The sequence below is a fragment of the Klenkia terrae genome (assembly GCF_037083865.1).
Lineage (GTDB): Bacteria > Actinomycetota > Actinomycetes > Mycobacteriales > Geodermatophilaceae > Klenkia > Klenkia terrae.
In genome coordinates, this window is the sequence record NZ_JBAPLV010000001.1 from 280,728 (window position 1) to 394,380 (window position 113,653).

Below are 113,653 nucleotides of genomic sequence, written 5' to 3' on the forward strand. Positions count from 1 at the left end.
CGAACTCGGGGTAGCCGACGGTGAACTGCTCGACGTAGTCGTCGTCGGTCAGCCCCTCGGCGATGATCACGTGCGCCATCGCCAGGGCCAGCGCGCCGTCGGTGCCCGGGCGCAGCGCGATGTGCTGGTCGGCGGCGGCGGCCGTCCGGGTCCGCACCGGGTCGACCACGACGACCTTGGCGCCGCGCTTGCGGGCCTCGGCGATGTATGGCCACAGGTGCAGGTTGGTGCTCTGCACGTTGCAGGCCCAGATGAGGATGAACCGGGAGTGCACCAGGCTCTCCGGGTCCACCCCCGGCGGTGTCGCCGATGGTCATCGCGTAGGCGGTGCACGAGCCGGAGTCGCAGTAGGTCCGCTCGGCGACCGTGGCACCCAGCTTCGCGAAGAACGGGTCGCCCACGTTCAGGCCGTTGAGGATGCCCTGGGTGCCCAGGTAGCTGACCGGCATGACCGACTCGGGACCGAACTCCTCGACGGTGGCCCGCAGCCGGGTGGCGATCTCGCCGATCGCGGCGTCCCAGCTGATCCGCTCGAACTGCCCGCTGCCCTTGGGGCCGGTGCGGCGCATCGGGAACAGCACCCGGCCGGGGTCGTACACCCGGTCCAGGTAGTTGTTGACCTTCACGCACAGGCCGCCCGCGGTGTACGGGTGGTCGGGGTCGCCGGCCACCTGGACGGCGACGCCGTCGGTGACGGTCACGAGCATCGCGCAGGTGTCCGGGCAGTCGTGCGGGCAGGCGCCGCGGACGACGGTGGTCTGCTGCGGCGTGGCGGTGCTGGGTTCCGGCGGCGCGAGCGTCACGGGGGCCTCCGAGGGAGCGGTCGGGGTGTCCTCCCCACCCTCGCCCGGCAGCCCCCTCCGGTCTTGGCTCAGCTGACCCGGACGTTGTCCCTGCGGGGACAGCCCCGCCGGACCCGGCTCAGCGGCCCTTGGCCGCCTGGTAGCGGTCGAGGGCGACCTGCCGCTCGTGCGCGTGGTCCACGATCGGCTCCGGGTACCCGTCGGGGACGCCGCCGGGCGCCGTCCAGGGCTCGTGGACGTGCTTGGCGTCCAGGTCGCGCAGCTCGGGCACCCAGCGCTTGACGTAGCCGCCGTCCGGGTCGAACTTCTTGCCCTGGGTCGTCGGGTTGAACACCCGGTAGTAGGGCGAGGCGTCGGTGCCGGTGCCGGCCACCCACTGCCAGCCGTGGTTGTTGCTGGCCAGGTCGCCGTCGACCAGGTGCTGCATGAAGTACCGGGCGCCGGTGGTCCACTCCTGGTGCAGGTCCTTGACCAGGAAGCTGCCCACGATCATCCGCAGCCGGTTGTGCATCCAGCCCTGGGCCAGCAGCTGGCGCATGCCGGCGTCCACGATCGGGAAGCCGGTGCGGCCCTGGGCCCAGGCCTCGAAGTCCTCCTCGGCGCCCTGCCCGGTGGAGTAGGTGATGCCCTGCAGCTCGGGGTTGTAGTACTCCCGGGCGGTCTCGGGCCGGTGCCAGAGCACGTCGGCGTAGAACTCCCGCCAGCACAGCTCGGAGACGTAGGTGTCCACGCCGGGGCCGGTCAGCCCGGACCGGGCGATGTCGTGCAGCAGGGTGCGCGGGTGCACGGTGCCCAGGTGCAGGTGCGCGGACATCCGGCTGGTGGCGTCCAGGTCAGGGCGGTCGCGCTGGCCGTCGTAGTCCACCAGGCGCTCGTCCCGGAACTCCCGCCAGCGCTTGCCGGCGGCGGTCTCGCCGGGCTCGAGCACCTCGGTGCCGCCGAGGTCGGGGGCCTCGGGCAGGTCCTCGGAGTCCGCGCGGGCCCAGCCGACCGAGCGCGGGCGGGGGGCCGGGTCGGGCCAGCCGTGGTCGAGCCAGCGGCGCTTGAACGGGGTGAAGACCTTCAGCGGGTCGCCGTCGTCCTTGGTGATCGTGCCCGGGGCGATGGCGTAGGCCGACCCGGTGCGGACCAGGTCGACGTCGCCCAGGGCCTTCTCCACCGCGGCGTCGCGGCGTCGTCCGTAGGGCCCGGTGTCCCCGGCGACGTGCACCGAGGCGGCGTCGACCTCCCGGGCCAGCGCGGGGACGACGTCCTGCGGCGTGCCGTGCCGGATCACCAGCCGGCCGTCGGTGGCCTCGTGCAGGTCGGCCAGGCAGCCGGCCAGGAAGTGCTTGCGCGGGTCACCGGAGACCTCCCACAGCGCCGGGTCGACGACGAACAGCGGCAGCACGTCGCCGGCGTCGCGCGCGGCCAGCAGCGCCGGGTTGTCGGCCAGGCGGAGGTCGCGGCGGAACCAGTGGATGGCGGTCGGCACACCCGACCGTAACGGAAAGGACACGCCTGCACCCCGCCACGAGCAAGCTCGCGACGGGCCCCTGCAGGCGGCCTGGGCGGGCTAGAGGCCGAAGTGGGGGCGCTCGTCCGGGGCGACCAGGTCGACGTCCTCGGGGTGCGTCTGCAGGTAGTGCCGCACGAAGGAGCAGTAGGGGAGCACGGTGAGGTGCCGCTCGCGGGCGGCGGCCAGGACGGCGGCGACCAGCACGGTGCCGATGCCCCGCCCGGCGACCGCGGGGGAGACCTCGGTGTGCGGGAGGGTCATGACGTCGCCCTCGACGTGGTAGCTGGCCATGCCGACGACCTGGCCGTCGACCATCACCTCGAAGCGCCCGCGCATGGGGGCGTCCTCGACGTGCACCTGCTGCGTGCTGCTCATGCTGCTGGTTCCACCTCCTGCCCGGCGTCGGTGCCGGGACCTGGTGCCGGGTGACCACCCGACTCCGGACAGACACGGTAACCGTTCCGCATCGGTTCCGCCTTGCCCTCTCCGACGATCTTCCCCGTCCGGGTGTTCCCGGCCCGCAGCGACGCGCCCGCTAACCTCGGGACCGCACCCGGGCCCCCGTAGCTCAGGGGATAGAGCATCGGTTTCCTAAACCGTGTGCCGCAGGTTCGAATCCTGCCGGGGGCACACCGTCGCCGTGAGGGACTCGTCTCCTCCGGTTTGCGCAGGTCACGGCGGAGGCATCCACCACTGGTGACTCGTTGTCTGGTGACAGGTTCCTCCGGCTACATCGGGTCCCGGCTCGTGGTGCAGCTCGACCGCGCCGGCCACGAGGTGGTGGCCACCGCCCGCGACGTCGCGAAGCTGGCCGACCTGGACTGGTCCGACGACGTGGCCGAGGTGGCGCTGGACGTCTCGGACGCCGGGTCCTGCCGGCAGGCGTTCGCCGAGGCGGGGGACGTGGAGGTCGCCTACTTCCTGGTGCACTCCATCGGCGAGGGCGACTTCGCCGCCCAGGACCTGGACAGCGCCCGGCAGTTCGCGTCGGCCGCCCGGGACGCCGGGGTGTCCCGGATCGTCTACCTGGGTGGGTTCGTGCCCCAGCAGGAGGAGCTCTCCGAGCACCTGGAGAGCCGCGCCGACGTCGGCGACGCCCTCGGGGAGGCCGGGGTCGAGCTGGTGTGGCTGCGCGCGGCGGTCGTGCTCGGCGGTGGGTCGACGTCCTACGAGCTGGTCCGGCACATCGCCGACCGGGTGCCGGTCATCCCCCTGCCGACCTGGATGCAGCACCCGGTGTCCCCGATCGCGGTCACCGACGTCCTGCACTACCTGGTCGCCGCCGCCGACCGCGACCTCCTCCCGGCGGGGGCCTACGAGGTCTCCAACGGCGAGCAGCCCACGTACGCCGACTTGATCAAGGCCTACGCCGCCGAGGCGGGGCTGCGCCGGCTGTGGGTGCCCTTCCCGCCGGTGCCGCCGAAGCTGGTCGCCACGATCGCGTCGTGGCTGACGCCGCTGCCGCACGAGCTCGCCGCGGACCTGATCATGAGCCTGCCCAACAGCATGGGGTCCACCGACCACCGCATCCGCGGCATCGTGCCCGACCCCGAGGGCGGGCTGGTCAGCTCCCGGGAGGCGCTGCGCCGCGCGCACCAGGGCAGCCGGACCGCCGGGGTGGGCAACAGCGCGGACCCCACCCACCGGGTGCGCTCGGACCCCGACTGGTCCGCCTGAACCCATGACCGACTGAGTCGAACACACGTTCGACGGCGTGCCATCATGGGCGCATGGCTGCTGCTGCCGACCGGGCCGGTGAACCGGCTCGCCACTGCTGGGTGGCCGGCATGCCCGGGCAGCTCCAGGACGTCTACCCCGCCGTCCTGCTGGCCTGGCGGCAGGACGCCGAGGGCCGGTGGTGGGGGCGGGTCACCTACTCGGTGCCCCGGGACCTCGGCCCGGCCGTGATCGACACCTGGGTGCAGGCCGGCTACCTCACGGGCCTGGACCCCGAACCCGCGCCGCCGGTGGTGAAGCCGCGGCGGTTCCCGGACTGACTCAGGCGGCCGCCCGGACCACGAACCGGTGCCCGCGGGCCTGCGCCCGGCGCGCGCACTGGTCCAGCGCCAACCGGGCGCCGGGCGGCCAGGAGTCCACCCGCGCGGCGTCGAGGACGACGTCCCCGCGGTGGACGGCGAGCCGGAGCTGGCGGAGCACCCGGGCGATCTCGGGGCCGTGCGACACGTTCTCCATGCCGACGAGTCTCGGGCGCAGGCGGCCCGCGCACATCGGCCGTGGGGCCCATCCGCCCTCCACCCAGGGGTGGAGAGCGGCCGCCGCGGGAGGTCCCCGGACCCGCCCTCGCCGCAGGAGCTGACACGTGGTGGTGGTGGTGCGTGCTGGTTGCGCGGTCACCGGTGCGCGGTTCCGGGCTGCGTCGTGATCGGGGGAGTCGAACCCCCCGGGCTGCCCCTCGCCCGCCATCGGTGGGCCGGATGACCCGCCGGCCCGTCGGGTTCGTGTCCACCCTCCTGCGGCTACCGACTCCCGCGGCGGCCGTGCTCAGTCCACCAGATCGTGGGTCCAGTTCGCCTGCTGGATCCGGACGTCGAGCTCGCGCAGCTGCCGGGCGACGTCGTCGGCCCGGCTCCGCAGCTCGCGCACCGGCAGGGACGTGAGCTGGCGCAGCTCGCTGCGCAGCTGCCGGAACCCGGTGCCGGCGGCGGCGTCGGCGGCCGACGTGAGCAGCGCGTGCCGCAGCCGGAGCACGTCCCGGGTGGCCAGGGCGTCGGTCATCGTGCCGTCGGCGCCCAGGTCGACCGCGGCGTTGGTCCGGTTGATCCGGCCGATCCACGACTCCAGCTCGTCGAGGGCCCGCTCGGCCTCCACCAGCAGCTCGGCGGAGCTCTCGGTGGGCTCCTCGCCCTCCTGGTACCGGGCGTTGGCGGTGATCCGGGCCCGCAGCTGGTCGACCCGGCGGCGGGCGTCGGTGCGCAGCGACAGCGCCTCGGCGATCTTCATGCCCGCACGGTACGAGCGCCTACCCCTGCAGGCGTAGTCCGGGCGGGGCAGGTGACGCCGCGCGGGCGACGCGGCCGGCGGTCGACCGCAGCAGGATCGTGGGCATGATCGAACTGCGCGGGCTGACCAAGCGGTACGGCGACCGCCTCGCCGTCGACGACGTGACGGTGACCGTCCAGCCGGGCGTGGTCACCGGCTTCCTGGGCCCCAACGGCGCCGGCAAGTCCACCACCATGCGGATGGTCCTGGGCCTGGACCGGCCCACCGCGGGCACCGCCCTGGTCAACGGCAAGCCCTACGCCGAGCACCGCGACCCGCTGCGCCAGGTCGGCGCGCTGCTGGAGGCCCGCGCGCTGCACCCGGGCCGCACCGCCCGGGCGCACCTGCAATCCCTGGCCGCCGCGGGCGGGTTGCCCCGGGAGCGGGTGGACACCGTGCTGGAGCTGTCCGGCCTCACGGGGGTCGCCGGGAAGCGGGTCGGCGGGTTCTCCCTGGGCATGGGCCAGCGTCTGGGCGTGGCCACCGCGCTGCTCGGCGACCCGGCCACCGTCGTCCTCGACGAGCCGGTGAACGGGCTGGACCCCGACGGCGTCCTGTGGATCCGCACCCTGGCCCGCCGGCTGGCCGCGGAGGGCCGCACCGTCTTCTTCTCCTCCCACCTGATGGCCGAGATGGCGGTGACCGCCGACCATCTGGTGGTCATGGGCCGCGGCCGGCTGGTCGCCGACGTGTCCACCGCGGAGTTCCTCCGCCGGGCCGGCGGGGACGGCGTCCGGGTGCGCAGCCCGCGGGCCGCCGAGCTCGCCGGGCTGCTGGCCGGGCCGGACGTCGCCGTCGAGTCCGCCGAGGCCGGCGTCCTGCTGGTCCGGGGTGTGCCGACCGAGGTGATCGGCGACCGGGCCGCGGCCGCCGGCATCGCCCTGCACGAGCTGACCGCCGTCCAGGCCTCCCTGGAGGAGGCGTTCATGGCGCTCACCGCCGACGACCGCGAGTACCGCACCGAGGAGCAGCCGGCATGACCACCACCCTGGAGCGCCCCCCGACCACCGCCGGACTGCTGCGCGGTGAGTGGATCAAGGCCCGCTCGCTGCGCTCCACCTGGTACGTGCTGGTGGGCTCGCTGGTCGGCATGGTGCTGCTCGGCCTGCTGTTCACCTCCACCGCCGACGACGGCGGACCCGGGGGCAACGGCGGCGGGCCGCCCGGCGTGGACTTCGCCCAGCCGCTCACCCTGGCGCTGGCCGGCTACAACCTGGCCCAGCTCGCCCTCGGCGTGCTCGGCGTCCTGCTGGTCACCGGCGAGTACACCTCCGGCACGATCCGCAGCACCTTCGCCGCGGCGCCGCGGCGCTGGCCGGTCGTCGTCGCCAAGGCCGCCGTGCTCGGCGGCCTCGTGCTGGTCACCTCCGCGGTCGCCGCGCTGGTCGCCTACGCGGTCGGCTCGGCCGTCACCGACGGCATGCCCGGGCTGGGGGAGGACGGCGTCCTGCGGGTCGTCCTGGGGACGGCGCTCTACCTGACCGCGATCACCCTGCTCGGCTCCGCGCTGGGCTGGCTGCTGCGCTCCACCGCCGGCGGGGTGGCCACGCTGTTCGGCCTGGTCTTCCTGCTGCCGATCCTGGGCAACCTGCTGCCGGCCGACTGGGGCCCCGACGTCGTGCGCTGGCTGCCCGGGTCGGCCGGGGGCAGCCTGCTGCGGCTGACCACCACCGCCGACCAGTTCGCGCCGTGGACCGGGTTCGCCGTGCTGGTCGGCTACGTGGTCGTGGGGCTGGCCGCGGCCGTGTGGCGGTTGCGGACCCGCGACGCGTGACGAGGACCATGGCCGGCATGACCCCGCGGGTTCGGCTCGTCGTCCCGGTCGTCGTGCTGGCCGTGGTCTCGCTGGGTCCGCTGCTGCGGTTCGGCGAGCTGGACCCCGCGGCGGTCGTGGTCTCGGTGCTGCTGGCCGGCACCGCGCTGGCCCGGTACCGGGCACCGCTGCCGGCGCTCGGGGTCGCCGCTCTGGTCCTCGGCGTCTGGTGGGTGGGCCACGGGCTGGACGCGCAGCGGCTGCTCCCGGCGGGCGTGGTGCTGCTGTGGCTGCTGGCCTCGGTGGCCGACCGCCGTCCGGTTCGCGAGGTGGTCGCCGCGGCCGTCGTCGTGGCGGCCCTGCCGGTGACCCTGGTCGTGCTCGCGCTGCTGGGCCGACCCGGCGGGGAGGCGGTGGTCCCGCTGAGCGCGCTGACCGTGCTCGCCGTGGTCGCCGGGCGGAACCGGCGCACCCGGCGGTCGCTGCTGCAGGCGCTGGAGGAGCGCGCGCTGCGCGCCGAGCGGGAGCGGGACGCCGGCGCCCGGGCCGCGGTCGCCGAGGAGCGCACCCGGATCGCCCGGGAGGTGCACGACGTCGTGGCGCACAACATCTCGGTGATGACCGCGCTGGCCGACGGCGCCGGCTACGCCATCGACACCGCCCCCGACCAGGCCCGCCGGGCGGTGGCCCAGATCGCGGGCACCGGCCGGGAGGCGATCGCCGAGATGCACCGGCTGCTGGGCGTGCTGCGCACCGACGGCGACCCGGCCGGCCCGGACGCCCCCGCGCCCGGGCTGGCCCAGCTCGACGCCCTGGTCGAGCAGGTCCGCGCCGCCGGCCTGGCGGTCACCCTCACCGTGTCCGGCACCCCGGCGCCGCTGCCCGCCACCGCGCAGCTCGCCGTCCACCGGCTGGTGCAGGAGGCGCTGACCAACACCCTCACCCACGCCGCCGGCGCCCGCGCCGCCCGGGTCGCTCTGGGCTGGTCGGCCGAGGAGCTGGTGGTCGAGGTGACCGACGACGGGCGCGGCGGCCGGCCGCGCGACCCCGACCGGCCGCCCGGGCACGGCCTGGTCGGCATGCGGGAGCGGTTCGGCGCCTGGGGCGGCACCGTCGAGACCGGACCCACCGACGGCGGCGGCTGGCGGGTGCGGGCTGCGCTGCCGGTCGCCGCGCAGGTGCCGGCATGACCACGGTGCTGCTGGTCGACGACGAACCCCTGGTCCGGGTGGGCTTCGGCATGGTGCTGGACAGCCAGCCCGACCTCGAGGTGGTCGGCCAGGCCGGTGACGGCGCCGCCGCGGTGTCCCTGGCCCGGCAGCTGCTCCCCGACGTCGTCCTCATGGACGTGCGGATGCCGGTGCTGGACGGGGTGGCGGCGACCGCGCAGATCGTGGCCGCCGGGCTGGCCAGCCGGGTGCTGGTGCTGACCACGTTCGACCTGGACGAGCACGCCTTCGCCGCGCTGCGGGCCGGGGCCAGCGGGTTCCTGCTGAAGAACACCGAGCCGGGCGACCTGCTGGCCGCGATCCGCACCGTGGCCGCCGGGGACGCCGTCGTCTCGCCCCGGATCACCCGCCGGCTGCTGGAGACCTTCGCCGGCCAGCTCCCCGACCCCGGCGCCCGGGACACCCGGCTGGACGCCCTGACCGACCGCGAGCGCGAGGTGCTGGTGCACGTCGCCGGCGGGCACTCGAACGCCGAGATCGCCGCGGACCTGGTGCTCTCCGAGCTCACCGTGAAGACCCACGTGGGCCGCATCCTGGGCAAGCTCGGCCTGCGCGACCGGACGCAGGCCGCGGTGCTGGCCTACGAGACGCGGTTGGTGCGCCCCGATCCCGGCAGGTGACCGGCGCGCGGGTCGGTTACGTTGCGGCGGACAGCGACCCGCAGCTCGACGGCGCCGCCTGCCGCGAGCACTGCCCGAGAGGGGTCCCGTGGCCCGCAGCGTGTACGTCGCCTCCGTGGAGGGTCACTCCGGCAAGTCCGTCGTGGCCCTCGGCCTGCTCGCCCTGCTCACCCGGGAGGTCGGCCGGGTCGGGGTGTTCCGCCCGATCGCCCGGGGCGCGACCGACCCGGTGCTGGACACCCTGCTGCGGCACACCACCGCGGAGGTCGACTTCGCCGAGGCGGTCGGGGTCACCTACGACGACGTGCACGCCGACGGCGACGCCGCCCTGGCCCGCATCGTCGAGCGGTACAAGGCCGTCGAGGCCCGCTGCGACGCCGTGGTCGTGGTCGGCTCGGACTTCACCGACGTCAGCTCGCCCACCGAGCTGTCCTTCAACGCCCGGATCGCGGCCAACCTGGGCACCCCGGTCGTGCTGGTGCTGGGCGGCCGCGACCCGGCCGGTGCCGAGCAGCTCGGCCAGGCGCCGGCCCGGCCCCCGGCCGCCCTGGCCGCGGTGGCCGAGCCGGCGCTGCGGGAGCTGGCCGACGAGCACGCCGGGGTGGTCGCGGTGGTGCTCAACCGCGCGGACCCGGAGCGGCTGGCCGAGGGCGTCGCCGCGGTGCAGGCGGTGACCGACCGGCCGGTCTGGGCGATCCCGGAGGAGCCGTTCCTGATCGCGCCGACCTTCCGGGCGGTCGCCGAGGCGGTGGACGGCGAGCTGGTGGCCGGGGACCCCGAGCTGATGGACCGCGAGGCGATGGGCGTCGTCGTCGCGGCGATGTCGATGGTCAACGTGCTGCCGCGGCTCACCGAGGGCGCGGTCGTCGTCGTCCCCGGGGACCGGCCCGACGTCGTCCTGGCCGTCATGACCGCGCACGCCGCGGGCACCTACCCCTCGCCGACCGGCATCCTGCTCAACGGCGGCATCGACCTGCCCGAGCCGGTGCTGCAGCTGATCGCCGGCCTGGGCTCGTCGCTGCCGATCGTCGCGACCCAGCTCGGCACCTTCGACACCACCGCCCGGGTCATCCACACCCGCGGCCTGATCGCCTCGGACTCCCCGCGCAAGACCGACACCTCGCTGGCGCTCTTCGAGGAAGCCGTGGACACCCGGCAGCTGCTGGACAGCCTGGACGTCGGCCCGTCGGCCGTCGTCACGCCGCTGATGTTCGAGCACCTGCTCACCGAGCGCGCCCGGGCGGCCGAGCAGCACGTCGTGCTGCCCGAGGGGGACGACGACCGGGTCCTGCGCGCGGCGGCCACCGTGCTGTCCCGGCGGGTGGCCCGGCTGACCATCCTGGGCGAGGAGGCCAAGGTGCGCGGCCGGGCGTCGGAGCTGGGCCTGGACATCGCCGCCGCCGAGGTGGTCAGCCCGTTCGACGAGGAGCTGCGCGGTCGGTTCGCCCGGGAGTACGCCGGGCTCCGGGCGCACCGGGGCATGACCGAGGAGCTGGCCTGGGACGTCGTCCCGGACGTGTCCTACTTCGGCACGATGATGGTGCAGCTGGGCCTGGTCGACGGCATGGTCTCCGGGGCCGCGCACACCACGGCGCACACCATCCGGCCGGCCTTCGAGATCATCCGCACCCGGCCCGGGGTCTCGGTGGTCTCCAGCGTCTTCCTCATGGCGCTGGCCGACCGGGTGCTGGTCTACGGCGACTGCGCGGTCAACCCGCTGCCCGACGCCGCGCAGCTGGCCGACATCGCGATCTCCTCGGCGGCCACCGCCGCCCGGTTCGGCATCGAGCCGCGGGTGGCCATGCTGTCCTACTCCACCGGGGACTCCGGCTCCGGCGCGGACGTCGACAAGGTGCGGGAGGCCACCCGGCTGGTCCACGAGCGCGCCCCGGAGCTGGTCGTCGACGGCCCGATGCAGTACGACGCCGCGGCCGACCCCGCCGTCGGGGCGTCGAAGATGCCGGGCTCGCCGGTCGCCGGCCGGGCCACCGTGTTCGTCTTCCCGGACCTCAACACCGGCAACAACACCTACAAGGCGGTGCAGCGCTCGGCCGGCGCGGTCGCCATGGGCCCGGTGCTGCAGGGGCTCAACAAGCCGGTCAACGACCTGTCCCGGGGAGCCACCGTGCGCGACATCGTCAACACCATCGCCCTCACCGCGGTGCAGGCGGCCGGCTCGTGACCACCGTGCTGGTGGTCAACAGCGGGTCCTCGTCGCTGAAGTACCAGCTGCTGGACGACGCCGAGCAGGTGCTGGCCTCGGGGTTGGTCGAGCGGATCGGCGGCGAGGGCACGATCACCCACCGCGGGCCCGGCGGGGAGGTGTCGGTCGCCGCGCCGGTGCCCGACCACGCCGGGGCGCTGGCGCTGATGGCGGCCACCTTCGCCGAGCACGGGCCGGTGCTGGCGCCCGACGTCGTCGGGCACCGGGTGGTGCACGGCGGCGAGCGGTTCAGCGCCCCGGTGCTGGTGGACGCCGAGGTCGAGGCCGCCGTCGAGGAGCTGTCCGTGCTCGCGCCGCTGCACAACCCGCCCGGGCTGCTGGGCATCCGGGCCGCCCGGGCCGCGTTCCCCGGCGTGCCGCAGGTCGCGGTGTTCGACACCGCCTTCCACGCCACCATGCCGCCGGAGGCCACCACCTACGCGATCGACGCGGAGCTGGCCGCCGAGCGCGGCATCCGGCGGTACGGCTTCCACGGGACCTCGCACGAGTACGTCTCACAGGCCGCGGCCGCGTTCCTGGGCGGCGCGGGCCGGTTCGTCGTGCTGCACCTGGGCAACGGCGCCTCGGCCTGCGCGGTCTCCGACGGGCGGTCGATCGCCACCTCGATGGGGCTGACCCCGCTGGAGGGCCTGGTCATGGGCACCCGCGGCGGGGACCTGGACCCCGGCGCCGTGCTGCACCTGCTGCGCACCGGGTCGACGGTCGAGGAGGTGGACACCCTGCTCAACCGCCGCAGCGGGCTGACCGGCCTGACCGGGAGCGGCGACCTGCGGGACGTGCTGGCCGCGGCCGGCGCCGGCGACGAGCGGGCCGAGCGGGCGCTGGGCGTCTACGCGCACCGGGTCCGCGGCTACGTCGGCGCCTACCTCGCGCACCTGGGCGGGCTGGACGCGCTGGTCTTCACCGCCGGGGTGGGGGAGAACAGCCCCGAGGTGCGGGCCCGCGTCTGCGCCGGGCTCGGGCACCTGGGCATCGAGCTGGACCCCGCGCGCAACGAGGCACGCGGTCGGGGTGTCCGCCGGATCAGCCCGGACGACACCCCCGTCGCCGTCCTGGTGGTCCCGACCGACGAGGAGCTGCAGATCGCCCGGCATGCCCTGCGCACGGTGGCCGCCGCGCGGTGACCGTCAGCGGATCGGCTGCTCGACCGGCTCGACCTCCTCCGTGCGGCGGACGTTCCTCCGGCCGGCGGCCCAGAACCCGACGGCGATCGCGACGAACACCGCCAGCGGGACCAGCTCGGTGAACAGGTAGACCCACTTCTCCGAGGCCGCCCAGCCGTCGAGGCGGTAGTCCGCGCCGAACCAGCCGTCGCCCAGGCCGGGGAACAGCAGCTGCACCGTGCAGAACGCGATCCAGGCCATCGACACGACGGTGAGCAGGCCCAGCGCCGGCGCCCGGTAGGGGAGCGGGTGGTCCGGTCGGGTGCGCCGGAGCTTCCACGCGGCCGGGAAGATGCCCAGGTAGGAGATCAGCGTGGTCGAGATGGCCAGGCTGAGCGCGACGCCGAAGAACTTGGCGATGTCGCCGCCGGTGATCTCGGTGACCCCGACGAACACCACGCTGCTGATCACCCCGGACAGGACGTTCACCCGGGTCGGGGTGCCGAAGCGGGCGGAGAACCGGCCCAGCCAGCGCGGCCCGGCGCCGTCGTAGCAGGACACGGCCAGGGTGCGGTCCGAGCCCATGATCCAGGTGAGCCCGCTGGTGAAGGCCACCAGCGCGACCAGGGCGCCCAGCACCCAGCCGACCGCGGTGGAGAAGGGCGTCAGGGTGGCGGTGACCGTGCCGTCGGCCGCGGTGACCACCTCGCCGCCGAACACCGTCAGCGCCTGCCGGATCGCCTCCGGGAACCCGGCCAGCCCGCTGGCCTGCTCGGTCGGCAGCACCAGGAGGATGCCCAGCACGGGGACGGCGTACAGCAGCCCGGTGGCCACCACCGACTTGGCGATCCCGGCCGGGACGTCCTTCGCGGCGTCGCTCATCTCCTCCCCGGCGGCGCTGGGCAGCTCGAACCCGACCAGGCTGAACAGCACCAGCGGGACCAGGGCGACGAAGCCGGCGAAGGTGGGGGCGTAGTCGCCCAGGCTCGGCCCGTGGAAGCCGTGGTCGAACCCGTAGGCGATGACCAGCACGCTGAACAGGCCCAGCAGCAGGAACCGGGCCAGCGCCCCGATCGTGGCCACCCACTTGCCGACCCGGAAGGAGAGGACGGCGAACAGCACGCCGGCCCAGATGAACACCGCGGCGAAGACGTAGGTCGTCGCCGTCGAGTACTCGGCGCCGTCGTTGAAGAACACGATCAGCCCGCCGAGCGCGGTGCCGACCAGCGTGCCGCCCATCCACACCGGGTTGGTCACCCAGTAGAAGAAGTTGTTGACCGCGCCGGCGAGGTGGCCGAACGCCATCCGGACCCAGACGTAGGGGCCGCCCTCGTCGGTGTACGCGGCGCCGAGCTCGGCCAGCACCATCGCCGAGGGGACGGCGAACAGCAGCACGCAGACCACCAGCCAGGTGAAGCCCTGCCCGCCCTCGGTGGCCAGGGTGCCGAGGCCGTCGATCCCGACCAGGGTGCAGACCAGGAAGAAGAAGACGTCGGCCCGGCCGAAGTGCTTCTGCAGCTTGGACTTCTCCGCCGCCGCGTCCGCCGTGGTGGTGTCGGGTACCGGTGCCGTGCTGGTCGCCATGGGAGGTCCTCGTCTGCGCGGTCGACGTCGCACCGGCAGGGGCGGTGCAGTCGCCGAGGATCTGCTGTGCGTGTTGCGCCCGGGTCTCGCCCACCTGTGCGTCTGCTGGCAGCAGCGCTCAGGGGTCGGTCCCCGGCCTGGGGCGTCGAGCTCCGGCAGCCCGGGGCAGACTGGTCGGCATGGGTCAGGTCGTCGCCACCGCAGAGCACGTCGTCCACGCTCCCGCCGACCGGGTGCGGGTCGCCCTCGGCGACTACGCCGGCACCCGGCAGCGGATCGCCGGCCCGCAGTTCAGCGAGTACCGGGTCGAGTCCGGCGGCGAGGGCGGCGGCACCCGGGTGCACTGGAAGTTCGCCGCCACCGAGAAGCGGGTGCGCGACCAGGTCGTCTCGGTCAGCGAGCTGCCCGACGGCGGCGGCCTGGTCGAGAGCGACACGAAGTCCTCCATGGTCACCACGTGGACGCTGCACCCGGCCGGTGAGACCACCACGGTCCGCGTGCGCACCACCTGGGACGGCGCCGGCGGCATCGGCGGGTTCTTCGAGCGCACCTTCGCCCCCAAGGGCCTGGCCCGCACCTACACCGGCATGCTCGAGCGGCTGGACGCAGAACTGCGCTGAACCAGGGACCATGGGTGGGGTGACCGCAGCACCCACCGTCGTCCCCGGGCTGGACGAGCTGGCCGCCCTGGTCGGCGACGGCAACGTCGTCGTGCTGTCCGGCGCCGGGCTGTCCACCGACTCGGGCATCCCGGACTACCGCGGCGCCACCGGGTCGCTGCGCCGGCACACCCCGATGACCTGGCAGACGTTCACCCGGGACCCGCGTGGCCGGCACCGGTACTGGGCGCGCAGCTTCGTCGGCTGGCGGCAGATCGCCGGCGCACGGCCCAACGCCGGCCACCGCGCGGTCGCCGAGCTGCAGCACGCCGGGCTGGTCGGCGGGATCGTGACCCAGAACGTCGACGGCCTGCACCAGGCCGGCGGCGCCACCGACGTGCTCGAGCTGCACGGCGGGCTGGACCGCACCGTGTGCCTGCAGTGCGGCGACGTCGCGCCGCGGGCCGCCCTCGACGTGCGGCTGCGCGAGGCCAACCCCGGGTTCCGGCCCGAACCGGTCGACGGCGAGGTCAACCCCGACGGCGACGTCGAGCTGCCGGAGTCCGCGCTGGACGGGTTCGTGATGGTCGACTGCCTGGTCTGCGGCGGCGGTCCGCTCAAGCCCGACGTGGTGTTCTTCGGCGAGACCGTGCCGGCCGACCGTGTGCAGGCCGCCTTCGACCTGGTGCGGTGCGCGCGGTCGCTGGTGGTGCTCGGGTCCTCGTTGACCGTGATGAGCGGCTACCGCTTCGTGCTGCGGGCGGCCAAGGACGGCATCCCGGTCGCCATCGTCAACGCTGGGCCGACCCGGGGCGACGAGAAGGCCGACGTGCGGGTCGACGCCCCGCTCGGCCGGGTGCTCCCCGAGCTGGCCGGCCGGCTGTCCCGGTGACCCGAGAGGTCGAGCGGACCGAGGACGGTCGCTGGATCGTGGTGGACGGCCGCCGGTGGCGGGCCCAGGACCCGCAGCTGCCCGACGACGTCCGGGAGCGGCTGCTGCACCACCTCGGGGTCGGCCGCAGCGGGGTGCGGACGGCGAAGAAGGCCGGGGACGACGCCGCGGTGACCGCCGCCCGGGCGCTGGTGCAGGCCGCGAAGACCGGGCTGGGCGAGCGCGGGGCGAAGTGGTGGGAGCAGTCCGACGACGAGCGCCGCGCCCGCTGGGAGGCCGCGCTCGCCGCGCTGGACGACGCCGGCTGACCCAGACTGGACCCGGTGCAGACCTTCCTCCCCGTCGCCGACTTCGCCGGCAGCGCACGGCTGCTGGACAGCCCGCGCCTGGGCAAGCAGCGGGTGGAGACGCTGCAGATCCTGCGGGCGCTGGAGCTGCCCGACTACGGCTGGACCACCCACCCGGCGGTGGTGATGTGGCGCGGCCGCACCCCGGCGCTGGTCCGGTACGGGCTGGAGATGGTGGCCGAGTGGGTGGCCCGCGGGTTCGCCGACTCGACCGCGGCCCAGATCGAGGAGTTCGCGCCGGGGGTGGGCAGCCAGGCCGAGCTGGGTGCCGCCGGTGAGCTGCCGGGCTGGCTGGGCGAGGAGTCGGTGCACCGCTCGCACCGGTCCAAGCTGCTGGCCAAGGAGCCGGCCACCTACCGGTCGCTGTTCGCCGAGGACCCCGACGACCTGGACTACGTCTGGCCCGCGGCCGACGACCTGCCGCCGACCCCCGCGCCCGACGGCGTCCCGGTGTGGGTGGTCCGGCCCCGGGCGCACCCGGAGCTGGGCGCGGCGCTGGCCAACGGGGTGGTCGGGCTGGGCACCCAGTCGGGGGTCGACGTGGATGCCACCGGCCTGGACGCCGCCCAGCTGCGGGCACTGGCCCACGAGCTGACCGGCAAGCGGCCGGCCAAGGACCTGCGGCAGCTGTCGGCGTTCCTGGACGAGGTCCGGGCGGGTGACCGGGTCGCGCTGCCGGTGACCGGGGGCGCCGGGCTGCTGCTCGGGGAGGTCACCGGCGACTACGCCTTCGCCGGGCGCGAGCTGCTGCCGCACCGCCGGCCGGCCCGGTTCGACGTCGTCGTCCCCCGGTCGGCGGTGCGCCGGCCGGCGACGATGCAGGACCCGCGGGCGCTGTTCCGCGTCGTGCTGGACCCCGCCGCCGTGCCGCGCTGAGCGCCCGTCGTCGGTCAGCCCATGGTCTTGGCGCCGTCGATGCCCTCCCGGACGACGTCGGCGTGGCCGGCGTGCTGGGCGGTCTCGGCCACGAGGTGCACCAGCACCCGGCGCCGCGACCAGCGGGTGCCCGGCGGGAACCAGGGCATCGCCGGCAGCTCGACGTCGGTGTCCAGGTCGTCGAAGGACCGGACCAGCGCCTCGGTCGCGGCGGCCACCGTGTCGTGGTCGGCGAGGACCCCGGCGAGGGTGTCGTCGGGGCCGAGGGCGAACTGGGCCGCGAAGGCCTCGGGGGTGACCTCCTCGTGCGCGGCGGCCCCGCGCTGCAGGAAGTCGGTCCAGATCCGCTCCTGGGCCACGACGTGCCGGAGCACGCCGCCGACGGTCAGCTCGCTGGCGGAGGTGCGCTGCCGGGCCTGCTCGTCGTCCAGCCCGTCGGCGGTGCGGCGGAGGAGCCCGCGGTGCGCGGCGAGGGTCTCGAGCAGGTCCGCGCGTTCGCGGTCGAGGGTCACGGGTGCCTCCGGCAGGTCGGGTCGGGTCGGTGCCGTGATCGTGGCACCGGGGTCCGACAGGACCGGTCGGTCAGGCGCCCGGCAGCGGCACGTTCTGCAGCCGGACCTGGCCGCGGGCGACGGTCTTGCCGTCCTCGGCGCGGGTGAGGGTGACCAGCCACAGCTGCAGGGTGCGGCCCTGCTGCACGGGCTCGGCGAGGACGTCGAGCCGGCCCTCGGTGGCCGGGCGCAGGAAGTCCGTGGAGTTGTTGACCCCGACGGCGAACTGCCCGCGGTCGGCCACCGCCGCGCTGGCCCCGATGCTGGCCGCGGACTCGATGACCGCGGCGTAGACGCCGCCGTGCACGACGCCCCAGGGCGTGTGCTGGTCCGGGCCGAGCTCGACGGTGCCGGTCACCCGCGTCCCGGTCATCTCGTCGGGGGTGAACCCGGTGGCGGCCACGAAGGCGCTCATCGAGGCCAGGTCGGGGGTGGTCATCGGGTCTCCTCGGGTGCCGGCGGCGGGACCGGAGCGTCCCAGACCAGGCAGAACGGGTGCCCGACCGGGTCGGCGTACACCCGGAAGTCACCCCCGCCGCCGGGCAGCCGGCGGGCACCCAGGGCCAGGACGGCGGGCTCGGCGGTGTCCACGTCGGCCACCCGGACGTCCAGGTGCGCCTGCTGCGGGCGGGCCGGGTCGGGCCAGTCCGGCGGCTGCAGGTCCGGCGCCTGCTGGAAGGCCAGCCGGTAGCCCTGCCCGCTGACGACCACCCAGTCGTCGCCCGGCGAGCCCTGGACCTGCATGCCCAGCAGCTCGGCGTAGAAGGTCGCCAGCGCGTGCGCGTCGGGGGCGTCGATGACGTAGGAGTGCAGCTGACCGATCACGCCCGCCATCCTGGCCCAACCCCGCGGGGTGCACGATCGGACCCATGACCGCACCGCAGCTGGGCACGCTGACCTGGGCCCCCGCCGCCGACCGCCCCGACCTGCTCGCCGCCCCGGTGGCCGCCGCGCTGCCGGGCCTCGCCGGACCCGCCTGGGTGGCCGAGATCGACGACGACCTGGCCGACACCGCCGCGTTCGGGGAGGCCTACGGGGTGCCGGGCGAGGCGTCGGCGAACTGCGTCGTCGTGGCGGCCCGGCGCGGCGGGGAGACCACGCTGGCCGCCTGCCTGGTGCTCGCCACCACCCGGGCCGACGTCAACGGGCTGGTCCGCCAGCACCTGGGCGCCCGCAAGGCCTCCTTCGCGCCGCAGGACGTCGCGGTCGCCGAGAGCGGCATGGCCTACGGCGGGATCACCCCGGTCGGGCTGCCGGCGTCGTGGCCGGTGCTCGTCGACGCGGCCGTCGCGGCCGCCGAGCTGCTGGTCGTGGGCTCAGGCACGCGGGGGTCGAAGCTGGCTGTGCCGGGGTCGGTCCTGGCCGCGCTGCCGGGCGCCGTCGTGCTGGAGGGGCTGGGCCGTCCCGTCCCGGCGTGAACCGGGGGCGACGCCTACGGTCGAGGGCATGACCGACAGCCAGCCGCGACCGGTGGGGCAGGGCTCCTACCGCCCCCCGACGGCGCCGCCCCGGATGCGGCCGCGGCGCCGGGCGACCTCACCGGGGACCGGCCCGGTCGAGCCCGACGCCGTCCCGGCCGAGCCGGCGCCCGACGACAGCGACGTCGGCTGGGGCGACCGGCCGCCGGCCGACGAGGAGACGCGCTACCTCGCCGACCGGCCCCCCCACTGGGGGTCGGACTAGCTCAGAGCTGGCCGGGCAGGCTGGTGGTGCCGGGGCCCGACGGGTCCGCCCGCGGGGCCTGGCCCTGCTGGGCGACGAGCAGGTCGCGGATCTCGACGAGCAGCTCGACCTGCGTCGGGGCGGCCGGGCCGGCCTCCTCGCCGCGCTGGCGACGCTCCATGATCTTCTTCATCGGGACGACGACCACGAAGTAGACGACCGCGGCGGTCAGCACGAACGTGATGACGGCGCCGATGAACTCGCCGTAGGTGAAGGTCTCGCCGTTGACGGTGAAGCTGCCCCCGGTGCCGCCGCCGCCGCTCACCAGCGCGATCAGCGGGGTGAGGAACGAGGCCGTGAACGCGGCCACGAGTGCGGTGAACGCGGTGCCGATGACGACCGCCACCGCCAGGTCGACGATGTTGCCGCGGAGCAGGAAGTCCTTGAAACCCTTGAGCATGGTGCTCCTCAGCTGGTAGTGGGCCCCGATCCGGGAGGTCAGGGCGGGCCGAGGGTAACGGTCAGGGTGGCCGCCGTGGTGGCCGTCGCCAGGTCCGACGCGGTGGCGGCGGGGACGGCGAGCACCAGCAGCCCGCTGCCGGCTCCGGACCCGTCCGCGGATCCACCCCCGGGCACGGCCAGCACCAGGGCGCCGGCGGCGACCACCTCGGTGCCCGCGCCGTCGACCGACGCCAGCACGTCGACGCGGTCACCGGGTCGCAGCAGGTCGGCGACGGCGAGGTCGGCCAGGCGGACCGGTGCGGCGACCTGGCCCGGGGGGACCTGCGACCACAGCCCCGGACCGACCACCCGGGCATCGGTCACCGGCTCCCCGCGCCGCAGCGGGGACGCGAGCACGGCGCCGACCAGCTCGGCGGGGTCGCCGGCGGCACCGTCGGGCACCGCGTCGGGCGGCAGCTCCGCCGTCCCCAGGTCGGACTCGGCGAGCGGTGCCCCGGCGGGCAGGTCGGCCGCGGCCACGACCACCGGGCTGCCCGCCGCCCCGGCGGCCGGGACGTCGGCCGCCGGGCGCAGCGCGAGCACGAGGGCGCCGACCACCAGCACGCCGGCGGCCAGCCGGCGGAGGGCGTGCGCGGGGTGCCGCGGGCGGCGGAGGGGGAGGAGGGGCACGCCTCGATCGTGGGGGCGGCGGCAGCCGGCGTGGTGCGTCCGGGCCGACCTGTGGACGGCGCCCCCGGGTGGGGACGGCGGCCGGCAGGCCGGCGTCCCCCGTGCTACGTCAGCTGGTCGACGACCCGCCGGTCGAGGACCCGGACGACCCGGAGGGCGACGACGAGCCCGAGGACGAGGAGGAGGACGAGGTCGTGCTCGAGCTGGACGACGAGCTGTCCTTGCTGCCCCCGCCCGACGACGAGTCGCTGCCCGACGACGACCCGGACTCCTTGCCCGACGAGGACGACGAGGTGGCCGACTTCTTCGAGCCGGAGTCGCGACTGTCGGTGCGGTAGAAGCCCGAGCCCTTGAACACGACACCGACCGAGCCGTAGACCTTGCGCACCGGGGCGCCGCACTCCGGGCAGGTGGCGACCGCCGGGTCGGTGAACGACTGGACCACCTCGAAGGAGTGCTTGGTCTCGGGGTTGGTGCAGGCGTACTGGTACGTGGGCACGGTGCTGGACTCCTCGGTCGGTGCTTCTCTCGTGGTGCTCCGGGCTGGCACTCGCACCCGGCGACTGCCAATCATGCGCCACCGCAGGTGCGTCGTCCACGAGGCACCCCTTACGGTCCCGACGTGACGTCGCCGTGGCTGGACGAGGAGCAACAACGGACCTGGCGGACCTGGCTGGCCGTGTCCGAGCTGCTGCCCCGCGCCCTCGACGCCCAGCTGCAGCGCGACGCGGGCCTGACCCACGCGGCCTACATCGTGCTGGCGATGCTGTCCGAGGCGCCCGGCCGCAGCCGGCGGATGAGCGAGCTGGCCCGGATGGCCAACCAGTCGCAGAGCCGGCTGTCCCACACGGTGGCCCGCTTGGAGGAGCGCGGCTGGGCCCGCCGGGAGAAGGCGGCCGAGGACGGCCGGGGCAACGTCGCCGTCCTCACCGACGCCGGCTGGGAGGTCGTCCGGTCCGCCGCACCCGGGCACGTCGCCGCCGTCCGGGAGGGCCTGTTCGCCGCGCTGAGCCCCGAGCAGGCGGCCGCGCTGCAGGACGCGCTGGCCGCCGTCCTCGACCGGCTGGACCCCGACCACTCCGAGCGCGCGGGCCGGGGCTGAGCCCTAACGCAGGTGCCGCAGGAAGCTCTCCGGCCGGTCCAGGAACTGCCGCCAGCTCGCGGTGAGCTCCAGGTCGTCCCAGGCGGCCGGCCGCAGCCCCCACGGCCCGACCTCGAGGATCGTGGCCCCCGGCAGCGCGGCCACGAGCGGGGAGTGCGTGGCCACCACGACCTGCGCGCCGCGGTCGACCACGTCGACCAACCCGGCGACCAGGCGGAGCTGGCCGGCGAAGGAGAGCGCGGCGTCCGGCTCGTCGAGCAGGTAGGTGCCCGCCCCGCGCGCCCGGTCCTCGAAGATCGCGAGGAACGCCTCGCCGTGGCTGAGGTGGTGGTAGCTGGGCCCGGACTCCTCCAGGTACGTGTAGAGACCGTGCAGCGTCTCGTCGCGCAGCAGGTAGGCCCACCGCGGGGCGCCCGGCGCCCGCTCCACCACCAGCGGCAGCGCGTCGGGCTCGGTCCGCCGGGTCTCCAGCCGGGCCCCGGCCGAGCCGCCCTCGGGGTTGAGGCCCAGCGCGACGGCGAGCACCTCGACCAGGGTCGACTTGCCCGACGCGTTCTCGCCCACCAGGACCGTGGCCCCCGGCGCGAGCTCGAGCCCCTCGGCCCACAGCTGGGCCACCGCCGGCACGGTCATCGGCCACATGGCGTCCAGCGGCGGGGGCGCACCGGCGTCGGCGCGCACCCGTCGCACCCCGGGCCGCGCCATGCTCCTCATCCTGCCTGGGCGTGGATCAGCTGCGTCGACCAGCGTGCATCCTCAGCCACGCGCGTCGGCGGCTGAGGATGCACGGGCGTCGTCGCAGCTGATCGATGCCGGACACAGCCGTCAGCGGGCGCGGCGGCCCAGGTGGCGCCAGCGCGTGGTCCGGCTGCGCTGGCGCTCGACGTCGTCCCGGCCGAGCAGCCCGGCGAGCTCCTCGGCGAGCACCCGGCCCAGGCGGGCGCAGAACTCGTCGGGCTCGTCGGCGGCGTCCGGGCGCTCGGGGACGACGCGGTCGACGATGCCGGCCCGCCACAGGTCGGTGGCCCGCACGCCCTGCTGGGCGGCCATGACGTCGGCGTGGTCGACGTCGCGGTGCACGATCGCCGAGGCGCCCTCGGGCGGCAGCGGACCCAGCCAGCCGTTGGCGCAGGCCAGCACCCGGTCGGCCGGCACCAGCGCGAGCGCGCCGCCGCCGGTGCCCTGGCCCAGCAGCACGGCCAGCGTCGGTGCCTTGAGGGTGACCAGGTCGGACAGGCAGCGAGCGATCTCGCCGGCCAGCCCGCCCTCCTCGGCCTCCTTGGACAGCGCCGCGCCGGGGGTGTCGATGAGGGTGACCAGCGGCAGCCGCAGCTCGGCGGCCAGCCGCATGCCGCGGCGGGCCTCCCGCAGTGCGGCCGGGCCCAGCGGGGCGCTCAGCGACTGCCCGCGCCGGTCCTGGCCGAGCACCACGCACGGCGCGCCGCCGAACCGGGCCAGCGCCAGCAGCAGGCCGGGGTCGGACTCGCCGGCGCCGGTGCCGTTGAGGGCGACGACGTCGGTGGCCGCGGTGCGCAGCAGCCGCCGGACGCCGGGGCGGTCGGTGCGGCGGGAGGCGGTGACGACGTCCCAGGCGCTGCGGCCGTCCTCGGGGTCGTCGGCGTCGGTGCCGTCGCCCTCGACCGGTCCGGCGACCTGGGCGTCGCGGTGCCAGGTGGCCCGGGCGGCGAGCACCCGCAGCGCGCGGTCGGCGACATCGGCGACCTGCTCGTGCGGGACGACGGCGTCGATGACGCCGCGCTCGTGCAGGTGCTCGGCGGTCTGCACGCCCTCGGGGAACTTCTCGCCGTACAGGGACTCGTAGACCCGGGGGCCGAGGAAGCCGATGGAGGCGCCGGGCTCGGCGATGGTGACGTGGCCCAGCGAGCCCCAGGAGGCCAGCACGCCGCCGAAGGTGGGGGAGCGCAGGTAGACCAGGTAGGGCAGCCCGGCCTCCTTGTGCCGGGCGACGGCCTGGGTGATGCCGACCATCTGCAGGAAGGCGACGGTGCCTTCCTGCATGCGGGTGCCGCCGGAGACGGGGGCCGCCAGCAGCGGCAGCCCCTCGGCGGTGGCCCGCTCGACGGCGGCCATCAGCCGCTCCGCGGTCGCGACGCCGATGGAGCCGGCCAGGAAGCCGAACTCCCCGGCCACCACGGCCACCCGGCGCCCGCGCAGCCGGCCCTCGCCGCTGACGATGGCCTCGTCCTGCCGGGTCTTCTCCTGCGCCCGGGCTAGCTCGGCGGCGTACTCCGGCGACACGTCGCGCGGCCCGACCGGGGTGTCCCAGGAGATCCAGGTGCCGGGGTCCAGCACCAGGTCGCGCAGGGTGCGGGCGTCCATCCGGGTGCTCACGAGCGCAGCCAGGCCCGGATCGCGTCGCCGTCGGCGCCGAGGACCGGGGGAGCGGTGTGCGCCGTCCGGGTGGTCTCGGTCTCGCCGTCGGGCGACGGGGCGAAGAACCGCAGCGGCGGCCCGGGCAGCTGGACGGTGCCCAGCGTGGCGTGGTCGACGTCGACCAGCAGGCCCTGGGACTGCGCCTGGTCCCAGCCGTAGACCTCGTCGATCGTGCGGACCTTGCCGGCCGGCACCCCAGCCGCGGACAGCCGGGCCAGCAGCGCCTCGGCCTCGATGCCGACGAACGCGGTCTCCAGCAGCTCGATGACCCGCTCGCGGTTGCCCACCCGCTCGCCGTTGGTGGCCAGGCCGTCGGCCTCGGCGTCCAGCCCGAACTCCGCGCACAGCTTGCGCCACAGCGACTCGCTGCCGCAGGACAGCTGGACGCTGCCGCCGTCGGCGCAGCGGAACAGCCCGTACGGGGCGATCGAGGGGTGGTGGTTGCCCTGGGCGTGGCCGACCTTGCCGGCCACCGTCCACGCCGTCCCCTGGAAGGCGTGCACGCCGACGACGGCGGCCAGCAGCGACGTGCGCACGACCTGGCCGCGGCCGGTCTTCTCCCGCTCCAGCAGCGCGGCGAGCACCCCGTAGGCGCCGTACATGCCGGCCAGCAGGTCGCCGATCGGGACGCCGACCCGCTGCGGGTCCTCGGGCCCGGAGCCGGTGAGCGACATCAGCCCGGCCTCGCCCTGGGCGATCTGGTCGTAGCCGGCCCGCCCGCCCTCGGGACCGTCGTGGCCGAAGCCGCTGATGGCCAGGGTCACCAGCCGCGGGTTGAGCTCGGCGAGCACGTCGGTGCCGAAGCCCAGCCGGGCCAGCGTGCCGGGCCGGAAGTTCTCCAGCAGCACGTCGGCGCGGCGCAGCAGCTCGGTCAGCGTCGCCTTGTCCGCGTCGTCCTTGAGGTCGAGGGTGATCGACTCCTTGTTCTTGTTCGTGGACAGGAAGTAGGTGGACTCCCGGTCGGCGCCCTCGGGCTGCACGAACGGCGGACCCCACCCGCGGGTGTCGTCGCCGCTGTCGGGGTTCTCCACCTTGATCACCCGGGCACCGAGGTCGCCGAGCATCATCCCGGCGTGCGGGCCGGCCAGCGCGCGGGTCAGGTCGACGACGAGCAAGCCGTCCAGGGGTCCTGCGGTCACGGTTCCTCCGGTCATCAGAGCCACCCGGGGACGACGAAGACCAGCCAGGCCAGGAGCGGGCCGACCAGGACGACGATGCCGGAGTAGCCGAGGATCTGCTTGTAGAAGCGGTCGCGGTCGACGTCCTGGGCGTTGGCCAGGACGAGCGCGCCGTTGGTGGAGAACGGGCTGACGTCGACGATGGTCGAGGCGACCGAGAGCGCCACGACGACGCCCACCGCCCCGATCTCGCCGGCCAGCAGGAACGGCACGGCCAGCGAGATGGCCACGCCGATGATCGCCGTCGAGCTGGCGAAGGCCGAGACGACGCCGCCGATGTAGGCCAGCAGCAGGGCCACGACCAGCGGGGCGCCGATCGAGGTCACGCTCTCCCCGACGTAGTCGATGGTGCCGGCCTCCTGCAGCACGAAGACGAAGCTGAGCACGCCGGCGATCAGCAGCACGGTGGACCAGCTGATCTGCATGACCGCGCCCTTGTGCCGGGCGGCGGAGAACAGGGCCAGCACGGTGGCGATGGTGATCGAGACGAACCCGATGTCCAGGTCGAAGACCAGGGCGAGGACGACGAGGACGACCAGGCCCACCAGGGTCAGGATCTGCTCGACGGTGACCCGGCCGGTCTTCTCGGCGACGTCGACCGACGACCCGGCCGTGGACCCGGCGGAGGTGCCGTGCCCGGTGACCTCGGCGTCGGTGTCGCCGTCGGCGGGCTCGGGGACGGCCTCGTCGCCGACCCGGCGGCCCATGAGCTTGCGCCCGCCCAGGACGACGAACAGCACGATGCCGATCGCCAGGTTGAAGAACAGGCTGCCCAGGAACACCGTCAGCGGGCTGCTGGGCAGGTCGTTCTGGGCCACGATGTTGTTGACCGTGACGCCGTAGACGCTGATCGGGGAGAACCCGCCGGCCTGGGCGCCGTGGATGACCATCATGCCCATCAGCAGCGGGCTGATCCGGTACTTCGCGGCGAAGCCCAGCGCGATGGGGGCGATGATCGCGACCGCTGCCGGGCCGAGGGCGCCGATGGCGGTGAGCACGCCGGTGACGGCGAACATGATCCACGGGATCAGGGCCACCCGGCCGGCCACCAGCTTCACCGCGCCGCGGACCAGCAGGTCCACGGTGCCGTTGTTCTGCGCGATGGCGAACAGGTAGGTGACCCCGATCAGGGTCAGCACCAGCTCGCCCGGGAAGCCGGCGAGGATGTCGTCGGTGGTCATCCCGACGGCGAGGGTGCCGACCAGGAAGGCGGCCACGAACGCGAGGGCGCCCATGTTGATCGGCAGGAAGGTGGCGATCGCGAAGATCGCCACCAACGCCAGGATCGAGATGATCTCGGGTGACACGTCGGACTCCCACGTCGTCGAGGGGCGGGTCGTATGACCCCGGTCACTGGTTCAGTGGCCTAGCCTCTCGGCCAGTCGCTAGTGTGTCAACCACCACGCACGGGAGACCAGGAGGGTGCCGTGAGCGTCGGACCTGGGCCGCTGCGCCGCAACCGGCTCTACGAGCAGGTCGTGCACCAGCTGCTGACCTGGGCGTCGTCGGCCGGGCTCGGCCCGGGGGACCGGCTGCCGGCCGAGCGCGAGCTGGCCGCCTCGCTGGGGGTCAGCCGCGCGACGCTGGCCCAGGCGCTGGTCGCCCTGGAGGTCACCGGGGTGGTCGCCGTCCGGCACGGCGACGGCACCGTGCTGCTGGTGGCGCCGCGGGCGGACACCGTGCTGGCCGCGCTGCAGACCCGGCGCGAGGACCTCGGCGACGTCATCGAGGCCCGGGAGGCACTCGAGGTCCGGCTGGCCGGGCTGGCCGCCCGCCGGCGGACCGAGGCGGACCTGGCCGAGATCGACGCCGCCCTGGACGCGATGGCCGCCGACGTGGCGGCCGGCGGGCGCGGGGTGGCCGGCGACGAGCGCTTCCACGCCGCGGTCACCGCCGCCGGGCACTCCGCGCTGCTGGCCCGGTTCATGGCCGAGATCAGCGACCGCGTCCGGGAGAGCCGGATCGAGTCCCTCGCCCAGGAGGGCCGCCCGCACCGCTCCCTGGACGGCCACCGCGCGATCGCCGAGGCCATCCGCGCCGGGGACGAGGCCGCCGCCGGTGCGGCGATGGCCGCGCACATCCAGATGGTCTCCGACGTCCCGCTGCTGGGCGGCGGTCAGCCCGGCAGGTAGGTCCAGCCCGCCGACGGGGTGACCACGGCGTGCAGCCGGACGTCGTGCACATCGACGGGGACGGCGTCGCGCAGCTCCTCGTCGAACACCACGCCCACCAGGACGGCGTCGGGGTGGGCGTGCGCCAGTGCCCGGTCGTAGAACCCGGCCCCCCGGCCCAGCCGCGAGGCGTCCCGGCCCACCGCCAGCGCCGGGACGACGACCACCGCGGCCCCGCCCAGCGCGTCGGCCGGCAGCCGGGGGCCGGCCGGTTCCAGCAACCCGAACCGGCCCGGGACCAGGTCGCCGCCGACCCGGGCCCACCCCAGCACCCGGCCGGTCGGCGGGACCACCGGCAGCAGGGCCCGCGGGCCCAGGGCGGCGACCAGCTCACCGTGCCCGGGCTCCTCGGCGTTCGGCACGTACCCGGCCACCACCGCGTCGTCGGGCAGCCCGGTGCGCAGGTGCGCGGCCAGCGCCCGCGCCGCCGCCCGCCGGACGTCGGCCGGCCGGGCGGCCCGGGCCGCGAGCAGGGCTGTGCGCAGCGCCACCTTGGCGCTCACCACGTCGGGGGAGGTGCCCACCGCCGCAGGCTAGCTAGGGTCCTCCCATGCCGAGCTCGACGAACAGCCGTCCCGCCCGCAAGGCCGTCATCCCGGTCGCCGGGATGGGCACCCGCTTCCTGCCGGCCACCAAGGCCGTGCCCAAGGAGCTGCTCCCGGTCGTGGACCGGCCCGCGCTGCAGTACATCGTGGAGGAGTCCGCCCGGGCGGGCCTGGGCGAGGTGCTGATGGTCACCGGCCGCGGCAAGGCCGCCATCGAGGACTTCTTCGACCGCACCCCCGAGCTCGAGGCCGCGCTGGAGAAGAAGGGCGACCAGGCCCGCATCGACGCCGTCGCCGAGTCCACGGACGTGGCGCAGGTGCACTTCGTGCGCCAGGGCGAGGCCAAGGGCCTGGGCCACGCCGTCCTGCAGGCCGCCTCCTTCGTCGGCGACGAGCCGTTCGCCGTGCTGCTCGGCGACGACCTGATCGACGCCCGCGACCTCCTGCTCGAGCAGATGCTCGCGGTGCAGGCCGAGCACGGCGGCTGCGTCATCGCCCTGCTCGACGTGGGCGCGGACGACATCGACAAGTACGGCTGCGTCGCGATCGACGACGCGCCGCAGACGGACGCCGGGGACGGCGACCAGGTCGTCCGGATCACCGGCATGGTCGAGAAGCCCGCGAAGGAGGAGGCGCCGTCCAGCCTGGCCATCATCGGCAGGTACGTGCTCGCGCCGGAGATCTTCGACGCGATCCGGGCCACCCCGCCCGGCCGGGGCGGGGAGATCCAGCTGACCGACGCGCTGCTGAAGCTGGTCCAGGACGGCGTCCCGGTGCACGGCGTGGTCTTCTCCGGCCGCCGCTACGACACCGGCGACAAGCTCGACTACCTCAAGGCCGTCATCCGGCTGGCCGTGGAGCGCGAGGACCTGGGCCCGGCGCTGCGGCCCTGGCTGCGCGATTTCGTCGGTGACCTTGCTCCGGAGGGCGCGTCGCAGGCCTGACCGGGCACGCGGAGCGGGCACCATCGGTGGCCGGGCGCCCGATCCAGGTGCGCCGAGAGCGCAGACGGCGGTGGTGACGGTGGCGGGGATGACCGAGGACAGGACGCGGGGCTGGTTCCGGGGGACCCGGGAGACCACCCAGATCGACCTGACCACCGGGGCGCCGGTCGGCGTCCAGTCGACCCGCCAGATCGCGGGCACCGGCCCGCACCCGACGGTGCAGGTCGACCGCGACCAGCTGCCCGAGCTGTCCGGCGGCGACGAGCCCCGCACCGACAGCTGGGCGGTCGCCGAGGCACCCGTGGTGCGCAGCGTCGAGCAGCACCTGGACCTGATCCTCGCCGCCGCGCCGACCCCCGACCCGATCGAGCTCGCCGTGCTCGACGCGCAGGGGCTGCTGTGCGCCGAGCACGTGGTCAGCGACCGCGACCTGCCCTCCTTCGAGCAGGCCGCCCTCGACGGCTACGCCGCCCGCTCGGCCGACACCGTCGGCGCCACCCTGGAGGACCCGGTCGGGCTCGCGGTGGTGGGGGAGAGCCAGGCCGGCCCCGCCGAGCCCTCGGCCATCGGTCCCGGTCTGGCGCACAAGGTCGCCGCCGGGGCGATGCTGCCCAGCGGCGCCGACGTCGTCGTCCCGACGGTGTGGACGGACTCCGGTGCCGCGCACGTCGGCGTGCACGCCGAGCTCGAGCCGGGCACCTACGTGCGGCACGCCGGGGAGGACGTCGCCGTGGGCGACACCGCCGTGGCGCTGAACACCCCGATCGGCCCGGCGCAGATCAGCCTGCTGGCCGCCGTGGGCCGCGAGCGCGTGCTCGTGCACCCCCGGCCGCGGATCGCGGTGCTGTCGGCCGGCAGCGAGCTGGTCGACGTCGGCCGCATGCCCGGCCCCGGCCAGGTCGTCGACGTCAACAGCTACGCCCTGGCCGCCGCGGCGCGCGACGCCGGGGCCGAGGCCTACCGGTCGGGCATCGTGCCGCGGGACCGGCGCCGGCTGGTCGAGCTGCTGGAGAGCCAGCTGCTGCGCAGCGACATCGTGCTGATCGCCGGCACGTTCGCCGGCAACGGCTTCGACCTGGTGCAGGAGGCCCTGGCCCAGCTGGGCGAGGTCACCTTCGCCCAGGTCGCGATGCACCCCGGTCCGATCCAGGCGTTCGGGCGGCTGGGCCGCGACGGCGTCCCGGTCATCTGCATCCCGGGCGAGCCGGCGGCCGCGCTGGTCGCCTTCGAGGTCTTCGTCCGACCGGCGATCCGGCTGATGCTGGGCAAGCGCCAGCTGTTCCGGCGCACGGTGCAGGCCGTGTCGGCCCAGCAGCTGCTCTCGCCGCTGGGCTACCGGCAGTACCTGCACGGCCAGGTCATGCGGCACCCCGACGGCGGCTACGTCGTGGAGCCCGTGGGCGGCGGGGAGAGCGGGCACGACGCCGCGCTGGCCCGCACCGCGCGCGCCAACTGCCTGGTCGTCATCGACGAGGACGTCACCGAGGTCTCGCCCGGCGGACTGGTGACGGTCATGCCGATGCTCCTCGGCGGCTGACCTGACGTCCTTCTGGACCGACGCCGCCCTGCACCCGGGCTGGCCAGCCGAGCTCGTGGACGGCGACGTCCGGCTGCACCCGCTGCGCCGCTCCGACGCCGCGGCGTGGTCGCAGCTGCGGCTGGCCAACCGGGACTGGCTGGCGCCCTGGGAGCCGTCGGCACCCGGTGCGTGGGAGGCGCGGCACAGCCCGGCGGTCTACCGGGCCATGCGCCGGGCCGCCCGCCGGCGCGCCCAGCTGGGGATGGCGCTGCCCTTCGCCGTCCGGCACCGCGACCGGCTGGTCGGCCAGGTCACCCTCGACAACGTGGTGCGCGGCGCGCTGCGCTCGGCGCACGTCGGCTACTGGCTGGACGAGGCCGCCGCCGGGCGTGGGATCGCGTCCACCGCGGTGGCCCTGGTGTGCGACCACGCGTTCGGACCGGCAGGCCTGCACAGAATCCAGGCCGACATACGTCCCGAGAACGGTCGAAGCCGCCGATTGGTAGAGCGACTGGGTTTCCGCGAGGAAGGGACGTTCCGCTCGTACCTCGACATCGACGGCGACTGGCGCGACCACCTGGGCTACGCGCTGCTCGCCGGTGACCACCCTGCCGGGGTGGTCGCGCACCTCCGTCGGTCGCCGTGACCGACACGCCGATCCGTGCGACACGCCGGACCGGCGCGACACGACACGGGCACCTCCCGGTGCGCCTCCCTCGTCCGGGGGAGCGCGCGCCCTAACGTGCTCCTCGAGTGACCCGTGTGACTCGTGTGACGCCAGGGATCGGCGTCGCACACGCGGGATGCCAGGGACGGGGTGGTTTGCGATGGGATCGGGTGTGCTGCTGGCCGCTCTGGTCGTGCTGTGGTTCGTGGTGCTGGTGCCGATGGTGGTCACCCGCGGCGACGCAGCACCGGCCCGGGTCGGTGCTGTCGACTCGGGGCGCACGTTGCGCCGCCGTCGGGTGGTGGACCCGGTGGTCCACGCCGACACCGAGCGGGTCGCCGTCGACCGCGAACAGCTCTACCGCACCGGCGAGCTGCAGGTGGACGTGCACGCGCTGCGCCGCCGCACGCTGGCCGGCCTCGCCGCCCTCGCCGTCCTGGCGCTGGTCGGTGCGCTGACCTACCGCACGTGGCTGTGGGCCCCGCAGGTGCTGCTGGACCTCGCCGTCGTCGGGTACCTCATGGTCACCCGGGCCGCTGCGCAGCGGGAGCGCCGGGCCGCAGCCCGCCGCCAGGCCCGCGTCGCGTCCCGGCCGGCCCGCCCGGCCGCCCGCCCTGCACCCCGTCCGGCGGCGGCCGCCGCCCCGTCGCTGCCGGTGCACAGCCTGCCGCTCGCCCCGGTCCACCCGCTCCGGCCCGGCCGCACCGTCACCCCCTCGCACGCCGCCCCGGCGGCCGCCGGGTGGCAGCACAGCGCGGTGGTCGGCCTGGACGACGACGACATCGGGTTCGCCGAGATCGACGTCTACGCGCCGCGCACCGCCACCGGCTGACCCCGCGCAGCACCCGGGCACCCGCGCGGTAAGGTGTCCGGAGCAAGGGGCTGTGGCGCAGTTGGTAGCGCGTCTCGTTCGCAATGAGAAGGCCAGGGGTTCGAATCCCCTCAGCTCCACCGGTCGCCGAGCCCGGGTCCCGTCAGGGGGCCCGGGCTCCGTGCGTCAGGGGGTCAGCGGGCCGCCCGGAAGTCCGCCGGACGCTTGGCCACGAAGGCGGTGATGCCCTCGACCGACTCGGGGTCGGCGGCGGACTCCACGATCAACCGGGCCTCCTCGTCCAGCTGGGTGTCCAGGGTGGTGGTGGCCGCGCGGCGGACCAGGCCCCGGGTGCGGACCATCGCCCGGACCGGTCCGGCCGCGACCTGGGCGGCCAGCGCGGTCGCCGCGGCGGTCAGCTCCTCGTCGTCGACCAGCCGGCCGACCAGGCCGAACAGGTGGGCGTCGGCGGCGGACAGCGTGCCGTTGGTCAGCATGAGCTCCAGCGCCCGCGGGGCGCCCAGCGTGCGGGCCAGCGCCCAGGAGCTGCCGCCGTCGGGGGACAGGCCGATGGCGCCGTAGGCCGGGCGGAACTTCGTCGACCGGGCGGCGACCACGAGGTCGCAGGCGCCGACCAGGCCCACCCCGGCGCCGGCCACCGCGCCCTGCACGCCGGCGACCACGGGGACCGGGCAGGTGATGACCGCCCGGATCGCGTCGTGCCAGCGCTCGGCCAGCGCGCCGATGAACCCGGGCGCGTCCTGCGCCGCTGCCATGCCCTGCACGTCGCCGCCCACGCAGAACCGCGGGCCGGCGCCCAGCAGCAGCACGGTCCGGGTCTCGGCGGGGCGGTCGGCCAGGGCCTGCACCAGGGCGTCGGCCAGCGCCAGGTCGATGGCGTTGCCGGCCTCGGGGCGGTCCAGGGTGATCCGCCAGACGTCGCCGTCCACCGCCGTGCTGACCCGTCGCGTCGTCGCGCTGCTCGTCATGGACCGACCGTAGGGCCGCGGGCACGCCGACGCCCCCGGTCCGCGGGGGACCGGGGGCGTCGGGGGAGGGCTGCTCAGCGGGGGCGGTGCGCCAGCTCGGGCTCGACCTCGCCGTCGATGGCCGCGGGTGCGCCGCCGAACTCGTCGGCCACCTCGCCGGCGACGTCCTCGGGGCTGCCGTGCTCGGCGGCCTCGTGGCCGTCCTCGTCCATCCCGGCGTCGGCGGCGGCGAGGATCCGGTGCCCGGTGGCGAGGACCGCGACGCCGGCCAGGACCGCGACCGCGCCGACGTAGAACGGCACGTGGACGTCGAAGGCCTCGACCAGCTTGCCCGCGGCGAACGGCGCCAGGCCGCCGCCGAGGAACCGGACGAACCCGTAGGCGGCCGAGGCGACCGGCCGCTCGACCGGGCTGACCTGCATGACCGCCTGAGTGGTCAGGGTGTTGTTGATGCCGATGAACGCCCCGGCGACGACGACGCAGGTGATCAGCGCCCACTTCGTGTCGGTGAAGACCGCGATGAGCAGCAGGTCCACGGCGAACAGGCCCAGCGCGCCGTAGAGGCTGCGGGCGGTGCCGAACCGGGCCTGCAGCCGCGGGGCGCCGACGACGGAGAAGAACGCGACCAGCAGACCCCAGCCGAAGAAGACGAAACCGAGCTTGATCGCCGACAGCTCCATCGGGAACGGCGCGTAGCCCAGCATGGTGAAGAAGCCCCAGTTGTAGAGCAGGGCCGTGATCGCCATCGTCAGCAGCCCGCGGTGCCGCAGCGCCTTGAGCGGGGCCGACAGCGGGGTCTTGTGCGTGGGCTTGGGGGTGGCGTCCAGCAGGACGACGGTGGCGACGAGCGCGACCGCCATCAGCGCGGCCACGCCGAAGAACGGCCCGCGCCAGCTGATGCTGCCCAGCAGGCCGCCGACCAGCGGGCCGGCCGCGATGCCCAGGCCCAGGGCTGCCTCGTAGAGCACGATCGCGCCGGCGAACCCGCCGGACGCGCTGGCCACGATGACGGCCAGCGAGGTGGCGATGAACAGGGCGTTGCCCAGGCCCCAGCCGGCGCGGAACCCGACGATGCCGCCGATGGAGTCGCTGGACCCGGCGAGGGCGGCGAACACCACGATGACCGCCAGGCCCGTGATCAGCGTCTGCTTGGCCCCGATCCGGCTGGACACCCAGTTCGTGCCGAGCATGGCGACCGCGGTGACCACCAGGTAGCTGGTGAACAGCAGGGTCACCTGGCTCTCGCTGGCGCCGAGCTGGGTCTTCAGCGAGGGCAGGATGGGGTCGACGAGGCCGATGCCCATGAAGCTGACGACGCAGGCGAACGCCACGGCGTAGACCGCCTTGGGCTGGCCGAGCATGCTGGACTTCTGGCTGGTGGAGCCGTGTGTGCTCACCAGGTCACCTCCGTGGTGGGTGGTGCGGGGTAGGGGTCAGTGGTGCAGGGCGCCGGCGAGCCGGGCCAGGGCGGGCAGCGCTGCGGAGATCGCCGCGACGTCGTCGTCGCCGAGGTCGGACAGCGGCCCGGCCAGGCGGGTTGCGCGCTCGGTGCGCCGGCGGGCCAGCAGATCCGCACCGGCGTCGGTCAGGCTGAGGACGACGGCCCGGCCGTCGGTCGGGTCGGCCGCCCGGTCGACCAGCCCCTGGCCGGCCAGCCGCGCGATGAGCGCGGTCATCGATGGCTGGCTGACCCCCTCGGCGACCGCCAGCTCGGTGAGCCGCGCGGGGCCGGAGCGCTGCAGCGTCGCCAGGGTGGCGGCCGCGGTGAGGCTGAGGTCGGTCCGGGTGCTGGTCAGCTGGCGCAGCCCGACGACCACGTCGTCCAGCTGCGCCGCGAGAGCGGTCCGGTCGTCGTCCACACGTTCAGTTGTACTACTCAACTATCTAACGGACAACCCGATGGAACGGCTACGTCTCAGGGACCCGCGGCGTGCGGAGCGCGTCGTGGGGGGAGACGTGGTTCCTTCTAGAACCAGGAGGGGAACCACATGCGCTGCACCCAGTCGGCGTAGGACAGCGGCTGCCCGGTGAGCACCGGGTAGAAGAAGACGAAGGTCAGCGCCACGACGGCCAGGTACAGGCTGACCGCGCCCAGGCCCAGCTGCCGGCGGAACGGGGTGGCCCGGTCGGGGCCGGTCTGCCGCCCGAGCACGTCCTGCAGGGCCAGCGTCACGGCCAGCACGAAGAACGGCAGCACCGGCGCCATGTAGAAGATGAACATGGTCCGCTCGAGGTTGACGAACCAGGTCAGCCAGCCGGCGGCGATGCCCACCGCGACGGTGATCGCAGCCGGGTCGCGGCGGGCGACGATCCGCCACAGCAGCCACAGCATGGCCGGGGCGAACACCAGCCAGAGGGTGGGCGTGCCGACCATCAGGATGTAGCGGATGACCTGGTCGCCGGCGGAGTCGGTGAGGCCCTGCGGGTTCCACAGCAGGATGGGCCGGCCGTCGACCAGCCACGACCACGGTCCCGACTCCCACGGGTGCGGCGTGGACAGCCCGTTGTGGAAGCTGAGCCACTCGCCGTGCATGTGCCACAGCGACCGCAGCGGGTCCGGGATCCAGGGCCAGGCGGTGTCCGGGTGCTGCTCGGCCCAGTGCCGGCCCTGGGAGTTCTCGCCGCGGAACCAGCCGGTGAAGGTGGCCAGGTAGGCCAGCACCGGCAGCACGCCCAGCGCCCAGGCGGCGCCGGGCAGCCCGCGGCGCAGCGCGGTGCGGGTCGGGCTGGGCACGCCGAGCTCGCGCCAGGCGGCCCGGTCCCAGAAGAGGCTGAGGACGGCGAAGAACGCCAGGAAGTAGACGCCGGACCACTTGACCCCCGCCGCGCAGCCGAACAGCACGCCGGCCGCGATCCGCCAGCCCCGCGGGCCCAGCGCGAACCCGGTCGCGGCCCCGACGTGCGCCCGGACCCGGGCCCGCACCCGGTCGCGGTCGACGACCAGGCAGGCCACCGCGGAGACCACGAACGCCTGCAGGAAGACGTCGAGCAGCCCGATCCGGCCGACGGTGAACGCGAAGCCGTCCAGCGCCATCAGCAGCCCGGCGACCACCCCGAGCAGGGTGGAGCCGGTCAGGCGGCGGGCCAGCCGGGTCAGCACGACGACCGCGACGGTGCCGGCCACCAGGCTGGGGAACCGCCAGCCGGTGCTGTCGTACCCGAACACCTTGATGCCCAGGGAGATCAGCAGCTTGCCCAGCGGCGGGTGGACGATGAACGTGTAGCCGCGGTTGTACTCGTAGCCCCACTCGAGGACCTCGTTGGCCTCGGGCGGGTAGTAGGCCTCGTCGAAGAGCAGGTCGCCGGGGTAGGACAGGTCCCACAGCCGGCTGACGAAGGTGGCCACGCCGAGCACGGCGGTCAGCACCCAGGACAGCACCCGGTCGGTGGGCAGCGGCGGGGTCAGCTGCCGGGCCGGTCGGCGCGGGCGGCGGCGGACCGGCGGCGCGGTCTCGTCGTCCACCCGATCGGGGGCCAGCACCGCCATGGCCTGAAGGGTAGGCGGCGGTCCTGCGGGGGCCGGCGTGACAGGCTCGTGCGGTGGCGGGACGACTGGTGCTGGGTGGTGCGCCGCTGGGTCAGCCCGGCGACGTCGGTCCGCGGCTGCGCGCGGTGATGGCCGAGGCCGATGTGCTGGCCTGCGAGGACACCCGCCGGCTGCACCGGCTGGCGCAGGACCTCGAGGTCACGTTCACCGGCCGCGTCGTCACCTTCCACGAGACCGTCGAGGCCTCCCGCCTGCCGGGCCTGGTCGCCGCCATGCAGGCCGGGCAGACCGTCCTGCTGCTCACCGACGCCGGCATGCCCTCGGTGTCGGACCCCGGCTACACGCTGGTGCGCGCCGCCGTCGAGGCCGGCGTGCTGGTGACGTCGGTGCCGGGGCCCTCGGCGGTCACCACCGCCCTGGCCGTGTCCGGGCTGCCCTGCGACCGGTTCACCTTCGAGGGCTTCCTGCCCCGCCGCGGCCGCCGGACGTCGTTCACCGCGCTGGCCGCCGAGCCGCGGACGATGGTGTTCTTCGAGTCCCCGCACCGCCTCGCCGACGCGCTCGTCGACGCGGCCGCGGTGCTGGGGGACGACCGGCCGGCCGTCGTCTGCCGCGAGCTGACCAAGACCCACGAGGAGGTCGTCCGCGGCACCCTCGGTTCGCTGGCCGTCTGGGCCGCCGAGGGCGTGCGCGGCGAGATCACCCTGGTCGTCGCCGGGGCGCCGGCCGGGCCCGCCGACCTGACCGCCGACGAGCTGGCCGCCGAGGTGGCCCGCGAGGAGGCGGCGGGGGAGACCCGCAAGGACGCCATCCGCGCCGTGGTGTCGCGCACGGGCCTGCCCAAGCGCGTCGTCTACGACGCCGTCGTCGCGGCGAAGACCCCCTGACCCACCCGCCCCCGCGGCCCGTAGTGCAACCCCGCCGCAGTCGACTCGGCTCTCCCGGCATGGGAGCCCATGCACCCACCTCGGGGCGCCGGGACTAGGTGCATGGGCTCCCATGCCGGGGTGGGTCAGGCCGACGCGCGCAGCTGCTGGACGCGGATGCGGTAGACGGCCAGGACCCTCGCCCGCACGCCGTCCGGGTCGCGGAGGACCTCTGCGTAGGTGAAGCGGAGCACCAGCCAGCCCATCGAGGCGAACATCGCATCGCGGGCGAGGTCGTCGGCCCGCTGCTGCGGCGAGGAGTGGAAGGCCGCGCCGTCCAGCTCGACGGCCAGCATCGCTTCCTTCCACGCCCGGTCGTGGTGGCGGGTGATGCCGTCCGGGCAGAGCACCGCTACCTGGCCCCGGCTGCGCGGAAGGGACCGGTGGGAGAAGACCCCGACCACGGCCAGGGCCTCCAGCTCGCTGGTCACACCGTCGGCGAGCAGGGCCGCGGTCCGGGCGAGGTCGCGGTGACCGCCGATGTTCGGCCGGCGTTGCGCTGCCGCAGCCAGCAGCGCGGGGTCCAACCGCGTGCGCCGGACCGCGTCGAGCACCGTCGGCCGGCGGTCGGCACGCGGGAGGTCCGGCCAGGCGTCGACCAGGCTGTCGGCGAGCGCGGTGACCCGGAGGCCCCGTACGACCTCGACGGCGTCCTGGTCGTCGTCCAGGCCCTGGCGCCGGTGCACGTGCAGGTCCCGGGCGCCGGACAGGCGCCTGCGGTGGTCCACCACCACGTGCACCGGGCCGGCCGGCTCGACCAGTCCGCGCAGGGCGAGTGCGCTGCGGTGGCTCAGGGCTGCGTGCGGACCCACGGAGAGGAGGGCTGCCAGCAGTCGGCGGTCGCCCGTGGCCGGGTTCCCCTTCGCCGTGTAGACGTGCGGGAACACCCGGCGCAGGACACCTCGCTCCACGAACCCGTCGAGCACCGTGCGCGGGACCACGCGGAGCAGCTCCTGGCGCGTCGCGAGCCCGCGCTGGGTCGACAGCAGGTCACCCACCAGCTCGATCCACGGCCGCTGCACGGCGTGGAGGTTGCAGCAGTTCGTCCGCGCCGGGAATCGGCCCCCGCCGTCCTGTGGACAGCGAGCGAACCCGTCGACCCACGACTTGGCCAGGCATGGGAGCCCATGCACCCACCTCTGAGTCCCGTGGATGGGTGCATGGGCTCCTATGCCGGGTTCAGGGGGTGGCGAGCGGCGAACGCCGTCGGTTGTGGACGGCGGCGGCGGAGGAGGGAGTCGCCGGGCTAGAGCCAGCCGCTGCGCTTGAAGGCGCGCCAGAGGGCGCCGCAGGCGGCGGCCATCAGCAGCAGCACCAGGGGGTAGCCCAGGTGCCACTTCAGCTCGGGCATGTACTCGAAGTTCATGCCGTAGATGCCGGCGATCGCGGTGGGGACGGCGATGATGCCGGCCCACGCGGAGATCTTGCGCATGTCCTCGTTGTCCGACAGCGAGGTCCGGGCCAGCGACGCCTGCAGGATGGAGGACAGCAGCTCGTCCAGGGAGGCGATCTGGTCGCGCACCCGGATGGTGTGGTCCTGCACGTCGCGGAAGTAGGACCGCATCTCCTCGGGGACGACCTGCACCTGCCGCTCGGCCAGCGCGTGCAGCGGGACGTCGAGGGGGGTCACCGCCCGGCGCAGCTGCATGAGCTCGCGCTTGAGCTGGTAGAGCCGGGGGATGTCGTCGGTGCGCTGCGGGGAGAAGACCGAGGCCTCCAGCTCGTCGACGTCCTCCTCGACGTCGGCGGCGACCTCCACGTAGTGGTCGACGACCAGGTCGGCCACGGCGTAGAGCACCGCGGACGGACCGTGGCAGAGCAGGTCGGGTTGCTCCTCCAGGCGGTGCCGCAGCTCGGCCAGCCCGCCGTGCTGCCCGTGCCGCACGGTGATCACGTAGTGCTCGCCGAGGAAGATCATCACCTCGCCGGTGTCGACGACCTCGCTGGTGGAGGTCAGCTCCTCGTGCTCGACGTAGGAGGCGGTCTTCAGCACCACGAACAGGGCGTCGTCGTACCGGTCGAGCTTGGGCCGCTGGTGGGCGTAGACGGCGTCCTCGACGGCGAGCGGGTGCAGCCCGTACTCCTGGGCGATCGACTCGAACTCCGCCTCGGAGGGCTCGTAGAGGCCCAGCCAGACGAAGCCGCCGCGCTCCCGGGCCACGCGCAGGGCGTCAGCGGGGCCGACGTCGGGCACGCGGTGGCCCTCGACGTACACCCCGCAGCCGACGACCGGGTCCCCCTCGGGCCGCTGCGGGGCGGGGTGTAGGGGCACCCCGGCGGGCCGCGGGACGTGCCGCGGCCGGGGCCTCGGGGCCGCGGCGTCGGTGCGGGCGTCGGTGCTGCTCATGTCTCTCCTCCGCTGCGCGGTCGACGGCGAGCGTAGGCGTGCGGGCCGACGTGACGCGTGGCACGCTCCGCACACCACACGTGATCAACAAGCAACGCAGGGGGAACGCACATGGCCGTCGCCAACGGCAGGCGCGTCAAGAGCGTCGAGGACTCGATCAGCGACACCGAGGAGCCGGAGCACCAGCTCAAGAAGAACCTGTCCGGCCTGGACCTCACCGTCTTCGGCGTCGGCGTCATCATCGGGACCGGCATCTTCGTGCTGACCGGCGAGGTCGCGCAGACCACCGCCGGCCCCGCCGTCGCCATCTCCTTCGTCATCGCCGGCATCGTCTGCGGGCTCGCCGCGCTCTGCTACGCCGAGTTCGCCTCGACGGTGCCGGTCGCCGGGTCGGCCTACACGTTCTCCTACGCCACCTTCGGCGAGCTGGTCGCCTGGATCATCGGCTGGGACCTGGTGCTCGAGCTCGCGCTGGGCGCCGCGACGGTCAGCGTCGGGTGGTCGGGCTACCTCAACCAGCTGCTGAGCGACATCGGCATCGGGCTGCCCGAGACGATCGCCGGCGAGACGGCCCGCTTCAACATCCCGGCCATGTTCATCGCGCTGCTGATGACCGGGGTGCTGATCCTCGGGGTGAAGCTCTCCTCGCGGATCACCTCGATCATCGTGGCCATCAAGGTCGTGATCGTGCTGCTGGTCATCGTGGTCGGCGTCTTCTACGTCAAGGCCGCCAACTTCTCGCCGTTCATCCCGCCGACCGAGCCGGCCGAGGGCGGCGGGTCGGGCCTGACCCAGCCGTTCATCCAGCTGCTCACCGGCTTCGCCCCGGCGAGCTTCGGCGTCGAGGGCGTCATCGCCGGTGCCGCGGTCGTGTTCTTCGCCTTCATCGGCTTCGACATCGTGGCCACCGCGGCGGAGGAGACCAAGGACCCGGCCAAGGACCTGCCGCGCGGCATCTTCGGCTCCCTGGCCGTCTGCACGATCCTCTACGTCCTGGTCAGCCTGGTCGTCGTGGGCATGCAGAACTACACCGAGCTCAACGCCTCGGCCCCGCTGGCCGGTGCGTTCTCCAGCGTCGGGCTGCCGTTCTTCTCCGGGGTCATCTCGGTCGGCGCCCTGGCCGGCCTGACCAGCGTGGTGATGATCCTGCTGCTGGGCCAGTCCCGGGTGCTGTTCGCCATGAGCCGGGACCACCTGCTGCCCGCCGGGCTGGCCAAGGTGCACCCCACCTACGGCACGCCGTACCGGATCACCCTGATCACCGGTGTGGTCGTGGCGGTCATGGCCGGGCTGATCCCGCTGGGCACCCTGGCCGAGCTGGTCAACATCGGCACCCTGTTCGCGTTCGTGCTGGTCAGCGTCGGGGTCATCGTGCTCCGCAGGACCCGTCCCGACCTGCCGCGGGCCTTCCGGGTGCCGCTCATGCCGGTGCTGCCGATCGTGGCCGCGCTGGCCAGCCTCTACCTGATGCTGAACCTGCCCACCGACACCTGGATCCGGTTCGCGGTCTGGATGCTGATCGGCGTGGGCGTCTACTACGCCTACGGACGGCGGCACAGCCGGCTGGCCAAGGGCGGCGACCACGACCACAGCGTGGAGACCGGCGACGGCACCACCGGGCAGGGCCACCAGCGGTAGCTCTGCGCGACGACGACGGCGGGGCCGTCTCACCCACCCGGGTGAGGCGGCCCCGTCCGCGTCTCCGGACCCGTGCGCGGGGGGACGACCTCATCGGTGACCAACCGTCACCGGCCAGGGAGTCACGTTGTCCAGCACCGCCGTCGCGCTGCCCCGTCTGCCGCGCACCCGGGCCACCGGACGACCGCGCGCACCGCTGGCCGTGCTGGCCGTCGGGGCGCTGGCCGTGGTGCAGGCCGTCGGCCTGCTGGCGCTGGGTCTCACCTCGCTGGACGCCGTGTGGGGCGACGGCCTGCGCCCGCCCGGCGCCCTGGTCGCCGGCACGCTCATCGGGCTGGCCGCCTGGGTCGTGCTCGTCGCCGCGGGCGGGGCCACCCTCGTCGACGGCGCCGGGAACCGCCTGCTCGTCGCGGTGGCGGTCGGGGAGCTGGTGCTGCTCGGCGTCCTCGCCCTGGGCGGCGTCGCCGACGGGGTCCGCCAGGTCGCCCTGGCCGGGCAGACCGTGTCGCTGTCGGCCCTGGCGGTGACGGCCGCCGTCGTCCCGTTGACCAAGCTCCTGCTGGGCACGTCGCCGGCGGCCGGGTCGTGGACGGCGACCACCCGCCGTCCGGCGCGGGCCCCGCGCCCGCCGGCGGCCCACCGCAGGGTGCGCGCGGTGACCCTGGCCGTCATCGGGCTGGCCCTGGTGACGGTGTCGCTGACCGGTCAGCCGGCACCGGTCGGGACCGCGGCCACGAGCTCGGTCGACAGCGCTCACTAGTCTCGTGGCGTGAGTGATCGCCACATCCTGACCGCGGTCGCCTGGCCCTACGCCAACGGCCCCCGGCACATCGGCCACGTCTCGGGCTTCGGTGTGCCCTCCGACGTGTTCAGCCGGTACCAGCGGATGGCCGGCAACAAGGTGCTCATGGTCAGCGGCACCGACGAGCACGGCACCCCGATCACCGTGGCCGCCGACGCCGAGGGCGTCGGCCCGCAGGAGATCGCCGACCGGAACAACCGGATCATCGTCGGGGACCTGACCGGCCTGGGGCTCAGCTACGACCTGTTCACCCGGACGACGACGGCCAACCACGCCGCGGTCAGCCAGGAGATCTTCCTCGGGCTGCTGAAGAACGGGTACGTCTTCCCGCAGACCACGCTCGGTGCCATCAGCCCGTCGACCGGCCGCACGCTGCCCGACCGCTACATCGAGGGCACCTGCCCGATCTGCGGCTACGACGGCGCCCGCGGCGACCAGTGCGACAACTGCGGCAACCAGCTCGACCCGGTCGACCTGATCAACCCGGTGTCCAAGATCAACGGCGAGACGCCGAAGTTCGTGGAGAGCGAGCACTGGTTCCTGGACCTGCCGGCCTTCGCCAAGGCGCTGGGGGACTGGCTGGGCACCCGGAAGAGCTGGCGGCCCAACGTCCTGAACTTCAGCATCAACCTGCTGGCCGACCTCAAGCCGCGCAGCTACACCCGCGACATCGACTGGGGCATCCGCATCCCGCTGCCGGACTGGCGCGAGCGCGACGACAAGCGCATCTACGTCTGGTTCGACGCGGTCGTGGGCTACCTGTCGGCGTCGATCGAGTGGGCGCGGCGCACCGGGGACGCCGAGGCGTGGCGGCAGTGGTGGCAGTCCCCGGACGCCGACGCCTACTACTTCATGGGCAAGGACAACATCGTCTTCCACGCCGAGATCTGGCCCGCGCAGCTGCTGGGCTACAACGGCGGGGGCGACAAGGGCGGGACGCCGGGGTCCTACGGGGCGCTGAACCTGCCCACCGAGGTGGTCTCCAGCGAGTTCCTGACGATGGAGGGCAAGAAGTTCTCCTCCTCGCGCCGGGTGGTCATCTACGTCCGGGACTTCCTCGAGCGCTACGACGCCGACGCCCTGCGGTACTTCATCGCCGTCGCCGGCCCGGAGAACCAGGACACCGACTTCACCTGGGCCGAGTTCCGCCGCCGGAACAACGACGAGCTGGTCGCCGGCTGGGGCAACCTGGTCAACCGGTCGATCTCGATGGCCGCCAAGAACGTGGGTGCCGTCCCGCAGCCCGGTGACCTGACCGACGCCGACCGCGACCTGCTGTCCACCACCTCCGGCGCGTTCGGCACCGTGGGCGACCTGCTGGGCCGCAACCGGCAGAAGGCCGCGATCAACGAGGCCATGCGGGTGGTCGGCGAGGCCAACAAGTACCTGTCCGACCAGGCGCCGTGGAAGCTCAAGGAGGACCCGGCCCGCCGGGACTCCGTGCTGTTCACCGCGCTGCAGGCGATCAAGGACTGCAACGGCCTGCTCTCGCCGTTCCTGCCGCACGCCGCGCAGCAGGTGCACGAGCTGCTGGGCGGGGAGGGCACCTGGTCGGTGCAGCCGCGGATCGAGGAGGTCACCGACCTCGACGACGGCCGCGGGTACCCGATCATCACCGGGGACTACGAGACCGGCCAGGCGGTCTGGGCCTCGGTGCCGATCACCCCGGGGACGCCGCTGGCCACGCCGACGCCGGTGTTCACCAAGCTCGACGAGTCGATCGTGGAGGAGGAGCTCCGTCGGTTCGGGGAGGGCGGGGAGTGAGCCGCTCGGCGTCCTCCCGCGCGAACAAGCGGGGCGAGCCACCGCCGTCCCCGGAGCCGTTGCCGGCACCCGCGCTGGACAGCCACACCCACCTCGACATCGCCGTCGGCGGTGAGGACCGGCTGCCCGCCGACGACGAGGTGGACGCCGAGATCGCGGCCGCGGCCGCGGTGGGGGTGACCCGGCTGGTGCAGGTGGGTGTCGACGTCCCGAGCTCGCGGTGGTCGGCGGCGCTGGCCGAGATCGACCGGCTCGCCGCGCTGCCGCGGGTCCGGGCGGTGGGGGAGACCGGGCTGGACCGGTTCCGCACCGGGCCCGAGGGGTGGGACGCCCAGGAGGCCTCCTTCCGCGCGCACATCGCGATCGCCAAGCGGCACGGCATCGCCCTGGTCATCCACGACCGGGACGCCCACCCGGAGATCCTGCGGGTGCTCGACGACGTGGGGCTGCCCGAGCACACCGTCTTCCACTGCTTCTCCGGCGACGCCGCCTTCGCCCGGCAGTGTCTGGACCGAGGCGCCGTGCTCTCCTTCGCCGGCACCCTGACCTTCGGCAACGCCGGCTACCTCCGCGAGGCCGCCGCCATCGCGCCGGCGGACCAGCTGCTGGTCGAGACCGACAGCCCGTTCCTGACCCCGGTCCCGCACCGGGGCCGCCCCAACGCCTCCCGGCTGGTGCCGCACACGGTGCGTGCCCTCGCCGAGGTGACCGGGATCGAGCTGCCGGCGCTGTGCGACCAGCTCACGGCCACGGCGGAGCGGGTCTTCGGCAGCTGGTAGGACGCCGCCCGCGGCCCGTCCGGGCGCCCCCCGGGCGCGGCGCCGCGCGGAGGACGACAATGAGCAGGGTGGGTCGCCTCATCGCCGTCGTGCTCTTCATCGCCGTGATGGTGCCCTCGGGCCTGCTGGCCCGCGGGTGGGCCAGGGCGGCCGACCGCCGGCTCGTGGCCGGTGGGTCCGTGGAGCTGGTGCCGCCCTCGGAGGCGGGCGCCGCGGTGCTCGCCCGGCAGGCCCGGCACGGGCGCCGGGTACGGCAGCTGGGGCTGGTGCTGGGCGTCGTCCTGGTGGGCGTGAGCGTGGTCCTCCTCGCCGAGGCGTCAGTGTTCCTGTGGGTGCCCGCGCTGGTGGTGGGCCTGCTGGCCGGGGTGCTGCTCGCCGAGGCGACGCGCCCCCGACCGCGCTGGGCCGCGGGGTCGCGGCGGCCGCGTCGCGGGGAGCAGATCTCGCCGTGGCTGCTGTGGACGATGCGGGCCGCGGTGGTCGCGGAGCTGGCGACGGCCTGGCTGCTGTGGTCGGGCGGGTCCCTGGACGACGGCGTAGCGATCACCGCGCTGGTCGTGCCGGCGGCGGGCTGGCTGCTGGCCGAGGTCGCCCTGCTCCGGCTCGTCGTGCGCCCGCTGGCCGCCGACGGCGCCGACGTCCCGGTCGACGAGGCGCTGCGCACCTGGACAGCGCACCTGGTGACGGCAGCGGTCAGCGTGGTCGCGCTCATCCCGCTGGGGGCGCTGCTGCTGGTCGCCGGGGTCGACCTGGGGGACCGGGTGACCGACGGGGTCGACCTGGTGCCGGTCGCCCTGGTCGCCGGTGGCTTCTCGGCCATCACCGCGGGGCTCGCGGTGGCGTTCTTCCTCGCCACCTGGATCCGCCCGGTGCGGCACGCGGCCCCGGTGCTGGCCGGCTGACCCAGGTCACACGGTGACGCTGGTCACGTCACGCCCCGTCGGGTAGTCCGCGACAGAACAGGGCCTACGTGACGGTTGGTGTCGGCGTGGCTACTCCATGTCGACTGATCGACCTGATCTCATGTCGTCAGCAGCGCCGCAGGACCCCAAACGTTCGTTACCGTGTCGTGACCGACCCGTCGGGGTGGGGACAGCCGTCTCCTGCCCGGGCCCCCGTGACCCGTGGATGTGCCGTGCACCGAACGCTCAAGCTCAGTCTCTTCGCCCTGGTCCTCGTCGGCCTCGTGGGCGGTTCCTTCGCCTACCTGGTCGCCCAGAAGTCGGTGACGATCACCGTCGACGGCCAGTCCCGCGAGGTCAGCACCTACGCCTCGACCGCCGGTGAGGTCCTCTCCGACGAGGACATCCAGGTCGCCGCGGACGACGTCGTCCTGCCCTCGGTCGACAGCGCGGTCGACGACGGCGACACCGTCGTCCTCAACCGGGCACGTCCCCTCGAGCTCACCGTCGACGGCGTCACCGACACGATCACCACCACGGCGCTGTCGGTCGATGAGGCGCTGGACCAGCTCGGCTACCGCGGCGACGGCCTGGTGCTGAGCGCCTCCCGCAGCGAGCGGCTGCCCCTGGACGGCATGGCCCTGCAGGTGACGACGCCCAAGACCGTCACGGTGATCGCCGACGGCGTCACGCGCGAGGTCACCACCACCGCCGGCACAGCCGGGGACCTGCTGGCCGAGCAGGGGCTGACGCTGTCGGCCACCGACCGCGCCAGCCTCTACCCGACCGCCCCGCTCATGGACCGGATGGTCCTGCAGGTGTGGCGGGTGCAGGTCAGCGAGGTCACCGAGACCCAGGTCGTGGACTACCAGACGGTGGAGACCGAGGACCCCGCGTCCCCGGAGGGCACCCGCGAGGTCACCACCGAGGGCGTCGAGGGCGAGCAGACCACCACCTACACCGTCACCGTGACCGACGGCGTCGAGACCAGCCGCGTGCCCGGTCCCGTCACCGTGACCCGGGCCCCGGTCGACGAGCAGGTCTCCGTCGGCACCGCCGAGGCCCCGGCCCCGGCCGCCTCGGCACCGGCGGGCGGTTCGAACACCGGCGCCTCGGCCCCGGCGTCGACCAGCGGGCTGGACTGGGACGCCCTGGCGCAGTGCGAGGCCGGCGGCAACTGGTCCATCAACACCGGCAACGGCTACTACGGCGGGCTGCAGTACAACATCTCGACGTGGAACGCCTACGGCGGCGCGGAGTTCGCCTCCCGCCCCGACCTCGCCACCCGTGAGCAGCAGATCGCCGTGGGGGAGCGCACCTACGCCGCCCGCGGTGCCTCGCCGTGGCCCTCCTGCGGCCGCCGGCTCTGAACCGCTGAGCACGACCGCCGACGCCTCGGACGGGTTGCTGGGCCCGGCTGCGATCCGCAGCCTGGCCCAGCAGCTCGACCTGCGTCCCACCAAGCAGCTCGGGCAGAACTTCCTGCACGACGCCAACACCATCCGGCGCATCGTGCGCACCGCCGAGCTGCGGGCCGACGACGTGGTCTGCGAGATCGGGCCCGGGCTGGGGTCGCTGACCCTGGGCCTGCTGCCCGCCGCCGAGCGGGTCGTCGCGGTCGAGATCGACCCGCGCCTGGCCGAGCAGCTGCCGCGCACCGTCGCCGAGCGCACCCCGGCGCTGGCCGACCGGCTGACCGTGGTCACCGCGGACGCGATGCGGCTCACCGAGCTCCCCGGTCCGGCGCCCACCGCGCTGGTGGCGAACCTGCCCTACAACATCTCGGTCCCGGTGCTGCTGCACCTGCTCGAGCGGTTCCCGACCATCCGCACGGCGCTGGTGCTGGTGCAGCTCGAGGTGGCCGAGCGGCTGGCCGCGGCCGCCGGCAGCGACGCCTACGGCGTGCCCAGCGTGAAGGCGGCCTGGTACGCCGACGTACGCCGCGCCGGCGCGGTGGGGCGCCCGGTGTTCTGGCCGGTGCCCAACGTCGACTCCGGCCTGGTCCGGCTGACCCGGCGCGAGCCCCCGCCCGGCGACCGGCTGGCCACCTTCGCCGCGGTGGACGCCGCCTTCGCCACCCGGCGCAAGGGCCTGCGCGCCGCCCTCGCCGGCTGGGCGGGCAGCCCGGCCGCGGCCGAGACCCGGTTGCGGGCGGCCGGCATCGACCCGACGTGGCGCGGCGAGCGGCTGTCGGTCGAGGACTTCGCCCGGTTGGCGGCCACCGAACCGGTCTGGGCAGGCTGAGCGCATGCCGCACGCGACCGCCGGGGGACCCGGCCGGATCCACGGGGACGGGTCGGTCACCGCGCACGCGCCGGCGAAGATCAACGTGCACCTGGCGGTGGGGCCGCTGCGCGCCGACGGCTTCCACGAGCTGATCACGGTGTACCTGGCCGTCTCGCTGCTGGACTCGGTGACCGCGTGGCCCGACGACGGGCTCTCGCTGACCGTGACCGGCGAGGGCGCCGGCGGCGACGTCCCGACCGACTCCCGCAACCTGGTCTGGCAGGCCGCCGAGCTGCTGGCCCGGCACGCCGGCGTGCGCGCCGACGCCGCCCTGCACATCGACAAGTCGATCCCGGCCGCGGCCGGCCTGGCCGGCGGGTCGGCCGACGCCGCCGCCGCGCTCGTTGCCCTCGACGCCCTGTGGGGGACCCGCTGCACCCGCGGCGACCTGGCCGGGCTGGCCGCCCGGCTGGGCAGCGACGTCCCCTTCTCCCTGGTCGGCGGGGTGGCCCTGGGCACCGGTCGCGGCGAGCAGCTCTCGCCGTCGTTGAGCCGGCGGCGCACCGACTGGGTCCTCGGCGTCGCCGGGACCGGGCTGTCCACCCCCACGGTGTACCGGGAGCTGGACCGGTTGCGCGCCGCCGGGCGGTTCGCGGCGGATGCCGGTGCCGGGCAGCCCGACGACGTGCTCACCGCCCTGCGCGACGGACCCGACGCCACCCTCGCCGGCTTCCTGGCCAACGACCTGCAGGCCCCCGCCCTCGAGCTGCGGCCCGACCTGCGGGCCGGGCTGGCGGCGATGAGCGGCGCCGGGGCGCTGGGTGCCCTGGTCAGCGGATCCGGCCCGACCGTGGCCGGGCTGGTCGAGGACGCCGACGCCGCGGCCGGCACCGCCGACGCCCTGGTGGCCGCCGGGGCGTTCCGGCTGGTGCACGCGGTGCACGGTCCCGTTCCCGGCGCACGGCTGGCCGGCTGAGGGAGTCCCCGTGGTCGACCTGCCCGCCACCGCGCCCTAGGCTCGGACGCGCCTCCGGCCCGACCGGGGGCGGTGGGGGATGGGGTAATCGGCAGCCCGCCGGCCTTTGGTGCCGTGCAGTCTCGGTTCGAGTCCGAGTCCCCCAGCTGGATCCGGCGCGCCGGATGTCCCCACCGCCGTCCCGGGAGCAGAAGTTGACCCAAGCGCAGCCGTCCGTCGCCGCCGTCGTCGTCCTCGCGGCGGGCCAGGGCACCCGCATGCGGTCCCGTACCCCCAAGGTGCTGCACGCGATCGGCGGGCGCAGCATGCTCGGCCACGTGCTGGCCGCGGTCGCGCCGCTGGGCGGGGCGCGCACGGTGGTCGTGGTCGGCTCGGGCCGGGACCAGGTGGAGGCCCACCTCGCCGACATCGCGCCCGACGCCCGCGCGGTGCTGCAGGAGCAGCAGAACGGTTCCGGGCACGCCGCGGCGATCGCGCTGGACGCCCTCACCGACGTCGACGGTCCGGTGCTCATCGTCAACGGCGACGCCCCGCTGCTGCGGACCAGCACCGTGCAGGCGCTGGTCGACGCCCACCGCTCGGCCGGGGACCTGCTCACCGTGCTCACCGCGGCCGTGCCCGACCCGACCGGGCTCGGCCGGATCGTGCGCGACGGCGAGGGCCGGGTGACCGCCATCGTCGAGGAGCGCGACGCCACCCCGGAGCAGCGGGCCATCACCGAGGTCAACGCCGGGGTGTACCTCGGCGACCGCGCCGCCGTCCGCGCCGCGCTGTCCCGGGTCGGCGCGGCCAACGACCAGGGCGAGCAGTACCTCACCGACGTCCTGGGCCTGCTGGTCGGCGACGGGGCTCCGGTCGGCGGGCACCGCGCCGCGGATGCCGACGACACCCTGGGCTGCAACGACCGACGCGAGCTGGCCGCCCGCCGTCGCACCCTCAACGACCGGGTGCTCGACGACCTCATGCGCGGCGGGGTCACCGTGGTCGACCCGCTGACCACCTGGGTGGACGTCACCGTGGAGGTCGGGCCGGACACCGTGCTGCACCCCGGCACCCAGCTGCTGGGCGCCACGGTGGTGGCCGGCGGCGCGGTCGTCGGCCCGGACAGCACGCTCACCGACACCGAGGTGGGCGAGGGTGCGCGCGTCGTCCGCACCCACGCCGAGCTGGCCGTCGTCGGGCCCGACGTCCAGGTCGGGCCGTTCGCCTACCTGCGGCCGGGCACCCGGCTGGCCCGCGGCTCCAAGGTCGGCACGTTCGTGGAGACCAAGAACGCCTCGCTCGGGGAGGGCTCGAAGATCCCGCACCTGTCCTACGTCGGGGACGCCACGATCGGGGAGGGCACCAACATCGGGGCGGCCACCGTCTTCGTCAACTACGACGGCGTGGCCAAGCACCACACGACCATCGGCGACCACGCCCGGACCGGCGCGGACAACATGTTCGTCGCGCCGGTCACGGTCGGCGACGGCGCCTACACCGCCGCCGGCTCGGTGATCACCACGGACGTGCCCCCGGGGGCCATGGGTGTGGCCCGGGCCACCCAGCGCAATGTGGCAGGGTGGGTGGGCCGCCGCCGTCCTGGTACGGCCGCGGCCGCAGCCGCCGAGGCCGCCACCGGCCGCGGCACCGACGACGCCCAGGGGACCCCGTCATGAGCGCCATCACCCAGACGCCCAGGAAGAGCCTGATGCTCTTCTCCGGGCGGGCCTACCCCGAGCTGGCCGACGAGATCGGCGGCCACCTCGGCATCTCGCCGACCCCGACCTCGAGCTACGAGTTCGCCAACGGCGAGCTCTACGTGCGCTTCGAGGAGTCCGTCCGGGGCTGCGACGCGTTCATCGTGCAGAGCCACACCTCGCCGATCAACACCTGGCTGATGGAGTCGCTGCTGATGGTGGACGCCGCCAAGCGCGCCTCGGCCAAGCGGATCACCGTCGTCGCACCCTTCTTCCCCTACGCCCGGCAGGACAAGAAGCACCGCGGACGCGAGCCCATCTCCGCCCGTCTGGTCGCCGACCTGTTCAAGACCGCCGGCGCCGACCGCCTGATGTCGGTGGACCTGCACACCGCCCAGGTGCAGGGCTTCTTCGACGGCCCGGTCGACCACCTCTTCGCCATGGACCTCCTCATCGAGGAGGTCAAGCGCAAGTGGGGCGACCGCGACCTCACCGTCGTCTCGCCCGACTCCGGCCGCGTCCGGGTCTCCGAGCGCTGGTCGGACAAGCTCGGCGGCACTCCGCTGGCCTTCATCCACAAGACCCGTGACATGACCCGGCCCAACGAGGTCGTCGCCAACCGCGTCGTCGGCGACGTCCGCGGCCGGGTCTGCATCCTGGTCGACGACATGATCGACACCGGCGGCACCATCACCAAGGCCGCCGAGACCCTGTTCGCCGAGGGTGCTGCCGACGTCGTGATCGCCGCCACCCACGGCGTGCTCTCCGGCCCGGCCGTCGACCGGCTCAAGAACAGCCGGGCCGCCGAGGTGCTGATCACCAACACGCTGCCGATCCCGCCCGAGCGGCAGTTCGACAAGCTCACCGTGCTCTCCATCGCCCCGCTGCTGGCCCGGGCGATCAAGGAGGTCTTCGAGGACGGCTCGGTGACGAGCCTCTTCGACGGGGCGTCGTGACATCGCGGTCCTCCGGACCGCACCGCGGCCAGGAGCCGTTCCCCAGGTGAGCTGAGCGAGGCCCGCGACGGCTCGGGGAAGGGCTCCGCCCCTCCCGTCGCAGTCGCCCGACCTGCGGTCGGGGTTCCTCCTCGGCCGGCGGTCGAGTCCGCCCTCGGGGAGGGGTTCGTGCCTCACCCCTCCCGCTCGGGCGGACGGCCTGCGGCCCTCCTGTGGTCGGGGCGTCGTGCTCGCCGGTGTACTCTCTCGCCTGTTGCCCGGCGAGGGAGCTGTTGCTCCGTGATCGACGTGCGTGTGCCTGCTGCAGGTGTGCCGCGCGTCCCGCCGGCCCGCACACCGTCTAGCTAGGAGCACACCACCGTGGCCGATTTCCGCCTCGCCGCCGAGCCCCGCACCGAGTTCGGCAAGGGCAGCGCCCGCCGGACCCGTCGGGCCGGTCGCGTCCCCGCCGTCCTCTACGGGCACGGCATGGACGTCGTCCACCTGTCCGTCCCCGCCCGGGAGTTCGCCGCCGCGCTGCGCAACGGCGGCACCAACGTGCTGCTGACCGTGACCCTCAAGGGCACCGAGCACCTGGCGCTGACCAAGGCCATCCAGCGCGACCCGCTGACCCGCGTCCACGAGCACGTCGACCTGCTGGTCGTCCGCCGCGGCGAGAAGGTCACCGTCGACGTCCCCGTCATCACCGTGGGCGACCCGGCGCCGGAGACCATCACCAACCACGAGCTGAACACCATCTCGCTCGAGGCCGACGCCACCAAGATCCCCGAGTCGATCGAGGTCGACATCACCGGCCGCGCCGCCGGCGAGGGCATCAGCGCGGCCGACCTGGTCCTGCCCGAGGGCGCGACCCTGCTCACCGACCCCGAGGCCCAGGTCGTCGGCTTCCTGGCCGCCCCGACCGCCGAGGCGCTCGAGGCCGAGCTCGCCGAGGCCGAGGCCGAGGCCGGCATCGAGCGCGACGAGTCCGACGCCGACGGCGACGTCGTCCCGGAGCCGTCGGACCAGGGCAGCGGCGAGTCGATGGACGCCGCCAGCAACTCCGCGGACAACTGAGCGGTCCCTTGACCGAGAGCACGACCCGCAGGGGCGCCGGCACCGCCGGCGCCCCTGCGGCGTCCCCGCCGCCGGTCCCCGAGGGCCCGTTCCTCGTCGTGGGACTGGGCAACCCCGGACCCGGCTACGCCGGCAACCGGCACAACGTCGGCGCCATGGTGCTGGCCGAGCTGGCCGCCCGGGCGGGGGCGAAGCTGTCGCCGGGCAAGGGACCGCGGTCCCGCTCGCTGTCCGGCGACGGCCGGCTGGCCGGGCGCCGGGTGGTGCTCGCCCAGCCCACGACCTACATGAACGAGTCCGGCGGTCCGGTCCAGGGGCTGCTGGGCTACCACTCGATCGCCCCGACCGAGCTGGTCGTGGTCCACGACGAGCTCGACCTGGACTTCGACGTCGTCCGGCTCAAGCGCGGTGGTGGCGAGGGCGGGCACAACGGGCTGCGCTCGATCACCCGGTCCACCGGCACCAAGGACTACCTCCGGGTGCGGGTCGGCATCGGCCGCCCGCCGGGTCGTCAGGACCCGGCCGACTTCGTCCTGAAGGACTTCTCCGCCACCGAGCGCAAGACCCTCGAGCTGCTCGTCGGGGAGGCCGCCGACGCCACCGAGCTGCTGCTGGAGAAGGGCCTCGAGGCCGCGCAGAACGTGGTGCACCCGCGGAGCTGAGAGGAAGCTCACGCGCCGGTAAGTCACTTGATGGGGTGGGTCGCGCGCCGATCGGTTGACTGTCCGTCACCAGCTGGGCGATGGTCTCCACGAAAGCCCAGGGCGCCGGCCTACGGCCGGAGCGGACAGTGAGCATCTGCCACCTCCGCAACGCCCACATCGTTGAGGGGATGGTCTCGTGACCTCGATGGACCCGGTCCGTCCGCCTGCGGGCGATGGCGAGCGCAACCCGGGGCCTGAGGGTGCGAAGGGGCGACACCCAGCCGGTCGCCGGCGGAGGGAGACTGACCTCGCCCGCACCGCGCAGGCGGCTCGACGCGATGAACTCGACCGCGCGGCCGAACGGGCCGCCGAGGCCGTGGTTGCCGGTCTGGACAGCGACGCCCTCATGGGGCCCACAGCCGTGCGGGCCATCCGCGAGCTCCGTCCGGTGCCGCAGCGCCGTGTCAGTGCCCCCCGTCGCCCTGTCGCCGGGCTCAACCGGCGTGTCTCGGACCGTGGTCTCGAGCACGTCGTGGCCGGACCGGCCTACGATCCGTACTCCGCTCGGCGTCGCCGTTCCCCTGAGTGGCTGGTGAACTACACGTCGGCCCTGGTGCTGGGAGACCTCGTAGCAGCCGGGACCGCACTGGTCCCCGTTGCGCTCACCGAGGCTGTCTGGGGCACGTCCCTGACCACCGTGTCCGCGATCGCCGCGATCCTGGCCTGGCCGGGCGTGCTGGCCCTCCTGGGCTCCTACGCAGAGCGCCGCCTCGGTGCTGGCCCCGACGAGTACCGACGCGTCATGGTGAGCAGCCTCGTGCTCGTTGCAGCGCTGGGGGTCGTGCTGGCCGCAGCGCCGGAGGCGCCCCTCCGCGCTTTCCTCCTGGTGGGGATCCCGGTCGCCGCCGCGCTGACCCTCGTGGGACGGAATGTCCAGCGGCGGAGGCTGCACCGGGCCCGGCGTGAGGGCCGCATGAGCAAGAGGGTGGTCGTCGTGGGCCGCGAGGTCGCCCTCGTCGACCTGGTCGGCCGGCTGCGTCGCGACCCCTCCGCGGGCTGGCAGGTTATCGGAGCCTGCGTACCCGACCCGTCGAGTGCGGGGGGCCTGGGCCGCGAGGGCGTGCACGTGCTGGGCGGGTTGGACCACGTCGCCGCGGTGCTGGACAACGTGCGCGCCGACGCGGTCGTCGTCTCGTCGGCCAGCGAGACCGCAGCGGTCTACCTCCGGGAACTCGCCTGGAAGCTCGAGGGGACGAACATCGAGCTTCTGGTGGTTCCTGGCCTCATCGAGGTCGCGCCCGACCGGCTGCAGATCCGCCCGACCGTCAGCGTGCCTCTGATCCAGGTCCGCGAGCCCGAGTTCCGCGGACTTCGACGGGTGGCGAAATCTGCGGTCGACAGATCCGCGGCAGCGTTGCTGCTGCTCCTGGGTTCACCGTTGCTGCTCGTCCTGGCTGTGCTCGTGAAGCGCAGCAGCGCGGGGCCCGTCTTCTACCGGCACCGCCGCATCGGCAAGCGTGGTCACGAGTTCAACCTGCTGAAGTTCCGCAGCATGGTGACCGGAGCTGACCGGCAGCTGGAGAGCCTGGTGACCTTCAGCGACGGCAACGACGTCCAGTTCAAGATGCGCCAGGACCCACGGATCACCGGCATCGGAGCTTTCCTCCGACGGTGCTCCCTGGACGAGCTGCCCCAGCTCATCAACGTGCTGAAGGGGGACATGTCGCTCGTCGGCCCCCGGCCGCACGTCACCCGGGAGGTCGAGCAGTACGGCGACGACATGCACCGACGCCTGCTCGTCAAGCCCGGGATCACCGGGCTGTGGCAGGTCAGCGGGCGCTCCGACCTCAGCTGGGACGAGTCGGTCGAGCTCGACGTCCGCTACGTGGAGAACTGGTCGCTGGGCCGAGACCTGGGCATCCTCTGGAAGACCTTCCGTGCCGTCGTCCGCGGTTCCGGCGCGTACTGAGGCCGCGTCCCCGGCCACTCCGGACGGGTGAGTGAGGCGAGCGCAGCGCGCGGCACGTGAGACGGTCAGCAGGAGGCCACGTGCCATCACTGGGCGGTGGGTCGGGCCGGTCGCCGTGTAGCAGAAGTGGCACCAGCATCGACCTTGATGAGGGGTATGACGTGTCGGCTCTGCGGGAGTCAGGCTTGGCGGGTGGTGGTGGACCTCGGTCCGCAGCCGCCGTGCGAGGACTTCCTTACCGCTCCTCGTTCTCCAGCTACGGGGTCGAGCACGCGCGCCAGTACGCCGAGCTGATGATCACCGAGCTCGACCTCGGGCGACCCCGCAGTGCCCATCCCGCCCGACGTGGACCCGGCCGACGTGCGCACCTGGCGGACCCACGTGGCCGACGAGGTGGCCGCGCTGCGCCGTCACCTCGAGGACGCACGGGAAGCCGGTCGGCGTGCCCGGGGATACCGGGCGGCTTCCCGCTCGATCCCGCTGCTGGGCGCCGCCGGGATCGGCCCCGACCTCCTGCCGGCCATCGCAGACGCCGCACCCGGCAAGCAGGGACGCACGCTGCCCGCGGGAGCCATCCCCGTGATCTCTCCGGCCCAGCTCGTCGCTGCGGCCCCTGACGAGGTCATCCTGTCCCTGCCTGACCTGCTCGCGGAGGTTCGGCGGTCCGTGGCCGGCATCGAGGCGGCCGGGGGACGGTGGATCGACGTCGGGGATCTGCTGATTGGGCGGGGCGCCACCTCGGTCTAGCGGGCTAACCTGGGCGACGGCCCCCCGCGCAGTCGAGCAATCCGTCCGGCGCGTGAGCGGTGCGGCCGGGACCCGATGGAGCAGAACCCTCGTGAGCCTGCGCGGCGTGCTCGACGTCGTCCTGACCGACCCCGGTGTGGCCCGGGTGGTGGACCGGGCCGGCGCCGCCGACCTGGCCGTCACCGCCCCGCCCACCGTCCAGCCGCTGGTGGCCGCCGCCCTGGCGGCCCCGTCGCCGGGTGCCGACGTCCCGGTCCTGGTGGTCACCGCGGGCGAGCGGGACGCCGACGCGACCGCCACCCTGCTGCGCTGCTTCGTCCCGGACCGCCGGGTCGAGGTGTTCCCGGCTTGGGAGACGCTGCCGCACGAGCGGCTGAGCCCCCGGGCGGACACCGTCGGCCGCCGGCTGGCCGTGCTGCGCGACCTCACCCACCCCGAGGCCGCCACCGGCCGGATCGACGTGCTGGTCGCCCCCATCCGCAGCCTGCTGCAGCCGCTGGCCCCGGGCCTGGGTGACCTGGTCCCGGTGGAGCTGAGGTCGGGCGACGCCGCGGAGCTCGACGTGGTCAGCCGGCAGCTCGCCGACATGGCCTACACCCGGGTGGAGCTGGTCGAGAAGCGCGGTGAGTTCGCCGTCCGCGGTGGTCTGCTCGACGTCTTCCCGCCCACCGAGCCGCACCCGGTCCGGGTGGAGTTCTGGGGCGACGAGGTGGACGAGCTGCGCTACTTCTCCGCTGCCGACCAGCGCTCCCTGGACGAGCGGCCCGAGCGGCTGTGGGCCCCGCCGTGCCGCGAGCTGCTGCTCACCCCCGAGGTCCGCGAGCGCGCCCGCGCCCTGGGCGTCGAGCACCCCGAGCTGGTCGAGGTCACCGACAAGCTCGCCGAGGGCATCGCGGTCGAGGGCATGGAGGCCCTCATCCCGGCGCTGATCGGCGCGGCCCGGATGGAGCTGCTCACCGACCTCGTGCCGCGTGGCACGCACGTGCTGGTCTGCGACCCCGAGCGGGTGCGCAGCCGGGCCGCCGACCTGGTCCGCACGGCCGAGGAGTTCCTCGCCGCCTCCTGGCAGACCGCCGCCGAGGCCGGCCAGGCCCCGATCGACCTGGGCGCCTCCTCCTTCCGCGACCTGGAGGACGTCGCCGACGACGCCCGCGGCCGCGGTCTGCCGTGGTGGACCACCGGTGCGTTCACCCTGGCCAGCGAGGACGACGACACCCACATCACCCTGGACGCGACCGGGGTGGACCGGTTCCACGGCGACGCCGACGCCGCCCAGGCGACGCTGCGCGACTGGGGCCGCGAGGACTGGCGGGTGGTGCTCACCTTCGCCGGCCCGGGCCCCGCCCAACGCGCCGCCGACCAGCTCACCGAGGCCGACCTCGGCGTCCGGCTGGTCCCGGACATCGCCGCCCCGCAGGACAGCGGCCTGACCTACGTCACCCAGGGCAACCTGGAGGCCGGGTTCGCCTTCCCGGGCGTGAAGCTGGCGCTGCTCACCGAGCACGACCTCACCGGCCAGCGCGGCACCTCGATGCGCGACGCGACCAAGATGCCGGCCCGCCGCCGCAACGCCGTCGACCTGGTGCAGCTGCAGCCCGGCGACCTCGTCGTCCACGAGCAGCACGGCGTCGGCCGGTACCTGGAGATGGTCAGCCGCACCGTGCACGGCGGGCAGCGCGACTACCTGATCGTCGAGTACGCCCCCGGCAAGCGGAACCAGCCGCCGGACCGGCTCTTCGTGCCCACCGACGCCCTGGACCAGCTCACCCGGTACGTCGGCGGCGAGGCCCCGGCGCTCTCCAAGCTCGGCGGGGCCGACTGGGCCAAGACCAAGGGCCAGGCCCGCAAGGCGGTCAAGCAGATCGCCGCCGAGCTCATCCGGCTGTACTCGGCACGCATGGCCAGCAAGGGCCACGCCTTCGGCCCGGACACCGTGTGGCAGCGCGAGCTCGAGGACGCCTTCCCGTTCCAGGAGACCCCCGACCAGCTGGCCGCGATCGACGAGGTCAAGGCCGACATGGCCCAGCCGGTGCCGATGGACCGGATCATCTGCGGCGACGTCGGCTACGGCAAGACCGAGATCGCCATCCGCGCAGCGTTCAAGGCCGTGCAGGACGGCAAGCAGGTCGGCGTCCTGGTGCCGACCACGCTGCTGGCCAACCAGCACTTCAAGACCTTCTCCGAGCGGATGGCGCAGTTCCCGGTCACCGTCGCGGTGCTGTCGCGCTTCCAGTCGAAGACCGAGTCCGACGAGACGCTGCGCAAGCTGGCCGACGGCGAGGTCGACGTCCTGGTCGGCACGCACCGGCTGCTGCAGCCGACCACCCGGTTCAAGGACCTGGGCCTGGTGATCGTCGACGAGGAGCAGCGCTTCGGGGTCGAGCACAAGGAGTACCTGAAGTCGATGCGGACGGCGGTCGACGTGCTGTCGATGTCCGCGACGCCGATCCCGCGCACCCTGGAGATGAGCCTCACCGGCATCCGGGAGATGTCGACGATCCTCACCCCGCCCGAGGAGCGGCACCCGGTGCTGACCTACGTCGGTGCCTGGGAGGACAAGCAGATGGCCGCGGCCATCCGCCGCGAGCTGCTGCGCGACGGCCAGGTCTTCGTCATCCACAACCGGGTGCAGTCCATCGACAAGGCCGCGGCCACCATCCGCCGGCTGGTGCCCGAAGCCCGGGTGGCCGTGGGCCACGGGCAGATGAAGGAGCACGAGCTCGAGAAGATCATGGTCGGCTTCTGGGAGAAGGAGTACGACGTCCTGGTCGCGACCACGATCGTCGAGTCCGGGCTGGACATCCCCAACGCCAACACCCTGATCGTCGACCGGGCCGACACCTTCGGGCTCTCCCAGCTGCACCAGATCCGCGGCCGCGTCGGCCGTGGCCGGGAGCGGGCGTACGCCTACTTCACCTACGACCCCAGCCGGCCGCTGACCGAGACCTCGGTCGACCGGCTGACCACCATCGCCAACAACACCGACCTCGGGGCCGGCATGGCCGTGGCGATGAAGGACCTGGAGATCCGCGGGTCGGGCAACCTGCTGGGCGGCGAGCAGTCCGGGCACATCGCCGGGGTCGGCTTCGACCTCTACGTGCGCCTGGTCGGCGAGGCGGTCAGCGACTACCGCGCGCAGGCGACGGGGGAGTCCCCGGCCGTGGAGCCGGCCGACGTCCGGGTCGACCTGCCGGTCGACGCGCACCTGCCGCACGACTACGTGCCCGGCGAGCGGCTGCGGATGGAGGCCTACCGCAAGGTCGCCTCCGTGCAGGACGACGACCAGGCCCAGGCCGTGCTCGACGAGCTCACCGACCGCTACGGGCCGGCGCCCGCCCCGGTGCTCAACCTGCTGGCGGTGGCCCGCTTCCGGGCCGCCATGCGTGGCCTGGGCATCACCGAGGTGTCGATGGCCGGGCGCAACGTGCGGCTGAGCCCGGTCGACCTGCGGGAGTCCCAGCAGATGAAGCTGGCCCGGCTGGCCGAGGGCGCGTCCTACAAGTCGGCCGGCAACCTGGTGTCGATCAAGGTGCCGGTCGGCCCGGACCGCCGCACCCCGCTGCGCGACGTGGCGCTGCTGGAGAAGCTGCACGCACTGATGACGTCGGTGGTGGAGCAGCCGGTCGCGGCCTCGGCGTGATCCTCGCCGTCGTCGCCCTCGCCGGCGCCGTGCTCTGCTACGGCGTCGCCGGCGACCGGCTGAGCGTCGGCGCGCAGGCGGTCGGTCCCACCCTCCGCTCCCGCGCCTGGTGGACCGGGACCGGGCTGCAGGCCGGCGCCTTCCTGCTGGCGCTGGTCGCCCGTCGTGAGCTGCCCCTGCTGGTGGTGCAGTCCGCGATCGTGGCCGCCCTCGCCGTCACCGCCGTCCTGCAGCGGCTCACCGGCACCCGCCGGTGGGGACGGGGTGAGGTCCTGGCGGTGGTCGGGACGATCGCCGGGCTGGCCCTGCTGTCGGCGGCCACGCTGACCGGGCCGGCCGTCGTCCGCGGGGGAGCGGTGCTCGGCTGGCTCGCCGCCGGGCTGCTGGTGGCCGTCGTGGGCGTGCTGCTGCCGCCGAGCACCTGGGTGGCCGGAACCCTGGCCGGCATCGCCTTCTCCGTCGGGGCGGTGGGCGCGCGGGTGCTGGTGTCGGAGCTGCCGACCCGGTGGTGGCAGGTGTGGGAGCTGCCGGCGAGCTCCTGGCTGGCCGGAGGGCTCACCGCCGGTGGGCTGCTGCTCGGCCAGCTGCACCTCACCCGCGGGCTGACCGGCGCACCGGCCGTCCCGGTGCTGGCGATCATGTACGTGGTCAGCACCATCGCGCCGGCCGCGGTCGGGCACTGGCTGCTGGCCGAGGGGGTCCGCCCGGGGTGGGGGATCCCGGCCGTGGCCGGGTGCGCACTGGCCCTGGTCGCCGCCGTCCGGCTGCTCGGCACCGGTCGCGAGCAGGCCGCCCCCGCGCCGGGGTGAGTCCTGGATCACCCGGGCGTGAGAAGGTCACCCCGTGCGCCGTCGTCCGATCGTGTCCCTGCTGGTCCTGGGCTTGGCGGTGGCCGGCCTGGCCGGCTGCCGGACGTCCCCCGACGTCGCGGCCTACGTCGGTGATGACCGGGTCGGCGTCACCGAGCTGCAGGACGCCGTGGCGGAGCGGCTGGCCGACGACGACGTCGCCGCCTACGCCGCGGGCCAGGACGAGGGCGCCTTCACCCGGCAGGTGCTCGACCTGATGATCGGCGAGCGGGTGTACGACGCCGTCGAGGAGCGCTACGACATCGACGTCACCCCCGGCCAGGTGCGCGACCGGATCACCGAGCTGCTCGCCGGCGAGGACGAGGATGCGCTGTTCACCCAGCTCGCCCAGCAGCAGGGCCTGCTGCCCGACGACGCCCGCGAGATCATCCGCGAGCTGCTGGTCCGCGAGCAGGTCGCGCAGGCCGAGGGGCTGGCCGACCTGACCGACGAGGGGATCCAGGCCGCCTACGAGGACGCGCAGACCGCCGGCGGCCAGTTCGACCTGGGCTACATCACCGTGCCCGACCAGGCGACCGCGGACGCCGTCGCCGCCCAGCTGCGGGCCGACCCGACCAGCTACGCCGCCCTGGCCACCCAGTACGCCGGCACGTACACCCTGGCCGCACCCCAGCTGCGCACCGCCGACCAGCTGCCCGACGTGCTCGCCGGCCCGGTCCAGGGCGCGCTGCCCGAGGGCGTCTTCACCGTCGCGGTCGCCGAGACCGGGGGCGTGGTGGTCGGCCAGGTGTCCTTCCCGCCGCTGGCCGACCTCGAGGACGACCTCACCGGCCAGGTCCGCCAGGACGCCTCGGACGCCGCCCAGCCGCTGGTCGACGACGTCGAGGCCGGGCTCGACGTCACGGTGAACCCCCGCTTCGGCACCCTGGAGGACGGCTCGGTGGTGGCCGGGGACGGCGGCGTCGTGCAGATCCTCTCCGGTGACGACGCGGCCGGCGACGCGGCCGACGGGTCGGCTGCCGGAGACTGACCGGGTGCCCCTCCTCCTGACGGTCAGCCCCCGCCTCCCCGGCCTGCTCGGCCCCGCCGCCTGGCAGCTGCTCGGCCGGGCGCCCGCGGTGGTCGCGCTGCCCGGGGCCGCGGCGACGGCGACGGTCCTGCGGGACGCCGGGGTGGTGGTCGGCGACGTGCTCGGCGCCGCCGCAGCCGGCCCGGACGACGTCGTGCTGCTGACCGCCGAGGAGGCCGGCGACGCGCCGGTGGTGGTGGGCGCCCCCGAGCCGACCGGCGCCCGGCTGCTGGACGTCGTCGCGGTGATGGACAGGCTCCGCTCGCCCGGCGGCTGCCCCTGGGACGCCGAGCAGACCCACGCCTCGCTGCGCGGCTACCTGCTCGAGGAGGCGCACGAGGCCTACGACGCGATCACCGACGAGGACCCGGTGGCCATGCGCGAGGAGCTCGGCGACGTCCTGCTGCAGGTGGCCTTCCACGCCCGGGTGGCGGCCGAGTCCCCGACCGGCTTCGACGTCGACGACGTGGCCGACGGCCTGGTCGCCAAGCTCGTCCGCCGGCACCCGCACGTGTTCGCCGACGCCGGCGACCTCGACGTCGCGGGGGTCGAGGCCGGGTGGGAAGCGATCAAGAAGGCCGAGAAGCAGCGCCGGTCGCCCACCGAGGGCGTCTCCTCGACCCAGTCCGCGGCCGCCTGGGGTGCCGCGCTGGTGTCGCGGGCCCGGCGGGCGGGGCTGCCGACCCCGCCGCCGGCGGAGCTGGCCGCCGCCGACCCGGCGGCGCTGGGGGAGCAACTGCTCGGCGTGGTCGCCGCCGCGGCCGACCGCGGGTGGGACGTCGAGGACGCGCTGCGCACCGCCGTCCGCCGGTACGCCGCCGACCTCGACGCGGCCGCTGGGGTCGCTCAGCCCTGATCGGCGGCCGAGGCCGGCGAGGAGCCGAGCAGCTGCGGCAGCCAGAGCAGGACGGCGGCCGCCAGCGCGGTGGCCACCCCGAACCCGGCCGGACCGCTGCCGTCGACGTAGGCCCACAGCAGCCCGACCACCGGGGCCAGCGCGACGGCCACGACGTCCCCGCGCAGCTGGCGGGCCATCCCGACGTCGGCGGCGGTCGGGTCCACCGGTGCCTGCCGGAGGTCCCCGCGCGGCTCGGACCGCCGCAGCCGGCCCGAGGGCCAGATCTGCTGCCCGTCCACCACGGGAAGCACCCGCGGGTCGGTCACCGGGTCGCCGTGCACGGTGACCGCCGTGCCGGGGCGCAGCCGGTCCAGCTCGGGGCTCCAGTGCACCGGCAGCCAGCGCACCCCGCGCCCGGTGACCAGCTCCAACCAGCTGCGCACCAGCAGGCCCTGCCGGACCACCAGGTGGGTGGCGGTGGCCGTGGTCGCCGGCGCCCGGACCAGCCGCGGCCGGGTGACCAGCCGCAGCCCGGTCAGCAGGCCGACCACGAGCACGGTCAGCGCCACCAGGACGATCCCGAACAGCACGTCCTGGACGGCGGCGTGCGCGGCGTCCCCGTCGGCGTAGACGACCACACCCCCGGCCGGGTCGTACTGCACGGCGATCTCCGCCCCGGTCGGGATGTCCACGGCCTCCCGCAGCTCCAGCCGGCCGTCGCGGTCGGCGCCGTCGGCGTCGGTGAAGGTGACCGACACGGTGCGGTCGGCGACGTCGGACACCGTCGCCGTGGCGGTCGCGGTCGCCCGGGCCAGGGGCTCCTGGGTGGTGCCCAGCCGCAGCGCCAGGACCACCAGCAGGACGACGCCGACCACCAGCACGGGCACCAGCCCCACCAGCAGCTGGGTGCGGGCCCGGGTGTGCGGACGGGGGGCGGTCGGCTGGGTCATCACCGGCCATGGTCCCGCACCGGCGGCGTCACCGGCGCGGGTCCGGTCCCGATACGCTGCTCCCCGTGGCCAGCATCGATGCAGTAGGCGCGCGGGAGATCCTCGACTCGCGCGGAAACCCCACCGTGGAGGTCGAGGTCGCCCTCGACGACGGGACGATCGCACGGGCGGCGGTGCCCAGCGGCGCCTCCACCGGCGCCTTCGAGGCGGTGGAGCTCCGCGACGGCGGTGACCGCTACCTCGGCAAGGGCGTGACCAAGGCCGTGGACGGCGTCCTGGACGTCATCGGCCCCGAGCTCGTCGGCTTCGAGGCCACCGAGCAGCGGCTGGTCGACCAGGCGCTGATCGACCTCGACGGCACCCCGGACAAGTCCCGGCTGGGCGCCAACGCCATCCTCGGCGTCAGCCTCGCCGTCGCCAAGGCCGCGGCCGAGTCCTCGGGCCTCCCGCTGTTCCGCTACGTCGGCGGCCCCTCGGCGCACGTGCTCCCGGTCCCGATGATGAACATCGTCAACGGCGGTGCGCACGCCGACTCCAACGTCGACGTCCAGGAGTTCATGATCGCCCCGATCGGGGCGGCCACCTTCGCCGAGGCGCTGGCCACCGGCGCCGAGGTCTACCACGCGCTCAAGGCCGTGCTGAAGAAGCGCGGGCTGTCCACCGGCCTGGGCGACGAGGGCGGCTTCGCCCCGTCGCTGCCCAGCAACCGGGACGCCCTCGACCTGATCACCGAGGCCGTCGAGAAGGCCGGCTACACCCCGGGCACCGACATCGCCTACGCCCTGGACGTCGCGGCGACCGAGTTCCACTCGGCCGACGGCTACGCCTTCGAGGGCAAGACGCTCACCGCCGGTGACCTCACCGAGTACTACGCCGGGCTGCTCGACGCCTACCCGATCGTCTCGATCGAGGACCCGCTGTCGGAGGAGGACTGGGAGGGCTGGGTCGACCTGACCGCCGCCCTCGGCGACCGGGTGCAGATCGTCGGCGACGACCTCTTCGTCACCAACCCGGTCCGGCTGGCCGACGGCATCGCCCAGGGCGCGGCCAACGCGCTGCTGGTCAAGGTCAACCAGATCGGCACGCTCACCGAGACCCTCGACGCGGTCAACCTGGCGCACCGCTCGGGCTACCGCTGCATGATGAGCCACCGCTCGGGCGAGACCGAGGACACCACGATCGCCGACCTCGCCGTCGCCACCGACTGCGGGCAGATCAAGACCGGCGCCCCGGCCCGCTCGGAGCGGGTGGCCAAGTACAACCAGCTGCTCCGCATCGAGGAGGAGCTCGACGACGCCGCCCGGTACGCAGGTGCAGCCGCCTTCCCGCGGCTGACCCCGGCGTCCTGACCCCGGGCACCGTTCGTGGCTGACGCCCGCTCCCGCCGGGGCACGTCCCCCGGCGGGGGCGGGCGCTCGGCACCCCGTCGCCGCGCCGCCGCCCGGCCCGCCGCGGCCGGTGGTCGCGGCGCCGCCGACGCCCGGCAGGGTCGGCGGCGGACCCGCCGGCCGGCCCGCAGCACCTCGACCACCGGGCGCAGCCCGCTGGTCACCGGGCGGGCCGTGCTGCTCGGTGTCCTGGTCCTGCTGCTGGCGCTCACCCTGGCCGGTCCGGTCCGGTCCTTCGTGGCCGGTCGGCAGGAGCTCGCCGAGCTGGCCGCGGAGAACCAGGCGCTGTCCCTGCAGGAGCAGCAGCTGCAGGCCGAGCTGGACCGGCAGGGCGACCCCGCCTACCTGGCCCAGCAGGCCCGGCAGCGGCTGAACTTCGTGCTGCCCGGTGACCGGCTGGTCATCGTGGCCGACGGCACCGTCGTGGCCGGCGAGGAGCCCGCCCGCACCCCCGGCATCGCCGAGGACGCCCCGCAGGTGCCCTGGTACGAGGGCCTGCTGCAGTCCGTCGGCACGGCCGACGGCGGGTGACCGCCGCGGACGCGCCGACCGGCCCGGCCGCCCCCGCCCGGGTGGTCGTGCTGCTGTCGGGCACCGGGTCGCTGTGCGCGGCACTGCTGGACGCCGGGCGGCCCTCGTTCACCGTGGTCGCCGTCGGCGCCGACCGGGAGGCGCCCGGGCTCGCCGGTCCGCGGGAGCGGGGGCTGCCGACCTTCGTGCTGCGGCTGGGTGACCACCCCGACCGGGCCGCCTGGGACGCCGCGCTGGCCGACGCCGTCGCCGCGCACGAGCCCGACTGGGTCGTGTGCGCCGGGTTCATGAAGCTGCTGGGGCCGGCCGTGCTCGCCCGGTTCGGCGGCCGCCTGGTCAACACCCACCCGGCGCTGCTGCCGGCCTTCCCCGGCGCGCACGCCGTGCGGGACGCGCTGGCCGCCGGGGTGACCACGACCGGCGCCACGGTCCACCTCGTCGACGCGGGCCTGGACACCGGCCCCGTCCTGGCGCAGACCCCGGTCCCCGTGCTGCCCGGCGACGACGAGGCCCGGCTGCACGACCGGATCAAGACCGTCGAGCGGGCGCTGCTCGTCGACACGATCACCACACTCACCAGCTCGAGGAGCGGCACCCCATGACCGATCGCACCCCCGTCCGCCGGGCGCTGCTGGGCGTCTACGACAAGACCGGCGTCGAGGAGCTGGCCCGCGGGCTGGTCGAGGCCGGCGTCCAGCTGGTCAGCACCGGCGCGACCGCCCGGCGGATCGCCGAGGCCGGCGTGCCGGTCACCCCGGTCGAGGAGGTCACCGGCTTCCCCGAGTGCCTGGACGGCCGGGTCAAGACCCTGCACCCGGGCGTGCACGCCGGGATCCTGGCCGACCGGCGCAAGCCCGACCACGTCGCGCAGCTGGAGGAGCTGGGGATCGCCGCCTTCGACCTGGTGGTGGTCAACCTCTACCCGTTCCGCGAGACCGTGGCCTCGGGCGCCACCCCCGACGAGTGCATCGAGCAGATCGACATCGGCGGCCCCGCGATGGTGCGCGCCGCGGCCAAGAACCACCCGTCGGTCGCCGTCGTCGTCGACCCGGCCCGGTACGACGAGGTGCTCGCCGCGGTCCGGGACGGCGGGACGACGCTGGTCCAGCGCCAGCAGCTGGCCACCGAGGCCTTCCGGCACACCGCGTCCTACGACCTGGCCGTGGCGACCTGGCTCGGCGACGTCGTCGCCCCCGACGAGAGCGGGTTCCCGGCCTGGCGCGGCGCCGTGTGGGAGCGGGCCGACGTGCTGCGGTACGGGGAGAACCCGCACCAGGCGGCCGCGCTCTACCGGCACGGCCAGTCCGGTCTCGCCCACGCGCAGCAGCTGCACGGCAAGCAGATGAGCTACAACAACTACGTCGACACCGATGCCGCCTGGCGGGCCGCGCACGACCACGAGGCGCCGTGCGTGGCGATCATCAAGCACGCCAACCCCTGCGGCATCGCCGTGGGCACCGACCTGGCCCAGGCGCACCGCAAGGCGCACGCCTGCGACCCGGTGTCGGCCTTCGGCGGGGTCATCGCAGCCAACCGCGAGGTCGACCTGTCCACCGCCGAGCAGATCGCCGAGGTGTTCACCGAGGTCGTCGTCGCCCCGTCGTTCACCGACGACGCGGTCGAGGTGCTGACCCGCAAGAAGAACGTCCGGCTGCTGCGCATGCCCGCCGACGCCGTCGCCGACCCGGTCGAGCTGCGCCCGGTGGGCGGTGGGCTGCTGGTGCAGCAGGCCGACCGGATCACCGCCGACGGCGACGACCCCACGTCCTGGACGCTGGCCACCGGCTCGCCGGTCCCCGCGGCCACCCTGGACGACCTGGTCTTCGCCTGGCGGGCCGTGCGGGCGGTCAAGTCCAACGCGATCCTGCTGGCCGCCGACGGCGCGACCGTGGGCGTCGGCATGGGCCAGGTCAACCGGGTGGACGCCGCCCGGCTGGCCGTGCAGCGGGCGGGGGAGCGGGCCGCCGGGTCGGTCGCGGCCTCCGACGCGTTCTTCCCGTTCGCCGACGGGCTGCAGGTGCTGCTGGACGCCGGGGTCACCGCGGTCGTGCAGCCCGGTGGCTCGGTGCGCGACGAGGAGGTCGTGGCCGCCGCCGCCGAGGCCGGGATCGCCCTCTACCTGACCGGCACCCGGCACTTCGCGCACTAGGCGCGCCCCCTCCGGCGTGGATCAGGTGGGACGACCGCCGTGCATCCTCAGCCGCCGACGTCGGTGGCTGAGGATGCACGTCCGTCGTCCTACCTGATCCACGACACCGGGAGGGAGCCGTCGGTCAGCGGACCTTCGGGCCGGTGAGCAGCGCCTTGAGGGCGCCGAGCAGGCCCAGGCCGGCGACGCCGAGGGCGAAGTAGAAGCCGAGGTCGAAGGTGCCCAGCTGCCAGTCCCGGTCGTAGGAGGGGACCAGGACGGCGGCCACCACGAGACCGGCGACCAGCAGTGCCAGCACGCCCAGCGCGCGGTGCGCGCGCGCCGGCACCAGCAGCAGCAGCCCGAGCAGGAAGAGGACCGCGCCGCCGGCCAGCACGGCACCGGGCTGCCAGAGGCCGCGGTCGAACAACCCGGTCCAGTCGGTGCGGGCCTGGTCCACGACGTCGCGGGCCAGGTCCAGGCCGGTCGGGCCGTCCGGCGTCCAGGGCAGCAGCAGGCTCAGCGCCGCGGCCACGCCGGCCAGCAGGAGGCACAGTGCGCCGAACGCGTCGCCGCGGCGGACCGCCACGGGCTTCGTGGACCAGGCGGGCGCGGTCGTCGCCGGGTCGACCGGTGGCCGCCACGTCCCGTCCGCGGGCGCCGGGCGGTCCACGCCGTGCCCGGCCGCGCCGTCGGCCCCGACGCTGCGGAAGGGGATGGGCGGGGTGTCCTGGCGGGGGGCGGGCGCCACGGGGTGCACCTCGGTCGTCTGCTGGTCGGCCGGGTCCGGGCCGGGTCCGGGCGCGCCGAACACCTGGGTGCGGTCGGCATCGGTCCGTTCGGGCTCGCTCACGGGTCCTCCTGGGGCGTCGACCGGTTCTGCCGCCGAGCCTAGGAGAAGCAGGAGGACCTCGTCCCTCCCCACGACACGCTCCGCGCGCCGTGGGGCCCTGGGACGAGGCCGTTCCAGCCGGTCACGGCCGGGGTGCGGCAGACTGGGCGGGTGACGGCGACGCGACTGGACGGCAAGGCCACAGCGGGGGCCATCCGCACCGAGCTGACCGAGCGGGTGGCCGCACTGACCGCTGCCGGACGGCGCCCGGGGCTGGGCACGCTGCTGGTCGGCGACGACCCGGGCAGCCGGTGGTACGTCAACGCCAAGCACGCCGACTGCGCCCAGGTCGGCATCGCCAGCATCCAGCGTGAGCTGCCCGCCGACGCCTCGCAGGCCGACGTGCTGGCCGTGGTGGCCGAGCTCAACGCCGACCCCGCCTGCACCGGCTACATCGTCCAGCTGCCGCTGCCCCCGCAGGTCTCCGAGGCCGCCGTCCTGGAGGCGATGGACCCGGACAAGGACGCCGACGGCCTGCACCCGACGAACCTGGGCCGGCTCGTGCTCGGGGTGCCCGGCCCGCTGCCCTGCACCCCGCTGGGCATCGTGGAGCTGCTGCGTCGGTACGACGTCCCGCTGGCCGGGGCCGAGGTCGTCGTCGTCGGCCGCGGGGTGACCGTCGGCCGACCGCTGGGCCTGCTGCTGACCCGGCGGTCGGAGAACGCCACCGTGACGCTGTGCCACACCGGCACCCGCGACCTGGCCGCGCACACCCGGCGCGCCGACGTCGTCGTGGCCGCGGCCGGGGTGCCGGGGCTGGTCACCGCCGACATGGTCAAGCCCGGCGCCGCCGTCCTCGACGTCGGCGTGAGCCGGGTCGACGGCAAGATCGCCGGTGACGTCGCCGCCGACGTGGTCGAGGTCGCCGGGCACGTCGCCCCCAACCCCGGCGGGGTCGGTCCGATGACCCGGGCGATGCTGCTGAGCAACGTGGTCACCCTGGCCGAGCGGTCCGCCGCCCCCGCGACGGCCTGAGGCCCCCGGTGGCCCGCGCCCCGCTGTACACCCGCCGGCCGTTCCTGGCCGGCGTCCTCCGGCAGCTGCCGCTCACGGCGGTGCTGGTGGTCGTGGCGGTCGGCCTGGTCACGGTGGCCGCGGGCAACTGGCGGCGCGGGCTGGTCGTCATGGGCCTGGCCCTGGTCGGCGCCGCGGTGCTGCGGATGCTGCTGCCCGTGCGCCGGGTGGGGTTCCTCGCCGTCCGCAGCAGCACCACCGACGTCGTCCTGACCGCCGGCGGCGGGATCGCGCTGGTCCTCGTCGCGCTGGCCATCCCGCCCACCTGATCGGGGCCGGGGGCGCAGCCGACGGGCTCCGGCGCTAGGTTGGCGGCCATGGCAGCGCAGCCCGGTACCGGCAAGATCACCGTCGTGGGGTCCGGCTTCTACGGCTCGACGACCGCACTGCGCCTCGCGCAGTACGACATCGTGCGCACGGTCGTGCTCACCGACATCGTCGAGGGCAAGCCCGAGGGCCTCGCGCTGGACATCAACCAGTCCCGCTCCATCGAGGGCTTCGAGACCGAGGTCGTCGGCGTCGGCGGCGGGTCCTACGAGGGCACCGAGGGCTCCGACGTCGTCGTGATCACCGCGGGGCTGCCGCGCAAGCCGGGCATGAGCCGGATGGACCTGATCGAGACCAACGCCGGCATCGTCCGGTCGGTGGCCGAGAACGTGGCCCGGACCTCCCCGGACGCCGTGGTCATCGTGGTGAGCAACCCGCTGGACGAGATGACCGCGCTGGCCCAGCTGGCCACCGGCTTCCCGACCGCCCGGGTCATGGGCCAGGCCGGGATGCTGGACACCGCCCGGTTCACCGACAACGTCGCCCGCGAGCTCGGCGTCCCCACCGCCTCGGTGCGGACGCTGACCCTGGGCAGCCACGGCGACACCATGGTCCCGGTGCCCAGCCGGTGCACCGTCGACGGGAAGCCGCTGTCCGACGTGCTGGCCGCCGACCGCATCGCGCACCTGGTCGACCGCACCCGCAACGGCGGGGCCGAGGTCGTGGCGCTGCTCAAGACCGGCTCGGCCTACTACGCGCCCTCGGCCGCCGCGGCCCGGATGGCCAAGGCGGTCATCGAGGACTCCGGTGCGGTCATGCCGGTGTGCGCGTGGGTCGACGGCGAGTACGGGATCTCCGGGGTCTACCTGGGGGTCGAGGCCGAACTGGGCCGAGAGGGTGTGCGCCGGGTGGTCGAGGGCGACCTGACCGACGACGAGCTGGCCGGGCTGCGCGATGCAGCCGAGGCCGTACGGGCCAAGCAGGCGGACGTGGCCGACCTCTGAGTCGGCCTCCAACAGAGAGGGATCACCCACACGTGAGCAAGATCAAGGTGCAGGGCAAGGTCGTCGAGCTCGACGGCGACGAGATGACCCGGATCATCTGGCAGTTCATCAAGGACGAGCTGATCCTCAAGTACCTCGACGTCGACCTCGAGTACTACGACCTGGGCATGGAGAACCGCGACGCCACCGATGACCAGGTGACGATCGACGCGGCCAACGCCATCAAGGAGCACGGCGTCGGCGTCAAGTGCGCGACGATCACCCCGGACGAGGCGCGGGTCGAGGAGTTCGGCCTCAAGCAGATGTGGCGCTCGCCCAACGGGACGATCCGCAACATCCTCGGCGGCGTGATCTTCCGCGAGCCGATCATCATGGAGAACGTGCCGCGCCTGGTGCCGGGCTGGACCAAGCCGATCATCGTCGGCCGCCACGCCTACGGCGACCAGTACCGCGCCACCGACTTCAAGTTCCCCTCCGCGGGCACCCTGAAGGTCGTCTTCACCCCCGAGGACGGCGGTGAGACCATCGAGCGCGAGGTCTTCCAGGCCCCCTCGGCCGGCATCTCGCTGTCGATGTACAACCTCGACGACTCGATCCGGGACTTCGCCCGGGCCTCGTTGAACTACGGCCTGGCCCGCAACTACCCGGTGTACCTGTCGACCAAGAACACGATCCTCAAGGTCTACGACGGGCGCTTCAAGGACATCTTCCAGGAGATCTTCGACGCCGAGTTCGCGGAGAAGTTCGCCGCCGCCGGGATCACCTACGAGCACCGCCTGATCGACGACATGGTCGCGGCCAACCTCAAGTGGGAGGGCGGCTACGTCTGGGCGTGCAAGAACTACGACGGCGACGTGCAGTCCGACACCGTGGCGCAGGGCTTCGGCTCGCTGGGCCTGATGACCTCGGTGCTGGCCACCCCGGACGGCAAGACCGTCGAGGCCGAGGCCGCGCACGGCACGGTCACCCGGCACTACCGCCAGCACCAGGCCGGCAAGGAGACGTCGACCAACCCGATCGCGTCGATCTTCGCCTGGACCCGGGGCCTGGCCCACCGCGGCAAGCTGGACGGCACCCCCGAGGTCACCGAGTTCGCCGAGACCCTCGAGCGCGTCTGCGTCGAGACGGTCGAGGGCGGTCAGATGACCAAGGACCTCGCCCTGCTCATCGGCAAGGACGCCCCCTGGCTCACCACCCAGGACTTCCTCGCCGCGATCGACGCGAACCTGCAGAAGGCCATGGCCTGACGCAGTCGCCCCGACGGCCCCCTCCGCACCGCGGAGGGGGCCGTCGTGCGTCCGGGGTCAGCGGCCGAAGAGCTGGGTCCACCAGGGGCCGCCGGAGCCGTCGGCGATGCCGACGCCCAGGCGGGTGTTGCTGCAGTCCAGGATGTTGGCGCGGTGGCCCGGGCTGTCCATCCAGCCGGCCATGACCGACGCGCCGTCGCCGTAGCCCTGGGCGATGTTCTCCGCGCTCGCGCCGGACACCCCGGCGGCCGCGGCGCGGTCCCAGGGGCTGAGCCCGTCGGGCGTGGTGTGGCTGAAGTACCCGCGGTCGCGCATGTCCGCACTGTGCGCCCGGGCCACCGCGGCGAGCCCGCCGTCGGCGACGACCGGCCCGCAGCCGGCCGCGGCGCGCTCGGCGTTGACCAGGTCCAGCACGGCGCCCTCGGGTCCCGGGCTCGCGGCGGGAGCCGGGGCCGGAGCAGGGGGCGGGGCCGGCGCCGGGGCGGTCTCGGCGGGGGCCGCCGGGGAGGTCTCGGGCGCCGGCGGGGGACTGGTGGTCGGCTCGGTGGTGGGCGGCGTGGTCGCGGTGGCCGTCGTGGTCGGTGCCGCCGTGGTGGTCGGCGCAGCGCTGGTGGTGGTCGCGCTCGGGGAGGTCGCCGCGGCCGGCACCGGGTCGGTGCGGCCGGGGAGCGCCCAGAGCACGCCGCCCAGGACGGCGAGCACGGCCAGGACGGCGAGGGCGGGCACCCACCGCCGTCCCACGGGCAGCCCGCGCAGCAGCCGGCGGTCGTGCCCGGGATCGGTCATGGCCGTCGACCCTAGCCACACGTGCACCCCGCGCGGCGGAACGTGCGCCGCCGCCCGGCCGTTGCCGGGTGGACCGTCCGCGTCCCGACCGGGATCCTGGGACGCCCGTCCCGCCCCGCACCCCCCCCGAAGGAGCACGCCCGCTCGTGAGCGACGTCTGGCTCAACATCGTCATGGTCGTCGTCTTCGTCCTCATCGGCGGCGCGTTCGCCGGTGCGGAGATCGCCCTGGTCTCGCTGCGGGAGTCGCAGGTCCGCGCGCTGGGGGAGAAGGGCAAGCGCGGCACCGCGCTGACCAAGCTGCTCAGCGAGCCCAACCGCTTCCTCGCCGCGGTGCAGGTCGGCGTCACCCTGGCCGGGTTCTTCTCCGCGGCCTTCGGCGCCAGCACGCTGTCGGCCCCGCTGGGGGAGTGGCTGGTGTCCCTCGGCCTGGCCGAGGGCGTGGCCGACCCGCTGAGCTTCGTGCTGGTCACCATCGCCATCAGCTACCTGTCCCTCGTGGTCGGCGAGCTGACCCCCAAGCGGCTGGCCCTGCAGCGCGCCGAGGGCTTCTCCCTCGTCGTCGCCGGCCCGCTCAACCGCATCGCCTCGGCGTTCCGGCCGGTCATCTGGCTGCTGTCCCGGTCCACCGACCTGCTGGTCCGGCTGCTGGGCGGGGACCCCAAGCAGAGCGGTGAGTCGATCAGCCAGGAGGAGCTGCGCGACCTCGTCGCCGCCCACGAGTCGCTGTCCAGCGACGAGCGCCGGCTGATCGACGAGGTCTTCCGCGCCGGGGACCGCGAGGTCCGCGAGGTGATGACCCCGCGCACCGAGGTCGACTTCCTCGACGCCTCGATGACGGCCAGCCGGGCGGCCAAGCTGATCGCGGAGTCGGGCCGGTCCCGGTACCCGGTGGTCGGCCGCACGCAGGACGACGTCGTCGGCTTCGTGCACGTCCGCGACCTGCTGCTGCCCAACCACCCGGCGGGCCGGGCGGCCACCGTGGGCGACCTGGCCCGCGAGGTCAAGCAGCTTCCGGGGACGGCGGGGGTGCTCACCGCGCTGTCGGAGATGCGCCGGGAGAGCCAGCACCTGGCCATCGTCGTCGACGAGTACGGCGGCACCGACGGCATCGTGACCCTGGAGGACCTCATCGAGGAGGTCATCGGGGAGATCTACGACGAGTACGACGAGGACGCCGTCCCGGAGAACGACGACCCCGCCGAGGGCCCGCACGACGTCGACGGCCTGCTCAACCTGGACGACTTCGCCGAGGCCACCGGGCTGCACCTGCCCGAGGGGCCCTACGAGACGGTGGCCGGCTGGGTGCTGGCCGAGCTGGGCCGGATCCCCGCCGTCGGGGACACCGCGTCGCACGAGGGGCGCGAGCTCACCGTCACCGAGCTCGACGGCCGGCGCATCGCCCGGATCGCGGTGTCACCCGCCCCGCCGCCGGAGGTCGACGGCGACACCCTCCGAGCGGACGCCGCCAGCTAGCGGCTCAGCTGGGCCCACGCGTCGGCGACCATCGTGGTCAGGTCCGCGTGCTGCGGCGTCCAGCCCAGGTCGGCGCGGATCCGGTCCGAGGAGGCGACCAGCTGGGCCGGGTCGCCGGCCCGCCGGGCGCCGACGACGACCGGCACCGGGTGCCCGGTGACCTCGCGGACGGCGTCGACCACCTGCTGCACGCTGAACCCGGTGCCGTTGCCCAGGTTGTAGACGCGGTGCTCGCCCGGCGCGGGCGCGGGCAGGGCCAGCAGGTGCGCCTCGGCCAGGTCCAGCACGTGGACGTAGTCGCGGATGCAGGTGCCGTCGGGGGTCGGGTAGTCCTCGCCGAAGACGGTGATCGCGTCCCGGGTGCCCGCGGCGACCTGCAGCGCGATGGGGATGAGGTGGGTCTCGGTGGCGTGCCGCTCGCCCCGGCTGAACCCGGCGCCGGCCACGTTGAAGTACCGCAGGCTGACCGCGGCGAAGGAGTGCGCCACCGCGTAGGAGGTCAGCATGTGGTCCACGGCCAGCTTCGAGGCGCCGTAGGTGTTGGTCGGGCGGGTGGGGGCGTCCTCCCGGATCGGCACCGACTCCGGCTCGCCGTAGGTGGCCGCGGTGGAGGAGAAGACGATCCGCCGGCAGTCCACCGCCCGCATCGCCTCCAGCAGCGCGAGCGACCCGCCGACGTTGGTGTGCCAGTAGTCCTCGGGCTGGGTCTGGGAGACCCCGACCAGGCTCTTGGCCGCGAAGTGCAGCACGGCCTCGGGCCGGACGTCGGCCAGGACCGGGCCCGAGTCGTGCAGGGACGCCCGGACGAAGGTCGCGCCCTCGGGGACGGCGTCGGCGTGGCCGGTCGACAGGTCGTCCAGCACGGTCACCTCGTGGCCCCGGTCGAGCAGGGCCGCGGTGACTACGCTGCCGATGTAGCCGGCGCCGCCGGCGACGAGAACTCGCATGTCCCCAGCCTACGGAGGACGTCCCCATGGTCAGCCCGCGCGCGGCGGTGAGCGCCCTCCCGGCCTACCGGCCCGGCCGGAACCCGGCCGACCTGGCCCGTGAGATCGGCGTCCCCAAGGCCGTGAAGCTGGCCAGCAACGAGGTCGCCTTCCCGCCGCTGCCGGCCGTGGTCGCGGCGATCTCGCAGGTGGCGGGGGAGACCAACCGCTACCCGGACAACGGCGCCGCGGTGCTGACCGGCGACCTCGCCCGCCGCTACGGCGTCGACCCCGGCCAGGTGGCCGTCGGGTGCGGTGCGGTCACGCTGCTCCAGCAGGTGGCCCAGGCCTACTGCGACCCCGGCACCGGCTTGGTCTACGCCTGGCGGTCCTTCGAGATGTACCCGCTGCTGGCCCGGGTCGCCGGCGCCACCGCCGTCCAGGTGCCGCTGGTGCCGGGCACCGACGGCGGCCGGGCCGACACCCACGACCTCGACGGCCTGCTGGCCGCGGTGGACGAGACCACCCGCGTCGTCCTCGTGTGCAACCCGAACAACCCGACCGGGACGGCGGTCCGGCGGCCGGCGCTCGAGCGCTTCCTGGACGCCGTGCCCGCCACCACCCTGGTCGTGCTGGACGAGGCCTACCGGGAGTTCGTCACCGACCCCGAGGTGCCCGACGGCGTCGAGCTGATGCGCGGGCGGCCCAACGTCGCGGTCCTGCGCACGTTCTCCAAGGCCTGGGGGCTGGCCGGCCTGCGGGTGGGCTACCTGCTGGCCGAGGACCCCGCCGTGGCCGAGGCGGTGCGCAAGACGCACGTGCCCTTCGGCGTCTCGATGGTCGCCCAGGCCGCCGCGGTCGCCGCGCTGGCCAGCGAGGACGAGGTGCGCGCCCGGGTCGCCGAGGTCACCGCCGAGCGGGAGCGGCTGACCGCCGCGCTGCGGGAGCGCGGGCAGTCCGTCGCCGACAGCCAGGCCAACTTCGTCTGGCTCCCGCTGGGCGAGCGCACCGCCGAGCTCGCCGCTGCCCTGGAGGCCCGGGCCGTGATCACCCGCCCCTTCGCCGGCGAGGGCCTGCGGGTCACCGTCGGCACCCCCGAGGAGGACGACGTCTTCCTGGCCGCCCTCGACGAGATCGTCGGCGGCTAGGCGGGTCCGGCGGGGGACGGGTGGGGTGCGTGGTTCGATGAGGGACGTGCCTGCTCCCCGCGTGCTGTCCGGCATCCAGCCGACGGCGGACTCCTTCCACCTCGGCAACCACCTCGGGGCGCTGCGGCAGTGGGTCAGCATGCAGGCCGACCACGACGCCTTCTACTGCGTCGTGGACCTGCACGCGATCACCGTCGAGCAGGACCCGGCGGTGCTCCGCCGGCGCACGCTGGTGAGCGCCGCCCAGCTGCTGGCGCTGGGCGTCGACCCCGACCGCAGCGCGCTCTTCGTGCAGAGCCACGTGCCCGAGCACGCCCAGCTGGGCTGGGTGCTGCAGTGCATCACCGGCTTCGGCGAGGCCGGCCGGATGACCCAGTTCAAGGACAAGTCCGCCCGGCAGGGGCAGTCCAGCACCAGCGTCGGGCTGTTCACCTACCCGATCCTGCAGGCCGCCGACATCCTGCTCTACCAGGCCCAGCGGGTCCCGGTCGGTGAGGACCAGCGCCAGCACCTGGAGCTGACCCGCGACCTGGCCACCCGGTTCAACAGCCGGTTCGGCGAGACCTTCGTGCTGCCGGAGGCCTACATCCCGCAGGGTGCGGCCAAGGTCCTGGACCTGCAGCAGCCGGACAAGAAGATGTCCAAGAGCCTGCCCGAGGCCGGGTGCGTGAACCTGCTCGACGACCCCAAGGTGATCGGCAAGCGGATCCGCAGCGCCGTCACCGACACCGGCAGGGAGGTCGTCTTCGACCCCGAGGGCAAGCCCGGGGTCAGCAACCTGCTGACCATCCACTCCGCCTTCTCCGGGGTGCCGGTGCCCGAGCTCGAGCAGCGGTTCGCCGGCCGCGGCTACGGCGACCTGAAGAAAGAGCTCGCCGAGGTGGTGGTCGAGGCGCTGGCCCCGGTGCAGGCCCGCACCGCCGAGCTGCTCGCCGACACCGCCGAGCTGGAGCTGGTGCTCGCCGCCGGTGCCGCCCGGGCCCGCGAGGTCGCCGCCCCCACCCTGGCCGCCGTCTACGACCGGATCGGTTTCCTGCCTCCCTCGGGGGCCCGGTGACCAGGCCGGTACCCCCTCCCCGGCAGCAGCCCCCGCGCCGGCACGACGACACGTTCGTCCCGCGCAACGCCCACCGCGCCGTCGGCGCCACGGCCGTGCTGGGCGTGGTGGTCGACATCCCCGAGCCCTGGGCCCAGTTGCTGGTCAACTGGCGGGCCAAGTGCGGGGACCCGCAGGCCGGGGTGGTGCCGCCGCACGTCACCCTGCTGCCGCCCACCGAGGTCGCCACCGCCGACCGGTCGCTGATCTCCGCCCACCTGGCCGCGGTGGCCCGCAGCCACCCGCCCTTCGAGATCCGCCTGCAGGGCACCGGCACCTTCCGGCCGGTCTCCGAGGTGGTCTTCGTGGCCGTCGCCGCGGGCGTCGCCGACTGCGCGGCGATCGCCACCGACGTCCGCAGCGGCCCGCTGGCCCGGCCGTTGTCGTTCCCGTACCACCCGCACGTCACCGTGGCCCACGACGTGCCCGCCGAGGCCCTCGACATGGCGGCCACCGAGCTGGCCGGCCTGGAGTGCACCTTCCCGGTCGGGCACTTCACCGAGTTCGAGCAGCAGTCCAGCGGCGCGTGGGCCGTGGCCCGCCGGCACCCGCTGACCGGACCGCCGCGCGCCTGACCGGCCCGGTCGGCGCCCGCCCGCCCCGACCCGGAGAATCGGCGCCGTGAGCACAGCGCAGGAGCCGGCCCCCGGCGGCAACGTGATCACCCGGACCGTCGACGGCGTCCGCGACCTGATCCACCGCGGCCGGGCCGCCCAGCCCTGGTTCGACCACCTGGTGCACGCCGGCGGGCACTACAACCGCGCACAGGGCGACGTCCTCGCCTCGGCCGTGACCTACTACGCCTTCCTGGCGCTGTTCCCCGTCGTGCTGCTGCTGGCCTCGATCGCCGGCTTCGTGCTGGCCGGGAACACCGCGCTGCAGCTGGAGCTGGTCGAGGCCATCCAGGACGCCGTCCCGGGCAAGACCGGCAGCGACCTGGCGCAGGCCGTGGTGGGCGCCATCAACGCCCGGAGCACCACCGGGGTGATCGGGCTGGTCGGCTTCCTGGTCGTCGGCCTGGGCGCGGTGGACAAGCTCCGGGTCGGGATGGACGTCGTCTGGCGCGGCAGACCGGACCAGCCCGACTTCCTCGGCGACCGGCTCAAGGACCTCTTGGTGCTGCTCGGGCTGGCCGGCGCCGGCGTGCTGTCCATCGCGCTGAGCACGGGGACGACGGCGGCGGCGGGCTACGCCTTCGACCTGCTGGGCATCGACCAGGTGCCCGGGTTCTTCCTGCTCACCGGGGTGCTCGGCATCGGGCTGGCCCTGGTCGGCGACACCCTGGTCTTCCTGTGGGTGCTCAAGGGCGTGCCGAACACGCCCTTCGGCATCCGGATGCTGCTGCCGGGTGCCGCCTTCGGCGCCGTCGGGTTCGAGGTGCTGAAGTTCGTGGGCGGGTACTACCTGAACATCCTCAGCGGCAACGTGACCGTCTCGGCGTTCGGCGGGTTCGTCGGGCTGATCATCTGGATCAACGTGGTCGCCCGGTTCGCCTTCTTCACGGCCGCGTGGACCGCGACCCTCCCGGCGGTCGAGCACTCGGCCGCGGGGGTCCCGCACGGCCCGCCGAGCCCGACCCGGCTGCCCGACGTGGTGCTGGTCGACGAACGCGGTCCGCGCCCGGCTCCGCTCGCCCTCGCGGCGGGCCTGCTGGGGGCAGGGGCGCTGATGGGTGCGGCGGCAGGTCGCTGGGTCCCCGCCGCGGTCCGTCGCCGGGACCGCCGGCCGGCCCGTCGTCCCGACGCGGCGGCGGACGCCTGACCGCCCGGTCGTCGGACCACCCGCCGGCCGGCACCAGCCGGACGGCCCGTCGGCGGCCGACCACCGTGGCGACCACGACCGCCGCCGCGGCCGTGCCGAGGGCCACGGGCAGCAGGACCGACTCGGCGGGCGCCTGGGTGGACGCCGGCTGCACGGCGGCGCTCTGCGCGGCGGCCGCGGCGTCGGCGGCCTCGGCCGAGCTCAGCGTGCCGTCGGCGGGGGAGGGGACGGCGAGGCCGGCCGACGCGGCGTCGCTGCCGACCTCGCCCGGCGCGACCAGGGTGCCCACCCCGCTGCCGGTCGGGGTGGCGAAGCCCCAGTCCAGCAGCCGCTCCGCCTGCTCGGTCGTGGAGACCGGGTAGCGCTCGGTCTGCATGAGGCTGACCACCAGCCGGCGGCCGTCGCGCTGCGCGGCGGCCACGAAGGTGTGCCGGGCGGCGTCGGTGAAGCCGGTCTTGCCGCCCAGGGTGCCCGGGTACTCGGTGAGCAGGGTGTTCTGGGTCTGGATCTGGTAGCCGTCGCTCTTGCCGGGGACGGCGGGCATCTGCGCGGTCGTCTGCTGCAGGATCGCCGCGGTCGTGGGGTCGTCCACCAGCTGGGCCATGATCAGCGCCAGGTCGTAGGCCGAGGACGTCTGGCCCGCGACGTCCAGCCCGGACGGCGTGCCGGCCACGGTGTCCAGGGCGCCGATCCGCTGGGCCGTGGCGTTCATCGCCGCCAGCGTCGCTGGCACCCCGCCCGCGGCCCGGGCCAGGGCGTTGGCGGCGTCGTTGCCCGACTGCATGACCAGGGCGTCGAACAGCAGCGACACCGGGTACTGGCCGCCGGCCACGAGGCCGACCCGGCTGCCCTCGACCGACTCGTCCTCGGTGGTGCCCTCCACGACGAGCGCCGGGTCCAGCGCCGGGGCGAGGGTGAGCAGCGTGAGCGTCTTGAGCGTGCTGGCCGGGTAGTAGCGGCCGTGCGGGTCCTGGGCGCCGAGCACCTCGCCGGTGTCCAGGTCGGCGACCACCCAGCCGTGCGCGTCGATGCCCTCGGGCAGGGCCGGTGCCCCGGCGACGGTGACCAGGCCGCGGGTGTCCAGGCCGTCGCCGCCCACGGTGCTGCCGTCGGGGGCGTGGCCCTGCGCGGGACCGCCGTCCTGGGGGGCGGTGGGGGTCGGGGCCGCCGGGTCGACGGTCGGCCGGGACGTGTCCTCGGCCAGGGCGGCCGGGACGCCGGCCAGCAGGACGACACCCGTGACAAGCGCCACCGCGGCCGCGCGGGCACCGGGCAGCAGGGATCGCATGGTGCGCGACGCTAACCGCGGGAGGCCCCGACCGGGGTGGCCCGGGTGCGTGTCGGCTCCGTCGCGTGACGCATGTGCCGGGTGTGCCGGGGCGGGCGCCACGTGTCGGCCACGTCGCCGGGTCCTAACGATCGGGTCTCGGTGTCCCTGCGGTGGTGCCGGGGGGACACCGGCCGCGGCTAGCGTGCCGGAATCGCCGCCTCGCCCCTCCGCGGGCCCGGGGCGGTGGGACACCCGAGAGCACACCCCGGGGCGCACCCCCTCCGGGTGGGCGTCGCCCCACACGAGAGGAGAACCCCTTGCGCCGAGCGCGTGGGATGAAGCTGGCCGCCCTGGCCATCGCCGGCAGCCTGGCCCTGGCGGCCTGCGCCAGCGACGAGGACACCAGCGGCAGCGGTGGCAGCGCGAGCAGCGGCGGCAGCGAGGACGGCCCGAAGATCGGCCTCGCCTACGACACCGGCGGCCGCGGCGACAAGTCCTTCAACGACTCGGCCTACGCCGGCGTCGAGGCGGCCATCGAGGCCAACGGCGGCTCCGTGCAGGAGGTCTCGCCCAACAGCGACGCCTCCGACCGGGCCGACCTGCTGACCCAGCTCGCCGACCAGGGCTTCAACCCGATCATCGCCGTCGGCTTCGCCTACGGCGACGTGATCGGCGACGTGGCCCAGCAGTACCCCGACGTCGACTTCGCCATCGTCGACTCCACCGGCGTGGACGTCGCCGACAACGTGACCGGCCTGCAGTTCGCCGCCAACCAGGGCTCGTTCCTCGGTGGCGTCGCGGCCGCGACCAAGAGCGAGACCGGCCACGTCGGCTTCGTCGGCGGCGTCGAGACCCCGCTGATCCAGGCCTTCGAGGCCGGCTTCGTCGCCGGTGCGCAGACCGTCAAGCCCGACATCATCATCGACCGGCAGTACATCTCGCCCGCCGGTGACTTCTCCGGGTTCAACGACCCCGCCCGCGGCCAGATCGTGGCCCAGGGCATGTTCGACGCCGGCGCCGACATCGTCTACGCCGCCGCCGGTGGTTCGGGCATCGGTGTCTTCCAGGCCGCCGCGGCCTCCGGTGGCCGGGCCATCGGGGTCGACTCCGACCAGTACGAGACCGTCGGCGACGCCTCGCTGCAGGCCGTGATCATGACCTCGGTCCTCAAGCGCGTGGACAACGCGGTCGAGGCCTACATCGGCACCTTCGTCGACGGCAGCGTCGAGGGCGGCACCGACGTGGTCAACGACCTGTCCACCGAGGGTGTGGGCCTGTCCTACTCCGGCGGGTTCATCGACGACATCCAGTCGACGATCGACGACTACACCCAGCAGATCGTCGACGGCGAGATCACCGTCCCGGAGACCCCGACCGACTGACGTCGGGTCGCCTCCAGCAGCAGGACGACGGGCCCGGGCGGTAGCGCCCGGGCCCGTCGTTTCTGCTGTGTACCGTCCCACCGTCGGGACTCCGGCGGGCCCAGCGCCCAGCCGACCGAAGATCGTCCACCGAGGAGCACCGGGAGTGGCAGTGACGGAGTCAGCACCGCCGGCGGTGGAGCTGCGCGGGATCACCAAGCGGTTCCCGGGGGTCGTCGCGAACAAGGACATCGAGCTGCGGGTCGCCCGCGGCGAGGTCCACGCGATCGTGGGCGAGAACGGCGCCGGGAAGTCGACGCTGATGAAGACCCTGTACGGCATGCACCGGCCCGACGAGGGCCAGATCCTGCTCGACGGCCGCGAGGTCGTCTTCAAGAGCCCCGGCGACGCGATCGCGGCCGGCGTCGGCATGGTGCACCAGCACTTCATGCTGGCCGACAACCTGACGGTCCTGGAGAACGTGGTCCTGGGCGCGGAGAAGGCGCACGGCATCGGTGCCGCCGCCCGCCGCCGGATCACCGAGATCTCCGAGTCCTACGCCCTGGGCCTGGAGCCCGACGACCTGGTCGAGGACCTCGGCGTGGGCGACCGGCAGCGGGTGGAGATCGCCAAGGTGCTCTACCGCGGCGCGACCACGCTGATCCTGGACGAGCCCACCGCCGTCCTGGTGCCGCAGGAGGTCGACGAGCTGTTCGGCAACCTCGCGGAGCTCAAGCGCGAGGGCCTCACGGTCATCTTCATCTCCCACAAGCTCGACGAGGTGCGGAAGGTGGCCGACTCGATCACCGTCATCCGCCGCGGCACCACGGTGGGCACCGCCGACCCGCGGACGACGACGGCCAAGCAGCTGGCCGAGATGATGGTCGGCGCCGAGCTGCCCACCCCGGAGACCCGCACCTCCACCGTCCGCGACACCCCGGTGCTGGAGCTGCGCGGGGTCACCGTGGCCGGCCAGGGCGCCCGCCCCGCCGTCGACGACGTCACGCTGACCGTCCGCGAGGGCGAGGTCGTGGGCATCGCCGGCGTCGAGGGCAACGGCCAGGCCGAGCTGGTGGACGCGATCATGGGGCTGCGCCCGCTGGCCGCCGGGACGGTCGTGCTCGGCACCGACGACATCACCGCCTGGACCACCCGGACCCGGCGCGAGCGCGGCATCGGCTTCATCCCCGAGGACCGGCACCGCCAGGGCATGCTGCTGGACGCCCCGCTCTGGGAGAACCGGGTGCTGGGCCACCAGACCGAGGCCCCCAACGCCCGCGGCCTGTTCATCGACCGCAAGGCCGCCCGGGCCGACACCGAGCGGATCATGCGCGAGTACGACGTCCGCGCCCCGGGGCCGGACACCCTGGCCGTCGCCCTGTCCGGCGGCAACCAGCAGAAGCTCATCGTCGGTCGCGAGATGAGCGCGAAGCCGCGGCTGCTGATCGCCGCGCACCCGACCCGCGGCGTCGACGTCGGTGCGCAGTCGGTCATCTGGGAACTGCTCAAGGACGCCCGCGCGGAGGGGCTGGGGATCGTGCTGATCTCGGCCGACCTGGACGAGCTGATCGGCCTGTCCGACACCCTCCAGGTCATGCTGCGCGGCGCCGTGGTCGCCACCCTCGACCCGGGCGCGGTCACCCCCGAGCAGCTCGGCGGGTACATGACCGGCGCGGTCGCCGGCACCACGGCGGGTGCGGCGTGAGCGTGCTGCGCCGCACCGGCCAGGCGCTGCTCGCGCCGCTGCTGGCCGTGGTCATCGCCCTGGTCATCTCCGGGGCGGTCATGGCCGCCATCGGGGTGGACCCGCTGCGGGCGCTGTCGGTCATGACCGACTTCGGCGAGACCCCCTCGCAGCAGGTCACCGCGATCGTCGTCGTCCTCAACCGCGCCGTCCCGCTGTTCCTGGCCGGGCTCGCGGTGGCCGTCGCCTTCCGGATGGGCCTGTTCAACATCGGCGTCGAGGGCCAGTACCGGATGGCCACCGTCGTCGCCGCCGGCGTGGGGGCGTCGGTGTCGCTGCCGGGCCCGCTGCACGTCCTGCTGATCATCGTGGTCGCGATGGGCATGGCCGCGATCTGGGCCGGCATCGTCGGCGTCCTCAAGGTCACCCGCGGCGTGTCCGAGGTGATCAGCTCGATCATGCTGAACTTCATCGCGCTGGGGCTGGCGTCGTTCCTGCTCACCGGCCCGCTGCGGGGCAGCGAGCCGGGCGCCTCCATCGTCACGACGAAGGAGATCCCGGAGTCGGGCTGGTTCCCCTCGCTCAACGGGGTCTTCGGCGCCCTCGGCCTGGCCGACCCGCCGCGGCAGCTCTACGGCTTCCTGCTGGTGGCGGTCGTGGTCGGCGTCGTGGTCGCGGTGCTGCTCAAGCGCACCCGGTTCGGCTTCGACCTGCGGGCCACCGGCCTGTCGGCGTCGGCGGCCTCGGCCAGCGGCGTGGACGCCAAGCGCATGGTCATCACCACGATGCTGATCTCCGGTGCGATCGCCGGGCTGATCGGCCTGCCCGACCTGCTGGGCGCCGACCACAACTACGGCACCCAGTTCACCTCCGGGCTGGGCTTCCTGGGCATCGCGATCGCCCTGCTGGGCCGCAACAACCCGATCGGCATCGCGGTCGCCGCGGTGCTCTTCGCCTTCCTGGACCGGGCGTCGGTGCCGCTGCAGATCGCCAACATCCCGTCCTCGGTGGTCACGATCATCCAGGGCACGATCGTGCTCGCGGTGGTCATCGCCAACGAGGTCGCCCGCCGCATCGCCCGCCGCCAGGCCGAGTCGGGCACGGCGGTCGCCCCGCCGGCCGCCGGCGACGGCAGCAGCGGCGAGCCCGACGCCGGTCCGCCGAGCGGGCCCGCGCTGAGCAACGCCTCCGGCGCCACCGGCCGCACCGACCCGATGGGGAGCGCCTCGTGAGCACCGCGACCACCGCCGGCACCACCGCCCCGTCCCGGGGCCCGGTGACCGAGCTCTTCCTGGGCGGCGGCCGCGGGCGCCGGCTCACCTGGATCCTGGTCGGCCTGCTGCTGCTGGTCTCCGCCGTCCGGGTCATCTCCGGGCAGCAGGCGCTGACGTCGTCCTCGACGATGGCCGCCACGCTGCTGCTGGCCGTGCCGCTGCTGCTGGCGGCGCTGGGCGGGTTGTTCGCCGAGCGGGCCGGCGTGGTGAACATCGGCCTGGACGGGATGATGATCCTGGGCACCTGGGGGGCCGGTTTCGCCGGCTACCAGTGGGGCTGGCAGGGCGCCGTGCTCGGCGGCATCCTCATGGGCGCCCTGGGCGGGCTGCTGCACGCGGTCGCCACCGTCACCTTCGGCGTCGACCACGTGATCTCCGGCGTCGCGATCAACATCCTGGCCGCCGGCGTCGTCCGCTTCCTGTCCGAGTCGATCTACGTGGACAACCCGGCCGGCGGTGGCGTCACCCAGTCCCCGGCGATGTCCTCCCGACCGCCGACGTTCTCGCTGCCGGTGCTCTCCTCGGGCCCGGACCTGCTGGGCAAGCTGGAGAACCTGCACTGGTTCCTGCTCAGCGACCTGGCCGGGGTGCTGCGCGGGTTCACCAACGGCGTCGGCGTGCTGACCGTCGTCGCGGTCCTCATGGTGCCCGGGGCCTACCTGCTGCTGTGGCGCACCGCGTTCGGGCTGCGCGTGCGCTCCTGCGGGGAGAACCCGGCCGCGGCGGACTCCCTGGGCGTGCCTGTCTACCGGCTCAAGTACATCGCCGTGGTCATCTCGGGCTCGCTCGCCGGGCTGGGCGGGGTGTTCCTGGTCTTCATCGCCAACATCTACCGCGAGGGCCAGACCAACGGCCGCGGGTTCATCGGCCTGGCCGCGCTGATCTTCGGCAACTGGCGCCCCGGTGGCCTGGCCGCCGGCGCCGGTCTGTTCGGGTTCGCCGACGCCCTGCAGCTGCGCAGCCGCACCGGCGTGGTCGCCCTGCTGCTGCTGGTGGCGATCCTGCTGCTGGCCGTCGCGGTGGTGCAGGGCGCCCGCGGCAAGATCACCCAGGCGGTGACGGCGGCGGCCTTCGCGGCCGCCTCGCTGGTGGGCTACATCGTCATCGACGAGCTGCCCGAGGGCATCGTCAGCTTCACCCCGCACCTGACCACGCTGCTGGTGCTGTCCCTGGCCTCCCAACGGCTGCGGATGCCCAAGGCCGACGGACTGGTCTACCGGAGAGGCGAACATTGATCGACTGGGATGCCCTGCGCGCCGCGGCGCGCGAGGCCATGACGCACGCCTACGCGCCGTACTCGCACTTCCCGGTGGGTGTCGCCGGGCTGGTCGACGACGGCCGGGTGGTCACCGGCTGCAACGTGGAGAACGCCTCGTACGGCATCGGGCTGTGCGCCGAGTGCGGGATGGTCAGCGAGCTCGCCCGCTCCGGCGGCGGCCGGCTGGTCGCGGTGGCGTGCGTCGGCGGTGACGGCCAGCCGCTCATGCCGTGCGGCCGGTGCCGGCAGCTGCTCTGGGAGTTCGGCGGCGCGGACATGATGATCGAGACCGTGTCGCTGGGGATCGTGCCGATGCGCGAGGTGCTGCCCGACGCGTTCGGCCCCGAGGACCTGGTGAAGGCGGCGGAGCGGGCATGAGCACCCACGACGCGATCGACGTCATCCGGGCCAAGCGGGACGGCGTCGAGCTGTCCGGCGACCAGATCCGCTGGGTCATCGGCGCCTACACCGCGGGCCAGGTGCCCGACGAGCAGATGAGCGCGCTGCTGATGAGCGTGTTCTTCCGCGGCATGACGCCGGCGGAGCTGGCCGCGTGGACCCAGGCGATGATCGACTCCGGCGTCCGCAAGGACCTGTCCGGGCTGGGCCGCCCGACGGCGGACAAGCACTCCACCGGCGGCGTGGGGGACAAGACCACCCTGCCGCTGGCGCCCCTGGTCGCCGCGTGCGGCGTCGCCGTCCCGCAGCTGTCCGGCCGCGGGCTCGGGCACACCGGCGGCACGCTGGACAAGCTGGAGGCCATCCCCGGCTGGCGGGCGGCGCTGACCGAGGACGAGTACCTCGCCCAGCTCCGCGACGTCGGTGCTGTGGTGTGCGCGGCCGGCAACGACCTGGCCCCGGCGGACAAGCTGCTCTACGCGCTGCGCGACGTCACCGGCACGGTCGAGTCGATCCCGCTGATCGCCAGCTCGATCATGAGCAAGAAGATCGCCGAGGGCGCCGACGCGCTCGTGCTGGACGTCAAGACCGGCAGCGGCGCGTTCATGAAGGACGTCGAGAGCTCCCGTGAGCTGGCCCGCACCATGGTCGGCCTCGGCGAGGCCGCCGGCGTGCGCACCGTGGCCCTGGTGACCGCGATGGACCGTCCGCTGGGCCGCTCGGCGGGCAACGCCGTGGAGGTCGCGGAGTCCCTCGAGGTGCTGGCCGGCGGCGGACCGGCCGACCTGGTCGAGCTGACCCTGGCCCTGGCCCGCGAGATGCTGGCCGGCGCCGGGCGCCCGGACGTCGACCCCGCCGCGGCGCTGGCCGACGGCCGGGCCATGGACTCCTGGAAGGCCATGATCCGCGCCCAGGGCGGTGACCCCGACGCCCCGCTGCCGCAGCCGACCGAGCGCCACGTGGTCACCGCGCCGGCCACCGGCACGCTCACCCGGCTGGACGCCTACGCCCTCGGCGTGGCCGCCTGGCGGCTGGGCGCCGGCCGGGCGCGCAAGGAGGACCCGGTGTCGGCCGCGGCCGGCGTCGTCTGGCACGCGTCGGTGGGGGAGCAGGTGACCGCCGGCCAGCCGCTGCTGGAGCTGCAGACCGACGACGCCTCGCGGATCGAGCGGGCGCTGGCGGCCCTGGACGGCGCCGTGGGCGTCGACACCGAGGACACCGTGCTGCCGCTGGTGGTCGACCGCATCACGTCCTGAGCACACCGTCGCGCTCCGCGCTCCCACCGCGGCCACGAGCCGGTGCCGGCTGCGCGGAGCGTGTCCGTGCGACGCCGGCGGGAGGACTCCGTCCTCCGCACCGACGCCGCACACCGCCTGCGGCGGGTCCGTCCAGGCGCATGGGGGACACTCGGTCCTCGTGAGCACCACCCCTGCGCCCGTCGCCGAGCAGCCGACCACCCCGCTGGACCCCGATGCGGCGATCAGCGTGCGCGGGCTGGTGAAGCGCTACGGCGACCGCAACGCCGTCGACGGCCTGGACCTGGACATCCGGCGCGGGGAGATCTTCGCGCTGCTGGGCCCCAACGGCGCCGGCAAGACCACCACCGTCGAGGTGCTCGAGGGCTACCGCAGCCGGGACGGCGGCCAGGTCGCCGTCCTGGGCGTGGACCCGGCGGCGGGCGGGCGCCGCTGGCGTTCCGACATCGGCATCGTGCTGCAGGCCGGCGCCGGCGACAGCCAGCTGACCTGCCTGGAGCTGCTCACCGCCCAGGCGTCGTACTACCCCGCGCCGCGGGACCCGCACGAGGTGCTGGAGCTCGTCGGGCTGACCGAGAAGGCCCGCGCCCGTGGCCGGTCGCTGTCCGGTGGCCAGCGCCGCCGCCTGGACGTCGCCCTGGGCATCGTCGGCGGCCCGGCCCTGCTGTTCCTGGACGAGCCGACCACCGGGTTCGACCCCGAGGCCCGCCGCCAGTTCTGGTCGCTGATCCGCTCCCTGCGCGAGCTCGGCACGACGATGCTGCTGACCACCCACTACCTGGACGAGGCCGAGGAGCTGGCGGACCGGGTGGGGGTCATCACCGCCGGCCGGCTGGTCGAGGTCGCCGTCCCCGCCGAGCTGGGGGGCCGGGGCACCGCGCCCGCGGTGGTCAGCTGGACCGAGGACGGCCGCCGCCGCACCGAGGCCACCCAGACCCCCACCGCGCTGGTGGCCGAGCTCGGCGCCCGGTTCCCCGGCGAGGTGCCCGACCTGGCCGTCGCCCGCCCGACCCTGGAAGACGTGTACCTGCAGATGATCGGCCAGACCTCGTGACCGCCCCCTCCACCAAGCTCCCGGCGCTGGCCCGGGTCTACCGGGTGCGCGCCGGCGTCGAGCTCAAGGAGTTCTTCCGGCAGCGGGAGTCGGTGGTCTTCACCCTGATGTTCCCGGTGATCCTGCTGGTGGTCTTCGGCGCCGTCCTGGACTACGAGATCGGCGGCGGGGTCACCTTCACCCAGTACTTCATGGCCGGGGTGATCGCGGCCGGCATCCTGGGCGCCAGCCTGCAGAACATGGCCATCGGCATCGCCACCGAGCGCAGCGACGGCACGCTGAAGAACCTGGCCGGGACGCCGATGCCCAAGAGCGCCTACTTCGTCGGCAAGATCGCCCAGGTCGTCGCGGTCACCGTCGCCACCATCGTGATCCTGCTGGTCGTGGGCGTGGTGCTGTACGGCATCGACCTGCCCAGCGGCACGCAGTGGCTGACCTTCACCTGGGTCGCCGTCCTGGGGTCCGCGGCGTGCACGCTGCTGGGCATCGCGGTGTCCAGCCTGGCCAAGAACGGCCGCTCGGCGTCGGCCACGGTGACGCCGTTCGCGCTGATCCTGCAGTTCATCTCCGGGGTGTTCTTCCGGTTCGACCAGATCCCGGAGTGGATGCAGACCATCGCCGCGGTCTTCCCGCTCAAGTGGATGGCCCAGGGCCTGCGGTCGGTCTTCCTGCCCGACGTGCTCGCCGCCCAGGAGCCCGCCGGCTCGTGGGAGCTCGGCCGGGTCGCGCTCGTGCTCACGGCCTGGGTGGCCGTCGGCCTGCTGCTGTGCGTGCGCACCTTCCGCTGGCGGGACAAGGCGGACGGGTGAGGCCGCCGGGTAGCGTCCCGGGGATGCCCGCACCGCTGACCCAGGAGACCCTCGTCCGCGCCCCCAAGGTGCTGCTGCACGACCACCTGGACGGCGGGCTCCGGCCGCAGACGGTGCTGGAGCTGGCCGACGCGATCGGCTACACCGGCCTGCCGGCCGACGACGCGGAGTCCCTGGGGGCCTGGTTCCGCCAGGCCGCCGACTCCGGCTCGCTGGTCCGCTACCTGGAGACGTTCGCGCACACGGTCGCCGTCATGCAGACCCCCGAGGCCGTGCAGCGGGTGGCCCGGGAGTGCGCGCTGGACCTGGCTGCCGACGGCGTCGTGCACGCCGAGGTCCGGATGGCCCCCGAGCTGCTCACCGCGATGCCGATCGAGGCCGCCGTCGAGGCGATGCTCGACGGCTACGCCGCCGGTGCCCGGGAGGCCGGCACGATCGGCGTCGGTGCGCTGCTGTGCGCCATGCGCCAGGCCGACCGGTGGGACGAGGTGGCCGGCCTCGTCGTCCGCTACCGCGACGCCGGCGTCGTCGGGTTCGACCTGGCCGGCCCGGAGATCGGGTTCCCCGCCGACCGGCACCCCTCGGCCATCGCCGCCCTGGACGCCGCCGGCGCCCACCGCACCATCCACGCCGGCGAGGCGGACGGGGTCGAGAGCATCCGGGGTGCCCTGGACGGCGCCCGCGCGGAGCGGCTGGGGCACGGCGTCCGGATCGCCGACGAGGTGCCCGAGGACGGCGGTCCGCTCGGCCCGCTCGCCCAGCGCGTGCTCGACGAGCAGGTGACGCTCGAGGTCGCGCCGTCGTCCAACGTGCAGACCGGCGCCTACTCCTCGCTGGCCCGACACCCCGTCGGCCGGCTGCACCGCCTCGGGTTCGCCGTCACCCTGAACACCGACAACCGCCTGATGAGCGGGGTGTCGGTGAGCAGCGAGTTCGCCGCCGTCGTCCAGGCGCACGGCTGGACCCGGGACGACGTGCAGACGGTGACCGAGCGCGCCGTGGCCGCCGCCTTCCTGGACGAGGCCGACCGCGCCCGCCTGCTGGCGCGCGTGCGCGAGGGGTACGCCGCACTGCCGGGGTGATCACCCCCACGGGTCCGCGGGAATGCCGGAGCCCGGATCGCTGCTAACCTGGGCGAGTCGGCGTTCGCCGGCCACACCTCCCGGGCGGTTCTGCCCGGGGTAGAGCGCATCCGTGCAGACCTCCCGCGTCACCGCAGACGCATCCTGGGGTCGCCCAGTGAGTCCCGCCCCCCAGGCGGGCCCGGCACTACATCACGGGACGCGCCCGATACGCATCGGAGTCCCCGCTTGTCCTCGTTCGACACTGTCGACACCAGCACCACCGTTCCCACCGACGCCCCCGAGGCCGTCGAGACCGCCCCGGAGCCCACCGGCCCCTCGTTCGCCCAGCTCGGTCTCCAGCAGCAGCTGGTCACCGCCCTGGAGCGCAAGGGCATCAAGCACCCCTTCGCCATCCAGACGTCGGCCCTGCCCGACGCCATGGCCGGCCGCGACGTCCTCGGCAAGGCAGCCACCGGCTCGGGCAAGACCCTCGCCTTCGGCCTGCCGCTGCTGCACCGCCTCGGCCAGGACGTCCAGCAGGGCCGCCGCGCCCCGCGCGGGCTGGTCCTCGTGCCGACCCGTGAGCTCGCGCAGCAGGTGCACGACGCGCTGGCCCCGCTGGGCCAGTCCAACGGCGTGCAGCTCGCCGCGGTCTACGGCGGCGCCTCGATGTACCGCCAGATCCAGCAGCTGCGCCGCGGCGTCGACGTCGTCATCGCGACGCCGGGCCGCCTGCAGGACCTGATCAACCAGGGCGAGTGCTCGCTCACCGACGTCGAGATCTCGATCATCGACGAGGCGGACTTCATGTCCGACCTGGGCTTCCTGCCCGTGGTGAAGGAGCTGCTCGACCAGACCCGCTCCGACGGCCAGCGCCTGCTCTTCTCGGCCACCCTGGACGGCGAGGTCGACAGCCTGGTCCGTCGCTACCTCAAGGACCCGGCGCGCCACTCGGTCGTCACCGCGGCCGACGCCGCCCCGCCGGCCGAGCACCGCGCCTACAGCGTGTCCTTCCCGGACCGCCTCAAGGTCACCGAGCAGCTCGCCGCCCGCCCGGGCCGCACGATCATCTTCGTGCGCACCCAGCACGGCGCCGACCGGCTCGCCGACAACCTGCAGCAGGTCGGCATCAAGGCCGAGCCGATCCACGGTGGTCTGCCGCAGTCGGCCCGCCGCCGCGCGCTCGAGGCGTTCACCGACGCCCGCTCGCCGGTCCTGGTCGCCACCGACGTCGCCGCCCGCGGCATCCACGTCGACGACGTCTCGCTGGTCGTGCACTACGACCCGCCGGCCGACCACAAGACCTACCTGCACCGCTCCGGCCGCACCGCGCGCGCCGGTGCCGCGGGTGTCGTCGTGTCGCTGCTGCTGCCCGACCAGGTGGGCCAGGCCAAGCGCCGGTTCCGCCAGGCCGCCATCAACACCGACGTCTCCCGGATCCGTCCGGGTGACGCCCCGATCGCCGAGCTGGTCGCCTCCGGCGTCCACGTGGAGCCGGTCGAGCGCCCCGTCCGCCCCTCGCGGGGTGGCCAGGGCAGCGGCCGCCCGCGCCGGGACGGCGACCGTCGTCCCCCGCGTCGGGACGGCGACCGCCCGGCCCGCTCCTTCGGCGACCGTCCGGCCCGCCCGGCCGGTGACCGGCCCGCCTACGGCGAGCGCACCGAGCGCCCCGCCTACGGCGACCGCCCGGTCCGCTCGGACCGCCCCGCCTACGGGGACCGTCCCGCCCGCCCGTCGGGTGACCGGCCCTCCTACGGCGACCGGCGTCCCGGGGGCTCGCGTCCCCAGGGCGGCGGCGCCGGTGGGCGCCCGCCGCGCCCGGCCCGCTCGTTCTGAGCTGATCCACCGCTGACGGCCGGTCCCCCCACGGGGGGACCGGCCGTCGGTCGTCGTGGGCCTCCTGCAGGGGGTTGATCATCGTCATCTGCAGGCCGGACGCGCCGTCCGACGGCGTGCCACCCCTGCACCTGACGATGATCAACAGCCGCCGGGCGGCATGGCCGCCGCGGCCACGGGTCCCGCCCCCGGGGAGGCTGCTCCCCGGGTCCTTCTTCAGTCGCGGAAGACCAGGGCGGTGCTGATCTCGCGGACCAGCTCGTCCCAGGGACCGGTCAGCACGGCGGCGTCCTCGGCCCGCAGCGCCGCACCGGGGGTGGCCTCCGCGCGGGCGGCGGCCTGGCCCAGCGGGGTGCCCGGGGCCAGCAGCGCGTCGACGCGCTCGAGCCGGGCGTACTCGGCCAGGTCCCGGACGCCCTCCAGGGGCTGCACGAGCACGCTGTGGTCGACCAGCCCGGCGGCGCCGTCGGCGACCTCGGCGAGCACCTCGGCCACCTCGACCAGGTCGTAGCGGTCCTGGTCCACCGGCAGCGGCAGCGTGTCGGTGTCGGCCACCTCGGGCCAGGAGGCGACCTCGGTCAGGTCGTGGTCCTCGTCGCCGCGGACGAAGGCCCGCAGCTCCGCCGGGGTGCCGAACAGGTAGACCTCGCGGTCGGCGCCCAGGAAGCGGGAGTCGTCCTCGACGTAGCAGCGCAGGGTGAGCCCGGCGCCCTCGGGGACGACGACCTCGACGGGCAGGATGCCGACGCCCTCCCAGAACCCGGCCGCGGCGGCCACCGCGGCGGGGTCCACCGCGACCCGGCTGCCGCTGCTGATCGCGCTGGTGGGGGTGGCCGCGGCGGTGTCGCCCTCGACCACCTCGATGTCGTCGTCCTCGTCGCTGTCCTCGTCGTCCCCGGCCGGCTCGACGGCGGCCGACTCGCTGGCCGAGGGGTACGCGTCGAGCTCGGTGGTGCCCGCGCCGGTCCAGTCCAGGTGTTCGTCGAGCTCCTCGACGACGTCCTCCCAGAGCTCGTCGACGGCGCCGCCGAGGCGGATCCAGGCGTCCTCGCCGGCCCGGCCGACGAAGGCGTCGATGCCCAGGCCGAGCATGGCGACCTCGGGCTTGGCCATCAGCTCGGCGACGGACTCGAAGGCGGTGTCGTCCTCGTCCTCGTCCTCGTCGTCGTCGTCCTCGTCGTCCTCGTCCGGGGCGGTGTCGCAGACCTCGGCCAGCCGGCCGACGATCTCGAACGTCGCGGCGAGCTCCTCGACGGCCCAGCGGTCGGGGTTCTCGGCCATGACGTCGTAGACGCCGTCCAGGTCGTACCGGTGGTCGTCGTCGGGGGTGACGTCGGCGGCGTCGAGCCCAGCCACGACCGGCCACACGGGGTGGTCGGCCAGGTCGTGGTCGGTGCGGGTGCGGCAGAACGCCGCCAGCGCCGCGGGGGAGGGGAACAGGTGCACCACGGAGGTGTCGCCCTCGGTGCCGCCGAGGAACGCCTGCCACTCCTCGCCGTCCTCCTCCCACGGCGGTGCCCACAGGGTGTAGCCCGTGCGGTCGTCGAGGGTGAGGGCGATGGGGACGATGCTGGGCCTGGCCACGGGCACATCCTGCCGTGTCCGGCTGGGATCAGCCCTGCGGGTCCACCGCAGGCACGGAGCGCTCCCGCCAGACGGTGGCGACGAGGACCGCGGCGGCGACCATCACGGCCACGCCGATGCCGGCCGCGACGTCCATGCCGGCGCTGAACGCGGCCCGCGCGCTGTCGGCCACCGCGGTCGCGGTGCCGCCGGGCAGGCCCTCGGCGACGTCCACGGCGCCGCCCAGCGTGCTGGCTGCGGCCCGCTGGCCGGCGTCCAGACCCTCGGGCAGCACGAGCCGGGCGGTGTAGACCGCGCCCAGGACGCTGCCCAGCACCGCGACGCCCAGACCGGTGCCGAGCTCGTACGCGGTCTCGCTCACGGCGCTGGCCTGGCCGGCGCGCTCGGCCGGCGCGGCGGTGAGGATGGCGTCGTTGGTCAGCGTCTCGGACAGCCCGGCGCCGGCGGCGACCAGGCCGAACGCCACGACCACCAGCGCGACGCCGGAGTCGGGCCCCAGCCGGGTGGCGACGACGTAGCCCGCAGCACCCAGCAGCAGACCGGCCACCACCAGCCAGCGCACCGGGGCGACCTTCGCCAGCGGGACGGCGGCTAGCCCGGCCAGCACCGAGGCGACGAGGCCGGGCACCAGGAGCAGGCCGGCGTCCAGCGGGCTGACGTCGAGCACGAGCTGCAGGTACTGCGAGGTGAGCAGCAGCAGCCCGGTCAGCGCGGCGATGCTGAGCAGGTTGGCGCTGATCGCCGCGCTGACCACCCGGGAGCGGAAGAGCCGCAGGTCCATCAGCGGGTCGGGGCCGGTGAGCTGGCGCCGGACGAACGCGACACCGCTGGCCACGCCGACCACCCCGGCGGCGACCCCGGCCAGCGGCGCGGAGCCGGCGGCGAGGGTCTTGATCGCGTAGACCACCGGCAGCATCGTCGACAGCGACAGCCCGACGCTGACCGGGTCGAGCCGGCCGGGGGAGGGGTCGCGGCTCTCGGGCAGCAGGACGGGGCCGACCACCAGCAGCAGGGCGAGCACGGGGACGTTGACCAGGAAGACCGAGCCCCACCAGAAGTGCTCCAGCAGCCAGCCGCCCAGGATCGGGCCCAGGGCGGCGCCGCCGGAGAAGCCGGCCGCCCACACCGCGATGGCCAGGCGGCGCTGCTGCCGGTCCAGGAACAGGTTGCGCAGCAGCGACAGGGTGGAGGGCATGAGCGCGGCGCCGAACAGGCCCTGCAGGGCGCGGGCGGCGATCAGCCACCGGACGTCGGGGGCGTAGGCGGCCAGCACGGAGGCGATGCCGAACCCGGCGGCGCCGATCAGCAGCATGCGGCGCCGGCCGAACCGGTCGCCCAGGGTGCCCGCGGTGATCAGCAGGCCGGCCAGCACCAGCGGGTAGACGTCGACCGCCCACAGCAGCTCGGTGCCGGTGGGCACCAGTGCGCGGGTGATGGACGGGACGGCGAAGGTCAGCACCGTGCCGTCCACGGACACGAGCAGGACCGGGAGCATCAGGACGAGCAGGCCCGTCCACTCCCGTCGTCCGGCCCGGGGGGTGCTGGCGTCGACCGCCGCGGCGGTCGGGGTGGTGCTCATGGTCCCTCGATCAGTCGGTGTGGTTCGTACCGTCCAGACGGTACAGTAATCGACCATGGCCAGACCGTCGAACCGCGACCGCGTGCTGGACGCCTACGAGACCCTGCTGGTCGAGGGGGCCGGGGCCACCGTCACCCTCGACGCGGTGGCCGAGGCCGGCGCGGTGTCCAAGGGCGGGTTGCTCTACCACTTCCCGAGCAAGGACGCGCTGGTCGACGGCCTGGCCGACCGGCTGCGGTCGCGTGCCGCCGAGGACGTCGAGCGGCTGCGGGCGGCACCCGAGGGCCCGGTCGCCTACTGGGTCCGGACGGCGAACGAGGACGTGGCGGCCGGGCTGTCCCGCACCTACCAGGCCCTGCTGGGGCTGGCCGGCACCGGTCAGCCCAGTGCCCGCCGGGCCATCGCCGACGTCGAGCGGGGCTGGACGGCGGCCCTCGAGGAGCTCATCGCCGACCCCGTGGTGGCCCGGCTGGTCCGGCTGGTCGGCGACGGCCTCTACCTGGAGGGCCTCACCGGGCTGCCCGGCGCCGCCGACGACTCGGAGCTGGTCGCGGTGCTCGAACGCCTCGCCCGCCCCTGACCGCCGGTCACACGCCGATCGGGTGCCACACCGTCTTGGTCTCCAGGAACGGGGTCATCCGGGACAGGCCGGGGTCGGCGGTCCAGTCCGGCTCCTCGGACGGGGCGCGCAGCACCCGCTTGAGGCTGCCGGCCGCCGAGCGCTCCAGCTCCATGGCCGCCGTCCCGGTGCTGCCGGCCAGGTCGATGCCGTCGACGTCGTCGTGCTCGGCCAGCCAGGGGCCGATCTCGCCGGCGTCCCCGGTGAGCAGGTTGGCCACCCCGCCGGGCACGTCGGACGTGGCCAGCACCTCCGACAGCGTGATCGCCGGCAGCGGGCGGTCGTGCGAGCTGACCACCACGGCGGTGCAGCCGGTGGCCAGCACCGGGGCCAGCACGCTGACCAGGCCGAGCAGCGACGAGCGCTGCGGCGCCAGGACGGCGACCACACCCGAGGGCTCGGGCACCGAGAAGTCGAAGAACGGGCCGGCGACCGGGTTGGTGCCGCCGAGCACCGAGGCCAGCTTGTCGGTCCACCCGGCGTACCAGACCCAGCGGTCGACCGCGGCGTCCACGGCGGCCCGGGCCTTGGCGGCCGACAGGCCCTCGCCGGCCGCGACCTCCTCGGCGAACTGGGCGGCGCGGCCCTCCATCACCTCGGCGACCCGGTAGAGCACCTGGCCGCGGTTGTAGGCGGTGGCGGCCGACCAGCCGGCGAAGGCGCCGCGGGCGGCCACGACGGCGTCCCGGGCGTCCTTGCGCGAGGCCCACGCGGCGTTGGCCAGGAACCGGCCGCGGCCGTCGGTGACCTCGTAGGTGCGGCCGGACTCCGAGCGGGGGAACTTCCCGCCCAGGTAGAGCTTGTAGGTCTTGCGGACCTCGAGGCGCTCGGGCATCAGGACTCCTTCAGGTACGCGCGCAGGCCCAGACGGCCGCCCTCGCGTCCGTAGCCGGACTGCTTGTAGCCACCGAAGGGCGACGTCGGGTCGAACTGGTTGAACGTGTTGGCCCACACCACGCCGGCCCGCAGCTGGTTGGCGATCGACAGGATCCGCGAACCCTTCTCCGACCAGATGCCGGCCGACAGCCCGTAGGTGGAGTTGTTGGCCTTGGCGACCGCCTCGTCCGGCGTCCGGAAGGTCAGCACCGACAGCACGGGGCCGAACACCTCGTCGCGGGCGATGCGGTGCGCGGGGGAGACGTCGGTGAAGACGGTCGGCTTGAACCAGAAGCCGCGGTCGGGCAGCTCGCCGGCGGGCTGCCAGGGGTGCGCGCCCTCGGCCTCGCCGATGTCGACCAGCTCCCGGATCCGGGCCAGCTGCTCGGCGGAGTTGATCGCGCCGATGTCGGTGTTCTTGTCCAGCGGGTCGCCGACCCGCAGCGTGCCGATCCGGCGCTGCAGCGAGGCGATGACCTCGTCGTGCACCGACTCCTGCACCAGCAGCCGGGACCCCGCGCAGCAGACGTGGCCCTGGTTGAAGAAGATGCCGCGGACGATGCCCTCGACGGCCTGGTCGACCGGTGCGTCGTCGAAGACGATGTTCGCCGCCTTGCCGCCGAGCTCCAGGGTCAGCACCTTCTGCGTCCCGGCGACGGCGCGGGCGATCTGCTTGCCCACCTCGGTCGAGCCGGTGAAGGCGACCTTGTCCACGTCGGGGTGCTCGACGACCGCCCGGCCGGTGTCGCCGGCGCCGGTCACGATGTTGACCACGCCCGGGGGCAGGTCGGCCTGCTGGCAGATCTCCGCGAACAGCAGCGCGGTCAGCGGGGTGGTCTCGGCCGGCTTGAGGACGACGGTGTTGCCCGCCGCCAGGGCCGGGGCCACCTTCCAGGCCAGCATCATCAGCGGGAAGTTCCACGGGATGACCTGGCCGGCCACGCCGTGCGGGCGGGGGGCGGCGCCCAGGCCCACGTGGTCGAGCTTGTCGGCCCACCCTGCGTGGTAGAAGAAGTGCGCCGCGGCCAGGGGCACGTCGACGTCGCGGGACTCGGTGATCGGCTTGCCGTTGTCCAGGGTCTCCAGGACCGCGAACTCCCGGGCGCGCTCCTGCAGCAGGCGGGCGATCCGGAACAGGTACTTGCCGCGGTCGGCCGGGCGCATCGGGCCCCAGACCCGGGTGAACGCCCGGCGGGCGGCCCGGACGGCGCGGTCGACGTCGGCGTCGGTGCCCACCGCGATCTCGCTGAGCACCTCCTCGGTCGCCGGGTTGACCGTCTTCAGGGGGGTGCCCTGGCCGGGGGTGAACTCGCCGTCGACGAACAGGCCGTAGCTGGGCTGAAGGTCCACGATCGAGCGGGACTCGGGGGCGGGGGCGTACTCGAAGAGGCTCATCAGTCGACGCTCACGTGGTCGGGGCCGGAGTAGTGGCCGGTGCGGAGCTTCTGGCGCTGCAGGAGCAGGTCGTTGAGCAGGCTGGAGGCGCCGAACCGGAACCAGTCGGGGGACAGCCAGTCCTCCCCGACCACCTCGTTGATCATCACCAGGTGCTTGACGGCGTCCTTGGTGGTCTTGATGCCGCCGGCGGGCTTGACGCCGATCTGCACGCCGGTCGCGGCGCGGAAGTCGCGCACCGCCTCGAGCATCACCAGGCAGACCGGCAGGGTCGCGGCGGGGGAGATCTTGCCGGTGGAGGTCTTGATGAAGTCCCCGCCGGCCAGCATCGCCAGCCACGAGGCCCGGCGGACGGCGTCGTAGGTGCGCAGCTCGCCGGTCTCCAGGATCACCTTCAGGTGCGCGGACCCGCAGGCCTCCTTGACCGCCACGACCTCCTCGAACACGTCGAGGTAGCGGCCGGACAGGAACGCGCCGCGGTCGATGACCATGTCGATCTCGTCGGCGCCGTTGGCCACGGCGTCCCGGACGTCGGCGAGCTTGACCTCCCGGCTGGCCCGGCCCGACGGGAAGGCGGTGGCCACGGCGGCGGTGTGGATGCCGGTGCCGGCCAGGGCGTCGGACGCCACCCCGGCCAGGTCGCCGTAGACGCAGACCGCGGCCACGGCGGGGCAGCCGGGGTCGGTCGGGTCGGGACGGCGGGCCTTGGCGGCCAGCGAGCGCACCTTGCCCGGGGTGTCGGCGCCCTCCAGCGTGGTCAGGTCGACCATCGAGATGGCGGTGTCGATGGCCCAGGCCTTCGCCGTCGTCTTGATCGAGCGGGTGCCCAGCTGGGCGGCCCGGGCCTCGGCGCCGACCTGGTCCACGCCCGGCAGGCCGTGCAGGAAGGCGCGGAAGGCGGCGTCGGACCGGGTGACGTCGGCGAACGCGTCGGGGGCCCCCCGGGGCGGTGGCCCCGGGACGTCGCCGAGCGCGGTGGGGTCCAGCACGTGCGTCATGCCGCCATCATCCCCGATGCCGCCGACAGGACAGCTGCCTGCCGCTACGGTGACCGCCGTGCAGCTGACCGTCGTCGACCACCCGATCGCCCGCGCCCGACTGACCCGGATGCGCGACGAGCGCACCGACAACGCCGCGTTCCGCGCCGCGCTGCGGGACCTCACCGAGTTGCTGGTCTTCGAGGCCACCCGTGAGCTGGCGGTGGAGGAGTACGAGATCACCACCCCGGTGACCACGACGACCGGCTACCGCCTCGCCGCGCCCCCGCTCATCGTCCCGGTGCTCCGGGCCGGTCTCGGCATGGCCGACACGGCGCACTCCCTGCTGCCGGAGTCCCAGATGGGCTTCGTCGGGCTGGCCCGCAACGAGGTCACCTTCGAGCCCGAGGCCTACATGGCGTCGCTGCCGGAGTCGCTGGTCGGCCGCGAGGTGTTCGTGCTGGACCCGATGCTGGCCACCGGCGGCTCGCTGGTGCACTGCTGCTCGCTGCTCACCGCGCGCGGCTGCACCTCGATCACCGTGCTGTGCGCGCTGGCCGCCCCCGAGGGCCTCACCCGGCTCGAGGAGTCCGGGCTGCCGCTGCGGGTCTTCACCGCCAGCGTCGACGTCGAGCTCAACGACAACGCCTACATCGTCCCGGGCCTGGGCGACGCCGGCGACCGCCAGTTCGGCGCCGTCTGATGCGCTTCGCCGTCCTGGGCAGCGGGTTCTGGGCCACCGAGGTGCACGCCGCGTCGCTGGCCGAGCACCCCGACGCCGAGCTCGTGGGCATCTGGGGCCGGGACGCCGGCAAGGCGCAGGCCGCCGCCGCGCGGTACGACGTCCGCGGCACCGACGACCTGGACGCGCTGCTGGCCGACGTGGACGCCGTGAGCATCTCGGTGCCGCCGTCCGTGCAGCCCGACCTCGCTGTGCGGGCCGCCGAGGCCGGCTGCCACCTGCTGCTGGAGAAGCCGGTCGCGATGGCGGTCGCCGACGCCGACCGGGTCGCCGCGGCCACCGCGGCGGCCGGGGTCGCCTCGGTGGTCTTCCTGACCTACCGCTTCCGGACGTCGGCGACCACCTGGCTCGAGCAGGCCTCCCGCTCCACGCTGGTGGGCGGCGCGGTGACCTGGCTGGCCAGCACCTTCGCCGCCGACAGCCCGTTCCGCGGGTCGCAGTGGCGGGCCGAGCCCGGCGCACCGCTGTGGGACCTGGGCCCGCACGCCCTCTCGCTGCTCACCCCCGTGCTGGGGCCGGTGGTCGCCGCGCAGGGCAGCCGGGCCGCCGACGGCACCGTGAACGTGATCCTGGAGCACGAGGCCGGGCAGACCAGCACGCTCACGCTCTCGGCGACGGCCTCCCCGCTGTCGGCCGGCGAGGAGTTCTGGGTGCACGGCGACGCCGGTCGCCTGGTGCTGCTGCCCGAGGAGGGCCGCACGGCCCACCTGGCGCACGCGGTGGCGGTCACCGAGCTGCAGGCGGCCGCGCTGACCGGCGGGGCGCACCCGTGCGACGCGGCGTACGGCGCCGAGCAGGTCCGGGTGCTGGCCGCCGCCGAGGCGGCCATCGCCGCGGGGGCGCGGCAGCAGGTCTGATGGCCGGGTCCTGGTACCTGCCGCGCGGCCGCATCCCGCGGCAGCGGTGGTGGCTGGGTTACGTGGTGGCGTTCGTGCTGCTCGGCCTGCTCACGACCTGGGTGGACCGGACCTGGTTCCCCGACGCCTTCCCGCAGGTCCGCGGGGACGACGGGTTCGACGTGCTGTGGCCCTTCCCGGACACCGGTGGACCGGTCACCGCGGTGACCGGCCTGCTGCTGCTGGTCCCGAACGTCGGCGCGCTGGTCTGCCGGCTGCACGACCGGGACCACTCGGCGCTCTGGCTGCTGTGGTTCCTCGTGCCCCTGGTCGGCTGGCTCGTGCTCGTCGTGACCGTGGGCTTCCTGCGGGGCACCTCGGGTGCCAACCAGTACGGTCGTCCACCGGGGACCGGGTCGGAGGGGGCGTCGTGGAGTTCGTGAACTGGTACGTGCGGCGGGGCCGCATCGACCGCCGGGTGTTCTGGCTGCACTACGTGCTGCCGACCACCCTCCTGACCATCCTGGCCGTCGGCGTCGACCTGTCCTTCGGCGACACCAACCTGATGGCGGTCGCCGAGGGCCGCGAGACGGTGCTCGAGCTGGGCGGGGCGACCACCGTCATCGGCTACCTGACGATCCTGCCGACGCTGAGCTCCCAGTCCGCGCGGCTGCACGACCTGGGCCGGTCGGCCTGGTGGCTGCTGCTCAACGCCGTCCCGCTGTTCGGGCAGCTGGCGCTGCTGGGCATCTGCGGCTTCGTGCCCGGCCAGCCCGTCGCCAACCGGTACGGCCCGCCGACGACCGGGCCGGCCGTGGCCGGGCCCGCCGTCGCCCCGGACCAGCCGTGGGTCCCCGGTCCGGCGGACCGGGCGCCGGACTACCCGCCGTCGGACTGGCGCTGACCCCGGGCGGTCACAGCCCGAGGGCGGTCGACATCTCCGAGCGCAGGCGCGCCAGGTCGGCCGTGCCCTGCGCGCGGGCGGCGTCGACACCGTCGGCCACCTCGACGACGGACTGCAGGTAGGCCTTGAGCTTGGGCTCGGTGCCGCTGGGCCGGACCACCACGCGGACGCCGTCCCCGGTCAGCCGCACGCCGTCGACGTCGGGGAGCAGGTCCTGCGCCGCCACCGGCCGGCCGAGCAGCTCGGTGGGCGGCGCGGCGCGCAGCCGGGCCATCGCGTCGGTGATCAGCGACAGGTCGGTCACCCGCACCGACAGCTGACCGGTGGCGTGCAGGCCGTGCTCGGCGGCCAGCTCGTCGAGCCGGTCGAGCAGGGTGCGCCCGTCGGCGGCGAGCTCGGCGGCCAGCAGGGCGACGGCGAGCGAGGCGGAGATGCCGTCCTTGTCCCGGGCCACCTGCGGGGCGACCGCGTAGCCCAGCGCCTCCTCGTATCCGAAGACCAGCGGCGCCGCCGGCGTGCCGGCCCGGATGATCCACTTGAACCCGGTCGGGGTCTCCTCGGTGGGCTGGCCGTGCGCGGCGGCCACCTCGCCCAGCAGCGACCCGCTGACCAGGGAGCGGGCGTAGGTGCCCGCGACGCCGCGGCGGAGCAGCCAGTCACCGAGCAGCGTCCCGACCTCGTCGCCGGTCAGCTGCCGGCCACCGCAGACCACCGAGCAGCGGTCGGCGTCGGGGTCCTCGGCCAGCGCGACGTCGGCGCCGACCCGCTCGGCGAGGGCGACCAGCAGGTCCACCGCGCCGGGCTCCTCCGGGTTCGGGAAGGCCACGGTCGGGAAGTCGGCGTCCGGGTGCTCCTGCTCGGGCACCGCGTGCAGCTCGGCAAACCCGGCGGCGCGGAAGACGGCGCGGGTGGTCGCCGTCCCGACGCCGTGCATCGCGGTGCAGGCGATGGTCAGGTCCCCGCGGCCGGGGACCCGCTCGGGCTGCACCGCGGCCACGACGGCGGCGACGTAGTCGGCCTCGACGTCGTCGCCGAGGGTCTGCCAGTCGTCGGCCCGGGGCAGGTCGCGCGCGGGTCCGACGGCCGCGATCGCGGCCTCGATCTCCCGGTCGGCCGGGGGCACCAGCTGCGCGCCGTCGCCGAGGTAGACCTTGTAGCCGTTGTCCTGCGGCGGGTTGTGGCTGGCGGTGACCATGACACCGGCGACCGCGCCCAGGTGGCGGACGGCGAAGGACAGCACCGGCGTGGGCAGCGGGCGCGGCAGCACCTGGACGGCGAACCCGGCGCCGCTGAGCACCTCGGCGGTGACCCGGGCGAACTCGTCGGAGCGGTGCCGGCCGTCGTAGCCGACCACCACGCCCTGCCCGCCGCGCCCCTGGTCGGCCAGGTACCGGCCCAGCCCGGCGGCGGCGCGGGCGACCACGGCGGCGTTCATCCCGCCCGGGCCGGCCCGCAGCGGACCGCGCAGGCCGGCGGTGCCGAAGGTCAGCGGCCCGGCGAACCGGGCGGCGAGCTCGGCTGCGGCGTCGGGGGACTCGCCGGCGTCCAGCAGGTCCTGCAGCTCGGCGGCGTCACCGGGGTGCGGGTCGGCCGCGATCCAGTCCTGGACGGCCGCCCGGTCGACCACGGTCATGCCTGCTGGGCCCGGGCCGCGACCGCGTCCACGGCGAAGTCGGGTCCGGCGTACTCACCGCCGACCCGGTCGAACTCCACGGTGCCCGGGGTCGGCTCGCCGTGCGCGGCGGTGATGGCCGCGGCGTAGGACTCGGCGTCGTCCACCGGGTCGTAGCCCAGCGCCCGGGCGCTGGTCAGGTCCCACCAGCCGCGGGTGTTGGCCGACACGCCCCAGACCACGGCGAAGCCGGGGGAGGGTGCGGTGAGGGCCGCGTCCACCAGGCCGACGGTGTCGGTGGGGGACAGCCAGGTGGACAGGTGGCGCGGGGCCATCGGCTCCGGCAGGGCCGAGCCGATGCGCAGGCAGACGACGTCCAGGCCGTACCGGTCGACGTAGAGGGAGCCCAACGCCTCCATGGTCACCTTGGACACCCCGTAGTAGGTGTCCGGCCGGGGCTGCGCGTCGGTCTGCGCGTTCTCCGACCGCGGGGACATCCCGGTGGCGTGGTTGCTGCTGGCCAGCACGACCCGCGGCACGCCGGCCAACCGGGCGGCCTCCAGCGCGACGTAGGTGCCCTGGATGTTGGCGTGGCTGATCGCCGCCCAGGAGGACTCGGTGGCGATGCCGGCCATGTGCACCAGGGCGCCGGCGCCCTGTGCGGCGGCGGTGACCGCGGCCAGGTCGGTGGCGTCGGCGACCAGGTGCTCCTCGCCCGGGCGCGGGTCGGTGATCGGGACGACGTCCAGGCTGCGGACCGCGTGCCCGCGCTCGGGCAGCCCGGCACGCAGCAACCGGCCGATGTAGCCGGCCGCGCCGGTGACCAGCACGGGGCCGGTCACGAGCGGCCGATCAGGTCGATGAGGAAGGCACCCAGCCGGGTGGCCGCGGCCTGGCCGGCGGCGAGGACCTCGTGGTGGTCCAGCGGCTGGCCGGTCATCCCCGCCGCGGCGTTGGTGACCATCGACAGGCCGAAGACCTCCAGGCCCTCGGCGCGGGCGGCGATGGCCTCCAGCGCGGTGCTCATGCCGACCAGGTCGGCGCCGAGGGTGGTCAGCATGCGGATCTCGGCGGGGGTCTCGAAGTGCGGGCCCGGGAGGGCGGCGTAGACGCCCTCGACCAGGGACGGGTCGATCTGGCGGGCCAGCTCGCGCAGCCGGGGGGAGTAGAGGTCGGTGAGGTCGACGAACCGGGCGCCGACCAGCGGCGAGCGGGCGGTGAGGTTCAGGTGGTCGCTGATCAGCACCGCCTGGCCCACGGCGTGCTGCGGGGAGAGCCCGCCGGCGGCGTTGGTCAGCAGCACGGTGCGCACCCCGGCGGCGGCCGCCGTCCGGATGCCGTGCACGACCGGCTCGACCCCGCGGCCCTCGTACAGGTGGGTGCGGCCGAGGAACAGCAGCACCCTGTGGTCGCCGACGACGACCGAGCGGATCTCCCCGCCGTGCCCCTGCACGGTCGGCGCGGCGAACCCGGGCAGCTCGCCGATGCCGACGCTGGCCAGGATCTCGCCGAACGCGTCGGCGGCGGGTGCCCAGCCCGACCCCATGACGACGGCGGTGTCGTGGCCCTCGCCGAGCGCGGCGACGAGGTCCTCGGCGGCGCGGGCGGCCAGGGCGGCGGGGTCGGTGGGGGAGGTCTCGGTCGGCTGGCTCACCCCCGGCACGCTAGCGGAGGGGACCGACAGCAGGCCCGCTGTCCGCGGCGCTCCTACACTCGCCCGGTGCAGATCCCCTTCACCTCGTCGGAGCGCGCGAGCCTGGGGGTCGAGTGGGAGCTGCAGCTCATCGACCGCGAGACGCGTCAGCTCACCTCCGGTGCCACCGAGATCCTCGCCGAGCTCAAGCCCGACGACGCCGACGAGCACCCCAAGGCCAAGCACGAGCTCCTGCAGTCGACGATCGAGATCATCACCGGTATCTGCGGCACGGTGGCCGAGGCCAAGGCCGACCTCGCCGGCACGCTGGCCGAGGTCGTCGCGGCGGCCGACCGGCGGGGGCTGGGCGTGATGTGCGCGGGCACGCACCCGATCACCGACTGGCAGACCCAGCAGATCAGCCCGAAGGAGCGCTACGAGCAGCTCATCGAGAAGATGCAGTGGCTGGCCCGCCGGCTGCAGATCTTCGGCGTCCACGTGCACGTCGGCGTCCGCTCGCCGGACAAGATCATCCCGATCGTCAACGCGCTGACCCAGTACGTGCCGCACTTCCTGGCGCTGTCGGCGTCCTCGCCGTACTGGGTGGGTGCCGACACCGGCCTGGCCAGCGCCCGGTCCAAGGTGTTCGAGGGCATGCCCACGGCGGGGCTGCCCTACCAGCTGTCGGGCTGGGACGGCTTCGAGCGCTACATGGAGACGCTGATCTCCACGCACGCCATCGAGAGCGTCCGCGAGGTGTGGTGGGACATCCGCCCGCACCCGGACTTCGGCACCGTCGAGCTGCGGATCTGCGACGGGCTGCCCACCCTCGACGAGATCGGCGCGGTCGCCGCGCTCAGCCAGTGCCTGGTCGAGCAGTTCGACCGCGAGATCGACCGCGGCTACACGCTGCCGGTGCCGGCGAGCTGGGTGCTGCGGGAGAACAAGTGGCGGGCGGCCCGCTACGGCCTGGACGCCGAGATCATCGTCGACGACCGCGGCACCGTGCAGCCGGTCCGGGAGGCCCTGCGCGACCTGGTCGACCAGCTCACCCCGACGGCCAAGAAGCTGGACTGCCTGGACGAGCTGCACGACGTGCTGCGGATCCTGGAGGTCGGCGGCTCCTACCAGCGCCAGCGTGCGGTGGCCGCGGCCCACGACGGGCGGCTGGAGCCGGTGGTGGACAGCCTGCTGGCCGAGCTGGTGGACGGCCTGCCGACGGCGCCTGCGTGAGCGCCGCCGACGCCGTCGACCGCTGGGTCGACACCCACACCGACGAGCTGGTCGCCACCCGTCGACACCTGCACGCGCACCCCGAGCTGGGGTTCGCCGAGCACGAGACCACCGCGTACCTGGAGCGCCAGCTGCGCCGAGCCGGGCTGACCCCGCAGCGGCTGCCCGGGGGAACCGGTCTGGTGTGCGACATCGGTTCCGGGGGGCCGGTCACGGTGCTGCGGGCCGACATCGACGCGCTGCCGCTGCCCGACCTCAAGGACGTGCCCTACGCCTCCACCCGCGCGGGGCTGTGCCACGCCTGCGGGCACGACGTGCACACCACCGTCCTGCTCGGGGTCGCCCGGGCGCTGGCCGCGCAGGGCGACCTGCCGGGCACCGTGCGGGCGGTGTTCCAGCCCGCCGAGGAGCAGGTGCCCGGCGGCGCGCTGCAGGTGCTCGAGTCCGGGGCGCTGGACGGCGCGACCCGGGCCTTCGCCCTGCACTGCGACCCCTCGGTCCCGGTCGGCCGGGTGGGCCTGCGCACCGGCTCGATCACCGCCGCCTGCGACCGGCTCGAGGTCACCCTGACCGGCCCCGGCGGGCACACCGCCCGGCCGCAGCTGACCGTCGACCTGGTGCACGCCCTGGCCCGGGTGGTCACCGAGGTGCCCGGCCTGCTGGGTCGACAGGTCGACCCGCGCGCGGCGATGTCCCTGGTCTGGGGCGCGGTGGGCGCCGGCGTCGCGGCCAACGCCATCCCGGAGACCGGGTCGCTGCGCGGCACCGTGCGGGTGCTGGACCGCGAGGTCTGGGACGCAGCCGAGGGGCTCGTCCGCCGCCTGGTCCACCGGGTGGGCGAGGACTCCGGGGCGACGGTCGCGGTCGAGTACGTGCGCGGCGTGCCCCCGGTGGTCAACGACCCGCGCGGGGTGGCCCTGCTGCGGTCGGCGGCGATCGAGACCGTCGGCGGCGAGGGCGTGGTGCTGTCCCCGCAGAGCATGGGCGGGGAGGACTTCGGCTGGTTCGCCGAGCGGCTGCCCATCGCGCTGGCCCGGCTGGGCACCCACGGCGGCGGCGACCCGCTCGACCTGCACCGCGGCACGTTCGACGTCGACGAGCGGGCGATCGGCGTCGGCGTCCGGCTGATGGCCCGGACCGCCCTGCACTCCCTGGCCGCGGACGCCGCAGCCCCCTCCCGCGCCGGGACGGTGTGACGGTCGCGACAGCCGGTCCGGGCGCCGTCGTCGGTGGCGTCCGGTAGACACATCGGCGACGCCCACCCCGGCGTTGCACACAGCAGGAGAACGGTGATTCGACGATGAGCCACCCCACCCCCGACGCGACGACCGAGCCGGTCGCGCCGCCCGACGAGCTGGCCCTGGCCGCCGACTTCCCGCAGCCCACCCTCGACCAGTGGCGCGACCTGGTCGCCGGGGTGCTGCGCAAGGCCGGCCGCGAGGACCTGCCCGAGCCGGTCGAGGAGGCGCTGCGCAGCACGGTGGCCACCGGCGTCTCCGTGCGGCCGCTCTACACCGCGGCCGACACCGCCGACCTCCCCGGCACCGGCGCCCCCGGTCTGCCGCCGTTCGTGCGCGGGTCCCGCGTGGTCCGCCCGGCCCCGGCGGCCGCCGACGGGCAGGCCGCCACCAGCACCCCGGCCGGCTGGGACGTCCGGCAGCGGCACGCCGACCCCGACGTGGGGACGACGAGGGACGCGATCGGGGCCGACCTGGAGCACGGCGTCACGTCGTTGTGGCTCGTGCTCGGCGAGGGCGGCGTCCCGGTCGACGCGCTGGGCGAGGTGCTGGCCGACGTGCTGCTGGACCTGGCGCCGGTGACCCTGCAGGGCGGCCCCGCCGCGGCGGAGGCCTTCCTGGACCTCGTCGCCGGGCACGAGCTGGCGCCCGGCGGCAACCTCGGCCTGGACCCGCTGGGCGTCCAGGCCGCCTCGGGCGAGGAGCAGGACCTGTCCGGGCTGGCCGGGTTCGCCCGCCGGGCCGCCGAGCACGGCGACCTGCGCACCGTCGTCGTCGACGCCACGGTCGTGCACGACGCCGGTGCGACCGCGGTCGAGGAGCTGGGCTGCGCGCTCTCGGCGGGCGTGGCCTACCTGCGCGCGCTGACCGAGCAGGGCCTGTCGGTGGCCGAGGCCGCGCAGCAGCTGGAGTTCCGCTTCGCCGCCACCGCCGACCAGTTCACCACCATCGCGACGCTGCGGGCGGCGCGCCGGCTGTGGGACCGGGTGGGCGAGGCGGCCGGCGTCCCGGCGCAGGTGCGGGGCATGCGGCAGCACGCCGTCACGTCCTCGGTGATGACGACCGCGCGGGACCCGTGGGTGAACATGCTGCGCACCACCGTGGCCTGCTTCGCCGCGGGTGTGGGCGGCGCCGACGCCGTCACGGTGCAGCCCTTCGACGCCGCGCTGGGCCTGCCCGACGCGTTCGCCCGCCGGATCGCCCGCAACACGCAGGCGCTGCTCACCGAGGAGAGCCACCTGGGTCGGGTGCTCGACCCGGCCGGTGGGTCCTGGTACGTGGAGTCGCTGACCGACGCCCTCGCGCACGCCGCCTGGGACTGGTTCACCGAGCTCGAGCGGGCCGGCGGGTACGCCGCGGCGCTGGCCTCCGGCCTGGTCCGGGACCGGGTCGCCGCCGCCTGGGCCGACCGGTCCCGTCGGTTGGCCACCCGCCGGGACCCGATCACCGGGGTGAGCGAGTTCCCCAACCTGGCGGAGAAGCTGCCCGAGCGCCGGCCGGCGGGGGAGGCCCTCCCGCCGGGGCCCGGCGGGCTGCCGCGGGTGCGGGCCGCGCAGGCCTTCGAGCAGCTGCGCGACCGGTCCGATGCACCCGGTGACCGGCCGGCGGTCTACCTGGCGACGCTCGGCAAGCCCGCCGCGCACACCGCACGGCTGTCGTTCGCGACCAACCTGTTCCAGGCCGGGGGCCTCGCCACGCCGTCCGGCGACGGGGCCGCGGACCTCGACGGGGCCACGGTCGCCTGCATCTGCGGCGCCGACCGCGACTACGCCGGCGCTGCGGACCTGGCCGCCGAGCTGCGGGCGGCCGGTGCGCAACGGGTCTGGTTGGCCGGAAAGCCCGACCTCGCCGTCGACGGCGTCGACGGCTACGTGTTCGCCGGCTGCGACGCCGTCGACGTCCTGACCACCACCCTCGACGAGCTGCTGGGAGCACGGGCATGAGCGGCATCCCCGACTTCGGGTCCCTCGAGCTGGGCACCACCGACCCCGCACCGGCCGCCGCGTGGGCCGCGGAGTTCGCGCAGCGCACCGGCCGGTCGGTGGGGGAGGCGACCTGGGAGACGCCCGAGGGCATCGCCGTCCCGCCGCTGCTGACGGCCGACGACCTGGCCGGGCTGGACCACCTGGACGGGCTGCCCGGGCTGCCGCCGTTCGGCCGCGGGCCCTACCCGACGATGTACACCACCCAGCCGTGGACGGTCCGGCAGTACGCCGGGTTCTCCACCGCCGCGGCGTCCAACGCGTTCTACCGGCGCAACCTGGCGGCCGGGCAGAAGGGCCTGTCGGTCGCCTTCGACCTGCCCACCCACCGCGGCTACGACTCCGACCACCCGCGGGTGCCCGGCGACGTCGGCATGGCGGGGGTGGCGATCGACTCGATCTACGACATGCGGCAGCTCTTCGACGGCATCCCGCTGGACCGGATGAGCGTGTCGATGACCATGAACGGCGCCGTGCTGCCGGTGCTGGCGCTGTACATCGTGGCGGCCGAGGAGCAGGGGGTGGCGCCGGAGCAGCTCTCCGGGACCATCCAGAACGACATCCTCAAGGAGTTCATGGTCCGCAACACCTACATCTACCCCCCGGGGCCCTCGATGCAGGTGATCAGCGACATCTTCGCCTACACGTCGCAGAGGATGCCGCGCTTCAACTCGATCTCGATCTCCGGCTACCACATCCAGGAGGCCGGGGCGACGGCCGACCTGGAGCTGGCCTACACCCTCGCCGACGGCGTGGAGTACCTGAAGGCCGGCCGGGACGCCGGGATGGACGTCGACACGTTCGCCCCGCGGCTGAGCTTCTTCTGGGGCATCGGGATGAACTTCTTCATGGAGGTCGCGAAGCTGCGGGCCGGCCGGCTGCTCTGGGCGAAGCTCGTCGAGCGGGAGGGCGCGACCAACCCGAAGTCGCTGTCGCTGCGCACGCACTCGCAGACCTCGGGCTGGTCGCTGACCGCGCAGGACGTCTACAACAACGTCGTCCGCACCTGCGTGGAGGCGATGGCCGCCACCCAGGGGCACACGCAGTCGCTGCACACCAACGCCCTGGACGAGGCGCTGGCGCTGCCGACCGACTTCTCCGCCCGGATCGCCCGCAACACCCAGCTGCTGCTGCAGCAGGAGTCGGGCACGACCCGGGTCATCGACCCCTGGGGCGGGTCGGCCTACGTGGAGAAGCTGACCGCCGACCTCGCCCGCAAGGCGTGGGCGCACATCGAGGAGGTCGCGGCGCACGGCGGGATGGCGCAGGCGATCAGCGACGGCATCCCCAAGCTGCGCATCGAGGAGGCCGCCGCCCGCACTCAGGCGCGGATCGACTCCGGCCGGCAGCCGGTGATCGGGGTGAACAAGTACCGCGTCGAGGCCGACGAGGCCATCGAGGTGCTGCGGGTGGACAACGCCGACGTGCTGGCCCAGCAGGTGCAGCGGCTGCGGGAGCTGCGCGAGGAGCGGGACACCGCGGCGTGCGAGGCGGCGCTGCGGAAGCTGACCGAGGCCGCCCGGGCCGCCGCGGACGGCACGCGGGGGCAGGAGCTGGAGATGAACCTCCTGGCCCTCGCGGTGGACGCCGCACGGGCGAAGGCGACGGTCGGGGAGATCTCCGACGCCCTCGAGGAGGTCTACGGCCGGCACGCCGGGCAGGTGCGCACGATCTCCGGGGTGTACCGCGAGGAGGCAGGGGAGGGTGGTCCGGTGGAGGAGACCCGCCGGCTGACCGCGGCCTTCGCCGAGGCCGAGGGACGTCGTCCGCGGATCCTGGTGGCCAAGATGGGCCAGGACGGCCACGACCGCGGCCAGAAGGTGATCGCCACGGCGTTCGCCGACCTGGGCTTCGACGTGGACGTGGGGCCGCTGTTCCAGACGCCGGAGGAGGTCGCCCGGCAGGCGGTGGAGGCCGACGTGCACGTCGTCGGGGTCTCCTCGCTGGCTGCGGGCCACCTGACCCTGGTGCCGGCGCTGCGCGATGCCCTCGCCGAGCTGGGCGCCGAGGACGTGCTGATCGTGGTCGGCGGGGTGATCCCGCCCGACGACGTGCCGACGCTGCGCGAGATGGGGGCGGCGGCGGTGTTCCCGCCCGGGACGGTGATCGCGCAGGCGGCGCAGGAGCTGCTGCGCGAGCTGTCGTCCCGCCTCGGTCACTGATGGAGCTCGCCGAAGGGGTGCTGGCTGCCGACCGGCGGTCGGTGGCCCGGGCCATCACGCTGGTGGAGTCCCGGCGGCCCGACCACCGGGAGCGTGCGCAGGAGCTGCTGGTCGAGCTGCTGCCGCACGCCGGTGGTGCCCGCCGGGTGGGGATCAGCGGGGTTCCCGGGGTCGGCAAGTCGACCTTCATCGACCAGCTCGGCATCGACCTGACGGCTCAGGGGTCGAAGGTGGCGGTGCTGGCGGTGGACCCTTCGTCCGCCCGGTCGGGGGGCTCGATCCTGGGCGACAAGACGCGGATGGCCCGGCTGTCGGTGGATCCCGCGGCGTTCATCCGGCCCTCGCCGACCGCCGGCACGCTGGGCGGGGTCGCCCAGGCCACCCGGGAGTCGATGGTGGTCGTGGAGGCCGCCGGCTACGACGTGGTGCTGGTGGAGACCGTCGGGGTGGGGCAGAGCGAGACCACCGTCGCCGAGATGGTGGACACCTTCCTGTTCCTCACGCTGGCCCGCACCGGGGACTCGTTGCAGGGCATCAAGCGGGGGATCCTGGAGATCGCCGACGTCATCGCGGTCAACAAGGCCGACGGCCCGTCCGCCGGCGACGCCCGGACGGCGGCCCGCGAGCTGGCCGGGGCGATCCGGATGCTGCGCGGCGCGTCCGACTGGGACGTGCCGGTGCTGACCTGCGCCGGGCTCACCGGGGAGGGTCTGGCCGAGGTGTGGGCGCAGCTGGTCGCGCACGAGGAGCGGCTACGCGCGTCGGGGGAGTTCGAGCGGCGGCGGCAGGCGCAGCAGGTGCGGTGGACCTGGCAGCTGGTGCGCGACGGCCTGGACGCCCGGCTGCGCGAGCACCCCGCCGTCCTGGCGTCGGTGGGGGAGCTGGAGCGGCAGGTGCTGGCCGGGGAGCTCACGCCGGCGCTGGCGGCGCGGGACCTGTTGGCGACGTTCCTGGCCGACCCGACCCCCTGACGCCGGACGTCGGGCTCCGGACCGGGGACACTGGAGGGGAACCCCGCCCGCACTGCCCTGGAGCTCACCCATGACCCGCATCGTGATCATCGGCGGCGGACCGGCCGGCTACGAAGCTGCCCTGGTCGCCGCACAGCTGGGTGCCGAGGTCACCGTCGTCGAGCGCGACGGCCTCGGCGGCGCCAGCGTGCTGACCGACTGCGTGCCGTCCAAGACCTTCATCGCCGCGGCCGGCGCGATGACCGCGGTGCGCGACTCCGCCGTCCTGGGCCTGCAGGGCACCGACCTGGCCACCGTCAGCCTGGACCTGGCGACGGTCAACCAGCGGATCAAGGGCCTGGCGGTGGCGCAGTCGGCCGACATCCACGCCCGGCTGGAGAGCGTCGGGGTGCGCTGCGTCAGCGGCCAGGCCCGGCTCTCCGACGAGATCCGCGGGCTGATCGCCCACCGGGTGGAGGTCTGCGACTTCGACGGCGGGGTGCAGCAGGAGATCGAGTGCGACGTCGTCCTGATCGCGACCGGCGCCGACCCGCGGGTGCTGCCCGGCTCGGAGCCCGACGGGGAACGGATCCTGTCCTGGCGCGACGTGTACGAGCTCGAGGAGCTGCCCGAGCACCTCGTCGTCGTGGGCTCGGGCGTCACCGGGGCGGAGTTCGCGTCCGGGTACCTCGAGGCCGGTGTGCCGGTCACCTTGGTCTCCTCCCGCGACCAGGTGCTCCCCGGTGAGGACGCCGACGCCGCGGCCGTGGTCGAGCAGGTGTTCCAGTCCCGCGGCGGCAAGATCGCCGAGCGCGGCCGCGCGGAGTCGGTGAAGCGGACCGCGACCGGCGTCGAGGTGCGGTTGACCGACGGCCGGGTGGTGACCGGGTCGCACGCGTTGATGACCGTGGGCACCGTGCCCAACACCGGCGGGCTGAACCTGGAGCAGTGCGGGGTGGTCACCTCGCCGTCCGGCCACGTCGTCGTGGACCGGGTCTCGCGGACGTCGGTCTCGGGCATCTACGCCGCCGGCGACGTGACCGGGGTGTTCCAGCTGGCCTCGGTCGCGGCCATGCAGGGCCGCATCGCGATGTGGCACGCGCTGGGGGAGGCGGTCTCGCCGATCCGGCTCAAGACGGTGGCCGGCAACGTCTTCACCCACCCGGAGATCGCCACGGTCGGCGTGCAGGAGAAGACCCTGCCCGAGGGATCGGACATCGAGAGCGTCCAGCTGCCGCTGGCCACCAACGCCCGGGCCAAGATGAGCGACCTGCGGGACGGTTTCGTCAAGATCTTCGCCCGCCGGTCGACCGGTGTCGTGGTAGGCGGCGTGGTCGTCGCGCCCGGCGCCTCCGAGCTGGTCCTGCCGATCACCCTGGCGGTGAGCAAGGGGCTGACCGTCGACGACCTGGCGCAGACGTTCTCCATCTACCCGTCGCTGTCGGGCTCGATCACCGAGGCCGGGCGGCGGTTGATGAACAGCCAGGACGACTGAGCGCGGGCCCACGACGAGTGAGGTGAGCGCCCCGGACGGGTGAGGTCCTCAAGCGGGACCGCCCACCGGCCGAAGACCTGGCAGATCCCCTTCTGCCCAGGAGTCCCACGTGCCCCACGCCCGCCGCCGCACACTGCGCTGCTCGGTGCTCGCCGCCTCCCTCGCGGTGATCGCCTCGCTCGCGGTCGCCCCCGCGGCGCAGGCCGACACCGCCGCCCCCACGGGCGTCGAGGCCGCCCCGACGACGCAGGACGCCCCCGCCACCGGCGAGGTCGCGACCACGACCGGGTCCCCGGCACCGACGACCGGGTCGTCGGCCCCCGCGGACCCGGCGGCCACCCCGTCCGACGTCCCGGCCGCCGACGTCCCGGGGACCCCGGCGCCCGGCGTCCCTACCGACGTCCCGCCGCCGACGCTCGACCCGGGCGCCATCAGCGCGGGCGACACCGTGGTGGGCGAGCTGGTGCAGGCCTTCCCGGACCCGGAGCACGACCACGACGGTGACCACGTCG

At 74.6% G+C, this 113,653-nt stretch carries 111 protein-coding genes, 3 tRNA genes and 3 pseudogenes (2 of these 117 only partly in view); 80 read left to right on the top strand and 37 right to left on the bottom strand.

Annotation, left to right across the window (positions count from 1 at the left end; genetic code table 11):
- A protein-coding gene (locus UXQ13_RS01385) for a molybdopterin-containing oxidoreductase family protein (RefSeq protein WP_225234537.1) crosses the window boundary here: on the bottom strand, positions 1-292 show its start. The gene continues 1,358 nt to the left of window position 1, outside the view; only the first 292 of its 1,650 coding nucleotides appear in the window; the start codon lies at positions 290-292; the stop codon falls past the left edge of the window.
- Between the two features lie 155 nt (positions 293-447).
- Here UXQ13_RS01385 and UXQ13_RS01390 point away from each other — a divergent pair, with 155 nt between their 5' ends.
- Entirely contained in the window at positions 448-612 is a 165-nt protein-coding gene (locus UXQ13_RS01390; protein ID WP_336391677.1) for a hypothetical protein, read from the top strand.
- 38 nt (positions 613-650) lie between these two features.
- Here UXQ13_RS01390 and UXQ13_RS01395 read toward each other — a convergent pair.
- The 3 genes and pseudogenes from UXQ13_RS01395 to UXQ13_RS01405 all read right to left on the bottom strand — a co-directional run.
- Positions 651-707 (bottom strand): annotated as a pseudogene (locus UXQ13_RS01395) (hypothetical protein); the annotation flags it as partial.
- A gap of 214 nt (positions 708-921) precedes the next feature.
- On the bottom strand, positions 922-2,277 hold the full coding sequence (locus UXQ13_RS01400; protein WP_225234538.1) for a cryptochrome/photolyase family protein: 1,356 nt from the start codon (positions 2,275-2,277) through the stop codon (positions 922-924).
- Positions 2,278-2,358: 81 nt separating this feature from the next.
- The gene (locus UXQ13_RS01405) at positions 2,359-2,676 is read right to left on the bottom strand and encodes a GNAT family N-acetyltransferase (protein WP_225234539.1); all 318 of its coding nucleotides are present in this window, start codon (positions 2,674-2,676) and stop codon (positions 2,359-2,361) included.
- A 182-nt stretch (positions 2,677-2,858) separates the two neighbouring features.
- On the opposite strand from UXQ13_RS01405, the gene UXQ13_RS01410 reads away from it, so the two are divergent.
- The 3 genes from UXQ13_RS01410 to UXQ13_RS01420 all read left to right on the top strand — a co-directional run bounded on the left by UXQ13_RS01410 (position 2,859) and on the right by UXQ13_RS01420 (position 4,298).
- Positions 2,859-2,931 (top strand) — tRNA-Arg (locus tag UXQ13_RS01410).
- Between the two features lie 81 nt (positions 2,932-3,012).
- Positions 3,013-3,978 carry an NAD(P)H-binding protein gene (locus UXQ13_RS01415; protein WP_225234540.1) on the top strand — a complete coding sequence of 322 codons (966 nt, stop codon included), beginning with the start codon at positions 3,013-3,015 and terminating at the stop codon, positions 3,976-3,978.
- A 53-nt stretch (positions 3,979-4,031) separates the two neighbouring features.
- Entirely contained in the window at positions 4,032-4,298 is a 267-nt protein-coding gene (locus UXQ13_RS01420; protein WP_225234541.1) for a hypothetical protein, read from the top strand.
- 1 nt (position 4,299) lies between these two features.
- On the opposite strand, the gene UXQ13_RS01425 is transcribed toward UXQ13_RS01420, so the two are convergent.
- Entirely contained in the window at positions 4,300-4,494 is a 195-nt protein-coding gene (locus UXQ13_RS01425) for a hypothetical protein (protein WP_225234542.1), read from the bottom strand.
- A gap of 309 nt (positions 4,495-4,803) precedes the next feature.
- On the bottom strand, positions 4,804-5,262 hold the full coding sequence (locus UXQ13_RS01430; protein ID WP_225234543.1) for a DIP1984 family protein: 459 nt from the start codon (positions 5,260-5,262) through the stop codon (positions 4,804-4,806).
- A 104-nt stretch (positions 5,263-5,366) separates the two neighbouring features.
- Here UXQ13_RS01430 and UXQ13_RS01435 point away from each other — a divergent pair, with 104 nt between their 5' ends.
- The 6 genes from UXQ13_RS01435 (at position 5,367) to UXQ13_RS01460 (ending at position 12,251) form a co-directional block, all read left to right on the top strand.
- Complete coding sequence (locus UXQ13_RS01435) at positions 5,367-6,281, top strand: ATP-binding cassette domain-containing protein (protein WP_225234544.1); 915 nt, start codon at positions 5,367-5,369, stop codon at positions 6,279-6,281.
- Entirely contained in the window at positions 6,278-7,075 is a 798-nt protein-coding gene (locus UXQ13_RS01440; protein ID WP_225234545.1) for an ABC transporter permease subunit, read from the top strand. Before UXQ13_RS01435 ends, UXQ13_RS01440 begins: the two co-directional genes overlap by 4 nt.
- A 17-nt stretch (positions 7,076-7,092) precedes the next feature.
- Positions 7,093-8,244, top strand: a complete 1,152-nt coding sequence (locus tag UXQ13_RS01445; RefSeq protein WP_336391678.1) for a sensor histidine kinase — start codon at positions 7,093-7,095, stop codon at positions 8,242-8,244.
- On the top strand, positions 8,241-8,903 hold the full coding sequence (locus UXQ13_RS01450; protein WP_225234546.1) for a response regulator: 663 nt from the start codon (positions 8,241-8,243) through the stop codon (positions 8,901-8,903). Before UXQ13_RS01445 ends, UXQ13_RS01450 begins: the two co-directional genes overlap by 4 nt.
- A gap of 88 nt (positions 8,904-8,991) precedes the next feature.
- The gene (gene pta / locus UXQ13_RS01455) at positions 8,992-11,085 is read left to right on the top strand and encodes a phosphate acetyltransferase (RefSeq protein WP_225234547.1); all 2,094 of its coding nucleotides are present in this window, start codon (positions 8,992-8,994) and stop codon (positions 11,083-11,085) included.
- Complete coding sequence (locus UXQ13_RS01460) at positions 11,082-12,251, top strand: acetate/propionate family kinase (protein ID WP_225234548.1); 1,170 nt, start codon at positions 11,082-11,084, stop codon at positions 12,249-12,251. The genes pta and UXQ13_RS01460 overlap by 4 nt, the downstream gene beginning before the upstream one ends.
- A gap of 3 nt (positions 12,252-12,254) precedes the next feature.
- On the opposite strand, the gene UXQ13_RS01465 is transcribed toward UXQ13_RS01460, so the two are convergent.
- Positions 12,255-13,814, bottom strand: a complete 1,560-nt coding sequence (locus UXQ13_RS01465; RefSeq protein ID WP_225234549.1) for an APC family permease — start codon at positions 13,812-13,814, stop codon at positions 12,255-12,257.
- Between the two features lie 179 nt (positions 13,815-13,993).
- Between UXQ13_RS01465 and UXQ13_RS01470 the strand changes: the two genes are divergently transcribed.
- Genes UXQ13_RS01470 through UXQ13_RS01485 form a run of 4 tightly spaced genes read left to right on the top strand, consistent with a single transcriptional unit; the run spans position 13,994 to position 16,528 of the window.
- A complete protein-coding gene (locus tag UXQ13_RS01470) occupies positions 13,994-14,434 on the top strand; it encodes an SRPBCC family protein (protein WP_225234550.1) in 441 nt (146 codons plus the stop codon).
- 10 nt (positions 14,435-14,444) lie between these two features.
- On the top strand, positions 14,445-15,305 hold the full coding sequence (locus UXQ13_RS01475; protein ID WP_225234551.1) for an NAD-dependent protein deacetylase: 861 nt from the start codon (positions 14,445-14,447) through the stop codon (positions 15,303-15,305).
- The gene (locus UXQ13_RS01480) at positions 15,302-15,613 is read left to right on the top strand and encodes a biopolymer transporter Tol (protein ID WP_225234552.1); all 312 of its coding nucleotides are present in this window, start codon (positions 15,302-15,304) and stop codon (positions 15,611-15,613) included. Before UXQ13_RS01475 ends, UXQ13_RS01480 begins: the two co-directional genes overlap by 4 nt.
- Before the next feature lie 15 nt (positions 15,614-15,628).
- Positions 15,629-16,528 (top strand): MSMEG_6728 family protein, encoded by a 900-nt coding sequence (locus UXQ13_RS01485; protein WP_225234553.1) that lies wholly within the window; start codon positions 15,629-15,631, stop codon positions 16,526-16,528.
- Between the two features lie 14 nt (positions 16,529-16,542).
- On the opposite strand, the gene UXQ13_RS01490 is transcribed toward UXQ13_RS01485, so the two are convergent.
- The 3 genes from UXQ13_RS01490 to UXQ13_RS01500 all read right to left on the bottom strand — a co-directional run bounded on the left by UXQ13_RS01490 (position 16,543) and on the right by UXQ13_RS01500 (position 17,904).
- Complete coding sequence (locus tag UXQ13_RS01490) at positions 16,543-17,040, bottom strand: DinB family protein (RefSeq protein ID WP_225234554.1); 498 nt, start codon at positions 17,038-17,040, stop codon at positions 16,543-16,545.
- Between the two features lie 70 nt (positions 17,041-17,110).
- A complete protein-coding gene (locus tag UXQ13_RS01495) occupies positions 17,111-17,518 on the bottom strand; it encodes a PaaI family thioesterase (RefSeq protein ID WP_225234555.1) in 408 nt (135 codons plus the stop codon).
- Positions 17,515-17,904 (bottom strand): VOC family protein, encoded by a 390-nt coding sequence (locus UXQ13_RS01500; protein ID WP_225234556.1) that lies wholly within the window; start codon positions 17,902-17,904, stop codon positions 17,515-17,517. Before UXQ13_RS01500 ends, UXQ13_RS01495 begins: the two co-directional genes overlap by 4 nt.
- A gap of 44 nt (positions 17,905-17,948) precedes the next feature.
- Here UXQ13_RS01500 and UXQ13_RS01505 point away from each other — a divergent pair, with 44 nt between their 5' ends.
- Complete coding sequence (locus UXQ13_RS01505; protein ID WP_225234557.1) at positions 17,949-18,497, top strand: YbaK/EbsC family protein; 549 nt, start codon at positions 17,949-17,951, stop codon at positions 18,495-18,497.
- A gap of 28 nt (positions 18,498-18,525) precedes the next feature.
- A complete protein-coding gene (locus UXQ13_RS01510; protein WP_225234558.1) occupies positions 18,526-18,762 on the top strand; it encodes a hypothetical protein in 237 nt (78 codons plus the stop codon).
- Between the two features lies 1 nt (position 18,763).
- Here the strand turns inward: UXQ13_RS01510 and mscL are convergent, their stop codons facing one another.
- Positions 18,764-19,201 carry a large conductance mechanosensitive channel protein MscL gene (gene mscL / locus UXQ13_RS01515; protein ID WP_225234559.1) on the bottom strand — a complete coding sequence of 146 codons (438 nt, stop codon included), beginning with the start codon at positions 19,199-19,201 and terminating at the stop codon, positions 18,764-18,766.
- A gap of 38 nt (positions 19,202-19,239) precedes the next feature.
- On the bottom strand, positions 19,240-19,872 hold the full coding sequence (gene cpaB / locus UXQ13_RS01520; protein ID WP_336391679.1) for a Flp pilus assembly protein CpaB: 633 nt from the start codon (positions 19,870-19,872) through the stop codon (positions 19,240-19,242).
- A gap of 101 nt (positions 19,873-19,973) precedes the next feature.
- Here cpaB and UXQ13_RS01525 point away from each other — a divergent pair, with 101 nt between their 5' ends.
- Positions 19,974-20,210, top strand: coding sequence for a hypothetical protein (locus tag UXQ13_RS01525; protein WP_225236126.1), 237 nt, complete (start codon positions 19,974-19,976; stop codon positions 20,208-20,210).
- A 14-nt stretch (positions 20,211-20,224) separates the two neighbouring features.
- On the opposite strand, the pseudogene UXQ13_RS01530 reads toward UXQ13_RS01525, so the two are convergent.
- A pseudogene (locus tag UXQ13_RS01530) lies at positions 20,225-20,446 on the bottom strand (FmdB family zinc ribbon protein); the annotation flags it as partial.
- Positions 20,447-20,494: 48 nt separating this feature from the next.
- On the opposite strand from UXQ13_RS01530, the gene UXQ13_RS01535 reads away from it, so the two are divergent.
- The gene (locus UXQ13_RS01535; protein ID WP_225234561.1) at positions 20,495-20,974 is read left to right on the top strand and encodes a MarR family winged helix-turn-helix transcriptional regulator; all 480 of its coding nucleotides are present in this window, start codon (positions 20,495-20,497) and stop codon (positions 20,972-20,974) included.
- Positions 20,975-20,977: 3 nt separating this feature from the next.
- On the opposite strand, the gene UXQ13_RS01540 is transcribed toward UXQ13_RS01535, so the two are convergent.
- From UXQ13_RS01540 to UXQ13_RS01555, 4 genes are all read right to left on the bottom strand, one after another.
- On the bottom strand, positions 20,978-21,679 hold the full coding sequence (locus UXQ13_RS01540; RefSeq protein ID WP_336391680.1) for an AAA family ATPase: 702 nt from the start codon (positions 21,677-21,679) through the stop codon (positions 20,978-20,980).
- Between the two features lie 120 nt (positions 21,680-21,799).
- Entirely contained in the window at positions 21,800-23,326 is a 1,527-nt protein-coding gene (locus tag UXQ13_RS01545) for a carboxyl transferase domain-containing protein (protein WP_225234563.1), read from the bottom strand.
- Complete coding sequence (locus tag UXQ13_RS01550; protein ID WP_225234564.1) at positions 23,323-24,507, bottom strand: CaiB/BaiF CoA transferase family protein; 1,185 nt, start codon at positions 24,505-24,507, stop codon at positions 23,323-23,325. The genes UXQ13_RS01545 and UXQ13_RS01550 overlap by 4 nt, the downstream gene beginning before the upstream one ends.
- A gap of 14 nt (positions 24,508-24,521) precedes the next feature.
- Entirely contained in the window at positions 24,522-25,853 is a 1,332-nt protein-coding gene (locus UXQ13_RS01555; RefSeq protein WP_225234565.1) for an SLC13 family permease, read from the bottom strand.
- A 120-nt stretch (positions 25,854-25,973) separates the two neighbouring features.
- Here UXQ13_RS01555 and UXQ13_RS01560 point away from each other — a divergent pair, with 120 nt between their 5' ends.
- The gene (locus tag UXQ13_RS01560; RefSeq protein ID WP_225234566.1) at positions 25,974-26,678 is read left to right on the top strand and encodes a FadR/GntR family transcriptional regulator; all 705 of its coding nucleotides are present in this window, start codon (positions 25,974-25,976) and stop codon (positions 26,676-26,678) included.
- Here the strand turns inward: UXQ13_RS01560 and UXQ13_RS01565 are convergent.
- Entirely contained in the window at positions 26,663-27,241 is a 579-nt protein-coding gene (locus tag UXQ13_RS01565) for a 5-formyltetrahydrofolate cyclo-ligase (RefSeq protein ID WP_336391681.1), read from the bottom strand. The genes UXQ13_RS01560 and UXQ13_RS01565 overlap by 16 nt on opposite strands.
- 26 nt (positions 27,242-27,267) lie before the next feature.
- Between UXQ13_RS01565 and UXQ13_RS01570 the strand changes: the two genes are divergently transcribed.
- The 5 genes from UXQ13_RS01570 to UXQ13_RS01590 all read left to right on the top strand — a co-directional run bounded on the left by UXQ13_RS01570 (position 27,268) and on the right by UXQ13_RS01590 (position 31,343).
- Positions 27,268-28,206, top strand: coding sequence for a UTP--glucose-1-phosphate uridylyltransferase (locus tag UXQ13_RS01570; protein ID WP_225234568.1), 939 nt, complete (start codon positions 27,268-27,270; stop codon positions 28,204-28,206).
- A gap of 88 nt (positions 28,207-28,294) precedes the next feature.
- Entirely contained in the window at positions 28,295-29,743 is a 1,449-nt protein-coding gene (glp, locus tag UXQ13_RS01575) for a molybdotransferase-like divisome protein Glp (RefSeq protein WP_225234569.1), read from the top strand.
- 55 nt (positions 29,744-29,798) lie between these two features.
- Entirely contained in the window at positions 29,799-30,371 is a 573-nt protein-coding gene (locus tag UXQ13_RS01580) for a GNAT family N-acetyltransferase (RefSeq protein WP_225234570.1), read from the top strand.
- A 181-nt stretch (positions 30,372-30,552) separates the two neighbouring features.
- Positions 30,553-31,224 carry a divisome protein SepX/GlpR gene (sepX, locus tag UXQ13_RS01585; RefSeq protein WP_336391682.1) on the top strand — a complete coding sequence of 224 codons (672 nt, stop codon included), beginning with the start codon at positions 30,553-30,555 and terminating at the stop codon, positions 31,222-31,224.
- Positions 31,225-31,270: 46 nt separating this feature from the next.
- Positions 31,271-31,343 (top strand) — tRNA-Ala (locus UXQ13_RS01590).
- 54 nt (positions 31,344-31,397) lie between these two features.
- Here the strand turns inward: UXQ13_RS01590 and UXQ13_RS01595 are convergent.
- The 4 genes from UXQ13_RS01595 to UXQ13_RS01610 form a co-directional block, all read right to left on the bottom strand.
- Positions 31,398-32,192 carry an enoyl-CoA hydratase/isomerase family protein gene (locus UXQ13_RS01595; protein WP_225236165.1) on the bottom strand — a complete coding sequence of 265 codons (795 nt, stop codon included), beginning with the start codon at positions 32,190-32,192 and terminating at the stop codon, positions 31,398-31,400.
- Between the two features lie 74 nt (positions 32,193-32,266).
- On the bottom strand, positions 32,267-33,589 hold the full coding sequence (locus UXQ13_RS01600) for an MFS transporter (RefSeq protein WP_225234571.1): 1,323 nt from the start codon (positions 33,587-33,589) through the stop codon (positions 32,267-32,269).
- Between the two features lie 36 nt (positions 33,590-33,625).
- Positions 33,626-34,051: a MarR family winged helix-turn-helix transcriptional regulator gene (locus UXQ13_RS01605; RefSeq protein WP_225234572.1), complete on the bottom strand. Its 426-nt coding sequence runs from the start codon at positions 34,049-34,051 to the stop codon at positions 33,626-33,628.
- A gap of 107 nt (positions 34,052-34,158) precedes the next feature.
- A complete protein-coding gene (locus UXQ13_RS01610; protein WP_336391683.1) occupies positions 34,159-35,679 on the bottom strand; it encodes a dolichyl-phosphate-mannose--protein mannosyltransferase in 1,521 nt (506 codons plus the stop codon).
- 53 nt (positions 35,680-35,732) lie between these two features.
- Here UXQ13_RS01610 and rsmI point away from each other — a divergent pair, with 53 nt between their 5' ends.
- Complete coding sequence (gene rsmI / locus UXQ13_RS01615) at positions 35,733-36,566, top strand: 16S rRNA (cytidine(1402)-2'-O)-methyltransferase (protein WP_225234574.1); 834 nt, start codon at positions 35,733-35,735, stop codon at positions 36,564-36,566.
- Positions 36,567-36,691: 125 nt separating this feature from the next.
- On the opposite strand, the gene UXQ13_RS01620 is transcribed toward rsmI, so the two are convergent.
- Together UXQ13_RS01620 and corA are read right to left on the bottom strand one after the other, a co-directional pair.
- A complete protein-coding gene (locus tag UXQ13_RS01620; protein ID WP_225234575.1) occupies positions 36,692-37,627 on the bottom strand; it encodes a DUF559 domain-containing protein in 936 nt (311 codons plus the stop codon).
- Positions 37,628-37,851: 224 nt separating this feature from the next.
- Positions 37,852-38,952 (bottom strand): magnesium/cobalt transporter CorA, encoded by a 1,101-nt coding sequence (gene corA / locus UXQ13_RS01625; protein WP_225234576.1) that lies wholly within the window; start codon positions 38,950-38,952, stop codon positions 37,852-37,854.
- A 111-nt stretch (positions 38,953-39,063) separates the two neighbouring features.
- Between corA and UXQ13_RS01630 the strand changes: the two genes are divergently transcribed.
- The 20 genes from UXQ13_RS01630 to UXQ13_RS01720 all read left to right on the top strand — a co-directional run bounded on the left by UXQ13_RS01630 (position 39,064) and on the right by UXQ13_RS01720 (position 61,464).
- A complete protein-coding gene (locus UXQ13_RS01630; protein WP_225234577.1) occupies positions 39,064-40,590 on the top strand; it encodes an amino acid permease in 1,527 nt (508 codons plus the stop codon).
- Between the two features lie 127 nt (positions 40,591-40,717).
- Positions 40,718-41,350, top strand: a complete 633-nt coding sequence (locus UXQ13_RS01635) for a hypothetical protein (protein WP_336391684.1) — start codon at positions 40,718-40,720, stop codon at positions 41,348-41,350.
- A 9-nt stretch (positions 41,351-41,359) separates the two neighbouring features.
- Positions 41,360-43,156, top strand: a complete 1,797-nt coding sequence (metG, locus tag UXQ13_RS01640; protein WP_225234579.1) for a methionine--tRNA ligase — start codon at positions 41,360-41,362, stop codon at positions 43,154-43,156.
- Positions 43,153-43,935, top strand: a complete 783-nt coding sequence (locus UXQ13_RS01645) for a TatD family hydrolase (protein WP_336391685.1) — start codon at positions 43,153-43,155, stop codon at positions 43,933-43,935. Before metG ends, UXQ13_RS01645 begins: the two co-directional genes overlap by 4 nt.
- A gap of 68 nt (positions 43,936-44,003) precedes the next feature.
- Positions 44,004-44,837, top strand: a complete 834-nt coding sequence (locus tag UXQ13_RS01650) for a hypothetical protein (protein ID WP_225234581.1) — start codon at positions 44,004-44,006, stop codon at positions 44,835-44,837.
- 233 nt (positions 44,838-45,070) lie between these two features.
- Positions 45,071-46,207, top strand: coding sequence for a transglycosylase family protein (locus tag UXQ13_RS01655; RefSeq protein ID WP_318250009.1), 1,137 nt, complete (start codon positions 45,071-45,073; stop codon positions 46,205-46,207).
- Positions 46,170-47,081: a 16S rRNA (adenine(1518)-N(6)/adenine(1519)-N(6))-dimethyltransferase RsmA gene (rsmA, locus tag UXQ13_RS01660; protein ID WP_336391686.1), complete on the top strand. Its 912-nt coding sequence runs from the start codon at positions 46,170-46,172 to the stop codon at positions 47,079-47,081. Before UXQ13_RS01655 ends, rsmA begins: the two co-directional genes overlap by 38 nt.
- A 4-nt stretch (positions 47,082-47,085) precedes the next feature.
- A complete protein-coding gene (locus UXQ13_RS01665) occupies positions 47,086-48,039 on the top strand; it encodes a 4-(cytidine 5'-diphospho)-2-C-methyl-D-erythritol kinase (RefSeq protein WP_336391687.1) in 954 nt (317 codons plus the stop codon).
- 73 nt (positions 48,040-48,112) lie between these two features.
- Positions 48,113-48,185, top strand: a tRNA-Gln gene (locus UXQ13_RS01670).
- 48 nt (positions 48,186-48,233) lie between these two features.
- Positions 48,234-49,697 carry a bifunctional UDP-N-acetylglucosamine diphosphorylase/glucosamine-1-phosphate N-acetyltransferase GlmU gene (glmU, locus tag UXQ13_RS01675; RefSeq protein WP_336391688.1) on the top strand — a complete coding sequence of 488 codons (1,464 nt, stop codon included), beginning with the start codon at positions 48,234-48,236 and terminating at the stop codon, positions 49,695-49,697.
- Positions 49,694-50,674, top strand: coding sequence for a ribose-phosphate diphosphokinase (locus UXQ13_RS01680; protein WP_336391689.1), 981 nt, complete (start codon positions 49,694-49,696; stop codon positions 50,672-50,674). Before glmU ends, UXQ13_RS01680 begins: the two co-directional genes overlap by 4 nt.
- A gap of 360 nt (positions 50,675-51,034) precedes the next feature.
- On the top strand, positions 51,035-51,730 hold the full coding sequence (locus UXQ13_RS01685; RefSeq protein WP_336391690.1) for a 50S ribosomal protein L25/general stress protein Ctc: 696 nt from the start codon (positions 51,035-51,037) through the stop codon (positions 51,728-51,730).
- 8 nt (positions 51,731-51,738) lie between these two features.
- Entirely contained in the window at positions 51,739-52,392 is a 654-nt protein-coding gene (gene pth / locus UXQ13_RS01690) for an aminoacyl-tRNA hydrolase (protein WP_336391691.1), read from the top strand.
- Positions 52,393-52,966: 574 nt separating this feature from the next.
- Positions 52,967-54,343 (top strand): sugar transferase, encoded by a 1,377-nt coding sequence (locus tag UXQ13_RS01695; protein ID WP_336391692.1) that lies wholly within the window; start codon positions 52,967-52,969, stop codon positions 54,341-54,343.
- A gap of 156 nt (positions 54,344-54,499) precedes the next feature.
- Positions 54,500-54,637, top strand: a complete 138-nt coding sequence (locus tag UXQ13_RS23595; RefSeq protein WP_419146481.1) for a hypothetical protein — start codon at positions 54,500-54,502, stop codon at positions 54,635-54,637.
- Positions 54,638-54,703: 66 nt separating this feature from the next.
- Positions 54,704-55,090, top strand: a complete 387-nt coding sequence (locus UXQ13_RS01700; protein ID WP_336391740.1) for a Rossmann-fold NAD(P)-binding domain-containing protein — start codon at positions 54,704-54,706, stop codon at positions 55,088-55,090.
- 91 nt (positions 55,091-55,181) lie between these two features.
- Positions 55,182-58,730, top strand: coding sequence for a transcription-repair coupling factor (mfd, locus tag UXQ13_RS01705; protein WP_336391693.1), 3,549 nt, complete (start codon positions 55,182-55,184; stop codon positions 58,728-58,730).
- Entirely contained in the window at positions 58,727-59,539 is an 813-nt protein-coding gene (locus tag UXQ13_RS01710; RefSeq protein WP_336391694.1) for a hypothetical protein, read from the top strand. The genes mfd and UXQ13_RS01710 overlap by 4 nt, the downstream gene beginning before the upstream one ends.
- A 34-nt stretch (positions 59,540-59,573) precedes the next feature.
- On the top strand, positions 59,574-60,569 hold the full coding sequence (locus UXQ13_RS01715) for a SurA N-terminal domain-containing protein (protein WP_336391695.1): 996 nt from the start codon (positions 59,574-59,576) through the stop codon (positions 60,567-60,569).
- 4 nt (positions 60,570-60,573) lie between these two features.
- On the top strand, positions 60,574-61,464 hold the full coding sequence (locus tag UXQ13_RS01720; RefSeq protein ID WP_336391696.1) for a nucleoside triphosphate pyrophosphohydrolase: 891 nt from the start codon (positions 60,574-60,576) through the stop codon (positions 61,462-61,464).
- On the opposite strand, the gene UXQ13_RS01725 is transcribed toward UXQ13_RS01720, so the two are convergent.
- Entirely contained in the window at positions 61,455-62,396 is a 942-nt protein-coding gene (locus UXQ13_RS01725; protein WP_336391697.1) for a hypothetical protein, read from the bottom strand. The genes UXQ13_RS01720 and UXQ13_RS01725 overlap by 10 nt on opposite strands.
- A gap of 65 nt (positions 62,397-62,461) precedes the next feature.
- Between UXQ13_RS01725 and eno the strand changes: the two genes are divergently transcribed.
- From eno to purH, 4 genes are read left to right on the top strand one after another with little or no spacing between them, the layout of a single operon-like run.
- Positions 62,462-63,745 carry a phosphopyruvate hydratase gene (gene eno / locus UXQ13_RS01730; RefSeq protein WP_336391698.1) on the top strand — a complete coding sequence of 428 codons (1,284 nt, stop codon included), beginning with the start codon at positions 62,462-62,464 and terminating at the stop codon, positions 63,743-63,745.
- A gap of 15 nt (positions 63,746-63,760) precedes the next feature.
- A complete protein-coding gene (locus tag UXQ13_RS01735) occupies positions 63,761-64,315 on the top strand; it encodes an FtsB family cell division protein (RefSeq protein ID WP_225234595.1) in 555 nt (184 codons plus the stop codon).
- Positions 64,312-64,917, top strand: coding sequence for a phosphoribosylglycinamide formyltransferase (purN, locus tag UXQ13_RS01740; protein WP_225234596.1), 606 nt, complete (start codon positions 64,312-64,314; stop codon positions 64,915-64,917). Before UXQ13_RS01735 ends, purN begins: the two co-directional genes overlap by 4 nt.
- On the top strand, positions 64,914-66,464 hold the full coding sequence (purH, locus tag UXQ13_RS01745; RefSeq protein WP_225234597.1) for a bifunctional phosphoribosylaminoimidazolecarboxamide formyltransferase/IMP cyclohydrolase: 1,551 nt from the start codon (positions 64,914-64,916) through the stop codon (positions 66,462-66,464). The genes purN and purH overlap by 4 nt, the downstream gene beginning before the upstream one ends.
- Positions 66,465-66,588: 124 nt before the next feature.
- Here the strand turns inward: purH and UXQ13_RS01750 are convergent, their stop codons facing one another.
- A complete protein-coding gene (locus UXQ13_RS01750; RefSeq protein ID WP_336391699.1) occupies positions 66,589-67,296 on the bottom strand; it encodes a hypothetical protein in 708 nt (235 codons plus the stop codon).
- 150 nt (positions 67,297-67,446) lie between these two features.
- Between UXQ13_RS01750 and UXQ13_RS01755 the strand changes: the two genes are divergently transcribed.
- Genes UXQ13_RS01755 through UXQ13_RS01770 form a run of 4 tightly spaced genes read left to right on the top strand, consistent with a single transcriptional unit; the run spans position 67,447 to position 70,867 of the window.
- A complete protein-coding gene (locus UXQ13_RS01755) occupies positions 67,447-68,310 on the top strand; it encodes a bifunctional methylenetetrahydrofolate dehydrogenase/methenyltetrahydrofolate cyclohydrolase (protein WP_225234601.1) in 864 nt (287 codons plus the stop codon).
- A gap of 8 nt (positions 68,311-68,318) precedes the next feature.
- Positions 68,319-68,618, top strand: coding sequence for a DUF3017 domain-containing protein (locus UXQ13_RS01760; RefSeq protein WP_225234602.1), 300 nt, complete (start codon positions 68,319-68,321; stop codon positions 68,616-68,618).
- A gap of 48 nt (positions 68,619-68,666) precedes the next feature.
- Positions 68,667-69,620, top strand: coding sequence for a malate dehydrogenase (mdh, locus tag UXQ13_RS01765; RefSeq protein ID WP_225234603.1), 954 nt, complete (start codon positions 68,667-68,669; stop codon positions 69,618-69,620).
- A 32-nt stretch (positions 69,621-69,652) separates the two neighbouring features.
- Positions 69,653-70,867 (top strand): NADP-dependent isocitrate dehydrogenase, encoded by a 1,215-nt coding sequence (locus UXQ13_RS01770; RefSeq protein WP_225234604.1) that lies wholly within the window; start codon positions 69,653-69,655, stop codon positions 70,865-70,867.
- 57 nt (positions 70,868-70,924) lie between these two features.
- Here UXQ13_RS01770 and UXQ13_RS01775 read toward each other — a convergent pair whose 3' ends face one another.
- Positions 70,925-71,653 carry a CAP domain-containing protein gene (locus UXQ13_RS01775; protein ID WP_336391700.1) on the bottom strand — a complete coding sequence of 243 codons (729 nt, stop codon included), beginning with the start codon at positions 71,651-71,653 and terminating at the stop codon, positions 70,925-70,927.
- 146 nt (positions 71,654-71,799) lie between these two features.
- Between UXQ13_RS01775 and UXQ13_RS01780 the strand changes: the two genes are divergently transcribed.
- Positions 71,800-73,128: a hemolysin family protein gene (locus UXQ13_RS01780; protein ID WP_225234606.1), complete on the top strand. Its 1,329-nt coding sequence runs from the start codon at positions 71,800-71,802 to the stop codon at positions 73,126-73,128.
- Here the strand turns inward: UXQ13_RS01780 and galE are convergent.
- Positions 73,125-74,075, bottom strand: coding sequence for a UDP-glucose 4-epimerase GalE (gene galE, locus UXQ13_RS01785; RefSeq protein WP_336391701.1), 951 nt, complete (start codon positions 74,073-74,075; stop codon positions 73,125-73,127). The genes UXQ13_RS01780 and galE overlap by 4 nt on opposite strands.
- Before the next feature lie 26 nt (positions 74,076-74,101).
- Between galE and hisC the strand changes: the two genes are divergently transcribed.
- The 4 genes and pseudogenes from hisC to UXQ13_RS01805 all read left to right on the top strand — a co-directional run.
- Positions 74,102-75,202 carry a histidinol-phosphate transaminase gene (gene hisC, locus UXQ13_RS01790; RefSeq protein WP_336391702.1) on the top strand — a complete coding sequence of 367 codons (1,101 nt, stop codon included), beginning with the start codon at positions 74,102-74,104 and terminating at the stop codon, positions 75,200-75,202.
- Positions 75,203-75,239: 37 nt separating this feature from the next.
- Positions 75,240-76,259: a tryptophan--tRNA ligase gene (gene trpS / locus UXQ13_RS01795; RefSeq protein WP_380093418.1), complete on the top strand. Its 1,020-nt coding sequence runs from the start codon at positions 75,240-75,242 to the stop codon at positions 76,257-76,259.
- Complete coding sequence (locus UXQ13_RS01800; RefSeq protein ID WP_336391703.1) at positions 76,256-76,873, top strand: 2'-5' RNA ligase family protein; 618 nt, start codon at positions 76,256-76,258, stop codon at positions 76,871-76,873. The genes trpS and UXQ13_RS01800 overlap by 4 nt, the downstream gene beginning before the upstream one ends.
- A 214-nt stretch (positions 76,874-77,087) precedes the next feature.
- A pseudogene (locus UXQ13_RS01805) lies at positions 77,088-77,765 on the top strand (YihY/virulence factor BrkB family protein); the annotation flags it as partial.
- Positions 77,766-77,796: 31 nt separating this feature from the next.
- Here the strand turns inward: UXQ13_RS01805 and UXQ13_RS01810 are convergent.
- Complete coding sequence (locus tag UXQ13_RS01810) at positions 77,797-79,347, bottom strand: D-alanyl-D-alanine carboxypeptidase family protein (protein ID WP_336391704.1); 1,551 nt, start codon at positions 79,345-79,347, stop codon at positions 77,797-77,799.
- 299 nt (positions 79,348-79,646) lie between these two features.
- Here UXQ13_RS01810 and UXQ13_RS01815 point away from each other — a divergent pair, with 299 nt between their 5' ends.
- The 10 genes from UXQ13_RS01815 to UXQ13_RS01860 all read left to right on the top strand — a co-directional run bounded on the left by UXQ13_RS01815 (position 79,647) and on the right by UXQ13_RS01860 (position 91,324).
- Positions 79,647-80,711 (top strand): BMP family lipoprotein, encoded by a 1,065-nt coding sequence (locus UXQ13_RS01815; RefSeq protein ID WP_336391705.1) that lies wholly within the window; start codon positions 79,647-79,649, stop codon positions 80,709-80,711.
- A gap of 151 nt (positions 80,712-80,862) precedes the next feature.
- On the top strand, positions 80,863-82,395 hold the full coding sequence (locus UXQ13_RS01820) for an ABC transporter ATP-binding protein (protein ID WP_336391706.1): 1,533 nt from the start codon (positions 80,863-80,865) through the stop codon (positions 82,393-82,395).
- Positions 82,392-83,606, top strand: coding sequence for an ABC transporter permease (locus UXQ13_RS01825; RefSeq protein WP_336391707.1), 1,215 nt, complete (start codon positions 82,392-82,394; stop codon positions 83,604-83,606). The genes UXQ13_RS01820 and UXQ13_RS01825 overlap by 4 nt, the downstream gene beginning before the upstream one ends.
- Complete coding sequence (locus tag UXQ13_RS01830; protein ID WP_336391708.1) at positions 83,603-84,883, top strand: ABC transporter permease; 1,281 nt, start codon at positions 83,603-83,605, stop codon at positions 84,881-84,883. Before UXQ13_RS01825 ends, UXQ13_RS01830 begins: the two co-directional genes overlap by 4 nt.
- The gene (locus tag UXQ13_RS01835) at positions 84,880-85,284 is read left to right on the top strand and encodes a cytidine deaminase (protein WP_225234616.1); all 405 of its coding nucleotides are present in this window, start codon (positions 84,880-84,882) and stop codon (positions 85,282-85,284) included. The genes UXQ13_RS01830 and UXQ13_RS01835 overlap by 4 nt, the downstream gene beginning before the upstream one ends.
- Complete coding sequence (locus tag UXQ13_RS01840; protein WP_225234617.1) at positions 85,281-86,561, top strand: thymidine phosphorylase; 1,281 nt, start codon at positions 85,281-85,283, stop codon at positions 86,559-86,561. The genes UXQ13_RS01835 and UXQ13_RS01840 overlap by 4 nt, the downstream gene beginning before the upstream one ends.
- 160 nt (positions 86,562-86,721) lie before the next feature.
- Positions 86,722-87,615 (top strand): ABC transporter ATP-binding protein, encoded by an 894-nt coding sequence (locus UXQ13_RS01845; protein ID WP_336391709.1) that lies wholly within the window; start codon positions 86,722-86,724, stop codon positions 87,613-87,615.
- Positions 87,612-88,424: an ABC transporter permease gene (locus tag UXQ13_RS01850; protein ID WP_336391710.1), complete on the top strand. Its 813-nt coding sequence runs from the start codon at positions 87,612-87,614 to the stop codon at positions 88,422-88,424. The genes UXQ13_RS01845 and UXQ13_RS01850 overlap by 4 nt, the downstream gene beginning before the upstream one ends.
- 23 nt (positions 88,425-88,447) lie before the next feature.
- Positions 88,448-89,506 carry an adenosine deaminase gene (locus tag UXQ13_RS01855; RefSeq protein WP_336391711.1) on the top strand — a complete coding sequence of 353 codons (1,059 nt, stop codon included), beginning with the start codon at positions 88,448-88,450 and terminating at the stop codon, positions 89,504-89,506.
- A gap of 228 nt (positions 89,507-89,734) precedes the next feature.
- Positions 89,735-91,324, top strand: coding sequence for a DEAD/DEAH box helicase (locus UXQ13_RS01860; RefSeq protein ID WP_336391712.1), 1,590 nt, complete (start codon positions 89,735-89,737; stop codon positions 91,322-91,324).
- A 216-nt stretch (positions 91,325-91,540) separates the two neighbouring features.
- Here the strand turns inward: UXQ13_RS01860 and UXQ13_RS01865 are convergent, their stop codons facing one another.
- Together UXQ13_RS01865 and UXQ13_RS01870 are read right to left on the bottom strand one after the other, a co-directional pair.
- A complete protein-coding gene (locus UXQ13_RS01865; RefSeq protein WP_336391713.1) occupies positions 91,541-92,908 on the bottom strand; it encodes a hypothetical protein in 1,368 nt (455 codons plus the stop codon).
- Between the two features lie 28 nt (positions 92,909-92,936).
- Positions 92,937-94,487, bottom strand: a complete 1,551-nt coding sequence (locus UXQ13_RS01870; RefSeq protein WP_336391714.1) for an MFS transporter — start codon at positions 94,485-94,487, stop codon at positions 92,937-92,939.
- A 55-nt stretch (positions 94,488-94,542) separates the two neighbouring features.
- Between UXQ13_RS01870 and UXQ13_RS01875 the strand changes: the two genes are divergently transcribed.
- Positions 94,543-95,067 carry a TetR/AcrR family transcriptional regulator gene (locus tag UXQ13_RS01875; protein WP_336391715.1) on the top strand — a complete coding sequence of 175 codons (525 nt, stop codon included), beginning with the start codon at positions 94,543-94,545 and terminating at the stop codon, positions 95,065-95,067.
- 7 nt (positions 95,068-95,074) lie between these two features.
- Here the strand turns inward: UXQ13_RS01875 and UXQ13_RS01880 are convergent, their stop codons facing one another.
- From UXQ13_RS01880 to deoC, 3 genes are read right to left on the bottom strand one after another with little or no spacing between them, the layout of a single operon-like run.
- Positions 95,075-95,941, bottom strand: a complete 867-nt coding sequence (locus tag UXQ13_RS01880; RefSeq protein WP_336391716.1) for an aldehyde dehydrogenase family protein — start codon at positions 95,939-95,941, stop codon at positions 95,075-95,077.
- Complete coding sequence (locus UXQ13_RS01885) at positions 95,941-97,377, bottom strand: aldehyde dehydrogenase family protein (RefSeq protein ID WP_336391717.1); 1,437 nt, start codon at positions 97,375-97,377, stop codon at positions 95,941-95,943. Before UXQ13_RS01885 ends, UXQ13_RS01880 begins: the two co-directional genes overlap by 1 nt.
- A complete protein-coding gene (gene deoC / locus UXQ13_RS01890; protein WP_336391718.1) occupies positions 97,377-98,375 on the bottom strand; it encodes a deoxyribose-phosphate aldolase in 999 nt (332 codons plus the stop codon). Before deoC ends, UXQ13_RS01885 begins: the two co-directional genes overlap by 1 nt.
- A gap of 58 nt (positions 98,376-98,433) precedes the next feature.
- On the opposite strand from deoC, the gene upp reads away from it, so the two are divergent.
- Genes upp through UXQ13_RS01910 form a run of 4 tightly spaced genes read left to right on the top strand, consistent with a single transcriptional unit; the run spans position 98,434 to position 100,836 of the window.
- A complete protein-coding gene (gene upp / locus UXQ13_RS01895) occupies positions 98,434-99,057 on the top strand; it encodes a uracil phosphoribosyltransferase (RefSeq protein WP_225234628.1) in 624 nt (207 codons plus the stop codon).
- Positions 99,057-99,953, top strand: coding sequence for a Gfo/Idh/MocA family protein (locus UXQ13_RS01900; RefSeq protein WP_336391719.1), 897 nt, complete (start codon positions 99,057-99,059; stop codon positions 99,951-99,953). Before upp ends, UXQ13_RS01900 begins: the two co-directional genes overlap by 1 nt.
- Positions 99,953-100,375, top strand: coding sequence for a DUF805 domain-containing protein (locus UXQ13_RS01905; protein WP_336391720.1), 423 nt, complete (start codon positions 99,953-99,955; stop codon positions 100,373-100,375). Before UXQ13_RS01900 ends, UXQ13_RS01905 begins: the two co-directional genes overlap by 1 nt.
- On the top strand, positions 100,363-100,836 hold the full coding sequence (locus UXQ13_RS01910; protein WP_336391721.1) for a DUF805 domain-containing protein: 474 nt from the start codon (positions 100,363-100,365) through the stop codon (positions 100,834-100,836). Before UXQ13_RS01905 ends, UXQ13_RS01910 begins: the two co-directional genes overlap by 13 nt.
- A gap of 10 nt (positions 100,837-100,846) precedes the next feature.
- Here UXQ13_RS01910 and UXQ13_RS01915 read toward each other — a convergent pair whose 3' ends face one another.
- The 3 genes from UXQ13_RS01915 to UXQ13_RS01925 are packed head-to-tail and all read right to left on the bottom strand — an operon-like array spanning position 100,847 to position 104,102.
- The gene (locus UXQ13_RS01915) at positions 100,847-102,469 is read right to left on the bottom strand and encodes a phospho-sugar mutase (protein ID WP_336391722.1); all 1,623 of its coding nucleotides are present in this window, start codon (positions 102,467-102,469) and stop codon (positions 100,847-100,849) included.
- A complete protein-coding gene (locus tag UXQ13_RS01920; RefSeq protein ID WP_336391723.1) occupies positions 102,466-103,290 on the bottom strand; it encodes an NAD-dependent epimerase/dehydratase family protein in 825 nt (274 codons plus the stop codon). Before UXQ13_RS01920 ends, UXQ13_RS01915 begins: the two co-directional genes overlap by 4 nt.
- Positions 103,287-104,102, bottom strand: a complete 816-nt coding sequence (locus UXQ13_RS01925; RefSeq protein WP_336391724.1) for a purine-nucleoside phosphorylase — start codon at positions 104,100-104,102, stop codon at positions 103,287-103,289. Before UXQ13_RS01925 ends, UXQ13_RS01920 begins: the two co-directional genes overlap by 4 nt.
- 66 nt (positions 104,103-104,168) lie before the next feature.
- On the opposite strand from UXQ13_RS01925, the gene UXQ13_RS01930 reads away from it, so the two are divergent.
- From UXQ13_RS01930 to UXQ13_RS01960, 7 genes are all read left to right on the top strand, one after another.
- Positions 104,169-105,314: a glutamate--cysteine ligase gene (locus UXQ13_RS01930; protein ID WP_336391725.1), complete on the top strand. Its 1,146-nt coding sequence runs from the start codon at positions 104,169-104,171 to the stop codon at positions 105,312-105,314.
- A complete protein-coding gene (locus UXQ13_RS01935; RefSeq protein ID WP_336391726.1) occupies positions 105,311-106,510 on the top strand; it encodes an amidohydrolase in 1,200 nt (399 codons plus the stop codon). The genes UXQ13_RS01930 and UXQ13_RS01935 overlap by 4 nt, the downstream gene beginning before the upstream one ends.
- Before the next feature lie 104 nt (positions 106,511-106,614).
- Positions 106,615-108,495 (top strand): methylmalonyl-CoA mutase subunit beta, encoded by a 1,881-nt coding sequence (locus UXQ13_RS01940; protein ID WP_336391727.1) that lies wholly within the window; start codon positions 106,615-106,617, stop codon positions 108,493-108,495.
- Entirely contained in the window at positions 108,492-110,696 is a 2,205-nt protein-coding gene (gene scpA / locus UXQ13_RS01945; protein WP_336391728.1) for a methylmalonyl-CoA mutase, read from the top strand. The genes UXQ13_RS01940 and scpA overlap by 4 nt, the downstream gene beginning before the upstream one ends.
- Positions 110,696-111,667, top strand: a complete 972-nt coding sequence (gene meaB / locus UXQ13_RS01950; protein ID WP_336391729.1) for a methylmalonyl Co-A mutase-associated GTPase MeaB — start codon at positions 110,696-110,698, stop codon at positions 111,665-111,667. The genes scpA and meaB overlap by 1 nt, the downstream gene beginning before the upstream one ends.
- A 70-nt stretch (positions 111,668-111,737) precedes the next feature.
- Positions 111,738-113,141, top strand: a complete 1,404-nt coding sequence (locus tag UXQ13_RS01955; RefSeq protein ID WP_318250013.1) for an NAD(P)H-quinone dehydrogenase — start codon at positions 111,738-111,740, stop codon at positions 113,139-113,141.
- Between the two features lie 109 nt (positions 113,142-113,250).
- Positions 113,251-113,653, top strand: the beginning of a protein-coding gene (locus UXQ13_RS01960) for a zinc-dependent metalloprotease family protein (protein WP_336391730.1). Its footprint extends 2,621 nt past the window's final position; the window shows 403 of its 3,024 coding nt (coding positions 1-403); the start codon lies at positions 113,251-113,253; the stop codon falls past the right edge of the window.

Coding starts and splice junctions, on each gene's coding strand:
- UXQ13_RS01390 (WP_336391677.1), top strand. CDS start 448: ATGACCGACTCGGGACCGAACTCCTCGACGGTGGCCCGCAGCCGGGTG.
- UXQ13_RS01405 (WP_225234539.1), bottom strand. CDS start 2,676: ATGAGCAGCACGCAGCAGGTGCACGTCGAGGACGCCCCCATGCGCGGG.
- UXQ13_RS01420 (WP_225234541.1), top strand. CDS start 4,032: ATGGCTGCTGCTGCCGACCGGGCCGGTGAACCGGCTCGCCACTGCTGG.
- UXQ13_RS01425 (WP_225234542.1), bottom strand. CDS start 4,494: ATGGAGAACGTGTCGCACGGCCCCGAGATCGCCCGGGTGCTCCGCCAG.
- UXQ13_RS01430 (WP_225234543.1), bottom strand. CDS start 5,262: ATGAAGATCGCCGAGGCGCTGTCGCTGCGCACCGACGCCCGCCGCCGG.
- UXQ13_RS01435 (WP_225234544.1), top strand. CDS start 5,367: ATGATCGAACTGCGCGGGCTGACCAAGCGGTACGGCGACCGCCTCGCC.
- UXQ13_RS01440 (WP_225234545.1), top strand. CDS start 6,278: ATGACCACCACCCTGGAGCGCCCCCCGACCACCGCCGGACTGCTGCGC.
- UXQ13_RS01445 (WP_336391678.1), top strand. CDS start 7,093: ATGACCCCGCGGGTTCGGCTCGTCGTCCCGGTCGTCGTGCTGGCCGTG.
- UXQ13_RS01450 (WP_225234546.1), top strand. CDS start 8,241: ATGACCACGGTGCTGCTGGTCGACGACGAACCCCTGGTCCGGGTGGGC.
- UXQ13_RS01465 (WP_225234549.1), bottom strand. CDS start 13,814: ATGGCGACCAGCACGGCACCGGTACCCGACACCACCACGGCGGACGCG.
- UXQ13_RS01470 (WP_225234550.1), top strand. CDS start 13,994: ATGGGTCAGGTCGTCGCCACCGCAGAGCACGTCGTCCACGCTCCCGCC.
- UXQ13_RS01475 (WP_225234551.1), top strand. CDS start 14,445: ATGGGTGGGGTGACCGCAGCACCCACCGTCGTCCCCGGGCTGGACGAG.
- UXQ13_RS01495 (WP_225234555.1), bottom strand. CDS start 17,518: ATGACCACCCCCGACCTGGCCTCGATGAGCGCCTTCGTGGCCGCCACC.
- UXQ13_RS01505 (WP_225234557.1), top strand. CDS start 17,949: ATGACCGCACCGCAGCTGGGCACGCTGACCTGGGCCCCCGCCGCCGAC.
- UXQ13_RS01510 (WP_225234558.1), top strand. CDS start 18,526: ATGACCGACAGCCAGCCGCGACCGGTGGGGCAGGGCTCCTACCGCCCC.
- mscL (WP_225234559.1), bottom strand. CDS start 19,201: ATGCTCAAGGGTTTCAAGGACTTCCTGCTCCGCGGCAACATCGTCGAC.
- UXQ13_RS01540 (WP_336391680.1), bottom strand. CDS start 21,679: ATGGCGCGGCCCGGGGTGCGACGGGTGCGCGCCGACGCCGGTGCGCCC.
- UXQ13_RS01570 (WP_225234568.1), top strand. CDS start 27,268: ATGCCGAGCTCGACGAACAGCCGTCCCGCCCGCAAGGCCGTCATCCCG.
- glp (WP_225234569.1), top strand. CDS start 28,295: ATGACCGAGGACAGGACGCGGGGCTGGTTCCGGGGGACCCGGGAGACC.
- sepX (WP_336391682.1), top strand. CDS start 30,553: ATGGGATCGGGTGTGCTGCTGGCCGCTCTGGTCGTGCTGTGGTTCGTG.
- UXQ13_RS01595 (WP_225236165.1), bottom strand. CDS start 32,192: ATGACGAGCAGCGCGACGACGCGACGGGTCAGCACGGCGGTGGACGGC.
- UXQ13_RS01610 (WP_336391683.1), bottom strand. CDS start 35,679: ATGGCGGTGCTGGCCCCCGATCGGGTGGACGACGAGACCGCGCCGCCG.
- corA (WP_225234576.1), bottom strand. CDS start 38,952: ATGAGCAGCACCGACGCCCGCACCGACGCCGCGGCCCCGAGGCCCCGG.
- UXQ13_RS01630 (WP_225234577.1), top strand. CDS start 39,064: ATGGCCGTCGCCAACGGCAGGCGCGTCAAGAGCGTCGAGGACTCGATC.
- UXQ13_RS01665 (WP_336391687.1), top strand. CDS start 47,086: ATGCCGCACGCGACCGCCGGGGGACCCGGCCGGATCCACGGGGACGGG.
- UXQ13_RS01680 (WP_336391689.1), top strand. CDS start 49,694: ATGAGCGCCATCACCCAGACGCCCAGGAAGAGCCTGATGCTCTTCTCC.
- UXQ13_RS23595 (WP_419146481.1), top strand. CDS start 54,500: ATGACGTGTCGGCTCTGCGGGAGTCAGGCTTGGCGGGTGGTGGTGGAC.
- UXQ13_RS01725 (WP_336391697.1), bottom strand. CDS start 62,396: ATGACCCAGCCGACCGCCCCCCGTCCGCACACCCGGGCCCGCACCCAG.
- purH (WP_225234597.1), top strand. CDS start 64,914: ATGACCGATCGCACCCCCGTCCGCCGGGCGCTGCTGGGCGTCTACGAC.
- mdh (WP_225234603.1), top strand. CDS start 68,667: ATGGCAGCGCAGCCCGGTACCGGCAAGATCACCGTCGTGGGGTCCGGC.
- UXQ13_RS01775 (WP_336391700.1), bottom strand. CDS start 71,653: ATGACCGATCCCGGGCACGACCGCCGGCTGCTGCGCGGGCTGCCCGTG.
- galE (WP_336391701.1), bottom strand. CDS start 74,075: ATGCGAGTTCTCGTCGCCGGCGGCGCCGGCTACATCGGCAGCGTAGTC.
- hisC (WP_336391702.1), top strand. CDS start 74,102: ATGGTCAGCCCGCGCGCGGCGGTGAGCGCCCTCCCGGCCTACCGGCCC.
- trpS (WP_380093418.1), top strand. CDS start 75,240: ATGAGGGACGTGCCTGCTCCCCGCGTGCTGTCCGGCATCCAGCCGACG.
- UXQ13_RS01810 (WP_336391704.1), bottom strand. CDS start 79,347: ATGCGATCCCTGCTGCCCGGTGCCCGCGCGGCCGCGGTGGCGCTTGTC.
- UXQ13_RS01840 (WP_225234617.1), top strand. CDS start 85,281: ATGAGCACCCACGACGCGATCGACGTCATCCGGGCCAAGCGGGACGGC.
- UXQ13_RS01855 (WP_336391711.1), top strand. CDS start 88,448: ATGCCCGCACCGCTGACCCAGGAGACCCTCGTCCGCGCCCCCAAGGTG.
- UXQ13_RS01870 (WP_336391714.1), bottom strand. CDS start 94,487: ATGAGCACCACCCCGACCGCCGCGGCGGTCGACGCCAGCACCCCCCGG.
- UXQ13_RS01875 (WP_336391715.1), top strand. CDS start 94,543: ATGGCCAGACCGTCGAACCGCGACCGCGTGCTGGACGCCTACGAGACC.
- UXQ13_RS01880 (WP_336391716.1), bottom strand. CDS start 95,941: ATGCCCGAGCGCCTCGAGGTCCGCAAGACCTACAAGCTCTACCTGGGC.
- UXQ13_RS01885 (WP_336391717.1), bottom strand. CDS start 97,377: ATGAGCCTCTTCGAGTACGCCCCCGCCCCCGAGTCCCGCTCGATCGTG.
- deoC (WP_336391718.1), bottom strand. CDS start 98,375: ATGACGCACGTGCTGGACCCCACCGCGCTCGGCGACGTCCCGGGGCCA.
- UXQ13_RS01900 (WP_336391719.1), top strand. CDS start 99,057: ATGCGCTTCGCCGTCCTGGGCAGCGGGTTCTGGGCCACCGAGGTGCAC.
- UXQ13_RS01905 (WP_336391720.1), top strand. CDS start 99,953: ATGGCCGGGTCCTGGTACCTGCCGCGCGGCCGCATCCCGCGGCAGCGG.
- UXQ13_RS01915 (WP_336391722.1), bottom strand. CDS start 102,469: ATGACCGTGGTCGACCGGGCGGCCGTCCAGGACTGGATCGCGGCCGAC.
- UXQ13_RS01940 (WP_336391727.1), top strand. CDS start 106,615: ATGAGCCACCCCACCCCCGACGCGACGACCGAGCCGGTCGCGCCGCCC.
- scpA (WP_336391728.1), top strand. CDS start 108,492: ATGAGCGGCATCCCCGACTTCGGGTCCCTCGAGCTGGGCACCACCGAC.
- meaB (WP_336391729.1), top strand. CDS start 110,696: ATGGAGCTCGCCGAAGGGGTGCTGGCTGCCGACCGGCGGTCGGTGGCC.
- UXQ13_RS01955 (WP_318250013.1), top strand. CDS start 111,738: ATGACCCGCATCGTGATCATCGGCGGCGGACCGGCCGGCTACGAAGCT.